Annotated in this window: 105 protein-coding genes; 49 read left to right on the plus strand and 56 right to left on the minus strand. The window is 48.1% G+C overall.

Translation table 11 applies throughout. The annotated features are described in order from the left end of the window. Window positions 1-544: 544 nt before the first annotated feature. The 4 genes from DUW71_RS15665 to DUW71_RS15680 all read left to right on the plus strand — a co-directional run bounded on the left by DUW71_RS15665 (window position 545) and on the right by DUW71_RS15680 (window position 4,126). Window positions 545-1,732 (plus strand): hypothetical protein, encoded by a 1,188-nt coding sequence (locus tag DUW71_RS15665; RefSeq protein WP_158584176.1) that lies wholly within the window; start codon window positions 545-547, stop codon window positions 1,730-1,732. Next, a complete protein-coding gene (locus DUW71_RS15670; RefSeq protein WP_119396221.1) occupies window positions 1,733-2,083 on the plus strand; it encodes a hypothetical protein in 351 nt (116 codons plus the stop codon). It begins immediately after the preceding gene. 425 nt (window positions 2,084-2,508) lie between these two features. Continuing rightward, on the plus strand, window positions 2,509-3,654 hold the full coding sequence (locus DUW71_RS15675) for a hypothetical protein (protein ID WP_158584178.1): 1,146 nt from the start codon (window positions 2,509-2,511) through the stop codon (window positions 3,652-3,654). Next, complete coding sequence (locus DUW71_RS15680; RefSeq protein WP_158584180.1) at window positions 3,644-4,126, plus strand: hypothetical protein; 483 nt, start codon at window positions 3,644-3,646, stop codon at window positions 4,124-4,126. Before DUW71_RS15675 ends, DUW71_RS15680 begins: the two co-directional genes overlap by 11 nt. A gap of 155 nt (window positions 4,127-4,281) precedes the next feature. Here DUW71_RS15680 and DUW71_RS15685 read toward each other — a convergent pair whose 3' ends face one another. From DUW71_RS15685 to DUW71_RS15695, 3 genes are all read right to left on the minus strand, one after another. Further along, a complete protein-coding gene (locus tag DUW71_RS15685; RefSeq protein WP_119396224.1) occupies window positions 4,282-4,578 on the minus strand; it encodes a type II toxin-antitoxin system RelE/ParE family toxin in 297 nt (98 codons plus the stop codon). Between the two features lie 6 nt (window positions 4,579-4,584). Continuing rightward, window positions 4,585-4,827, minus strand: a complete 243-nt coding sequence (locus DUW71_RS15690; protein WP_119396225.1) for a type II toxin-antitoxin system Phd/YefM family antitoxin — start codon at window positions 4,825-4,827, stop codon at window positions 4,585-4,587. A gap of 193 nt (window positions 4,828-5,020) precedes the next feature. Next, window positions 5,021-6,028, minus strand: coding sequence for a hypothetical protein (locus tag DUW71_RS15695; protein WP_119396226.1), 1,008 nt, complete (start codon window positions 6,026-6,028; stop codon window positions 5,021-5,023). Between the two features lie 232 nt (window positions 6,029-6,260). Here DUW71_RS15695 and DUW71_RS15700 point away from each other — a divergent pair, with 232 nt between their 5' ends. Both DUW71_RS15700 and DUW71_RS15705 read left to right on the plus strand, forming a co-directional pair. Further along, the gene (locus DUW71_RS15700) at window positions 6,261-6,497 is read left to right on the plus strand and encodes a hypothetical protein (protein WP_119396227.1); all 237 of its coding nucleotides are present in this window, start codon (window positions 6,261-6,263) and stop codon (window positions 6,495-6,497) included. A 7-nt stretch (window positions 6,498-6,504) separates the two neighbouring features. Beyond that, a complete protein-coding gene (locus DUW71_RS15705) occupies window positions 6,505-6,660 on the plus strand; it encodes a hypothetical protein (RefSeq protein ID WP_199671249.1) in 156 nt (51 codons plus the stop codon). 204 nt (window positions 6,661-6,864) lie between these two features. Here the strand turns inward: DUW71_RS15705 and DUW71_RS15710 are convergent, their stop codons facing one another. From DUW71_RS15710 to DUW71_RS15725, 4 genes are all read right to left on the minus strand, one after another. Continuing rightward, entirely contained in the window at window positions 6,865-7,497 is a 633-nt protein-coding gene (locus tag DUW71_RS15710) for a peroxiredoxin (protein ID WP_119396228.1), read from the minus strand. A gap of 243 nt (window positions 7,498-7,740) precedes the next feature. After that, complete coding sequence (locus DUW71_RS15715; protein ID WP_119396229.1) at window positions 7,741-8,451, minus strand: hypothetical protein; 711 nt, start codon at window positions 8,449-8,451, stop codon at window positions 7,741-7,743. After that, window positions 8,444-9,142 carry a hypothetical protein gene (locus DUW71_RS15720; RefSeq protein ID WP_119396230.1) on the minus strand — a complete coding sequence of 233 codons (699 nt, stop codon included), beginning with the start codon at window positions 9,140-9,142 and terminating at the stop codon, window positions 8,444-8,446. The genes DUW71_RS15715 and DUW71_RS15720 overlap by 8 nt, the downstream gene beginning before the upstream one ends. 2 nt (window positions 9,143-9,144) lie before the next feature. Further along, window positions 9,145-10,008 carry an ABC transporter ATP-binding protein gene (locus tag DUW71_RS15725; RefSeq protein WP_119396231.1) on the minus strand — a complete coding sequence of 288 codons (864 nt, stop codon included), beginning with the start codon at window positions 10,006-10,008 and terminating at the stop codon, window positions 9,145-9,147. A gap of 190 nt (window positions 10,009-10,198) precedes the next feature. On the opposite strand from DUW71_RS15725, the gene DUW71_RS15730 reads away from it, so the two are divergent. Next, on the plus strand, window positions 10,199-15,604 hold the full coding sequence (locus DUW71_RS15730; RefSeq protein WP_158584182.1) for an RHS repeat-associated core domain-containing protein: 5,406 nt from the start codon (window positions 10,199-10,201) through the stop codon (window positions 15,602-15,604). A gap of 17 nt (window positions 15,605-15,621) precedes the next feature. Continuing rightward, the gene (locus DUW71_RS15735) at window positions 15,622-15,999 is read left to right on the plus strand and encodes a hypothetical protein (protein ID WP_119396233.1); all 378 of its coding nucleotides are present in this window, start codon (window positions 15,622-15,624) and stop codon (window positions 15,997-15,999) included. 268 nt (window positions 16,000-16,267) lie between these two features. Here DUW71_RS15735 and DUW71_RS15740 read toward each other — a convergent pair whose 3' ends face one another. From DUW71_RS15740 to DUW71_RS15750, 3 genes are all read right to left on the minus strand, one after another. Next, window positions 16,268-17,245, minus strand: a complete 978-nt coding sequence (locus DUW71_RS15740; RefSeq protein ID WP_119396234.1) for a transposase — start codon at window positions 17,243-17,245, stop codon at window positions 16,268-16,270. Between the two features lie 165 nt (window positions 17,246-17,410). Next, window positions 17,411-18,127, minus strand: coding sequence for a pseudouridine synthase (locus tag DUW71_RS15745; RefSeq protein WP_199671250.1), 717 nt, complete (start codon window positions 18,125-18,127; stop codon window positions 17,411-17,413). 197 nt (window positions 18,128-18,324) lie between these two features. Next, on the minus strand, window positions 18,325-19,542 hold the full coding sequence (locus tag DUW71_RS15750; protein ID WP_119396235.1) for an MFS transporter: 1,218 nt from the start codon (window positions 19,540-19,542) through the stop codon (window positions 18,325-18,327). A 71-nt stretch (window positions 19,543-19,613) separates the two neighbouring features. Between DUW71_RS15750 and soxR the strand changes: the two genes are divergently transcribed. Next, the gene (gene soxR / locus DUW71_RS15755; protein WP_119396236.1) at window positions 19,614-20,072 is read left to right on the plus strand and encodes a redox-sensitive transcriptional activator SoxR; all 459 of its coding nucleotides are present in this window, start codon (window positions 19,614-19,616) and stop codon (window positions 20,070-20,072) included. 290 nt (window positions 20,073-20,362) lie between these two features. Next, a complete protein-coding gene (locus DUW71_RS15760) occupies window positions 20,363-21,454 on the plus strand; it encodes a PLAT/LH2 domain-containing protein (protein ID WP_119396237.1) in 1,092 nt (363 codons plus the stop codon). Window positions 21,455-21,528: 74 nt separating this feature from the next. On the opposite strand, the gene DUW71_RS15765 is transcribed toward DUW71_RS15760, so the two are convergent. From DUW71_RS15765 to trhA, 3 genes are all read right to left on the minus strand, one after another. Continuing rightward, window positions 21,529-22,140 carry a superoxide dismutase gene (locus tag DUW71_RS15765; RefSeq protein WP_119396238.1) on the minus strand — a complete coding sequence of 204 codons (612 nt, stop codon included), beginning with the start codon at window positions 22,138-22,140 and terminating at the stop codon, window positions 21,529-21,531. A 188-nt stretch (window positions 22,141-22,328) separates the two neighbouring features. Continuing rightward, window positions 22,329-23,222: a fructose bisphosphate aldolase gene (locus tag DUW71_RS15770; protein WP_119396239.1), complete on the minus strand. Its 894-nt coding sequence runs from the start codon at window positions 23,220-23,222 to the stop codon at window positions 22,329-22,331. 145 nt (window positions 23,223-23,367) lie between these two features. Then, entirely contained in the window at window positions 23,368-24,012 is a 645-nt protein-coding gene (gene trhA / locus DUW71_RS15775) for a PAQR family membrane homeostasis protein TrhA (protein ID WP_119396240.1), read from the minus strand. A gap of 238 nt (window positions 24,013-24,250) precedes the next feature. Between trhA and DUW71_RS15780 the strand changes: the two genes are divergently transcribed. Further along, window positions 24,251-24,940, plus strand: coding sequence for a substrate-binding periplasmic protein (locus DUW71_RS15780; protein WP_158584184.1), 690 nt, complete (start codon window positions 24,251-24,253; stop codon window positions 24,938-24,940). Here the strand turns inward: DUW71_RS15780 and DUW71_RS15785 are convergent. Further along, complete coding sequence (locus tag DUW71_RS15785) at window positions 24,937-25,953, minus strand: CNNM domain-containing protein (RefSeq protein WP_119396242.1); 1,017 nt, start codon at window positions 25,951-25,953, stop codon at window positions 24,937-24,939. The genes DUW71_RS15780 and DUW71_RS15785 overlap by 4 nt on opposite strands. 137 nt (window positions 25,954-26,090) lie before the next feature. Here DUW71_RS15785 and DUW71_RS15790 point away from each other — a divergent pair, with 137 nt between their 5' ends. Further along, on the plus strand, window positions 26,091-27,566 hold the full coding sequence (locus DUW71_RS15790) for a carboxypeptidase M32 (protein WP_199671251.1): 1,476 nt from the start codon (window positions 26,091-26,093) through the stop codon (window positions 27,564-27,566). A gap of 42 nt (window positions 27,567-27,608) precedes the next feature. Here DUW71_RS15790 and DUW71_RS15795 read toward each other — a convergent pair whose 3' ends face one another. After that, window positions 27,609-27,986 (minus strand): hypothetical protein, encoded by a 378-nt coding sequence (locus DUW71_RS15795; protein ID WP_119396244.1) that lies wholly within the window; start codon window positions 27,984-27,986, stop codon window positions 27,609-27,611. A gap of 102 nt (window positions 27,987-28,088) precedes the next feature. Here DUW71_RS15795 and DUW71_RS15800 point away from each other — a divergent pair, with 102 nt between their 5' ends. Beyond that, a complete protein-coding gene (locus DUW71_RS15800; RefSeq protein WP_119396245.1) occupies window positions 28,089-30,410 on the plus strand; it encodes a methyl-accepting chemotaxis protein in 2,322 nt (773 codons plus the stop codon). Window positions 30,411-30,415: 5 nt separating this feature from the next. Here DUW71_RS15800 and DUW71_RS15805 read toward each other — a convergent pair whose 3' ends face one another. The 3 genes from DUW71_RS15805 to nfsB form a co-directional block, all read right to left on the minus strand. Then, on the minus strand, window positions 30,416-31,426 hold the full coding sequence (locus DUW71_RS15805) for an acyltransferase family protein (protein WP_119396246.1): 1,011 nt from the start codon (window positions 31,424-31,426) through the stop codon (window positions 30,416-30,418). 194 nt (window positions 31,427-31,620) lie between these two features. Then, entirely contained in the window at window positions 31,621-32,919 is a 1,299-nt protein-coding gene (locus DUW71_RS15810; RefSeq protein ID WP_119396247.1) for an esterase-like activity of phytase family protein, read from the minus strand. A gap of 307 nt (window positions 32,920-33,226) precedes the next feature. Beyond that, the gene (gene nfsB, locus DUW71_RS15815; RefSeq protein WP_119396248.1) at window positions 33,227-33,877 is read right to left on the minus strand and encodes an oxygen-insensitive NAD(P)H nitroreductase; all 651 of its coding nucleotides are present in this window, start codon (window positions 33,875-33,877) and stop codon (window positions 33,227-33,229) included. A 256-nt stretch (window positions 33,878-34,133) separates the two neighbouring features. On the opposite strand from nfsB, the gene DUW71_RS15820 reads away from it, so the two are divergent. The 4 genes from DUW71_RS15820 (at window position 34,134) to DUW71_RS15835 (ending at window position 38,409) form a co-directional block, all read left to right on the plus strand. Further along, window positions 34,134-35,426, plus strand: coding sequence for an extracellular solute-binding protein (locus tag DUW71_RS15820; protein WP_119396249.1), 1,293 nt, complete (start codon window positions 34,134-34,136; stop codon window positions 35,424-35,426). 74 nt (window positions 35,427-35,500) lie between these two features. Next, on the plus strand, window positions 35,501-36,385 hold the full coding sequence (locus tag DUW71_RS15825) for an ABC transporter permease subunit (protein ID WP_233546173.1): 885 nt from the start codon (window positions 35,501-35,503) through the stop codon (window positions 36,383-36,385). A gap of 117 nt (window positions 36,386-36,502) precedes the next feature. Further along, the gene (ugpE, locus tag DUW71_RS15830; protein WP_119396250.1) at window positions 36,503-37,339 is read left to right on the plus strand and encodes a sn-glycerol-3-phosphate ABC transporter permease UgpE; all 837 of its coding nucleotides are present in this window, start codon (window positions 36,503-36,505) and stop codon (window positions 37,337-37,339) included. Continuing rightward, window positions 37,336-38,409: an ABC transporter ATP-binding protein gene (locus DUW71_RS15835; protein ID WP_158584186.1), complete on the plus strand. Its 1,074-nt coding sequence runs from the start codon at window positions 37,336-37,338 to the stop codon at window positions 38,407-38,409. The genes ugpE and DUW71_RS15835 overlap by 4 nt, the downstream gene beginning before the upstream one ends. Window positions 38,410-38,487: 78 nt before the next feature. Here the strand turns inward: DUW71_RS15835 and DUW71_RS15840 are convergent, their stop codons facing one another. After that, window positions 38,488-41,139 (minus strand): DUF7151 family protein, encoded by a 2,652-nt coding sequence (locus DUW71_RS15840; protein ID WP_119396252.1) that lies wholly within the window; start codon window positions 41,137-41,139, stop codon window positions 38,488-38,490. 194 nt (window positions 41,140-41,333) lie between these two features. Between DUW71_RS15840 and DUW71_RS15845 the strand changes: the two genes are divergently transcribed. Together DUW71_RS15845 and DUW71_RS15850 are read left to right on the plus strand one after the other, a co-directional pair. After that, window positions 41,334-42,164, plus strand: coding sequence for a helix-turn-helix transcriptional regulator (locus DUW71_RS15845; protein WP_119396253.1), 831 nt, complete (start codon window positions 41,334-41,336; stop codon window positions 42,162-42,164). Window positions 42,165-42,268: 104 nt separating this feature from the next. Then, complete coding sequence (locus tag DUW71_RS15850) at window positions 42,269-43,576, plus strand: glycosyltransferase (RefSeq protein ID WP_119396254.1); 1,308 nt, start codon at window positions 42,269-42,271, stop codon at window positions 43,574-43,576. 44 nt (window positions 43,577-43,620) lie between these two features. Here the strand turns inward: DUW71_RS15850 and DUW71_RS15855 are convergent, their stop codons facing one another. Continuing rightward, window positions 43,621-46,236 (minus strand): DUF7151 family protein, encoded by a 2,616-nt coding sequence (locus tag DUW71_RS15855; protein ID WP_158584188.1) that lies wholly within the window; start codon window positions 46,234-46,236, stop codon window positions 43,621-43,623. Between the two features lie 82 nt (window positions 46,237-46,318). After that, window positions 46,319-48,862: a DUF7151 family protein gene (locus tag DUW71_RS15860; protein ID WP_119396256.1), complete on the minus strand. Its 2,544-nt coding sequence runs from the start codon at window positions 48,860-48,862 to the stop codon at window positions 46,319-46,321. A gap of 681 nt (window positions 48,863-49,543) precedes the next feature. Between DUW71_RS15860 and DUW71_RS15865 the strand changes: the two genes are divergently transcribed. The 7 genes from DUW71_RS15865 to DUW71_RS15890 all read left to right on the plus strand — a co-directional run bounded on the left by DUW71_RS15865 (window position 49,544) and on the right by DUW71_RS15890 (window position 57,832). Continuing rightward, window positions 49,544-52,657 carry a S8 family peptidase gene (locus tag DUW71_RS15865; RefSeq protein ID WP_158584190.1) on the plus strand — a complete coding sequence of 1,038 codons (3,114 nt, stop codon included), beginning with the start codon at window positions 49,544-49,546 and terminating at the stop codon, window positions 52,655-52,657. 271 nt (window positions 52,658-52,928) lie between these two features. Continuing rightward, window positions 52,929-53,057 carry a hypothetical protein gene (locus tag DUW71_RS17970; protein ID WP_267896675.1) on the plus strand — a complete coding sequence of 43 codons (129 nt, stop codon included), beginning with the start codon at window positions 52,929-52,931 and terminating at the stop codon, window positions 53,055-53,057. Window positions 53,058-53,076: 19 nt separating this feature from the next. After that, window positions 53,077-53,823, plus strand: coding sequence for a helix-turn-helix domain-containing protein (locus DUW71_RS15870; RefSeq protein WP_119396258.1), 747 nt, complete (start codon window positions 53,077-53,079; stop codon window positions 53,821-53,823). An 80-nt stretch (window positions 53,824-53,903) separates the two neighbouring features. Then, on the plus strand, window positions 53,904-55,073 hold the full coding sequence (locus DUW71_RS15875) for an aminotransferase class I/II-fold pyridoxal phosphate-dependent enzyme (RefSeq protein ID WP_119396259.1): 1,170 nt from the start codon (window positions 53,904-53,906) through the stop codon (window positions 55,071-55,073). 122 nt (window positions 55,074-55,195) lie between these two features. After that, entirely contained in the window at window positions 55,196-56,164 is a 969-nt protein-coding gene (locus DUW71_RS15880; RefSeq protein ID WP_119396260.1) for a transposase, read from the plus strand. A gap of 87 nt (window positions 56,165-56,251) precedes the next feature. Then, on the plus strand, window positions 56,252-56,854 hold the full coding sequence (locus DUW71_RS15885; RefSeq protein ID WP_119396261.1) for a DUF4377 domain-containing protein: 603 nt from the start codon (window positions 56,252-56,254) through the stop codon (window positions 56,852-56,854). An 84-nt stretch (window positions 56,855-56,938) separates the two neighbouring features. Next, complete coding sequence (locus DUW71_RS15890) at window positions 56,939-57,832, plus strand: alpha/beta hydrolase (protein WP_119396262.1); 894 nt, start codon at window positions 56,939-56,941, stop codon at window positions 57,830-57,832. Between the two features lie 26 nt (window positions 57,833-57,858). On the opposite strand, the gene yghU is transcribed toward DUW71_RS15890, so the two are convergent. Then, window positions 57,859-58,674 (minus strand): glutathione-dependent disulfide-bond oxidoreductase, encoded by an 816-nt coding sequence (gene yghU / locus DUW71_RS15895; protein WP_119396263.1) that lies wholly within the window; start codon window positions 58,672-58,674, stop codon window positions 57,859-57,861. A gap of 281 nt (window positions 58,675-58,955) precedes the next feature. Here yghU and DUW71_RS15900 point away from each other — a divergent pair, with 281 nt between their 5' ends. After that, a complete protein-coding gene (locus tag DUW71_RS15900; protein ID WP_119396264.1) occupies window positions 58,956-59,723 on the plus strand; it encodes a hypothetical protein in 768 nt (255 codons plus the stop codon). Between the two features lie 203 nt (window positions 59,724-59,926). Here the strand turns inward: DUW71_RS15900 and DUW71_RS15905 are convergent, their stop codons facing one another. Beyond that, complete coding sequence (locus DUW71_RS15905; protein WP_119396265.1) at window positions 59,927-60,196, minus strand: DUF3081 family protein; 270 nt, start codon at window positions 60,194-60,196, stop codon at window positions 59,927-59,929. Window positions 60,197-60,274: 78 nt separating this feature from the next. Between DUW71_RS15905 and ftnA the strand changes: the two genes are divergently transcribed. The 3 genes from ftnA (at window position 60,275) to DUW71_RS15920 (ending at window position 62,502) form a co-directional block, all read left to right on the plus strand. Further along, entirely contained in the window at window positions 60,275-60,799 is a 525-nt protein-coding gene (gene ftnA / locus DUW71_RS15910) for a non-heme ferritin (protein WP_119396266.1), read from the plus strand. A 192-nt stretch (window positions 60,800-60,991) separates the two neighbouring features. Then, on the plus strand, window positions 60,992-61,861 hold the full coding sequence (locus DUW71_RS15915; RefSeq protein ID WP_119396267.1) for a diguanylate cyclase domain-containing protein: 870 nt from the start codon (window positions 60,992-60,994) through the stop codon (window positions 61,859-61,861). Between the two features lie 158 nt (window positions 61,862-62,019). Continuing rightward, on the plus strand, window positions 62,020-62,502 hold the full coding sequence (locus tag DUW71_RS15920) for a GNAT family N-acetyltransferase (RefSeq protein ID WP_119396319.1): 483 nt from the start codon (window positions 62,020-62,022) through the stop codon (window positions 62,500-62,502). Here DUW71_RS15920 and DUW71_RS15925 read toward each other — a convergent pair. After that, window positions 62,499-63,491, minus strand: coding sequence for a hypothetical protein (locus DUW71_RS15925; RefSeq protein ID WP_119396268.1), 993 nt, complete (start codon window positions 63,489-63,491; stop codon window positions 62,499-62,501). The two genes, DUW71_RS15920 and DUW71_RS15925, sit on opposite strands and share 4 nt — an antisense overlap. Window positions 63,492-63,562: 71 nt before the next feature. Beyond that, window positions 63,563-65,371, minus strand: a complete 1,809-nt coding sequence (locus DUW71_RS15930) for a GGDEF domain-containing protein (protein WP_119396269.1) — start codon at window positions 65,369-65,371, stop codon at window positions 63,563-63,565. Window positions 65,372-65,785: 414 nt separating this feature from the next. Here DUW71_RS15930 and DUW71_RS15935 point away from each other — a divergent pair, with 414 nt between their 5' ends. The 4 genes from DUW71_RS15935 (at window position 65,786) to DUW71_RS15950 (ending at window position 70,318) form a co-directional block, all read left to right on the plus strand. Further along, a complete protein-coding gene (locus tag DUW71_RS15935) occupies window positions 65,786-66,235 on the plus strand; it encodes a YaiI/YqxD family protein (protein ID WP_119396270.1) in 450 nt (149 codons plus the stop codon). A gap of 141 nt (window positions 66,236-66,376) precedes the next feature. After that, entirely contained in the window at window positions 66,377-68,065 is a 1,689-nt protein-coding gene (locus tag DUW71_RS15940) for a sensor histidine kinase (protein WP_119396271.1), read from the plus strand. An 8-nt stretch (window positions 68,066-68,073) separates the two neighbouring features. Further along, on the plus strand, window positions 68,074-68,760 hold the full coding sequence (locus DUW71_RS15945; RefSeq protein WP_119396272.1) for a response regulator: 687 nt from the start codon (window positions 68,074-68,076) through the stop codon (window positions 68,758-68,760). A gap of 130 nt (window positions 68,761-68,890) precedes the next feature. Beyond that, complete coding sequence (locus tag DUW71_RS15950) at window positions 68,891-70,318, plus strand: carbon starvation CstA family protein (RefSeq protein WP_119396273.1); 1,428 nt, start codon at window positions 68,891-68,893, stop codon at window positions 70,316-70,318. Between the two features lie 42 nt (window positions 70,319-70,360). Here DUW71_RS15950 and DUW71_RS15955 read toward each other — a convergent pair whose 3' ends face one another. The 8 genes from DUW71_RS15955 to DUW71_RS15990 all read right to left on the minus strand — a co-directional run bounded on the left by DUW71_RS15955 (window position 70,361) and on the right by DUW71_RS15990 (window position 77,083). Then, window positions 70,361-70,795, minus strand: a complete 435-nt coding sequence (locus DUW71_RS15955) for a DUF6174 domain-containing protein (RefSeq protein ID WP_119396274.1) — start codon at window positions 70,793-70,795, stop codon at window positions 70,361-70,363. Window positions 70,796-70,866: 71 nt separating this feature from the next. Further along, complete coding sequence (locus DUW71_RS15960) at window positions 70,867-71,298, minus strand: hypothetical protein (protein WP_158584192.1); 432 nt, start codon at window positions 71,296-71,298, stop codon at window positions 70,867-70,869. A gap of 107 nt (window positions 71,299-71,405) precedes the next feature. Further along, a complete protein-coding gene (locus DUW71_RS15965; RefSeq protein WP_119396276.1) occupies window positions 71,406-72,173 on the minus strand; it encodes a hypothetical protein in 768 nt (255 codons plus the stop codon). 25 nt (window positions 72,174-72,198) lie between these two features. Then, window positions 72,199-73,152, minus strand: a complete 954-nt coding sequence (locus DUW71_RS15970) for an iron-siderophore ABC transporter substrate-binding protein (protein WP_119396277.1) — start codon at window positions 73,150-73,152, stop codon at window positions 72,199-72,201. 73 nt (window positions 73,153-73,225) lie between these two features. Then, complete coding sequence (locus tag DUW71_RS15975; protein WP_119396278.1) at window positions 73,226-74,185, minus strand: ABC transporter substrate-binding protein; 960 nt, start codon at window positions 74,183-74,185, stop codon at window positions 73,226-73,228. A 10-nt stretch (window positions 74,186-74,195) separates the two neighbouring features. Further along, window positions 74,196-75,224 (minus strand): FecCD family ABC transporter permease, encoded by a 1,029-nt coding sequence (locus DUW71_RS15980; protein ID WP_119396279.1) that lies wholly within the window; start codon window positions 75,222-75,224, stop codon window positions 74,196-74,198. A 7-nt stretch (window positions 75,225-75,231) separates the two neighbouring features. Further along, the gene (locus tag DUW71_RS15985; protein ID WP_233546175.1) at window positions 75,232-76,254 is read right to left on the minus strand and encodes a FecCD family ABC transporter permease; all 1,023 of its coding nucleotides are present in this window, start codon (window positions 76,252-76,254) and stop codon (window positions 75,232-75,234) included. 1 nt (window position 76,255) lies between these two features. Further along, complete coding sequence (locus DUW71_RS15990; RefSeq protein ID WP_119396281.1) at window positions 76,256-77,083, minus strand: ABC transporter ATP-binding protein; 828 nt, start codon at window positions 77,081-77,083, stop codon at window positions 76,256-76,258. Window positions 77,084-77,299: 216 nt separating this feature from the next. Here DUW71_RS15990 and DUW71_RS15995 point away from each other — a divergent pair, with 216 nt between their 5' ends. Beyond that, window positions 77,300-78,580, plus strand: coding sequence for a hypothetical protein (locus tag DUW71_RS15995; protein ID WP_119396282.1), 1,281 nt, complete (start codon window positions 77,300-77,302; stop codon window positions 78,578-78,580). Between the two features lie 102 nt (window positions 78,581-78,682). On the opposite strand, the gene mutM is transcribed toward DUW71_RS15995, so the two are convergent. The 4 genes from mutM to DUW71_RS16015 all read right to left on the minus strand — a co-directional run bounded on the left by mutM (window position 78,683) and on the right by DUW71_RS16015 (window position 81,151). Further along, on the minus strand, window positions 78,683-79,507 hold the full coding sequence (mutM, locus tag DUW71_RS16000; protein WP_119396283.1) for a bifunctional DNA-formamidopyrimidine glycosylase/DNA-(apurinic or apyrimidinic site) lyase: 825 nt from the start codon (window positions 79,505-79,507) through the stop codon (window positions 78,683-78,685). Between the two features lie 37 nt (window positions 79,508-79,544). After that, window positions 79,545-79,949, minus strand: a complete 405-nt coding sequence (locus DUW71_RS16005; protein ID WP_158584194.1) for a hypothetical protein — start codon at window positions 79,947-79,949, stop codon at window positions 79,545-79,547. A gap of 140 nt (window positions 79,950-80,089) precedes the next feature. Further along, complete coding sequence (locus tag DUW71_RS16010; protein ID WP_119396285.1) at window positions 80,090-80,563, minus strand: hypothetical protein; 474 nt, start codon at window positions 80,561-80,563, stop codon at window positions 80,090-80,092. A gap of 36 nt (window positions 80,564-80,599) precedes the next feature. Further along, window positions 80,600-81,151, minus strand: a complete 552-nt coding sequence (locus DUW71_RS16015; protein WP_119396286.1) for a DUF1543 domain-containing protein — start codon at window positions 81,149-81,151, stop codon at window positions 80,600-80,602. Window positions 81,152-81,385: 234 nt separating this feature from the next. On the opposite strand from DUW71_RS16015, the gene DUW71_RS16020 reads away from it, so the two are divergent. The 10 genes from DUW71_RS16020 to DUW71_RS16060 all read left to right on the plus strand — a co-directional run bounded on the left by DUW71_RS16020 (window position 81,386) and on the right by DUW71_RS16060 (window position 88,669). Beyond that, window positions 81,386-81,775, plus strand: coding sequence for a hypothetical protein (locus DUW71_RS16020; RefSeq protein WP_119396287.1), 390 nt, complete (start codon window positions 81,386-81,388; stop codon window positions 81,773-81,775). Window positions 81,776-81,980: 205 nt separating this feature from the next. Next, complete coding sequence (locus tag DUW71_RS16025) at window positions 81,981-82,853, plus strand: PhnD/SsuA/transferrin family substrate-binding protein (RefSeq protein WP_119396288.1); 873 nt, start codon at window positions 81,981-81,983, stop codon at window positions 82,851-82,853. Window position 82,854: 1 nt separating this feature from the next. Next, on the plus strand, window positions 82,855-83,709 hold the full coding sequence (locus DUW71_RS16030; RefSeq protein ID WP_119396289.1) for a phosphonate ABC transporter ATP-binding protein: 855 nt from the start codon (window positions 82,855-82,857) through the stop codon (window positions 83,707-83,709). Further along, complete coding sequence (phnE, locus tag DUW71_RS16035) at window positions 83,702-84,487, plus strand: phosphonate ABC transporter, permease protein PhnE (protein WP_119396290.1); 786 nt, start codon at window positions 83,702-83,704, stop codon at window positions 84,485-84,487. Before DUW71_RS16030 ends, phnE begins: the two co-directional genes overlap by 8 nt. 23 nt (window positions 84,488-84,510) lie before the next feature. Further along, on the plus strand, window positions 84,511-85,677 hold the full coding sequence (locus DUW71_RS16040) for an alpha-D-ribose 1-methylphosphonate 5-triphosphate diphosphatase (RefSeq protein WP_119396291.1): 1,167 nt from the start codon (window positions 84,511-84,513) through the stop codon (window positions 85,675-85,677). 61 nt (window positions 85,678-85,738) lie between these two features. Continuing rightward, on the plus strand, window positions 85,739-86,218 hold the full coding sequence (locus DUW71_RS16045) for a hypothetical protein (protein ID WP_119396292.1): 480 nt from the start codon (window positions 85,739-85,741) through the stop codon (window positions 86,216-86,218). A gap of 67 nt (window positions 86,219-86,285) precedes the next feature. Continuing rightward, complete coding sequence (locus DUW71_RS16050) at window positions 86,286-86,555, plus strand: hypothetical protein (RefSeq protein WP_119396293.1); 270 nt, start codon at window positions 86,286-86,288, stop codon at window positions 86,553-86,555. Window positions 86,556-86,558: 3 nt separating this feature from the next. Then, the gene (locus DUW71_RS17615; protein WP_158584196.1) at window positions 86,559-86,735 is read left to right on the plus strand and encodes a hypothetical protein; all 177 of its coding nucleotides are present in this window, start codon (window positions 86,559-86,561) and stop codon (window positions 86,733-86,735) included. Window positions 86,736-87,278: 543 nt separating this feature from the next. Further along, window positions 87,279-87,659, plus strand: coding sequence for a VOC family protein (locus DUW71_RS16055; protein WP_119396294.1), 381 nt, complete (start codon window positions 87,279-87,281; stop codon window positions 87,657-87,659). Between the two features lie 83 nt (window positions 87,660-87,742). Continuing rightward, on the plus strand, window positions 87,743-88,669 hold the full coding sequence (locus tag DUW71_RS16060) for a hypothetical protein (RefSeq protein ID WP_119396295.1): 927 nt from the start codon (window positions 87,743-87,745) through the stop codon (window positions 88,667-88,669). Window positions 88,670-88,720: 51 nt separating this feature from the next. Here the strand turns inward: DUW71_RS16060 and DUW71_RS16065 are convergent, their stop codons facing one another. From DUW71_RS16065 to DUW71_RS16125, 14 genes are all read right to left on the minus strand, one after another. Further along, window positions 88,721-89,107, minus strand: coding sequence for a SpoIIAA family protein (locus tag DUW71_RS16065; protein WP_119396296.1), 387 nt, complete (start codon window positions 89,105-89,107; stop codon window positions 88,721-88,723). 197 nt (window positions 89,108-89,304) lie between these two features. After that, complete coding sequence (locus DUW71_RS16070; RefSeq protein ID WP_119396297.1) at window positions 89,305-89,745, minus strand: hypothetical protein; 441 nt, start codon at window positions 89,743-89,745, stop codon at window positions 89,305-89,307. 199 nt (window positions 89,746-89,944) lie between these two features. Further along, entirely contained in the window at window positions 89,945-90,685 is a 741-nt protein-coding gene (locus tag DUW71_RS16075) for a hypothetical protein (protein ID WP_119396298.1), read from the minus strand. A gap of 53 nt (window positions 90,686-90,738) precedes the next feature. Then, entirely contained in the window at window positions 90,739-91,647 is a 909-nt protein-coding gene (locus tag DUW71_RS16080) for an AraC family transcriptional regulator (protein WP_119396299.1), read from the minus strand. Between the two features lie 299 nt (window positions 91,648-91,946). After that, the gene (locus DUW71_RS16085) at window positions 91,947-92,783 is read right to left on the minus strand and encodes a zinc metalloprotease (RefSeq protein ID WP_119396300.1); all 837 of its coding nucleotides are present in this window, start codon (window positions 92,781-92,783) and stop codon (window positions 91,947-91,949) included. A 114-nt stretch (window positions 92,784-92,897) separates the two neighbouring features. Next, complete coding sequence (locus tag DUW71_RS16090; protein WP_119396301.1) at window positions 92,898-93,257, minus strand: VOC family protein; 360 nt, start codon at window positions 93,255-93,257, stop codon at window positions 92,898-92,900. A 50-nt stretch (window positions 93,258-93,307) separates the two neighbouring features. Beyond that, window positions 93,308-93,796, minus strand: a complete 489-nt coding sequence (gene fabA, locus DUW71_RS16095; protein WP_119396302.1) for a bifunctional 3-hydroxydecanoyl-ACP dehydratase/trans-2-decenoyl-ACP isomerase — start codon at window positions 93,794-93,796, stop codon at window positions 93,308-93,310. Between the two features lie 50 nt (window positions 93,797-93,846). Then, on the minus strand, window positions 93,847-94,566 hold the full coding sequence (locus DUW71_RS16100) for an AraC family transcriptional regulator (RefSeq protein ID WP_158584198.1): 720 nt from the start codon (window positions 94,564-94,566) through the stop codon (window positions 93,847-93,849). A gap of 83 nt (window positions 94,567-94,649) precedes the next feature. After that, window positions 94,650-94,850, minus strand: a complete 201-nt coding sequence (locus DUW71_RS16105) for a hypothetical protein (protein ID WP_119396304.1) — start codon at window positions 94,848-94,850, stop codon at window positions 94,650-94,652. A gap of 5 nt (window positions 94,851-94,855) precedes the next feature. After that, window positions 94,856-95,149 carry a BrnT family toxin gene (locus DUW71_RS16110; RefSeq protein ID WP_119396305.1) on the minus strand — a complete coding sequence of 98 codons (294 nt, stop codon included), beginning with the start codon at window positions 95,147-95,149 and terminating at the stop codon, window positions 94,856-94,858. 282 nt (window positions 95,150-95,431) lie between these two features. After that, the gene (locus DUW71_RS16115; RefSeq protein ID WP_119396306.1) at window positions 95,432-95,791 is read right to left on the minus strand and encodes a DUF2200 domain-containing protein; all 360 of its coding nucleotides are present in this window, start codon (window positions 95,789-95,791) and stop codon (window positions 95,432-95,434) included. Beyond that, a complete protein-coding gene (locus tag DUW71_RS16120) occupies window positions 95,791-96,240 on the minus strand; it encodes an N-acetyltransferase (protein ID WP_119396307.1) in 450 nt (149 codons plus the stop codon). The genes DUW71_RS16115 and DUW71_RS16120 overlap by 1 nt, the downstream gene beginning before the upstream one ends. A gap of 118 nt (window positions 96,241-96,358) precedes the next feature. Next, complete coding sequence (locus DUW71_RS17975; RefSeq protein WP_267896677.1) at window positions 96,359-96,484, minus strand: hypothetical protein; 126 nt, start codon at window positions 96,482-96,484, stop codon at window positions 96,359-96,361. 16 nt (window positions 96,485-96,500) lie between these two features. Continuing rightward, entirely contained in the window at window positions 96,501-97,436 is a 936-nt protein-coding gene (locus DUW71_RS16125; RefSeq protein ID WP_119396308.1) for an alpha/beta hydrolase, read from the minus strand. Between the two features lie 226 nt (window positions 97,437-97,662). Here DUW71_RS16125 and DUW71_RS16130 point away from each other — a divergent pair, with 226 nt between their 5' ends. Both DUW71_RS16130 and DUW71_RS16135 read left to right on the plus strand, forming a co-directional pair. Continuing rightward, window positions 97,663-99,090, plus strand: a complete 1,428-nt coding sequence (locus DUW71_RS16130) for a RodZ family helix-turn-helix domain-containing protein (protein WP_119396309.1) — start codon at window positions 97,663-97,665, stop codon at window positions 99,088-99,090. Window positions 99,091-99,180: 90 nt separating this feature from the next. Further along, window positions 99,181-99,351: an acetyltransferase gene (locus DUW71_RS16135; RefSeq protein WP_119396310.1), complete on the plus strand. Its 171-nt coding sequence runs from the start codon at window positions 99,181-99,183 to the stop codon at window positions 99,349-99,351. A 140-nt stretch (window positions 99,352-99,491) separates the two neighbouring features. Here the strand turns inward: DUW71_RS16135 and DUW71_RS16140 are convergent, their stop codons facing one another. Then, on the minus strand, window positions 99,492-99,959 hold the full coding sequence (locus DUW71_RS16140) for a hypothetical protein (protein WP_119396311.1): 468 nt from the start codon (window positions 99,957-99,959) through the stop codon (window positions 99,492-99,494). 149 nt (window positions 99,960-100,108) lie between these two features. Between DUW71_RS16140 and DUW71_RS16145 the strand changes: the two genes are divergently transcribed. Further along, window positions 100,109-101,014 carry a helix-turn-helix transcriptional regulator gene (locus DUW71_RS16145; protein WP_119396312.1) on the plus strand — a complete coding sequence of 302 codons (906 nt, stop codon included), beginning with the start codon at window positions 100,109-100,111 and terminating at the stop codon, window positions 101,012-101,014. A 110-nt stretch (window positions 101,015-101,124) separates the two neighbouring features. Beyond that, complete coding sequence (locus DUW71_RS16150; RefSeq protein ID WP_119396313.1) at window positions 101,125-102,276, plus strand: DUF418 domain-containing protein; 1,152 nt, start codon at window positions 101,125-101,127, stop codon at window positions 102,274-102,276. A 9-nt stretch (window positions 102,277-102,285) separates the two neighbouring features. Here the strand turns inward: DUW71_RS16150 and DUW71_RS16155 are convergent, their stop codons facing one another. The 4 genes from DUW71_RS16155 to DUW71_RS17620 all read right to left on the minus strand — a co-directional run bounded on the left by DUW71_RS16155 (window position 102,286) and on the right by DUW71_RS17620 (window position 104,550). After that, window positions 102,286-102,684 carry a MarR family winged helix-turn-helix transcriptional regulator gene (locus DUW71_RS16155; protein ID WP_119396314.1) on the minus strand — a complete coding sequence of 133 codons (399 nt, stop codon included), beginning with the start codon at window positions 102,682-102,684 and terminating at the stop codon, window positions 102,286-102,288. Next, window positions 102,654-103,508: an SDR family oxidoreductase gene (locus tag DUW71_RS16160; protein ID WP_119396315.1), complete on the minus strand. Its 855-nt coding sequence runs from the start codon at window positions 103,506-103,508 to the stop codon at window positions 102,654-102,656. Before DUW71_RS16160 ends, DUW71_RS16155 begins: the two co-directional genes overlap by 31 nt. Further along, the gene (locus tag DUW71_RS16165; protein ID WP_119396316.1) at window positions 103,505-104,149 is read right to left on the minus strand and encodes an NAD(P)-dependent oxidoreductase; all 645 of its coding nucleotides are present in this window, start codon (window positions 104,147-104,149) and stop codon (window positions 103,505-103,507) included. The genes DUW71_RS16160 and DUW71_RS16165 overlap by 4 nt, the downstream gene beginning before the upstream one ends. A gap of 263 nt (window positions 104,150-104,412) precedes the next feature. Further along, window positions 104,413-104,550 (minus strand): hypothetical protein, encoded by a 138-nt coding sequence (locus tag DUW71_RS17620; RefSeq protein ID WP_158584199.1) that lies wholly within the window; start codon window positions 104,548-104,550, stop codon window positions 104,413-104,415. Window positions 104,551-104,956: the final 406 nt, after the last annotated feature.

The raw sequence follows: 104,956 nt of genomic DNA on the forward strand, positions 1-104,956 counted from the left end.
GACTCGAACACTTACGTGGCACAGCTCTGGGCTTTAGGAATGTAACCAACTACATAGCTCGGTGCCTGTTGGAGTCAGGAGGTTTTAAAACTCAGCTACACCCTTAAATGCGAAGAGCCTTAGAGGCACTTCGCGTTTAAGAGTGTATGAAAAAGTGTGCTAGCTGCACTTCGTGCTAGCTGGACACCCATGCATTCGTCCTTGCGCACTTCGTTCTTTAAGCTAAGTCAGTAATATCTAGCTGGACACCCACCGCAATCTGTCACAGATAGACAATGGGGGGCCTCTAAAAACCTCGGAGGCGAAATTTTGACGAGGCAAAAATCGGCGAAAAAGCAGAGTTTACTGTAGTAAATGAGCATTTTGAGCCGATTTTTAACGAAGTAAAAATGAGAAAAAGGGGTTTTTAGAGGTTCCCAATGGGTGTCTTAGAAAAAGCTGCCGTTACTCGCCGCCAGACATTGCCAGAACGGACGACCGTGGGTGTATATGGCAATTAGATAATCGCTCATTTACCTACGACGATTTTGATCGGTTAACCGAAGTGGTGAATCTCAATAGCGGGCGTCGAGCGAACTATGTTTATATGGGCGGCGAGCTTGCGGTATCGGTTGACGCGCCAAGTGGTCAGAGTGGCGAAAAGGTTTTTACTTTCTTCTTACCGCATGGGTTTAAGTATTCGGTTGTTGAAACCCTTACTAGCCAAAGTCGTACATCAAAAGTCACGCATAGCTTGAGTGCCTCTGGCATTAACATGCACTACGACCCAAGCGAAGGCACGACAACGCAAGCAGTACTGCGCAACCACCTTGGCAATATGGTTGCCGTGTTGGCATCGAATGAAACCAACTTCATTGATCCATACAAAATCTCGCCGTATGGCTTAACGCAGAATGGTGGCAATGCCAAAACCAATCAACTGGTGCAAGACAAACCGCAGTACGATAACTTCCAAATCGTGCACTTTGGTGGCCGTGTTTACGACCTATACAGCCGCCAATTCCTAACGCCAGACCCAATCGTGCCAAACCACAGCAACATCAGCCACTGGAGCCGCTACAGCTATGGCTACGGCAACCCATACGGGCATGTTGATCCGACTGGGTATTATCAAATTGAATCGCATGACAAAGCGACTGTTGATCATAGTGTTGAGAATAATTCTGGGGATGTGCCGGAGGGGGCCGATACTTCTGCTGTATCGTTTGATATAGAAAAGCAAATTAATACCATGCTTTCAGAGAGTCCATTATTTAAAGACAAGTTTATTATAGGAAGCCCATCGGCAGAGGAAGAGAATAACTTTTTGACAATGTTGTACTGGGCTGAGCCAATAGCAGGAAAATTTGCAGTTAGGCTAAGTCTAGATACGAGATTGATGATAGAAAATAATGAAGCGACACTACATCAACTATCTGCCTTAAAAGCAGGGACAGCAAAGCACATAAACGGCCAAAGAACTGTAGAAATGCGGAATGAAATGTACCATGTTGGAGCTACGGGTCTCGCATGGAGTACGTCTTGTAGTCACTTAACTTGCACGACCACATTCGCTGGTTTCGTCGAAGCAGCGAGCCCTAACAAAATAATCGGGCCTGATGGAATATGGGATATATTTTGGGGGAGAGATAACGAAGGGAGCCAGGGTGAACTACCTGGTGGCTCTCCTTTTCCATATGTGCCGCACGTATGGAAGGTAGAGTATCAAAATAATTTTGGTAAGGAGTTATAGATGTTTGGTGCTGAACTTAACGAGTATATTTTTTTTGCTTTTTTTGTTGCAATAATTTTATCTTTGACAATATTTAAGCTAAGGAACTCTGGGTATCTAAAGAGAATTGTATTTTTATCTATTGCTTTCTATATGTCTATTGTATTAGGAAGTGCAATATTAGACTTTTATGTCTCATACATGAGTAATGCTTCAAGCGGCAGTGATTTGGAGTTTTACTGGAACTCTAGAGAGATCAATGATTTGGGAAGGAATGTTTCACCAATATTGGCTGTTCCATTTACTTTAATGTTCATGCTATGTCACGTGGTTGTTGAAATCGTCATACTGAAAGTTAAGTCTAAAAACTAGTTTTTCGGCCCAAAGTCAGAGGGTGATAGCTGGGTACTCATGTATCATTCCTTATGCACCTCGGTCGTTTAGCTGTGTTAAGAAAATGCACAGGCTTAATAGTGGGTGTCCAAAAAAATGTTAGTGGGTGCCCAAAAAAAAGTTAACCGAGGAGAGGTCATATCTTCCGATTTGCACAACGAGTTTATTAGCTACCTATTGGAGACTGGTAGAATGGTTTGACCAATAGGCTTCATTGTTTCCTCCGGTTAGCTGGATGCGGTTAGCTGGGCAACCACCGCTATCTGTCACAGATAGCCAATGGGTGTCTTAATAGTAACAGCTGTTACTCGCCGCCAGACATTGCCAGAACGGATGACCGTGGGCGTATATGGCACTTAAATAACCGCTCTTTTAGCTATGACGACTTCGATCGGTTAACCGAAGTGGTTAATCTCAATAGCGGGCGTCGAGCGAACTATGTTTATATGGGCGGCGAGCTTGCGGTATCGGTTGACGCGCCAAGTGGTCAGGGTGGCGAAAAGGTTTATACCTTCTTCTTACCGCACGGGTTTAAATATTCAGTTGTTGAAACCTTTGCCAATCGACAACGCACAACCAAGGTAACGCATAGCTTGAGTGCGTCGGGCATTAACATGCACTATGACCCAAGCGAAGGCACTACAACGCAAGCTGTGCTGCGCAATCACCTTGGCAATATGGTTGCCGTGTTGGCGTCGAATGACACCAACCTCATTGACCCATACAAAATCTCACCGTATGGCTTAACGCAGAATGGTGGCAATGCCAAAACCAATCAGCTAGTGCAAAACAAACCGCAATACGATAACTTCCAAATCGTGCACTTTGGTGGCCGTGTCTACGATCTATACAGCCGCCAGTTCCTAACGCCAGACCCAATAGTGCCAAACCACAGCAACATCACCCACTGGGGCCGCTACAGCTATGGCTACGGCAACCCATACGGGCATGTGGATCCGACTGGGTACTTTCAGATTGAATCGCATGATAGTGCGGCTGTTGATCATAGTGTTGAGAATAGTTCTGGGGATGTGCCGGAAGGGACGGCAACTGCGGAAGTGCAGTTTGATATGGAAATCAGTCAAACCACAACTTTCGTAAGAAGCCATGGCCGGCATCACTCGCAAAGAATAGCAAGGAACGAAGTTAAGGCGGAATGCGAAATTCCGGCTAACTGTACAGAAACTATTATAAGCTCCACGCGGCAGGAAGAGAGATATGAGCCAGTGGTTGGTGTAGGTGAAAGCTCATTGTTTAGCATCGGCCCGTCAATAGGAAAGTTCCCACCAAAACCTTGGGATTTGCTGGCATTTTTAGTTGACCGACAGGTTGAGCAATATCGAGTAAAATGGGTCGACACTGTTAGCTACACATATACTAGAAGCAAATACAATGTAACTGAGTATCAAAGCTTACCCGAAGGTGGATTTATAGGGCCGGTTGAATATTCGATATTTTTGCCAGACCCAGATAGTTGGAACAGAACTGTAATAAAATCAGAACGAATAGGTATCGAGAGTGTAAATTATGTACCATTTTTTGAAAGATAATGCCAGGCGATCTTTATCATTATTCCTCTTAGGAATAGTGGTTGGAGTTGGTGGCGTAATACTATTTGGCAAAGGAGAGTCCTATTCGAAAAATGAGGATTCCGAAGGTGTTTATTTTTTAATAGGTGAGCACTGTTATGATGAAGCTAAAGAGTATATGGCAGATCTAGGCAATGTTGAGTTTACTACTAAAATTGAACAGCTAAATTTTTCTTTAGGTGAGTATCCTACTGCAAAATATGTAGCCTATATTTCTTTTGGAAATATGTCTTTAGAGGAACTAAAGGCATACGCGAGGGGGGCTACCCAGGATTGCAGTGCTACGGCGTCAGCATCTTTTGACTTCGATAATATTTCGGATTTAAAAGAACTATCGTCATTATTGAGTTTATTGGAATTGAATAACTCGAAACCAATACTGCTAGATATACAGGGAAGTAAATTAGTTGTTAGATTTAGGCGGAATTGGTAGAAATATCTTAGCTAAACACCCTTGGCTATCTAAAAGTCTTAGCTAAAAGTCTTAGCTGGACACCCACTGCTATCAGTCCCAGAAAGCCAATGGGTGTCTAAGAAAAAAGAGCACTCGAAAAATCCAGCTAGGCGAGTTAACGGTTGGTACTTATATTACAAATGGTTCTGAGGTAGCTGTGATTGCCCGAGAACCGCTACCACTACAATGAAGCCATTTTCCTTGGTGAAGTAGGCGGTATGTTTGCCTACTGGAAAATAGAAGCCACCTGGGTAAATATCGTCACAACTGCGCCCAACTTCTGGGTTGGCAGCAAGCATTTTCAAACCGGTCAGTAACGTATTCTTGTAGCTTTGCCACTGGGTCTCTGAGAAGTTATTGACGGTGTAGCTTTTGATATTGCGTAAATGAGTCTGGGCTGAGCGGCTCAGTTTGTAGTTGTTATTTGGCATGCTGGGTTACAAGGCGTTTAGAAAGTCTTCACCGTCTACTAACTTGCCCTGTGCTATGTCTTGATTAGCAGACTCGAAACACTGCTTTAGGTAAGCAGCCTTCATCGCCTCTAGCTCGTCGTAGTCCTGGATTGACATGACCACTACAGCGTCTTTGCTATTTTTACTAATCTTCACTGGCTCGCGTTGAGCGCTTAACAGAAGCTCACCAAAATTACGTTTGGCATCATTTGCAGTTAAAGTGCGCATGTTCAACCTCCAAATTGGGGAGTACGAAAGAATTATAGCCGTTCGCATGAAGTGATCAATATAATTAAATCGTGCGATTTGTGCGAAAACGAATCCCTAACTGGGTGTGTTAGCTGGACACCCATGCATTTTACTTTAAGCACTTCGTTGTATGAGCGAGTAACCGGGCTTAATAGCAGCAAGGCAAGGGCCGTTACTTTTGTTTCAAGGCCATAACCGCATTACACGGCAATACAGTAATCTCGCTATTTAGCGTTATTGTGACTTCAGACACCTCACCCTCAAAATCGCTGCACATCTCTACAGCTAACGGGTAGGTTAGTGTTGCAACATCTGTATGGGTTAAAGCCTGCAGCACGGCTTGAGCTTGCTGATGTCGCTCGATGTACTTACCATAATCAGCGCCTGCAATGCTGGTGAATATCTTGCCCATTTCGCCGCATTCAGAGCATGGCGAGTTAGTCACTGTTGCTTGTTCACCATCAATCACTGCATACCATTGTGTTAAAAACTGGTAGTGATGATTTAAAACAGCATCTGAATCAAGCAGCCAATGGCTTAACTCGTTTGCCCCGTGCTGGCCCTCAAGCTCGGCATTCAGTTTTTGACTAGTATCTGTAAATACGGTAGCCATTGCCGCCCATTCGCCTAGCAGAGCAGTTTTGAGGCCAATGTTATCGAGCCGAAAACGTCCTTGGGTAAACTCTGGTGGCAACTGCTTACCAATGGCCAGGCCATTGTCTATATTCGCCAAACAAATCATATAGCCGATCAAGTCAATTTGTTGTTCGCACCATCGCGTTGTTACGATCATCTGGTCGCGCCAAAGCCTTGGTTCATCGAGCGTTGCCAGCCACATGTTTTGAGATGCGATAAGCCAAGCGCGATGAGCCGGTACAGGATCGTTTGCACTGGGCACCGCTGGAAACTGCGGCGTTGCTGTCGTCATAATCGACCAAGCTTTAGCAAGGGCTTCTTCAGATTGCGGCACTATAGCAGCAGCGCAATCAGGCTCTTGCAACTTACAAATACGGCGACCGTCATCAATAATTAAGCTCTCAAGCTCCGTTAGTTGGTCTAAGAAGTCTGAGCTACCAATAAACTGTTGATAGGTCTGAATATAATTTTGGGTATGCTCAGATAGTTGAGCACTTGCGGGCAGGGCTAACGCCATCAGAATGATCGTAGTGGCTTTTTTCATGATCCTTCACTATGTTCGCCAATAATCCGATAAGTTAACACAGCATTTATGGACACGCACCATACAAGAAACGTTTAACAATGTGTTAGCTGGGCACCCATGCATTCGTCCTTGCGCACTTCGTTCTTTAAGCTAAGTCAGGAACGTTCATCAGAACAATCCCTAACTGGACACCCACCACCCATGGAACGTATAACTAAACTGCCAATCAGCAAACAAGGAGCGCTATTTCATGAGTTTTGCGAAAAGACATGCCAAGGCACGTTGGCCTTTTCGGTTTCTTGCATTGGTGACAGGCGTGCTTGGTATGTTTGCTAGTGCTCACTTTGTAACTGCGGCACTCAGTGAACCGGCAACTTTTAGTGAGGTGGCTACGGCAGTATTGGTAGTGCTAACGACATTCGCTTCCGGTGTTATCGCAGTTTCAGGTTTTGCGCCTCAATGGCTGGTGCCTACAGAAAGCGAATAACTAATCAATGAACATAGCAATTCTCACCTTCGATGGCTTTAACGAAATCGATTCATTTGTGGCACTGGGTATTTTGAATAGGCTGCCAGATTTGAGCGCGCATATTGTCAGCCCGGCCGAGTACGTTACCTCGATGAACGCTGTAACGCTGCAAGCTCAGTAGCCACTTGAGTTTGCTAATTCGGCAGATGCTGTGCTGTTTGGCAGCGGTAAACAAACGCGCGAGATAGCCCCTGTTGGCGAAAAAGACAGCATGGTGGCGCATTGTATGTCGGTGATTGGCGCGAGTTAGAGCCTAGTAGCTTGTCTGCAAGCATGCGGCTGGTGCCGCATGACTTACAGACCTACTTCTACGACACGCCTAGGATTAAGAATCCACTTTTACGGTGCGCAGGTATGGGCGAATTTCGTTAAAGCCCTGCGGGAACATGCTGTTCGCTTTGTCGTTATCAATTGATGGTGGAATGATGACGTCTTTGCCTACTTCCCAGTCGGCAGGGGTAGCAATAGTGTGCTTATCACCAAGCTGTAAAGCATCGATCACGCGCAGAATCTCGGCGAAGTTGCGGCCCACACTCATTGGGTAGGTAAAGGTTAAGCGCAGCTTTTTGTTCGGGTCGATAATAAATACCGAGCGTACTGCTGCAGTGGTGCTCTCGCCCGGGTGAATCATGTCGTACAAACGCGACACTTCTAGGCCAGCATCGGCCACAATTGGGAAAGTGAGCGTGGTGTTTTGCGTGTCGTTCACGTCTTCAATCCACTTTAAGTGCTCTTCTACCGTGTCGGTCGACAGGCCAATCGGCTTCACGTTGCGCTTGGCAAACTCATCGTTTAGTTGCGCCGTGCGACCCATCTCAGTGGTGCACACTGGAGTAAAGTCGGCTGGGTGGCTGAAGAAAAAAGCCCACGAATCGCCAATCCACTCATGGAAGTCGATTTTGCCTGTGGTTGTGTCTGCTTGGAAATTTGGTACTACGTCACCTAAATGTAAAGCCATGATGTTCTCTCCATTGGTTTTAGAACGTACGCCGCGTTTGCGGCAACTGCAAACTACATTAGACCCAATAAGTGGCATATGCAACATTCAACTTATGACTGTGACAACACTCATTCAGCTGGGGTTGAAGTCTGGAGCCCTTGATCTACCTGCCTTGTAGCGATTTTAGCTTAGTACAACTGTTGCATGAATCAACTTGCATTCTTGCAACAATGGGTTAATACGATTGATTATCCAAATAGTTTATTTACGATTAAGCAGGCGGAGCCATAGCAGCCCACAAACGATCATTTGATAAACCGCACCAAATAGCATCATCCACCAGCCCGCTTGTTCACCTGCCGCAATAGCATGGTAGCCAGCTATGCTCCAAAAGGTTGGCAATATGCCCGCCAGCCAGTACCAAGGCACGGGCACAAAAAGCACGACTATAATGGGCACCGATATCAAAAAGCCGAGGGCTTTCATGGCCGCAAAGCCTTCCACTAGGTTTTTGGCTAAGCGCATAAGCAGCAGCAAACTAAGCCCTAGCAATGGCAAGCTCAATAAAGCAATGCACACCACTTGCCAAAGGGGTAGCACCACTAAGCCCAACAGCTGGTGAATCACTACCGTTAATAAAAACCCAATAGCGCTATAAACTGCCACGCGCAACAAAATGTAGCGGCGCAGGCCAAGGCGAGTAACCGAGATAGCCGCCAATAAATTTGCTTCGCGCTCTAACAGCAACTGAAAACCCAATATAAAACCCATCATCATTGGCGTGATGGTCGCGAGTAGCACGCTGGCCATACTGGCGTACTGATTTAGCTGCCAGTTAGGGAAGTTTTGGTTGAGCACTGGCCAATAAATACGCAGCAATACGGCTAATAGCGGTGACATGGTGGCCAATAATATTAAGAAGGCGTCGGTGCGAACCTTGCGCCATTCAAGCATTAACAAGGTGTTAAGCACGGTTACCTCCAAAGCGGTGCCCACCGCTGCGTGCATCCCACTTAAGTGCCCAGCCTAGTGCAACAAGCGCCCAGATAAACTGCGCCACACCGGCCGCCCCTAACTGCCAGCCAAATAGGTTTTGCGAGCCAATGGCCAATAAGTAGCAGCCGCCACCAGAGGGCAATAGCCACCAATACGGTAATTGCACCACATCGGCATAAGCCAAAATGGGCAGCGCCCACAATATGCCGGTCAAGCTAAATAGCACAATAAACTGGTTCAGGCTTTGGCATATTTTGGGTACCAGCACGCCCACACAAGCAAAAAACAACGCGTTCAGCAGCATGCCAGGCGCCATTAACAATACCGCCCCCCACGGCAGCAAAGGCAGAGCCAGCGCAATTTGCACCGTTGTCATCATTAGCCATAACCAAAACACTCGCGCTAGCATAATTTGCCAGCTGCGCACGGGTGTCATGCGCACCGGTTGCTGTACATTTTGGTTGCCTTCCAACACCGACAGCCCATAGCCAAACAACAAACCAATGGCAGTAATATCCACGGCTGCCACAATGCCAAACCAGAAGGCTCTATCCCAGGCAGGTAGCAGCCATAACAAGCCAAACCAAACAAGCGTTAGCACGCCAGCGGCCGCCCAAAAACCATGCCGCCACTGCAGGCGCCACTCTAAAACTAATAACGCCTTCATAATTAGCCTCCTAGTGTTTTACCAGTTAGTTGAATGAATGCTTGCTCAAGGGTGGCCTCTTGGCTGTGCAGCGCTTGGATAGGCGCCTGGCCTAGCTGGGTTAAAAAGCTTTGATTGGTGGCAAGGTTATCTAGGGGGTAGTCGTTTTTAATGGTTTCGCCGTTGTAAAGCTGGGTTAGCTCAATACGCGCTTGCCCATATTCTTGTTTAATGGCCCAAGGCTGACCTATATGGCGCAACTGCCCTTCAACAATAAAAGCGACTCGATCGCAAAGCGCGTCGGCATCAAACATATTATGAGTGGTTAAAAATATGGTGGCCCCGGCGTTGCGCTCAGCCAATATAAGGTCTTTAACAATTTTGGCGTTAACGGGGTCGAGCCCAGAGGTTGGCTCGTCTAAAAACAGTAGTTTGGGTTTGTGCAGCACTGCCCTGGCAAAGTTCAGCCGCACTCGCATGCCTTTGGAAAATTCTTGCGTGCGTTGGTCTGCATGCGCTAATAATCCCACCTGTTCGAGCACTTCTTCTATTCGGGGTTTGGCATTTTTTATGCCCTGCAACCCAGCAAACACCTTCAGGTTTTCGCGCGCCGTGAGCTTTTCGTAATGATTCGGCAACTCAAACCCAACACCAATATGCTGATACACCTCGCTTTTCCAAGCTTCGATAGGCTTGCCAAGAAGCTCGGCCTTGCCTTGATGCCCTGCTAACATACCGGTTAATAGTTTCTGTGTGGTGCTTTTACCGGAGCCAGACGGCCCTAAAAAACCAAAAATCTCACCGTCGGCCACCGAAAAGCTTAAATTGCTAAGCGTTGGCTTATGCTGCTTGGCATAAGTGAACGCTAATCCTTCAACATTAATCATTTGCTAACCTCACCTGCTATGCCATCAGTGTAGCGCTTCTAATAAGTGGTACGCATTGTGAGTATTACTTATATGACCGAATAGCGTTTGCGTCAGGCAAGTTCACAAACTAACAAACCTGCCCATGGCGTGAGTTGTTAGTTCTGGTTATTTTGGGTTAAATAACAAAAAAATGTGTCAAGGACGAACAATGGAAAACTGGCTAGAAGACGAAGCAGGCACACCCGAACAAGAAGCTGCCGAGTTGCTGTACCCCAATGGTGAAGCGCTTAAGGCACTGCCGCACGAAGTAAAAACCAAACTCTTCCCCGCACCTGAAAACTGGGGCACCGTTGATCCCATTCACGCCCTTGGCTTGGTGCGCGACGAGCACACACGATTTTTCCAGTATCAACGCGGAAGCTGGCAAGAAATTCCGCGCCCCCTTACCTTGCACCAAAAAGATTGGATTTGCGTGCAGCGCCTAAACAAACCAATTGCCGGTGTGGGCCAAGCCAGTAGTGCAGGTTCGAATAGTGCTGGTTTGAATAGTGGTTCGGCCAGTAGCGCGTCGGCAAATAATGCACAAGCCAATAATGAGCCGGCCAGTCAGCCCGAACCCGTTATTATTAATGAGGCGGCTGCACCTGAGCAAACCTATACCCTCACGCTTGCCTACATGGACGAGAATGGCGAGCCGATGGAAAACACCGACTTTAAAGTTGAGCTCGACACCGGCCAAATTATTGAAGGTTCACTCGATGAAAACGGCCAATACGTAATAGCCGACCTACCCGCCGCCGTGGCTAACATTACCTATGCCCCACGGGAGTCGGAATTAGCCCGCTTGCGAGGCGAGCTAGAAGACGCCCTAACCGGCATTATCGACGAAACCAAACAACGCGCAGCAATTGAGCAGGCTGTTTTTGATGAGGAGGGAATGCTCACCAAGGGGCTTATTCTGACTGGCGCAGTAATGGTTAAGTTTTGGGACGGCGCAGTCGACACGGTTGAAGCAGTAGTTGAAGCCGGTGCCGGTGTAATCGATATAGCCAGTGACCTTGCCAAGCTACAGATTCAGTTCTTTAAACGCTTACTCGCTGGCGAAGCGCTCGAGATGCTGGAAGAGCTCTATGTTGAGATTGCTCGGTTAGGTGGCATTGCCTTGGATGTAGCGCAGAAGGCCTGGTACGTACTAAAGCTGATAGCGCTCGATACTGAAACTTGGCAAATGCTCCTGAAGTTTCCCTCAGATTACTTCTCTAGCCTTAGCACAGTTAGTAAGGTTGAAGTTTTTGGTGCAATCGGTTTCGAAATTATCTTCGCTATTGCGTGCGCCGCAGCGATTGCCCTTACTGGTGGTGTAGCCGCTGCGATTGTAGGCCCAGCCGCCACAATGCGATATAGCGTACATTTCACCAAGGTTGTCAGTTCAGTTCGCCAGATTTGGCGTTTATTCGACAAACTGCGGGTAAATAAGCCAAGCCCAACACAACGCATAGAGCAAGATATTAGGGTTAATAGTCAACAACCCAAACCCGAGGAAACCCTAGTTGTAAGTGATGGGCCTAGGATAGATCACTCACCAGAACAACCGGCAAGTCTCGTCGAAACAAAGCCCAAAAACGACGTATCAGATGCTGAAAAAGATTACGAAGATAACAACGCTGACAATAACGATGAGCATGAAGACAATGGCGAAGTAGAAAATAAGAGTACCGAGTCTGGAACGGGTAGTGGAACTTGTGGTGCCGAAAAAGCTACTCCATGTGAAAACGATCCAATCAGCATGGTTACCGGTGAAGAGCTTTACCAAACCGTCGACTTTTCTATTCCTGGCGTGGTGCCCATTAACTTTGTGCGTCAATACCGTACCGGTACCTGTGATCGGCGCAGTAGCATGGGCTACGGCTGGTCACACTCGTTTAGCGAACACTTTAAGGTTAATGGCAACGAGCTAGAGTTTGTTGACCAAGAGTTTCTCAGCACCTACTGGGGCGCGGTCAAAAAACGTGTATTTGTACGCAACCAGCATGGTGCAACGGTTTATTGGGGTGGCGAAGAAATCACCCTAAAGAAAGATGGCGTAGTGAAACGCTTTCGCCAGCTTGAAGCCAATGGCGATTATGTACTGACGCATATCGCCACGATCGATCAGCAGCAATCTTGGCATTTGTTGTATGAGCTGGTTCAACTGGCCTCTGGCGAGCAACTATTACCAACTAAGCTCGTCGCTACTTGGGGTGATCAACTTTCGATTAGATACAGCCAACACGGCATTGCTGCCATTGATTGGCAAACTGTTAATGGCTCAAAATCAAAACGCCTAGCGCGTTACATCGTTAATGATCAAAGCGACTTAATTGCCGCACGCGATGCCCAAGGTCGCGTGGAACAGTTCCGGTTTGAACAACACACCATTCGTATGCGCAAGTTGGCATCCGGGGCGATTTACGATTTTGAGTGGACGGAACTAGGACCAAAAGCACGCGCCACCAAACAAAAGGAACGTGGTGGAACTTACGACTATCGTTTTGAATGGAATCTTGCAAGCGCACCGAATCGAAACATCAGCCGCGCCATCGACTCCAATGGTGTGGTGAAAGAATATGAGTTTGACGACAAAGCTCAGCTACTACGCAAAACCATGCCAGATGGCAGCGAAGAGCGTTGGCACTACAACAGCTTGGGCGACTTACTGTGGTATCAAAACGGCAACGGCGAGCGCACCGAATATGCCTACGATGGCCAACAGCGTTTAACCAAACAAGTTAACGCCCTAGGCCAGCAAACCCGGATTGTTTACCACGGCGATACTTTCTTACCTGCCCGTGTTACTAACGCCGCAGGCCACACCACACGTTATACCTATAACAGCCTTGAGCAGCTGACAGCAGTGCATTACCCAGATGGCCGCGAAGCCAAATGGTTTTATGACGCCGACCAGCTGGTTAAACAAGTCGACGCCAATGGCACGATTCACCAATACGAATGGCACCCGCAATGGGGCAGCATTGCGCGCTACGTGCAGTCCGTTAAGGCAAAAGCAGGTAAAACCAACGTACTTGCCGAGCTGACCTTCGATTACGATGAGCAAGGCCGGTTAATCAGTAAAACCCAGCAACCATTAAACACTCAGCAAAAACCGCTAACTACGCATTACGTTTATGATGCGCAAGGCCAGTTAATTAGCCAAATTGACCCATTTGGTAAGAGCCAAAAGCTTAAATACGACAGCTTTGGCCGCGTTGTTGCCCATATCGACGCCGCTGGGCGAACCACCCAGTTTGAATATGGCAAGTTTGCCCAAGTTGAGCGCCTAATTCAGCCAGATGGCAACGAAGTGCGCTACCAATACGACAAAGAGCGCAACCTAACGGCACTGATTAACCAAAACGGCCAAGCTCATAAGTTTGAATACGACGCACACGAGCGCATTAGCCGTGAAATCACCGTGGATGGCCGCACAACCGACTACACCTATGATGGTGCGGGTCGTGTTGTGGCACTTAAGGAAGGCGAACTAACCGCCACTTTTGAACGCAATGCCCTAGGCATGTTAATCCACGAGCAACACGAAGCAGCAGGTAAACAAAGCGTCACCATCGACTATCAGTACGATGAATTAAATCGTTTAATCATGGCCGATAACGGCCATGCCCAAACCGAACTAGCCTACGACCTAGCTGGGCGCTTAACCGAAGAGCTAAACCGCCAAAGCTTTAATCCATTTGGCCAACGCGCACAGCCGCATCAACATAAAATTGGCATTCACTACCGCGGTGATGGCCTTGTTTCGCACCTACACCACGAGAGCTTCAAGCCAAAACCACAAGGGCTTAAATACAGCTTCTTGCATTCCGACGGGCGCAAAGTTGAGTGGTACCAAGAATATCATTGGAATAGCCAACAGCAGCTTGTTGGTATGCTGCTTAACGACGAGCAGCTATTTAGCCAGCAGTTCAATAGCGCTGGCCAGCTAACCAAGCGCCAACAAGGTGCCCACCAGCTTGAATTTAGTTACGACCCAGAAAGCCGCCTGGCACAAACCAAACGCCTAGGCAGCGCGCACGAGCTAATTAAACAGCGTGATTATGGGTACGATGAGTATGGTCGGCTTGCGCAAATTAGTGAGCAAGGTTCCACGAGCGCCAAGCCATTTGTTAAACAATACCAATACGATGCCGTAGACCGATTAACTTCAGTCGTTCGCGGTGAATCCGGCGACTTGGTTGCACAACAGGTCAACCAAGACAAAGCCGGCAACCTGCTGCCACAAGGCCTAACCGAGCTAACCAACAACCAGCTACCATTCTGGGGCGACCGGCATTTTGACTACGACAGCCACGGCAACCTAAAAACCGAAACCAGCGGCGCCAATGGCTGCAAGAAAAAGCAGTTCTTCTACAACGCCAAGCACCAGCTTGTTGCATTGCTGCAATCCGTTGATAGGACAGCCACGCGATATAGTGAATACCTCTACGACGCCCTAGGCCGTCGTATTGAAAAAATCGTTTGGCAGCTTGATGCTACGGTGACTGGTGTTGAAACTGAACTTGAATTAGCCGAACTAGCGCGTAAGCAAGGTGAAGTGATCAACCACGAACGCTTCGCTTGGCAAGGTTCAACGCTGGTGCATGTTCGCAAACTCACCAACGGCGGCAACCAACAACTCACTGCCGAGCGCTACATCTACGAGCCAGGCACCCACGTGCCACTGGCAATGCACGACACCGAGCTTGGCACCCTGCATTTTGACGTAGACCACTTAGGTACGCCAAAGGGGCTGTTTGATGGAGAAGGTCAGAGATTATGGCAAGCTGAGCATTCGGTTTATGGCCAGATTGAATCAGAGCGCTCGTTTAAGCTTCACCCTTTAACCGGTGAAAAGGTTGCACCCAAGATTCGTTTTCAAGGCCAATATGAAGACTCGGAATCTGGGCTGTTTTATAACCTAAACCGCTATTACGATGCCGAAGTTGGGCGTTTTACGACGCAAGACCCGATCGGTTTACTAGGCGGGCTAAATGCCTATCAGTATTGCCCAAATCCGGTTGGGTGGGTTGATCCGTTGGGGTTGGCAGCCAAAGATTGTAGCAACAATTTCAACATTCGAGTGGCTACCGCAGAGCTAGCTAAACAGTTTTTAAACGGTGAGGACACTACTGACATTGCCGCAAAGTTTGCTCGTCTGTTTACTCATAGCGCACCAGGAAAAAATGAAGGAAAAGTAATCCTAGGTAGATGGGCGGCGCCAGAGCCTGGTAAGGGAACTTCAGATATGGGATATATCGACATTGCTAAAAGTGAGGGCGGCATTTGGTTTGAATCTACAGATAGCTTCTTCGGCGATTTAAAGAAATTTTTCGATGACGCTGGCTTTGATGAAAAACGATCTGAAACACTAGCAAATGACGCTGCCTTCAAAGTAAACGAACAGTTCTTATTACAAAATGCGGATCAGCGTAGAACATTTGTTTTATCGAATGTAACTCCTGAACAAGCTCTGACCCATTTCTCGACGAGTGCAACGGCTAGAGAGGTCAACATGCTCAATAGTCAACATTTCAAAGACTTGGGATATGAACTAATGGGCAACGAATGGACTATCAAATAACCAACTCGAGTTAACACATGAAAGACGATAGATACAAAAATTTTGTTTCAATGGACGATGTTAAACTAGCACATGAGTACTCTGAGGACGGATTGTGGATTGACATATATGATTACAAAGGATTTAAAATCGCAATTTATTACGAGAGACACACTGGAGAACAGATATATATTTGTAGAAATGGGTGTAATATTTCAATAGAAAAACCTTGGAATCTAGACAGTGACTGGACTTTGATTACTGATCTTTGGCCGGAAGCATATAACGAGTATAATGAGTATATGAAAGAAATGACTTATCCTAGGTCACCCAACATTTCGGACAAAGAAAAAATAATTGATCGACTACTATGCAAGTTAACAAGAATGATAGACTTTTCTGAGATCGATATTTAGTTACTTCATGTAATTTAGCTGTGTAATTTAGCTAATTTAGCAGCTAATTTAGCTGGCTAGCCATGGGTTATACAGCTGAGACCACTTCTACTACCAGCCAAGTAGCTGCAGGACAGTCAAAAAGCCCGAGTCGAATCGCGCGTTTGCGATTATTTCTTTAAAAGATGATGAATAACTAGGCGAAAACTACAGGGTTGTGGAAGTGCACGCACAGATGTGCCTTGGTTTTATACCAATTTAAAGATTCTTTTTTGGGTTACGGGATTAGCTAGCCAAATAGCTGCACAACAACATCGGTACGGGGTCGGCGCTTGCAGCCTCGACTTTGGTGAAAGTGCTCAACTTGATTTGGTGCTCCGATTGCACCATGAGTAACCTTGCCAAGGCTCGTGCACAGTATTTGCCATTGGTTTTGGTTAAAGGCTAGCTGTTGCAACAGTGGTGGCTGCTCAATGGAGACAACACCTTTCTTATCGGCCCTGACAACTTTGCTCGACCAATCCAGTAGCTCGAAATATTGATCTTGAGTGCATGGCAAATAGGCTTCATCGAGGTTGCTATCTGTGCTGATAAAACTCATTAGCGGCTTTTTGCTTGCGCCAGTACTATCTTCACAAGGTTTTCCATGAATGCGCTCATAAGCACTGGTGAACTCACTTTCGGGTATGCACTTGCACATTTCAGCGCGAATCGGGTTCAGATCCACGTAGACCATGGCCGCGAGCAGCGCTTTTTCATCTAAAAGAGGTTGTGATTTGAACCGGCCTTCCCAAAACCTGCCAGTGCAGTTGTCCTCAGCATTGGCCCGGCGAGCGATGTTTTCATTTAAACAACGCATAAACCAGGAAATATCAAACAGCTGAGCCCTCCACTTAGCGAGTGTCGCTTGCGCCAATTCAGCAACGCCTTCTTCACCAGCTAAATACCGATCGACGACCTTACTGCCCTTAAACAACACCTGCCAGCGCTCTGCCACCTCGCGATCGGACAGCGCTTGTGCCGCGGCATGATTCACATGCAAAATTAGATGGTAGTGGTTAGACATAATGGCATAGCCAGCCACGTCGATGGTGAAGACGCTGACCAACAGGTGAATACGCTCAATTAACCAAGCACGGCGATGCTCGAATGATTGCTGGCTTACCTGGTCAACACCGCATAAAAATGCTCGCCTAACACAGCGCGACACGCAATGATAAAAAAGCGTTTCGGCTAACTGAATGATTTGGGAACGTGCAATGGTCACGGCGACTACCTCCTAGTGATTACAAGGTAGTCGACCGGATAGCACTGGTCAAATAAACAGTGGATGTCCAGTAGGTGACGTCATCCTGCATCATCGTATGCATCATCGCTCCAAGCATATAATTATGAAGTGGATGGCTATCAGCGCGCCCGCGCAACCATGGTATCAGGCACCGTCTGCTGGATTTCTGCCGCTAGCGCTTAAAAGCGCAAGCTCAGATTCGTTTAGGTAGCGCCACTGTCCCAAAGGCAGCTCGCCAAGATAAAAGTCATTAATGGCAACACGTTTTAGATAAGTCACGCGAAAGCCATTGGCTTTCGCCATACGCCGTATTTGCCGATTAAGCCCCTGAGTTAAGTAAATCTCAAATCGATCATCACTAAGCCTTCTAACTTTACAAGGCAAAGTCAGAGTATCCAAAATAGCCACAGGCTCAGACATTTTCACCAAAAACTCATCAGGAAATGCACGATCTACCTGTACTTCATAGCGTTTCACATGGGCAAAATCAGGGTGCATAAGCTGATGGTGCAACTCACCATCATTGGTTAACAAAAGTAGCCCAAGGCTGTCTTTATCTAAGCGCCCAACAGGCATAACCTGCTCAGGCACATCAATAAAATTCACGATGCTATCAGCTCGACCTGCCACACAATTACAGTTCACACCTACAGGTTTATGATAGGCAACATAGACCTTAGGTACCGCATTAGGCAGTGCCATACCGTCGACGGTAATTCTACAATCATCATTCACCCAAATCGTCGTCTGCGCAATTTCACCATCCACACTCACTCGACCTGATTGAATCAACTTCACAGCCTTACGGCGAGAACACAAACCAGAGAGAGCAATTTTTTTGGGAAGGGCAATGGTGGTCAATTGGGCGGCCTAATTAGTTAAGGGGTGGAGTGTATCAGGAAAACAACTGATCGGTTTAGCTGGACAGCCATGTATTATTTTGTCGAGGGTACTACTAACGTGAACATCCATGATTTTTCCAGTTGAGACCACTTTTGCTATCAGCCAACAAGCTGCAAGGCTATTAAGAAGCCATAGAGCAACCGAGCATTTGCGAATTATAGTGTGCACTCGTTGGTTACGAAGCGTCTTTCCTTGGTTAACCTAGCCAGCAAGTAGGTCATGACCAAAGCCGATAGAAATAGTACGCCTGCGGCAGCAGTAAACCCGAGTTCGGTTTGCCCTTCAGCGCTGATGGCTGCAATGAAAATATAACTAAACGACTGAACAGTCATCACCATCATGCCTAAAACCCCCTCGGCACGGCCACGTGTTGAGCCATCGGTGTGTAAATGCATTAAGTTGGCGCGTGTTACTCTGTTAACAGACTTAAAAAAACCGAACAACGCAGCCAGGGCAACAAAGGTTATTAGGTTTGTTTGCCAGCTCATACTATAAACGGCTAGTGCCATTGCCAGCGCACCTAGCGGCAAGATTTTTTCCAGAGCAATGTGTTGGTAAATTCGTTTAATCAACAGGCCGCTGGTTATCGCACCCAAGCCAATAAGAAGTTGGTATGAAGCAAACCAGCTACCCGAAGCGCCTTGCTCACTAAGCCAAATCGGTACCAGTTGACCTAAAAACGTCAGCACGGGGTAACCAAGCTGTGCAGCAAAGATAAATGCAAAAAAGGTTTTGTCTGCCCAAACAATATCTTTACTTTGTTTCAGCTGCCGCCAAACACTCTCTTGCTGGCGGTTAAGCACTCGCCTTTGATGAGGGGTTACGAGGTAACTAAATGTCGACAACATCGATGCGAATGCCGCTACTAGGCTAAAGGTCAAAAGCCCCCAGTTCTCCAGCATGATGACGCCGGTTGCACCAGCAAGCAAAACGGTCATTTGCGCGACAATTTCTTGTTTTCCGCTAATGCCAGCGTATTCGCTTGGCTGCCAGTTCTCTTGCGTAAACGCATTATTGGTGCTCCACGCCATATTCATCGTGACCCAGTAAATCACTTGGCATAGGCCAAGTAGTAAGGGTGAAGCCATTTGTTTAACTACACATAGCGCAACAACGAAGGCGACGGCTGCTTGAATGACTTGGTTAGCGATTAATATCGTTTTACGTGAATAACGATCAATAAAGGTCGAAAGCAGAGGCGTCAGCGCAAAACTAGTGATTGTGCAGACCAAAGCAATGCTCGCAACAAAGCTACCTGTACCGCCATGAGTCAATATGTACCAAGGCAGTGCCAGCAAAATTAGACCCGTTGAGAGACCATCGAAAAAGCGAGCGGTTAAGTAGTTAAGGTCACGACGTGTGCTAGAGAACATAAATAGTCTTGTATTTGTTGATGTAATGGCGGCACTATAGAACCTCAACCTATGTTGAGGTAAAGGATTTTATGTCACTTTCTATTGGTGTGGTTGCAAAACGCTCAAATGTCGCTGTTTCGGCACTACATTTTTATGAACGCAAAGGCCTGATTAGCAGTTATCGCAACGCCGGTAACCAGCGCAGGTTTGATCGCTCGGTGCTACGCCGTTTGGCCATTATTAAAGCAGCACAACAAATTGGCATGTCGTTGCAAGAAATCACTGATGCGCTAGCACACCTTCCAAAAAACGTTGCGCCAAGCCAAGCAGATTGGCAGCAACTCGCTAGTACGTGGCAAAACCAGTTGCAGGACAAAATTGCACGCTTAAAGCACTTAGAGAGGAACCTAGGTAGCTGTATTGGTTGTGGCTGTTTGTCGCTAGAAAAGTGTGCGCTCTATAACCCTGACGACGCTTTTAACAAATACAGGCCAGGTGAAAGCGTGTTGAGCGAACCTAAGTTAACAATCAGCAACGTTATTAAGTAGCGTTTAAATTTTTCTACGTGATAAGCAGCTTTAGTACAAGTGGCTAGGCTATTAACCCAGATTAACTTGCTGCCGTTTAGCAAATGAGCACTAACAAGACAGCCACCTTTTTTATTCCATGAGAACCACACTACCTAGTTCTAACACCACTATCCCGGCAATTATTTGCAATCTTTCTAAAAAAAAGACGGTCTGCATATAATTCAGGAGTATCTGTATATTGGTTAATTTACATCCTGCTAGCTTGTTAAGGCACATCGCTTAACAACACGCAAGCAAAGGATGACGTCATGACTACTGTATCAAAACCATTAGAAGGCATAGTACTTAGCGAAAGTTTGGACGATAAAACCTCAGGTCTACTAGACTCAGAAACCTCAAAAACAGATAAGCCGGATAAGTATTTCGACTACTCCGCGCCAGCTACTTACAAAATAATCGTCGCTACCGGCAATAGTAATTCTCGGTCAGGTACTGATTCTACTGTTATGATCCGCTTGTTTGGCCCAAACGGTCATACTAGTCAAGTGCGCCTAAACGACCCTGATCGAGATGATTTCGAAAGAAATACAATTAATGGATTTGTACACTCGTCATATCAAGGAGACCTTGGCGCTAATATCGGTGCCCCATACGCTATTCAAATAGACCTCACAAATAATAGAGACAAGTGGGAACTACTATATATCAAAGTAGAATATACTTGTGGAAACTTTACTAGAGAGTCAATGTTTCGCTACAACGGCTGGTTCGCGGATGCTGGTGAAGAGGGCGTAGGTGCAGGCGGCCGTTGGTCGGATGCCATATTCGTCGATGGTATGCAGAATCCTGGAAGTCTAATTACAATCAAACCAGAAGTGAGCTCTGCTTGGTTAGTTGTAGATAATCGAGGTTCCGACTTACCTTACGAAGAGCGTAAAAAGAAAACCATCTCTGTATCTGATAGGCGCCTCTTTTCATCAAAAAAAACCAGTAGCAATACAATAGAATACTCACTTGCAGTGACTAAGTCTGGTGGTTTTTTTGGTCCGAATTATGAAATGGCCATAAAGAATAGCCATACAGAATCTATCGAGAAGCTAACTTCTAACGAAACCAGCATGGAAATATCAACAGAATACAACATAGAAACTACTGTTCCAGCCAGAACCCTTTATTTCAGTAAAATAAGACTACTTGCTGAAATAGATAATGCATCGCACTATGAAAATGGCGGCGATATTGTGCAAGCAATTCCTGAACAATCGCTCTCAAAAATGCTAAATGGTACAGACCAATCCGTATATAATAAAAGTTATAAAAACGGGGACGCCATTCCAGATGCTTTAAAGAGAGTATATGAACTCACCTTGGGCATGCCTTTCAAGCAAGAAATAGAATAGCATCTGCATTATTTATAAGCACAATAGCATAGCCATACATATTCTGTGTTTTACTATGTATGGCTATCTTCGAGTTACTGGCTCGCTTTGGCAAACTGCTCGCTTACATAGTCCCAGTTCACTACTTTCCACCAGTCTTCTACGTAGGCAGGTCGTTGGTTTTGATGTTTTAAGTAATAGGCGTGCTCCCACACATCACAAGCCAAAATAGGCGTGCCCTGTATCTGAGCAACATCCATCAAGGGGTTGTCTTGGTTCGCTGTTGTCGAAATCGCCAACTCGCCTTGTTTAGTCACCAAAAGCCAGGCAAAGCCAGAACCAAAGTGGCCTACGGCTGCTTGGGTGAATTCATTTTTAAATGCTTCCATCGAGCCGTATTGCTGATTAATCGCGCTAAGCAAAGCATCACTCGGCTGGGTGTGTGTTGCAGGGGTCATGCTGTGCCAGTACACAATATGGTTGTAGTAACCACCACCGTGGTTGCGTACGGCTGGCGAGTATTGCGATACGTTTTTCAGAATCTCGGTGAGCGGGGCGCTAGCTAAGTCAGTGCCCTCTATGGCGGCAATAAACTTGTCGTAGTAGGTTTTGTGGTGCTTTAAGTGGTGAATGCGCATGGTTTGCTCATCTATTGCGGGCTCAAGCGCATCATAGGCGTAAGGAAGGTCATCGAAGTGGTGAATCATATCAGGCTCCTATTAGTGTTGTTCTAATAACTGCTCTGCGGATCTCTGCTGGCGGGGGTTGGGCCGAACGGTTCGGCCCAAACTGACAGGTAGTGGAGGCTTTGCAGGGCCTTGATATACCAGCCAGGTTTTTGGCTGCTTCCCATCCTTGGGTAAACCCATATCCCTATTGGTCAGCGCAAAATCGGTTAGGTGCGCGAGGCTTGGTAGATAGGTTCAATGGTACGTGCCAGCGCTGCGTTAAAATCATCTTGTGGTTGGTCGGCATACAGCTCGTCGGTTAGCACACGCGAGAAGCTTGCAATCACTCCTTTGTTCACCGCTAATCGAGCATTGGCCTGCTCAAGCGGGAAGCCACCAGATAGCGCTACCACTTTTACAACGTTTTTATGGGCTATGGCGTCGGCATAAAGATTCGTTTCTTCCGGCAAAGACACCTTAATCATCACTAGCTGGTTGTCTTCTAGCTTGTTTAGTTCAGCTAGCAGCTCGCGCTTTAGAATGGCCTCGGCTTCGGCTTTTTCAGGGCTATTAATATCCACTTCTGGCTCTAGAATTGGCACCAAGCCTGCGGCAATAATCTGCTTACCAATCTCAAATTGCTGTGCGACCACGGCTTTAATACCGGCCTCATTAGCTTCCCATATCACGGCGCGCATTTTTGTGCCGAATACATCCATGGCTTTTGCGGCAGCTAGCAGCTCGTTTAGGCCTGGGATTGGCTTCATCAGCTGCACGCCGTTGGCTTTATCCTCTAACCCTTTGTCACACTTCAAGAATGGCACTACGCCCTTTTCTTCCCAGAGGTATTTCGACGACGGCTTGCCTTCAATTTCTCTATGCAACGTGTCTTCAAATAAAATTGCCCCAAGCACTTTGTCGCCATGAAAGGCTGGGCTAGTAATAATGCGCGAGCGCATCGCGTGAACCTGAGCAAACATTTCTTCGTCGTTGCTGTAAGCACTTTCATCTACGCCATAAGCTTTTAAGGCTTTGGGTGTGCTACCACCACTTTGGTCGAGTGCGGCAATAAAACCTTCTTGGGTGCGAAACTTCGCAAGTTGCCGTTCGAATGTGTTCATACTCTCATTCCTAATCACCATAACATTTAACGTAATGATATTTATTATCATCTAATTTATCAAGAATGATTTTCATTACTGAAAAGCGCGCCAACCAATCAAGGTTGCACGCGCTTTTAAATTAGCTGTCGAGAAAGACCAGAAGCTACGGAATCACGTACCAGAACACCGCAGCGAAGTGACAGAAGCTACCTACTAATACAAAGGTGTGGAAAATTGCGTGGCCGAATGGAATGGCCTTAATGCTGTAGAAAATGGCCCCTACGGTGTAGGCAATACCACCCCACAACAACCACATTAAGCCGCCAAACTCTAGGTTGTCCATCAGTGGCTTGGCAGCGCCAATAACTACCCAGCCCATGCCAACGTACATGGCCGTTGAGAGCTTGTCGAACTTACCGGTGAAGAATAACTTTAAAATCACACCAGCAACGGCCAAGACCCACACAATGCCAAAAATCACCCAGCCAACTGTGCCATTAAGGGTTACCAGCGTGAATGGCGTGTAGGTACCGGCAATTAGTACATAAATGGCCGCGTGATCGAGCACCCGCAACCTAGCCCTTGCCTGTGGTTGCTGCACGGCATGGTAGAGCGTAGAAGCTGTGTAGAGAATAATTAAGCTGGCACCAAAAATGGCACTGCCAACAACGTGCCAAGCATCCCCATAAAAAGCCGACCAAACTACCATCAACACCAATGCTGCAACGCTTAGTAGCGCACCAACACCATGGGTAATGATGTTAACCAACTCTTCACCGAATGAATAAAATTTACCTTGCTGAGACATACTGTACTCCTGATTTACCTGCACAGTGTAACGTTTTCGCCTGAACCTTGTGCAATTTTTGACCTTACTGCAACCCATATCTATGACAGTTGCATGAAGCACCTGGGTATTATTGGCATTAATTCATAAGTTGGCAGCAATGGTGCCATACCAATGAATAGAATTACTCGAGCGCGGCTAGTGCTAAGGCCCAACCTTTGGTATAGATGGTAACAAACTACCCGCTTGGATGAGTCGAATGAAGTTTGTTGTAGCGACACTTAGCGCAGTGACCCTAAGTTATGCACAGGCGCAGTCATTACCAGAACAAATTACCCTAGCCGCAACCGACTGGTGCCCGTTTACCTGTGCTGCGGCACAAAACGGAAAAGTGGAAACCAAGCTGCGCCGTTATTTTTCTCGTTTGGGGGTTACGCTTACAGTTGAATACTACCCTTGGGTACGTGCTGTTACGCTAGCCGAACAAGGCGACCTAGATGGGGTGGTCACACTATCAGAGGGCGAGTCGGACGTACTGGTGCATGGCGACGTGCCTATTCACTATTATCAAGACTGCTTCTACACCCGCCAAGAGAGCGACTGGCAATATCACAATATCAACGACCTGACTGACATGAAACTAGGGTCAGTGGATGGCTACAGTTATAGTCGTGAAATCGATTCATATATTCGCGACTACCCAAGAAACGGCGCCCAAATTTCTGGGGTAAACACCGTGCCTCGCCTAATGGGTATGCTTGAAAGTGGTAATGTTGATGCAATCATTGCCGAAAAGAGTATCGCTCAGCTATGGCTTCCAACCTACAAAATACAGCAAAGCACATGTTTAACAGAGCAACCGCTGTACGTAGCGTTTAACCCAAACCGCACCTGGGTTAACCTCGCCATTGAGGGCATTGAGAGCCAGCTTGGCTACAGTAAACGCTAACTTGTGCCCTTTAATTTACGGCTCCAGCGCTGCTTAGCATAGCGGCGCAAGTCCGACACACTATCCGACTCGTCTATGATCTCTTGCCCTAGTACAGTTTCCAGAATGTCTTCCAGCGTTACTATTCCCAGCCAAGTGCCTAAGCTGTCGTACACCACACAAATGTGCTGGCGTCCACGAAGCATTTCGCCCAGCAAATAGTCGATGTTGGTTTCGTCTTTTACTGTTAGCGCATCGTGACATACTTCGCGCAAGGCGCGCTGGCCATCCACAGAGCTCAAATCACCTTTATGAATGTACCCCACACACAAGCCATCTTCGCCAATTAGAGGGAAGCGTGAAAAGGGTAGTGATTTTGACCAATCAAAAAATTCATTTACCGGCATATCTGGGTGCGCCACACGGCTCACAGTGCGTGGCGTCATAATGTCTTTGGCTTTAATTTCGTGCAGATACAGCGTGTTAACAATAATCTTGCGTTCTTCTTCGTCGATCACATGTTGATCGCGGCCAATCGCAGCCAGCGCACTGATTTCAGCCCGCACATCGTTTTCATGTTCATTGGCACCAATGCGGCGGGTAATAAACTGCGACAACCATAAAAACGGCGCGAATACCCACATCATTACCCCTAGCGTGCTAGGTAGATATGGCGCCAGCGATCGCCAATAAACCGCGCCTATGGTTTTAGGAATAATTTCCGACAGAATCAAAATTAGCAGCGTCATCACCGCCGACGCCACGCCCAACCACGCTTCGCCAAATAGCACAGCTACTTGCGCACCCACCCCGGTAGCCCCTGCGGTATGGGCAATGGTATTAAGCGTTAATATGGCCGACAACGGGTCATCAATCTTGTCTTTAAGCTTGCGCAAACGCTCCGACAACACTGGGTTCTCGGCATGCAAAGATCGAATATAACTTGGCGTAATCGATAGCAACGCCGCTTCTAAAATAGAGCAAAGAAATGAAAAACCGATTGAAATGGCTGCAAAAAGCAGTAACAGCGTCATAACGCCCCTTCGTTGTGCAATGGTTCAATTAAGTGTAAGAGAAACGTATCACCCCACACAATGATTTTTCAGCGCTTGCCAGTGCAGCTTGCCAACAGCTCATGTTACAACTGTGGCAACAAAAAATAGGAGCCAACATGAGCTATCAACAGCTAACTGATCACTTTCGCAGCATGTACCGCTTGGGTCACTTTGGTGCCATAGGGCACTGGGACAATGCCGCCATGATGCCCGAAGGTGGCGCAACAGCGCGCAGCAATGCCCTAACCGAGCTAGAAGGCCTATTACACCAAATGGCCACCGACCCTCGCCTACCCGGTTGGATTGGTGCAGCCAAAAAAGAAAACCTGGACACGCACCAAACGCGCAACCTAGCACTCATTGAACGTAGCTATTTGGCTGCCAACTGTTTAGACAAACAATTTGTAGAGGCTCAGATGCAAGCCGGCATGGCCTGCGAACATGCTTGGCGCACTCAGCGCGGCAACAACGATTGGCAAGGGTTTAAAGCCAACTTTGAGAAAGTAGTCACCCTAAGCCGCGAAGAGGCAAAACGCCGTGGCGAAGCAACAGGCGAAGACCCTTATAACGCCATGCTCGACCTTTACGAGCCAGGCCTCAAGCGCGACGCCATCGACAGCATTTTTGCTAACCTAAAAACCTGGCTACCAGAAACCATTCAGCAAGTGGTTGCCAAGCAAGCACAAGAAACGGTTATTGAACCAACTGGGCCATTCCCAGTTGCCAAACAAAAACAGCTGGCTGAAAAAGTCATGGCAGCTATGGGTTTCGACTTCGAAGGTGGGCGAGTGGATGAGTCGGCGCACCCATTTTGCGGGGGGGTACCCGAAGATGTGCGCATGACCACGCGCTACGATGAAAACGACTTTCTCTCGGGCTTATTAGGCATTATTCACGAAACAGGACACGCCTGCTACGAGCAAAACCTACCGCGCGACCCAGAAGGCCAACCAATTAATGAAGCGCTGGGCATGGCGATGCACGAAGGCCAAAGCCTAAGCTTTGAAATGCAAATTGCGCGCACACCAGAGTTCTGCGACTGGCTAGCACCGCTGCTCAACGAAACCTTTGGCGCACAGCCAGCATTTGAAGCCAATAACCTGTATAAGCTATTTACTCGCGTGGCCCCAGGTAAAATAAGGGTCGATGCCGACGAAGTGACATACCCAATGCACGTTATTTTGCGCTACGAGATTGAAACGGCATTAATCGATGGCAACATCGAGATCGACGATATTCCAGGCCTGTGGCAAGAGAAAATGCAGCAGTACTTAGGCTTAGATTTAACCGGCGACTACAAAGACGGCTGTATGCAGGATGTGCACTGGACAGATGGCGCTTTTGGCTATTTCCCAACGTACACGCTGGGGGCAATGACCGCTGCGCAACTCATTAATACGCTTCGCACACAACATCCAGAAGCCATAGACGCCATTCGCTTGGGCGATTTTACTGGCGTGTATGCATTCTTGCGTGAGCGCGTTTGGCAACATGGCTCGGCCAAAACAGGTGACCAGCTAATGACTAATGCAACCGGCGAGCCGCTCAACCCAGAACAGTTCCGCCAGCACATTTATAAGCGCTACCTTTAAAGTAACGCCAAATATGCAATATGTCGCTCAGCATCTGGGCGGCTATTGCTCGCTTGGTAGCTTGGCCTCTCGCCGCACCGCATAGAACTCGCCGCCATCACCATTGGTAGCACGCCAACTACCTTGCATGGCATTTGATTCATTCCAGTTCGCTTCAATGGTTACCGAGGCCTGAATAACCACATCATTACCCGCCACCGACCAAGTGCCTTTTAGCGCCTGACCATAATTGTTTTGCTCAACCACATCACCACGCACATCTGAACCACTAAAGCTAAACGTGCCTGCATCCCAAGTATTACCGTAGGTATCCACCAGCTGATAACGCCACAGATCATTAAGTGGCGCCCGATAATAGTTTTCTGGTGTGGCACAACCTGCCGCTAATAAGGCAAGCAATAACACAGCAAGGTATCTCATAGTTCGCTCCTTTAACTTTTTAGCAGAATAGTTCAAGAACAGGAGGCTAGTTGAAAAAGCTGGTCTAGGCTTAGGAATGCACAACTTATTTTGGTGTTTACAATGAGCATTCGAATCAAGCTTATTCTTGTTATTGGCTTAATGGCTGCATTTTCTATTGTCATTACCGTTTACATTAACGCAACGCAAGCGATTCGCCTCTCTAGTTCAGCAGTCAACGAACAGGTTAACAGCCAGCTTGTAAGTAACCTTGATGCTAAAGCAAGTGAGCTCGAACGCTATTTTACCAACCTAGCAAACTCTATGGTGTTGATTGGTAATGGCGAGACGATGGAAACAGCCTCGGCCCTTTTTTCCGATGCCGTTAAACGCCTAGAAGGTTTTCCCGTATCCGCCGAAATGAACGACTCGTTGGCGAGTTACTACCAAAACGATTTTGGCAACAAATATCTAGGCTTAGTTGTCGACCCGACCATCAGCCCGAGCGACCTTCTTGCCCCAATTGACGATACTGCTCGTTATTTGCAGTACCACTATATTAGCAACAATGAGTTTCCACTGGGCAGTAAAGAGCAACTAAGCAAAGCAGCAGATGGCAGCAGGTACTCAGACATCCACAACCGCTTCCACCCAGAGTTTCGAGCCATCTTGGACCACTATGGTTTGTATGACCTGTTTTTGGTCGATGGGAAAACTAGCCGTATTAACTATTCAGTTTACAAAGAACTAGATTACATGACGCGCTTAAATGGCGGCCCATATCAAAACTCTGGCATTGCGCGAGCTTACAACCAAGCGCTAACACTAGAAATAGGGGAGTTTTACTTTGACGACTTTGCCCCCTACACCCCAAGTTATGAAGCGCCAGCGGCGTTTATTGCCACCCCCATTCTCGACTACTACGGCGACAAACATGTACTCATTGCGCAGATGCCAATTGAGCGCCTAAGTGACGTAACCACTTATAGTCAACAGTGGCAAGACAAAGGCCTTGGCCAAACTGGTGAGATCTACCTAGTTGGCCAAGACGGCTACCCACGCAGTGAGTTGCGCCCCTTGCTTGAAGATGTTCGAGCCTTCGCTAGTCAGTTAAACAACGCTGGCTACAACAGAGAAACGATTAATTCAATTGTCGAGTCTGGGTCTTCCATTGGTCGTCTTAGCATAAATACCGATGCAGCAAAACTAGGGTTATCTGGCAAAACTGGCACAACTCAGGCGCACAACTATATTGGGCGCGACTCCCTTGCCGCCTATCAGCCCATCAATGCCATGGGGCAGCAATGGGCGCTGTTGGCAGAAATAGCGCTTAATGAAGCAAATGCACCCATATTGCAGCTTGAAAGCAGGCTGCGCTGGCAATCAATCATTGTTGGCGCATTGTGCACGCTGATTGCGCTAGGGGTAGCTTGGTACTTCTCGCGCCAGCTTTCAGGGCCCCTTATTGGTGCCACGGATAAAATTAGAGCCATTAGCAAACAGCTAGATCTTAGCATCCGCTTGGATGGCAAAGCTGATCGCAAAGATGAAATAGGTAAAATGACCAAAGCCATTAATCACTTGCTCACAGTGATTCAAGAAACACTACAACACGCAAACACGCTATCTGGAACAGTGAATCACCGATCAGAAGAACTGTTAAAGCTCGCTGAGCGAGTGTCACTGAATAATAATCAACAAAGCGACGCAACGGCCAAGTCGTCAGAGTATGTCGACAGTGTCGACAGTGCTACCAAGCAGTTAACCGAGCTCGCTAGCCAGTCACGCGTCCAAAGTGACGAAGCGATACAAATTTCTAAAACCGGCCTTGCCGATTTAACTAGCACAACAGAAATTAGCGACGAACTAGCAAGCAGCACGCGCAGCACGCAAAACAACATCAAGGCATTAGCCAAGAAAGTAGATTCAGTGAATAAAGTAGCTCGACTCATCGACGACATTGCCGAGCAAACAAACTTACTTGCGCTCAATGCGGCCATCGAAGCTGCTCGTGCTGGTGAGCAAGGCCGTGGATTCGCGGTGGTTGCCGACGAGGTGAGAGCCCTTGCAAGTAAAACTCAAACCGCCACGGCAGATATTCGAAACACGATAAGCGAGTTACAGAACGAAGCAAATACATCTGCAGACTCAATGAATAGCGCAGCCGAATTAGTAGAGCGCTCACGACAAAGCATTGAAGCTACTCAAGGCAAGTTCAATGAATTGTTAAGTGCATTAAATGCAATGGAAGAAATTGCCACAAAAGTTGAAACAGGTGCGAAAGCGCAGCAGGCAGCATCTGGCGAACTTAACGAACAGGTCCTAAGTATTGCTAGTCTGGCTGCTGAGAGTGAAAAAAGTGCAGAGCAGGTTAGCGAATATAGCAAGCAGCTCGCTTTTGAATCGGGCACATTAAAAGAAGAAATCAGCCGCTTCAAGGTTTAGAGGCCTTACTTGGCTGCTGGCTGTGTTACCAAAATATTTTTCAGAGGCGTTAGCATAAGTCGCTCAGTGAACTGAAGAGCAAAATTGCTCGACAACACGGTTACTATTCCAAGAGCGAGAAATGCCATAAGAATAAGGTTAAGCCCCCAATGCAATGCGGCGATAGCGCTAAACAAACCATAATAAACAAGCAGCTTTATCAATACACCATGCCACAAATAGATAAACAGGCTTGCCCTACCTGCATTCGACCAGGCGTTCGGCTGTGACGAAACCAGGCAAAACAAAGATAGCGCCAGCACAAATGCAATAAAGTAGTACTCAGCGCGGACCAACAAAGCCGAAAAGCCATCTTGATTCAGCGCTTGGTATGAAAAACTGCCATACAAAAAGTGATGTGGTTCCTGAGCAAACACAACCAAGTAGCTTGCTGTTAGTACGGCGCTAACGAACGCCAAATACTTCACCCATTGCTTTGGCTCAACGGCGAAGAAGCTGGGCGATAGCAAATAGCCCGCAACAAAAAATGGCAGGAAATAGAAGGTTCTAGCCACGCCAAAGAAGTAACCAATGTTATTCGCGTAACCAGCTAGCAAACCCAGTGCAATAGAAAATAACAATGGAAAACGCAGTTGCAGAATTAACGGCAGCAGCAAACGCCAAAAGAACAGGCTTAACAAAAACCACAACAGCCAGTACGGCTGAAACTGCCGTGTGTAGTGGCTTACTTTTCCGTGCATGAAATACTCAAGCAACTCGTAAACAACCGTAAAAGCCAAAAACGGCACAATAATGGTAACAACTACCTTACTCAGCTGTTTGCCGCACAAAATATCCTTCGATAGCACGCCACACAGCATGGCAAACGCTGGCATATGAAAGGCATAAATTACCTTATAAAGCGTTGCTAGTTCCGCCTGCCGACCAATCAGCGGCTCAATTAAGTGCCCTAGAACAACCAAGAAGATTAGAACCAGCTTGGCGTTATCAATCTTCGCTAAATTTCCCTGTGCCATAGCCCACACCTGTTTTTTTACAAAGCTAACAAACGCAAGCTGACATAAACCTGACAGAGGTTGAGCCGACCCAAACCGGGACACGCACTGTTTACGACAAAACCAGCGACAAAACCAGGACACGCACTGTTTACTATCCACCCCCTTAGCTGATTAAAAGGCAACGACAGCCACATCCTTGTGGCTTGGCAGAATCATTCTGCTTTTAGGAAATCTCCCACTTCAAGCACAATAAACTCGTTATCGTCGACGCGGCCTTGCTGGCGCCCTACCGAGAATGGGAAGTTATTGTCATTGGCAACAACAATATGGTTCTCATCAATGCGATCAACGTTTTCGATGGTGACAAATGGGAAGGTATATAGGCCATTGTTCGACCCACGCGGGGCAACATTGTTAGGGTCTTGAATGGCTAGTAAGTCGATAAAGGCAATTTTGCGCAGCACGCCATTTTCGTCTGTGTCGCGCAAATCAACCAAATAGATTCGCTTAAAGCGAGCAGGATTATTGCTCCACCCTTCGCGCGCATCACCTTGGCCGCTGTCGCGCTCAATGATGAGCGCGCGATGTTCGTCGATCATATTGAAGTCACCAATGGCATGACTGGCCACCGCTAGCGGATAAAAACGCACCTTGTCGTGAAACCGCTTATTTACCGTATCGTATTCGAACATACGCAACACTGGCTGGCCGTTGATTGTTTCGCTGCTGTTTGATGCTGCATCAAATATTGGCTTTTCCAACAGTGGGTAAAGCATGCGTCCATCTTGCGACACTGCCATACCTTCGTAACCACCAGAGCGCATCGCAGAAAGCTCAGCTTGCATTTGGCCGGGGTTGGCAATGCGTTCAAACGCATTGTCTGGAGATCGATACAGCTGGCCATTTACCTCTGTTGCCACAACCGCTTGTACTACACCCTCTTTGTTAATATGAATTAACCAAGGGCCAAATTCATCACCAATAACATAACCACCGGCAACGGGTTGAATCGACTCAAGGTCAAAATCGGCGCCCGTTAAATAACGTGTAGCCGAGGTTTCGCTAATAATTGGGAAGGGCACCAGTTTGTTTGGATCGCGGATGAATGTTGTGTTTAAGCGCTCAATAGTGCCGCCTTCCCAGTTGGCCCGAACTTCATGGAACATCAGCATGGCGTCGGGAGAGTTAGCTTTGCTGCCAAAGCCATTATCGGTTAGCACTAGGAAGCGGTCGCTGCCAAGCGAGCGAATGCCCGAAAAGCCCTGCACCGGCTGCCCCAAAAATGGGCGTGCGATACCTGTGTTGCTGTCGACAATATTATAAAGCGCTTCCACTCGCTCACCGGCCGTGAAGCGTCCAGAGTGCTGAAAATAATCGGGTGCATCATTGGGCGGTGCAATTAACGTTGCAGCTGGTAATTGTGCATGGTGAACCAAGGTGGCAGGGAACTGCTGAGCGAGAGAAGCAGTGCTTGCGGCAACCGCCGCCATCATAACCAAACGTTTGAACATTTTGCTTTCCTTATCGTTGATTTAAACAATGCAAACGCGAGCCTAAGCACGCAATGTGATAAAGAAATGGCGAAAAAACGACCAATGGGTGACGACCAAATAGAGTGAGACAGCGCAAGCAAAACGAGGACACGCACCGTTGATTCGGAAAAACGAGGAACGAAACCGGGAAAAGCTAAACCGGGACACGCACTATTCAGCTAAACCGGGACACGCACTATTCAGTTATTGAAATGGGGCTACAAAAAGTGCATGTCCCGGTTTGGGTTCGGCTTGGAACGTTGAAAAGTGAGTGTCCTAGTTTGGGTTAGAGCTGGGTAATGATTTTTGCTTGCGGCCAACGCGATTTGGGTAGTTTGGCGTTAAAGTCGTCAGTGGCGGCCTTGCCTATGGCTACCAACACCACGCTTTTTTGTTGTTTGTCATCTAAGCCAAGTTCATCGTTAAGCGCTTGCTGGTCGAAGCCTTCAATTGGTACTGCATCTAACTCCATTGCAGCGCAACCGAGCAGGAAGTTACCAACATTTAGGTACACCTGTTTTTCTGCCCAATGCTGCACATCGTTAAGCTGGTGGTGAAGGCTGATATAGAAGTTGCGAACATCGGCAGCCGTTTGCGCCGCTTCGCGACTTTCGAATCGACCATCTGCTACCTCTTGTCGAACTAACGCTTCAACATATTCATCAGACAAGTCTGTGTTCACACAAAAGGCCACGACTGCCGCAGCGTTAAGAATTTTCGGGTGGTTACTAGCAAACTGCCCATGCGCAGCACTGGCTAACCGAGCTTTGCCTGCATTCGTAACAGCCAAGTAAAAATGCCATGGCTGCGAGTTAACGCTAGATGGGCTGAGTTGTAACAGTGACCGCAACTCATTTAGCTGCTCGCTAGATAACACAAAGTTAGGGTCGAACGCTTTGGTGGCATAACGGCGTTTTGCCACCGATAAAATATTCATGTGTAATAATTTCCAATTAATTAAATTTTAAGAATAAATATTTAAATAAATAGGATAAATACGAATATAAATACAGCCCAAAAAACTAAAAGTTCAGTAGTGCTAAGACCCAACAAATAAACTTGCTGTTCACAACAAATAACCAACCGGTAATGGTCTAGACCACTTTAATACTTTTGCAACCAGCCTGCCACAAGTTGGTCACCTACCTTCCCTACAGTCGCCTGTGTTTCACAACAATTAAAGGACACAGGTCATGTTTAAGAAGCTTGCAACCTCCGCAGCGGTTTTATTTGCTGCTAACACAGCACTTGCAGAAGTAGAGATCCAATTTTGGCATGCCATGGGCGGCGCGCTAGGCGAAACCGTAAATGAAATTGCCGGTCAGTTTAACAACGCCCAAAGCGACTACAAGTTAGTACCAGTATTCAAGGGTAGCTACGAAGAGACCATGACAGCGGGCATCAGTGCGTTCCGCGCTGGTGAAGCACCGCATATCATTCAAATTTTTGATGCTGGTGCTGCCACCATCATTAACGCACCGGGTGCGGCACGCTCAGTGGAAGATGTTATGGCATCTGCCGGTTTAGACTTCGACCGTACTGACTACATTTCTGGTGTGCGCTCTTTTTATGCCGATGCCGACGGCAAAATGATTGGCATGCCATTTAACAGCTCAACCCCTGTGCTGTACTACAACAAGGCCCACCTAAACGCAGCCGGTGTGCAACCACCAGCAACTTGGGAAGAGTTTGAGGCTATCGCTAACTCGCTTAAAGACAATGGCCACATTGCCTTAGCGCAATCGCATACGCCGTGGATCTTTTTCGAGAACTTCCACTCGCGCCACAACTTGCAGTTAGCCGATGCGCAAAACGGCTTCGATGGCCTACCCACTGAAATCATGTACAACAATGATGCGCTAGCCATGCACCTTGGCAAGGTAAAAGCATGGAAGGATGCTGGCTATTATGGCTACTTCGGCCAAAGCTGGGACGACAACCAGGACGCATTCGTGAAAGAAGAAGTGTCTATGTGGCTGGGTTCTTCTGGTTCATTCGGTGGCCTTAAGCAGTCTGCCGACTTCGACTTTGGCACTACCTTCTTGCCTTATTGGGAGTCGGTTAACGAGAACGCGGGCAACACCTTTATTGGTGGTGCGGCACTATTTGCCATGAGCGGCCACAGCAGTGAAGAAGAAGCCGGTATCGCAACATTCTTCGACTTCCTAACCCAGCCTGAAACCCAGTACTTCTGGCACCGCGAAACAGGTTATGTGCCGGTTACCAATGCAGCGTATGAGCTAGCCAAAACTGAAGGCTACTACGCAGAAAACCCAGATGCGGAAGTAGGTGTACAGCAACTTAGCTTGCCAGGTGGTGAGTGGTCGAAGGGCTACCGTTTGGGCTTCTACGTGCAAACGCGCGAAGTCATTTACCGCGAAATGGACAAGCTAATGGCAGGCGACACCACACCAGAGCGCGCCTTGAGCGAAATTGAAAAAGCCGCTAATCAGAACCTAGCGCGCTTTGCTCGCACTGTTCAATAGGCCAAGCAATCGAAACAAGCCTACGCGCCCAGCTCAACTGGGTTGGGCGCACCACATATAACTGGGAGACATAGGTGACTGCGCAAAAACAAAAGCTGCCACATGGTATTACTCCGTACTTATTCATCTTGCCGCAGCTGGTCATTATTGCCGTGTTCTTTTTCTGGCCTGCCGCTCAGGCTGTGCATATGAGCTTTATGCTAGAAGACCCTTGGGGCTTGGCGTCACAGTTTGTTGGGTTTGAAAACTACGCCCTACTGTTTAGTGATAGCTCCTATGGCCGCAGCTTTATTTTTACCCTGGTGTTTTCATTTTTGGTGTCGCTCATTTCTTTGGCACTTGCGCTATTGTTGGCAGTGAAGGCCAACAGCGTATTGCGAGCCCAGAAATCGTATCGTGTACTGCTTACCTGGGTATATGCCGTGGCGCCAGCCGTTGCGGGCTTGGGCGCCTACTTTATTTTTAACCGCCAGATTGGCGTGCTGTCGCAAGCGTTTAACGACATGGGCTGGGCGTTTAACCCCGAAACCGACCCATTCGACGCATCGTTTATGCTCATATTGGTAGCGGTATGGAAGCAAGTGCCGGTCAACTTTATTTTCTTCTTGGCCGGCTTACAAAGCATACCCAAATCATTACAAGAAGCCGCTCAAATCGACTGCCAAAGTGATAGTAAGCGCTTTTTCACCATTACCTTTCCATTGCTTGCACCAACCAGTTTTTTCTTATTGGTGATTAACCTAACGTATGCGTTTTTCGAAACCTTCGGGCTGATCGACACCCTAACCCAAGGCCGCCCCGCCGGCGCCACCACCACCTTGGTGTACAAGGTCTACCAAGACGGCTTTCTAGGTGCCGATTTAGGCTCAAGCTCAGCCCAGTCGGTCATTTTGATGATTCTGGTGTTAGTACTCACTGCCATTCAATTCCGCTTTATTGAACGGCGCGTGCATTACTAGCGCAAACAAATAAAACGAGGACACGCACCAAAGCAAAAAGTGGGGGCCTCGATTAGGTGAAGAAAGTGCGTGTCCTGAATTCAAACGGTGCGTGTCCTACTTTATGAGAGCAAGCATATGAAGAAGTTATTGGATCATGGAATTTTAATTGCCGGGGTGCTGTTTTTGCTCACCCCCCTGTATTTGCTGTTTGTTAGCTCCACCCACGAGGTAGACACGCTCATTCGCGATGGTTTGCAGTGGTTGCCTGGCAGCCAAGGGTTAGCCGCATATGAAAAAGCGCTGAATCAGTCGTTAGGGTTTAGTGGCGAAGCCACGGGGTGGCGCATGCTATTTAATTCGCTAGTGATGGGGCTAGGCTTTGCCATTGGTAAAATTATTGTGTCGATGGCGGCGGCGTATGCCATTGTTTATTTTCGCTTGCCGCTTGCGAGCTTCTTCTTTTGGGCCATTTTCACTACCTTGTTGCTGCCTTTAGAGGTGCGAATCATCCCGTCTTATGCCGTGGTCAGTGACCTTGGTTTGCTCAATAGCTACACCGGCTTAATTTTGCCTTTAATCGCCTCGGCAACCGCAACATTTTACTTCCGCCAGTTTTACAAAACCGTGCCCGACGAACTGCTAGAGGCCGCTTTGTTAGACAACACCGGCCCGGTAAGATTTTTTATCGACATTCTTGTGCCGCTGTCACGCACCATGATGGCAGCCATTTTCATCATTATGTTTGTGGTGGGCTGGAACCAATATCTGTGGCCACTCATTATGACCACAGAAGAAAGCTACACCACCATAGTGATGGGCCTTAAAAATATTCTCAGCACCGTGCGCGACAGCCACATTCCACCCTACGACGTGGCCTTCGCCATGATTATTCTAGCCATGCTGCCACCAGTATTGGTGGTCATCATCTTCCAAAAATGGTTCGTGAAGGGCCTAGTGGAGAGCGAAAAATGAGCAAACAATTAAACATTTCTCAACTCGTAAAATGCTACGGCAATAACGACCCCGCCGTACAGGGCTTCAACCTTGCGGTCGAAGAAGGCGAGTTCATCGTATTAGTTGGCCCGTCTGGCTGCGGTAAATCTACCATTTTGCGAAGCATTGCTGGCCTAGAGACCATTACCAGTGGCAGCATTTCGCTTGCCGGTAAAGACGTTACCCACCTGGCACCCGCCAAACGCGACATTGCCATGGTGTTTCAAAACTATGCCCTCTACCCGCACATGAGCGTGTATGAAAACCTAGCCTACGGGCTAAAAAACCGCGGTTACAACAAGGCCGATATAGAACAACGCGTGCAGCAAGCCGCAGCAATGCTGCAAATTACTGACTACCTGCCACGTAAACCAAAAGCGCTTTCTGGTGGCCAACGCCAGCGCGTTGCAATGGGGCGTGCCATGGTGCGAGAACCGGCACTATTTTTGTTCGATGAGCCATTATCGAACCTCGACGCCAAGCTGCGCGCCCACATGCGCCTAGAAATTAAAAAGCTGCAAAAGCGCTTAGGCGTTACGTCTATTTATGTTACCCACGATCAAGTAGAGGCGATGACCCTAGCTGATCGAATTGTGGTACTGAATGGCGGTAAAGTAGAGCAAATTGGCACCCCAGAAGAGATCTATCACAATCCGGCGAGCCACTTTGTTGCCAGCTTTATGGGCACCCCCGCGATGAATTTCTTGCCGGTAACCGCTTTAGGCAACAACGTTGTACGCTTACCCAACGCACAAGAACTTCACCTAAACAATGTACCCAATAACGAGCATTTATTAATAGGTGTACGCCCAGAGCACATAGACCTGCATGGGCATCAAGTGAAAGTAGAAATTAACCTGACTGAGGAACTGGGTGCCAGCCGCCTAATACATTGCCAAGTAGGTGAACACCCACTAACTGTTGCTACCAACGAACCAATCACCAAGTTTAACGCCATCGCGTTTAATCAATACTATTGGTTCGACAGTAAAACTGGTGCACGCCTTGGCGATAGCCAGTTTATAGAGGAAGAAGCTGCACGAGCGTAATAATAAAAGCCCCAAATAATAGGGGCTTTATCGAAACACTTATTTAGTGACTTGCGCTTCACACAGACAAGTTAGTAATTATTGATATATATTTTCCATCCTTAAAACTTCAACATCACCTGTAACAGGGTCTTTCTCTAGGCTAGAAATATAATAATTACCATTATTTTTGTATAACAACTTTTCGCCAACGACATCCATGAAAAAATATGGCCCTGTGCTTTCTAATAATTTCTCTCTATCCGCATAAGAATCTGAAGGATCCTTTAAAGCGAATAGATAAATCCCACCAAGATCACTAGAACTAAGCACCACGCCCGACGGCAAAACCTTTAAGTATTGATGTGCTAGATTTTTAGGGTCGCCAAACTGCATTGCATATAGTTTATCCGACCAAAAAAATGAGCCATCTTTAATCCCAAATAAGTCGCCTTTGTAATCAACAATGAAAACCTTACCGTCATATTCAGCAATATTCTGAATCCAAAACTCTGGAACCATCTCGGTCAACTTGCCTTCAAGTGACGTATCCTGAGTAATTAACTCAGTGCCCTGAGCGGTGCCGTCGCTGAGATAGAAGTTATTACTAGTTCGTACCAAAAGGCGCTTGCCCGTAGAATAAATATAACTGTATAAACTCTCACTATTCGCTACTAAGTCAACCAGCTCAAAACCCAAACTTGTTGATCTATATAGTTTATTGTCTGACCCTATATAGTAGAGCGCGTTATTAAAGTACTGCCAGCTTCCTTCTCTGCCATTAAGGACTGTTGGGGCATTCACTAGGTTGCCTTCAATATCTGTAACTTTAGCTTCCACAAGTGCGCCACTTTCATCGCGCTGCCATAGGCTATGTTCTTTTGAGTCAAGATCTTCAAACACGACAAATAGGCTATTTTCTGAAGAATCCTGACTTGGAACGACGAAATAGTCGACAAACACTAACGTTCCGAAAAAAGTTCCTAGATCTACCATTACTTTGCTTCCTTCTGTAGTGCCGTCAGAAACAACTATTTGCGGAGCAAATTCAGCGGCGTTTAGGGCAATAAAATAAAGCACGCCGCCCACTTCTTTAAGGTTGGTAGGGAACAGTAAATCGTCCAGCCATCCGCCAGCTAATGGAAATGTCCCATGCATGCTGCCATCTGTCATCCATATTTTCTCGTAACTAAAATCCATTGGATTCGGAGCAACAAGAGGCCCTGGGCTTTCATTACTTGCTGGGTTAATCGCACCAACAAAGGCAAACACCCCGCCTACCTTATGTGTTTCCTGTCGATTATTGTTAAACCTTGTGAAAACCTGATCATCAGGTCCCCAACTCACTGGCATTCCCTGATATTCAATCGGCCTAATATCACCATTTCCTAACCATTGATGCATTTCATCCTCTGTCATATCAGAAGCACTAAGGGGGTAAAACTCAAACGAAGTGTCTTCGGTGACAAATGAACGAGACATCACAACTGGCTCATTACTATTAGGATCGAATATCGTTGCATCTACCTGGTAATTGGTATTCACCGCTAAAGGTGCTACGGGCGAGAAAAATATTCTTGGCTGATCATTGGAGTGGTCTACGATGGTTAGTCCATAAACCTCCATACCATCGTTAAGCTGGCCTGGCTCGTGCACACTTACTTTGATGGCATCTTCTGCCACATTAGTAATGCGATCGCTCAGCTCAATACTAATTTCAGTGCTCAGGCTGGCCGCTTCAAGTGAACCATCAACGATCATGTCGCCAAACGAAACTTTAGGCTGCTGTATGGTGGCAATGGCATTTTCTAGCACCGCATAGCCAGTGACTTGCACAACAAACTGCTCAAACGGCTCATAGTTGGTATCCACTAAAGTTGGCACTGCAATCGTTTGGCTTGTTTCACCCTCTGCAAAATCAACTCGACCAGAAGTAAACACGTAGTCTTCGCCTGCTTGCGCCACCCCATTTTGCGTTACATAACGCAATGACATGGCTTGCTCAGCTGGGCGATCAAGCGTGACGGTAAATACCGCATCTTCACCTTCTGTGGCTACTACATTTGCCACGGTGAAACCAACGCCCTGTGCATCAGTGCCGTTACAAAGCACGGCTTCGGCGGCGGTGGCTGGGTCAATCACACCATCACTGTTGGCATCGACGCCGCTAGTAATACGTTGCCCGCCATTAGCACACACTGCCCCCTTGGCAATGGCTTCGGTAACAATCAGCGGCGTTAAACCATCAGCTCCGTCTTGCCCGCTAACGCCGTCTTGGCCATCAGTACCGTCTTTGCCATCAGCGCCATCATTGCCTGCGAGCCCTTGACTACCCTCTTCTCCATTACAAAGTAATGCTTCGGCCGAGACTTCATCACCTGTGAGCTGCCCGTCGTCGTCATTGTCGAAGCCGGTGCGAATCACACTGCCGCCCTGCGAACAAGATGCACTACTAGCAGGTGAAACCAGAACAAGTGGCGTTAGCCCATTTTGGCCATCTTGGCCGTTACAAATTACCTGTGAGGCCGTTACCTCACTCGCATCCAGAACATTATTGCCGTTGGCGTCAATGCCCATGTCAATCACTTCACCACCGTTGGGGCACTGACTTACATCCGCAACATTAGTGGTGAACAAACTTGATGGACTGGTTTCAATGGTAGGCGCTTCAGTAGCGCTTTCTTCTGATGAGTTACAACCTGCTAGTACCAAACTGGCCGCTAGAGTTGTTATTACGAACCGTGTTTTCATGAGTACCGCCTTCCTTTATTCTTTCGAACATTCCTCACTGCACAGCACGGCAGCGCTTGTAGTCCGGCATGTGCCAGCGGTAAGCGTTACCATGTGCAAACGTAACGTCAATAATAGGTACAAACAAAGGGGTAGTTGATACACTGCGTCTTAGAATTTTTGCAGTTCGTATTTTTTTCAAAGGTGAGATTGCTATGGATAGGCTAGAGGTATTGTTTCAGCATTTTTCGGCAAAAGCCCATACATTTCGTACCGGCTTTGTTTGCGGTAATTTTGATGTAAACGATACCACCAACCCAGAACAAGTGGGCCAGCTACATTTAGTCCGTGAAGGCAATGTAAAAGTAATTCACGGAAATGGCACGGTTTATAACATTAGCGAACCAAGTTTAATTTTTTATCCACGTTACTTTTCTCACCGCTTTGAAATGGACGCTCAAATGGTATGTGCGCAAGTTACCTTTGAAGGCAAACAAGCCAACCCAATTTGCGCAGCTCTTCCGGATGTAATGCACATTCCATTAAGCCAGCTTAAGCATAGTGAAGCGGTACTCAACTTACTGTTTGCCGAGGCGGAGTCGTCAAACGATGGCAAGCAAGTGGTGATCAATGGCCTAATGGAAGTACTACTTGTACAAGTAATTCGCCAACTGATCAGCTCGGGGGAGGTGAAGCTCGGCACATTGTCGGGGCTCAATAACGACAAAATAAAACGTGCTATATCAGCCATTCACGATGCACCGAGTAAAGAGTGGACTGTGGAGTTATTAGCAGGTGAAGCAGGCGTTTCACGCAGTGTGTTCGCCGACCTATTTCGCCAAACAACAGGCATGACGCCGGCGAAATACCTGCAAAACTGGCGCATCACCTTGGTAAAAAAGTGGTTGCTTGCTGACCAACCACTAAAGCTTATCGCCGAGGATGCAGGATACAAAAGCGAATCATCGCTATCGCGCGCATTCAAAGCCCAATGCGGCATGTCGCCCAAACAGTGGCTAGCAGCCGAAAAATACCGAGACCAGTAAACCCATTTCAGGACACGCACCTTTCACGACCCTAAACGGGGACACGCACCGTTTGCACCTAATCCAGGTACAATAGCGCCAAACCAAATTACCTAGGCGTTAGCATGCAATACCAAACCGTGCTTATTATTGGCTACGTGTGGCCAGAACCCAACTCGTCGGCGGCGGGCAAACGCATGCTCGACCTGATTAACTTTTTTACCGCACGCAGCGAAAAGGTGGCATTCGCTACCCCCGCCCAAGACAGCCCCCACAAAGCCGAGTTGGTAAATGTGGACACGCACGAAATTAAGCTGAACTGCTCAAGCTTTAACGAATTCTGCGCCCAGCTGAACCCGCAAATCGTGATGTTCGACCGTTTTATGATGGAGGAACAGTTTGGTTGGCGGGTAGCACAAGCCTGCCCGCAAGCCCTACGTATACTGGACACCGAAGACTTACATTGCCTGCGTGATGCGCGCCACCAGCACTTTAAGAAAACTGGCGAAATGTTGCTACAGCCAAACATCGCCCAACTCACCAGCGACGTAGCGAAGCGAGAACTCGCTGCCATTTGGCGCAGCGACCTTACCTTGATGATTTCACCCGTTGAAATACAGCTACTAACACAAACCTTTTCGGTGCATGCGGCACTTCTGCACTACAGCCCATTGTGGCTAAACAAGCTCGAAAATGGCTTGGGCAATGCGGTTGAAAAGTGCGTGTCCTCATTTGAAGATAGCCAAAGCCTTGCCAGTGAAAGGTGCGTGTCCCGGTTTGAGGAGCGCCAGCATTTTGTTTGCATTGGTAGTTTTCGCCATGCGCCAAACTGGGACAGCGTGCTGTGGTTAAATAGCGAAATATGGCCAGCGATTCGCAAGCGCTTGCCCAATGCAGAACTTCATATTTATGGCTCTTACCCACCGCCAAAAGCTACGGCGTTGCACAACCCTAAAAAGGGCTTTCATATTAAAGGCTGGGCCAACGATGCTTTTGAAGTGCTGAGCAAAGCACGAGTTTGTTTAGCACCGCTGCGGTTTGGCGCCGGTATTAAAGGCAAGTTTGTTGATGCCCTGCAAGTAGGCACGCCATCTGTTACTACTTCAATTGGCAGTGAAGGCATGTTTGCGCCTTGGCCTGGGCAAGTTGCGAACGACGTTGATGCCCTTGTGGAAGCCGCGGTACAGCTCTACCAAGACCCAGAGCAATGGCAAACCGCTCACGAGCACGCCAAGCAGCTTGCGGCTCGTTATTATCAAGCAGTAGCTTACCAAGCCGAACTCGCCGCGCGGCTAGACCAACTGCTTAGCGAGCTAGAAACGCACAGAGCCAACAACTTTATTGGCGCCATGCTGCAGCATCAAACGCTAAAGAGCACCCAATATATGAGCCAATGGATTGAACAAAAGCAGCTAAATGCCCAGAAACAATAAAGCCCCGCAGTGCGGGGCTTGGTAGGTTTTGCGAATTGGCTCTCTTACAGCACCACTCGCTCGTTTTTTACTTCAATTACCTTCACCTCTTGCGTATCCGCATCAAGCGTTACCAAGTCGGTTAGGTAGTAGGTCGTTTTATTAGAGCTGTCTTTGACTGAGTACAACAGCATGTCACCTACTAGGCCTTCTAAAGTGATGTTACCCATCTCAACGGCAACCGTTGGAGTAGCGCCGTTTTCTAGTGGCGTGGCATCGGTAAATAACCATAGGCCTTGCGTGCCATTAAAATCACCGGCGACCACCACACCTGCTGGGGTGCTGATGAGGCCGCTGGTGGAGTTGAATACCGCGACCATTTGCTCTGAGCTGGCAGCTCGCAGGTAGCTCTCACCGCTTACGCTTAAAATAAACACATCAGCCCCTAACTGAGCCGTTGAGTTCGAAGCAGCTAAACCATCCTGATTAACAGTTTGACTAGCTGTTACCCCATCATACGAATAAGCGAATCGACCACCGTTGTCTGGCTCTGCCGTAAAGAACAGTTGCTCGCCGATCACTTGTAGGTTTTGGAAATCGGATGATTTTTTATTAACCCCATTAGTTTCAACGGCTAGCTCAACACCACCTGTGGTTAACCGGTATAGCTCTTCATCTACAAAAGTATTCATTTCGGCAATGAAATACAGTTGCCCTTGGAATGGAGTTAGGTTACTCAACGAAATCAATCCATTCTCGACTAGTTGCAGCGCTTCGTTGCTAGCGTTAACTGACCACAGTTTAGGAACGCCTGATTGATCCACCACATAATACAAAGCCTCGCCAGCAACAGTTAACTCGCTAATCTCAGCTGCTTCTGTGCCAGCAATGGCCACTGTATTGGCAGCCGTGCCATCCGTTTTCCACAGTTGCTGCTCAGTGCCGGTTGCATCGTTGGCAGTGAAATATAGCTCGCCGTTAAATACCGTGAAGTTGCCAGGGTTGGTGGCAATGGCGGCACCTTCTTCATCGGTTAACAAGCGCGTACCGTGGCTACTGCCATCGCTTACGTACAGTTGGCTATCGGCTTGTGTTGCGTCTGTTACTACAGAGCCTGCAAAGAAGTATTGGCCATTAAACTCGATGCCATTGCCGGCAAATGTAAGTGGTGCATTGCCTGCTTTAATTTCGCGCGCTGTGCCTTCCTCTAGCCACTGCCATAGGTTGGTAGCGCCTTGTAGTGGCAGTACTGATGCATTGCGATAAGCATACGCTTGGCTTTCGGTGGTAAAGCTTACCTCAGCAAGGTTTTTTGCTTCACTTAGGCCCATTGTGGTAACCGGCTTCACTGCAACGGTATAAGTGGTGCCCAAAGCTAACGAGGCACTTGGGGTAAAGCTAAGTGTTGGTTTGCCATCTACGAACGCGTAGTTTGCTTCGCCTAATACCACCGCGCCGTCAGCCGAGGTAACAACAATGCCATCGCCTGCAATTTCATTAATCTGGTCACTCAGTTCAATTACCACATTGGTACCAACCAGTGCATTGCCATTAGCATTGGTTTGCACGGTAAGCGGCTGGGCAACAAACGCTGGCTGGGTGATTTCAGCAAAAGCCGTGAGGTTTTCACCAAAACCAGAGACTTGCAGCATGAACAGCTCATTGTTCTCGAATTGCGTGTCTTTTAGTGTTTGTACAACAACTGTTTTACTTACTTCCCCTGGCTGGAAAACTAATTTGCCAGCACTTAATAGGTAATCCTCGCCTTCTTTCGCTGATGAGCTTAGCGTGCTGTAATAAAACTCGGTCGCTGCTTGTGATGGATCATTCAACGTTACAGCAAAGCTTGCCTTGTCACCTTCCAGTACAATAGGGTTGCTAATGGTTAGTGAATTACTCACGCCGCTCCCAGAGCCGTTGCGGCCGTTACAAATATAACTTCCACTGGTAATTTCAGCTTCTTCCAAAATATTATTGCGGTTGCTGTCTAACCCTGCAGTAATTCGTTGGCCACCATTCGCACAATTTAGCCCAGCCGACTCTGGTATCACCTTAACCAGCGTATTGAGCCCGTTTTCACCATCAACCCCGTTTTGCCCGGCGGGGCCTCGTGAACCTGAGCTACTACCGTCACGTCCATCGGAGCCGTCTTCACCGTTGCAAATGTACTTAGTTTGAGCAATTTCAGTGGCGTTGAGTACCGCGTCGCTGTTGTTATCTGGGCCCACATCAACTTTAACGCCACCATTTCGGCAATGGATACCGGCAGACTCGTCGGTTACTGCAATCAATGTGGTTACGCCATCTTTTCCAGGCTGACCGTTTTGACCATCAGCACCATCCTGCCCATTGCTGCCATCTACACCGTCTTTGCCATCCTTACCGTTGGCGCCATCCTTACCGTCAACACCATTACAGATCAATTCAGAGTTAGTGACTTCAGCGTCATCTAATACGCCGTTACTGTTTAGGTCGAAGCCAAGGTCGACCTGCACACCACCATTCCCGCAGCGCTCATCTGCAACGGCTAACGAACGCGACATAATGGCTGCTGCGGGTGCAACTTGTTGTGATTGATTATTGCTCGGCTCTTTTTCTACTCGATCAACTTGCCCACGCTCACAGCCAGTCAGGGTGAACATTAGTGTTGTTATTAATACTGGAATTGAAACTTTAGACATCCCAAGTCTCCACATTTTCTTCCTTCAAATATGAGAAAAGCCCCGCAGTGCGGGGCTTGGTAGGTTTTGCGAATTGGCTCTCTTACAGCACCACTCGCTCGTTTTTTACTTCAATTACCTTCACCTCTTGCGTATACGCATCGAGCGTTACCAAGTCGGTTAGGTAGTAGGTCGTTACTTTGCTGTTTTCAACTGAGTACAACAGCATGTCACCTACTAGGCCTTCTAAAGTGATATTACCCGCTTCAGCGGCAACCGTTGGAGTAGCGCCGTTTTCTAGTGGCGTGGCATCGGTAAATAACCATAGGCCTTGCGTGCCATTAAAATCACCGGCGACCACCACACCTGCTGAGGTGCTGATGAGGCCGCTGGTGGAGTTAAATACCGCGACCATTTGCTCTGAGCTGGCAGCTCGCAGGTAGCTCGCACCACTTTCACTTAAAATAAACACATCAGCCCCTAACTGAGCCGTTGAGTTCGAGACAGCTAAACCATCCTGGTTAACAGTTTGACTAGCTGTTACCCCATCATACAAGTAAGCGAATCGACCACCGTTGTCTGGCTCTGCCGTAAAGAACAGTTGCTCGCCGATCACTTGTAGGTTTTGGAAATCGGATGATTTGTTGGGGACTTTGTTTAATTCTAGCGCGCTCTCAATATTACCCTCAGATACTTTGAATAATTCATCTCCTTCGGATCGAGCTCGATATCCAACAAAATAAACAGTGCTGTTAAAGACTGTCATCTGACTCACATAATCTACCTGTTTTGCACTTGGCAGCTGAGCCGCCACGCCAGTTGAATCTAGTGACCAAAGTGAACCACTGCCAGTGCTTGCACCCACCACATAATACAAAGCCTCGCCAACAACGGTTAGCTCGCTAATCTCAGCTGCTTCCGTACCAGCAATGGCCACTGTATTGGCAGCCGTGCCATCCGTTTTCCACAGTTGCTGCTCAGTGCCGGTTGCATTGTTGGCAGTGAAATATAGCTCGCCGTAAAATACCGTGAAGTTGCCAGGGTTGGTGGCAATGGCATTGCCTTCGGCATCGGTTAAAATGCGCGTACCGTGGCTACTGCCATCGCTTACGTACAGTTGGCTATCGGCTTGTGTTGCGTCTGTTACTACAGAGCCTGCAAAGAAGTATTGGCCATTAAACTCGATGCCATTGCCGGCAAATGTAAGTGGTGCATTGCCTGCTTTAATTTCGCGCGCTGTGCCTTCCTCTAGCCACTGCCATAGGTTGGTAGCGCCTTGTAATGGTAGAACCGACGCATTGCGATAAGCATACGCTTGGCTTTCGGTGGTAAAGCTTACATCAGCTAGCGTTTTTTCTTCATTTAGCCCTAATGTGGTAACTGGCTTCACCGCTACGGTATAAGTGGTGCCTAGTGCTAACGAGGCACTTGGAGTAAAGCTAAGCGTTGGTTTGCCATCTACAAGCGCGTAGTTTGCTTCGCCTAATACCACCGCGCCGTCAGCCGAGGTAACAACAATGCCATCGCCTGCAATTTCATTAATCTGGTCACTCAGTTCAATTACCACATTGGTACCAACCAGTGCATTGCCATTAGCATTGGCTTGCACGGTAAGCGGCTGGGCAACAAACGCTGGCTGGGTGATTTTTGCCACACCAGTTGCTTGCGTACCCGCACCAGAAACTTGCAAGGTAAAGTATTCATTACCTTCAAAAATTGTATCGGTATTTACTGATACCTGTACTTTTTTAGGTTCTGTGCTGCCTGCAGTAAAGGTCACTTCGCCAACGGTAAGGGTGTAGTCTTCACCGGCTACTGCGTTGGCGTTTTGGGTGGTGTAGAAGAAGCTAGTATCCACTGCTGGTGCTTCAGCAAGCGTAATAGTGAACTCGGCTGAGTTGCCCTCGGCAACGGTTACATCGGTAACATTAATTAGGGTATTCGCATTGGTGCCGTTTTGGCCATTCGCACCGTCTTGTCCATTCGTACCATCTTCACCGTTACATACTTTGGCAGTGGTTGCGGTGGCTGGGTCGGCAGTGCCATCACTGTCGGCATCTAAGCCGCTTGTAATCAGGTGACCGCCGTTTTTGCAGTCGGCATCGTTGGCTGGCAGTGGAGCGATGTTGATGACGGTATTAACGCCGTCTTTGCCTGGCTCGCCTTTATCGCCTTTATCGCCTTTATCGCCTTTATCGCCAGAAGCACCATCAGTGCCATTGCAAATAACGGCCGTGGCTGGGTTTTCGTCGTCGGTCAATTTGCCGTCTTCGTTGGCATCAATCCCGCTTAGTACTAGGTTGCCACCGGCTGGGCATTGCTCAGGAGTAGCTGGCTCTACCAGTAAAATGCTACTGGCACCGTCGTTACCATTCGTGCCATTGCAAATGAGCTGAGTGGAGGTCACTTCGCTGTCGTCGAGCGTGGCATTGCCGTTGGTGTCGAGCCCAAGCTCTATTTGTGTACCGCCAGCGGCGCATTGCTCGGTGGTAGCTGCTTGGGTGCGCGTTAATACGGCTGCTGCAACTGTTTGCTGATTGTCGCTCGCACCAGGCTGGGTTTGTGTTGGGTCGCTTGAGGTTTCACTACCACAAGCGGTTAAACCGATAATGGCGGTAATGGCCATTGCACTTTTCATGTGCTGCATTGCGTTCTCCTTGAACTTGCACGATTGCTACTTAGGGCGCAGCAGTGCTCACGTCACTTTTTTGTAGCATGCTTAATAATGTGTATTTGTGGCTCAAGGATAACCATATTTTTGCGTGTCCACTATGGTTTGAACAACGTAAAAAATTACTGTTTTACGACACTAACAGCGATCAAACAAATTAAGCTATACGAATGGATAGGAATGACGATTAGCAGATTGCATTTGGGATTAGCTCAATGCCATAAACTTAATATTTTCTGGTGGATTGTTTAAGCTAATGACATTAAACACTAGCGTATAAACCTACCTATTTAGGTAAAACAATATCCCCGCCTCAGAATCAAACAATATATACATTCATGCCTGTTTAAAACTGTATGATATTAGGTACTTTTCTGCATGCATCGTTTTCAAAACAATTAAAAAACAATATTTAATAAAACCGGTTTCATAAGCCATGCATTTTGAAATTGGTCACATATATTACTTATCAAACAGCATTCAAACGCAAATCTAACAACATTCAAACTTGGCAATTATTAATTACATTCACCTTGGCTTGTAAATAGAAAATTGCAAGCAAGTGACTTCCTGCTTATCTATATACACCGGTTAGCCTATCCCTTTAGCTAACTCAGGGTGGTTAGCCGGATAACAACAATAATTAGGAGAGTCTCAATGCAACGGAAATTACTTGTTGCCGCGCTTCTTAGTGCAGGCACAGTGATATCGGTTCCAGCGTTCGCCAATGCGCCGTCTGCTGGGCAAATCCAAAATATTCCCGACTTTGTACCTGGTGTTACCGACCCAGCCAGTGGCGATGTTTATCGCTATGGCAACACCTGCTGGGAAGCCAAAAATAACCCTGGTGCCTGGGAAACCCCACGTGAGGGCTGGTTCTGGACGGAAGTGGCTTGTTCGGGCACAACCCCAGTGGTGACACCAACGCCTGTCATTACCAGTACACCAGTTGTGACTAGTACACCTATTGTTACTAGTACGCCAACGTCTGTGATTACTCCGCCACCTGGAGATTGTGTGGCAGAGGCTTGGAACGCCAATAACTTCTGGCGCTATAACTCGGCGTTTGGAAATGGCGAACTGGTGTTGGTTACGCACAAGGGCAAAACCTACCAGCTAACCAGCACTGGCGGTAGTCACTATGAGCCTGGCAGCTCTTGGGGTACCTGGAAAGAAGTGTCGGACTGCGGTGGCAGCAACCCTACACCAACGGCCACACCAACCGAGGTACCTACCGCAACACCATCCCCAACGGGGACACCCACCAAAACCCCAACAAGCACGCCGGTAGTGAGTGAAGTACCGGGTGCAACGTTAATTGTTCAGCCTGCCGATCCTAAGTGTAATGCTCAGCCATACAGTGCAAGCGTGCGTTACAATACGGGCGATACGGTGAGCTTTGTTAACCGCAGTGGGCAAACCGAAATATTAGAGTGTCGCCAGGCAGTGTGGTGCAATTCGCCAGGTTATGAGCCAGGTAGCATTTACCAGAACTCTGCTTGGCGTAAGCTAGACCAATGTAAAGCGGGCATTACGTTCACCGGTAAAGTGGATGTTGCTAGCAACTTCATTCAAGATTCGGACACGCAGAATTCAAACAACCCGTTTGTTGATAACCACTCAACCGTTTCACGCTATCAGCCTATTGCTCAAGGCGATGAAGTAGCAGGCCATGTGGGTACTGCCGCCGATCCGCGCGATGTGTTTGTTGGCCGCTTACTGGCTGGTTCGGCTGTGCAACTGGTGCAAACAGGCAGTGGCAACGCCGACTTATACCTTGCCGATAGCACTGGCGCGGTGGTTGATTCATCGCTGGGCCTTAACCGCGCTGAAGAAGTGATTGTGCCAAGCACAGGCGACTACCGCATTATTGTTGAAGCTGCCGGCGAGGTGACCTATCAACTTGTTTCAGGACAGGCACCGTCTGAAGTATCGGCCCAAACCTTCTCGGTAACCGACGACCTAGTAGCCGGTGAAATGTTGGTTCTGGACACCCGTGAAGAGCTCGTAGGCGCGGCAAGCACCGGGGTTGCTGCTGGCCCAGAAATTGAAGTAGTAGAAGTGAGTGTCCCGGAAGCACTGACGTTCTCGAACGACGAAGCCTATCAGCTTACCCTTGAACAGGCGCAGCGTTTGGCCACAATTGAAGCAGTTATTGGCCGTCAAGCGCAGGGCATTGAAGGCGTTATCTTCGAGCCAAACTACTTGTATCAAGCTATGGCCGTTACGCCAAACGACCCTCAGTACGGCGAACTTTGGGGATTGCCACAAATAGACGCACCGCAAGCGTGGGATATTACCACTGGCCAGTCGGTTAGTGGCCAAGATGTTGTGGTAGCAGTCATCGACACGGGTAGCGTGTTACACCACCCAGATCATGGTGCGGTTGTGGATGGCTATGACTTTATCAGTGATGCCGATCGGGCTCGCGATGGTGATGGTCGTGACAACAATCCAGATGATGTGGGCGACAGCGCCACTCGACCTAGCTGGCACGGTACGCACGTAGCGGGCACCATTAGTGCGCGGGCCAACAACGGCCAAGGCATTACTGGTGTGAGCTGGCACGCGAAAATTATGCCTCTGCGCGCGCTTGGCCAAGGTGGTGGCTCGTTGAAAGACATCGCCGACGCTATTTATTACGCCGCGGGTATTCGCCAAGGCAATGGCCCAGTGCCTAGCCGCCGTGCGGATATTATCAATATGAGCTTGGGCGGCGGCAGTGATAGCCAAATTTACCGCCAAGCAGTGGCCGCAGCACGCGAGCGTGGTGTGATTGTCATTGCCGCAGCCGGTAACGATGGTGACTTCCGCAAAAACTACCCTGGTTCAACGCCTGGCGTAGTAGGTGTGGGCGCGACTGGCCGCGATCAACAACGTGCTTACTATTCTAACTACAACTCAGAGGTGGATGTTTCAGCGCCTGGTGGCAACCGTCGTAGCGACTCAATGATCCTATCGTTGGTGGCACAAAACGACGCTCGCCGCACACCAGCCTACGACTACTACCAGGGTACGTCGATGGCAACACCGCATGTTGCGGGTGTGGTTGCGCTAATGAAAGCGGTGAACCCAGACCTAACGCCGGCTCAGTTCGACCAGTTGCTAGCGAATGGCAGCATTGTCGATGACTTAGGTGCTGTTGGGCGTGATGACCAGTTTGGTCACGGCCAAATCAATGCGCTGAAAGCTGTTCGTGCAGCGCAAGAGTTGGCAGGCCCTACTAATGGGTTAGTGCTTTCAACCCGTGATTTAAGCTTCGACTTAAATACCGATGAACTGACCTTCTCAGTAGAGGCGGTAGGTGACGCGCGGGTTACAGCGTTTAGCGACAATAGCAACTGGGTGAATGTGGCACCCGTCAATACTGACTCGAAAGGCCAAGGCGAGTACCGCGTGACGGTAGATCGTAGCGGCTTGGCAACGGGTCGTTATCAAGCGCAAGTCACCCTAACCGACAACAATAACCAAGGCTATAACTTGGCGGTAACACTCGACGTGAAACAGCTAAGCCGTGCGGGAGGCGATGTTGGCCAGCTAACGCTGGAAGTGGTGCAGAGCGGTCGTGTAGTGCAAAGCCAGCAGCTTGATAAAGCCGGTAACTACGAGTGGCGCATTGATATGCCAGCCGGCAGCTACAACGTGCGAGTTGGTGGCGACAACAACGGCAACAACCGCTTGTGTGATGGCGGCGAGTACTGTGGCGAGTGGCCTGGCCTAGCCCCACTCACCAACGACGCCTACATGCAACTACCCTTGGTCATTAAGTAAGCAAAGACATTGTTTACATCAGGGGGCTTCGGCCCCCTTTTTTTGGGTTTGTAGCAATTGGGACACGCACTGTTTTAAACGAGGACACGCACTAATTGTTAAACGGTGCGTGTCCTCGTTTGTTTCGTGTCCTCGTTAGTTTGTAAAAAGTGCGTGTCCTGGTTTGATTTGATCCTGGTGGGGCACAGTTTTTGATACTTAGCTATCTAACCCTCGCGCAAATCATCTACTTGGTTGAAGCTTTCATACATGCAACACAGGAGAGCACGTAATGAAAAACTTCACCGATAGGCTAGCTAACCTAACTATTTTTAACTATCCGCTGCCATTTAACTTAGACCCAACTCGCCACTTGCCAGAGGAAAGCGAAGCTGAAATGATCGACCGACTGAGTCGATAGCTTGGGGTAAAAACGGGGCATGCAGGCGAAACAAGTACTTAATGAACTAAAGCTGTATCTTAAAGAGCATGGGCTGACTTACTCTTCGCTAGCGGAGCAAGCGGCCCTGCCCGAAATAACAGTCAAGCGCCTAATGAACCGAGACCAAGTAAGGTTTGATCAGCTGCAAACGCTATGCGAAAGCGCGGGTAGCTCATTGCTGGAAATAATGCAGCGGGTTCAGAACCGCCAAACTAGTCAATTAAAGGTCATTGATGCTGACATAGCAGATGCGCTTTTTAACAAGCCGGAACTATATGTTATTGGCAAGGATATAAAGCTTGGTTGTCGATCAATAGAGTCACTCGCGAGTCTCCACAAAGTCAAACATGCCACTGCCTATAAGCTTTGCCGAGAACTCGAAACGCTGGGATTTATCGAGATCAATGGTGATAAGTTATTACCAAGCACGCCCGCCCCAGCCATTTTAAACCCAGAAGTTCACCGGCAATTTTACGATCTAATTATTGGCAACCACTTAAACCATATGAGATCACAGATGGCCAACAGCGATAACAAGGAAGATAGATTTGGTAGCTTTACATTGCTATTGACCGATGAAGACTACATCAAGGTTCAAGAGCAACTAAATGAGCTTGTTTCTACCGCTTTAGAGCGCTCGGAGTACAACCAAGAATTCTTAACAAGCCGAGCAAAAGAGCGGCTATTGAACGTGTACCTATCCCCTAAACCAGCCCCACCAATTGCGATTGTAAAAGACGAATAGCTTTCGGGTACAATTCGGGACACGCACCTTTCCGCCCGTTTCACTTTGTTTTTGGGCGAATCAATTCAGGACACGCACCAATGGCACTAGCTCAAAGACTCAACGCTATACAACCCTTCCATGTAATGGACATTCTCGCCCAAGCAAAAGCACTAGAGTCAACGGGCGCAGACGTCATTCATTTACAAGTTGGGGAGCCTGACTTTGCAACGCCTATGGCGGTTCGCGAGGAGGGTGCAAGGGCCATTCTTGAAGGCGAAACATTTTACACGGCCGCAAAGGGCCATCAGCCACTGCGGGAAGCGCTTAGCGACTGGTATAAGCGCACTTACAACGTTAGTGTGTCACCGGAACGGATTATTATTACGCCCGGGGCATCCAGTGCGCTGTTTATTGCGCTTAGTATGGTATTAGACCCGGGCGACTCACTGATGTTGCCGCTTCCAGGATACCCGTGCAATCGACACTTCGTCGAACTACTAGGCGCCAAGGCCATTGAAGTGCCATTGGACGCCAAGCAAAACTACTACCATAGTGCCGACTTGTTTAAGTCTGAGTGGAACGAGGACACGCAAGGTTTGCTTATAGCGTCGCCACAAAACCCCACTGGCCACGTATTAAGCAAGACTGAAATTGAACAGCTTTATGCACTAACAAAGTCATATGGCAAGCACCTGATAGTTGATGAAATCTACCATGGCCTAGTGTTCGATGACGCCAACAACAACAAAGCTACTAGTGTTCTGCAGATTACCGACGATGTTCTGGTGGTGAACAGTTTCAGTAAGTATTTCAACATGACCGGTTGGCGACTGGGCTGGCTTGTTGTTCCGCCGGGTTTAGAGGAGCAAGCAGACAAGCTGGCTCAAAACCTATATCTAGCTGCGACAACCAGCTCGCAATTAGCTGCTGTTCGTGCCCTCGCGCCAGACTTGGACACGCACTTTCAAACAAATCGAGCTGAATTTGCCAAACGAAGGGACTATTTGGTGCGTGTCCTAACTGAAATTGGTTTTGATGTACTCGGTGAGCCTAAAGGCGCTTTTTACATTTATGCTGATGCTAGCAAGTTCACCAGCGATGCAATGGCGTTCTGCAAGCAGGTGTTAGCAGAGTGCCATATCGCCATTACGCCAGGCTTAGACTTCGATCCCAAAGCGGGTCAACATTGCGTGAGATTCGCTTATACATGCAGCATAGACCGACTAAAAGAGGCCTGTGAGCGACTTAAAGCATGGTTAGAAAGGTGAGTGTCCTAGTTTAGGCGTTGCTCTTGAACGGTGCGTGTCCCAATTAAACTAAGCTGTTTATTTGACCACTGGATATTTACCCTCTACTTTTAATGCATACAAATAAGTGTGGAGGGGCTGTTATGACCGTTGCCAGATGTGAGCAGATTTTGTTAACACAAACCCTGTTCTACCACTGTATTTGTCGTTGTGTGCGGCAAGCTTTTTTGTGTGGCATAGATCAGCACTCGCAAAGGTCTTACGACCATCGCCGACTTTGGATAGTAAACAGAATCCGAGCATTGACAGAGGTTTTTTGCATTAACGTGGCAGCCTACTCTGTGATGTCGAATCACTATCATATAGTGCTTTTTGTCGATACCGAGCGGGCAAAAAATCTCTCCAATGAACAGGTGGTTGCTCAGTGGTACAAGCTGTTTAAAGCGAATCCTACGGTAGACAGGTACCTGGCAGGCGACGAATCTGTAAAAGAAAATGCCATGGCCATCATAGCTACATGGCGTGCTCGCATTACCGACGTTTCATGGTTTATGAAATGTTTAAACGAGTACATCGCCAAAAAGGCCAATGCTGAGGACGGCTGCAAAGGGCGGTTTTGGGATGGACGATTCAAGTCTCAGCCATTATTAGATGAGCGAGCGCTGCTGGCTGCTATGGCATACGTGGATTTAAATCCAGTGCATGCAGACATGGCAGACACGCTTGAAAGCAGCGAGTTTACCAGTATTTACGAAAGACTTTTTGGCCGGGCATGTTCATTTGACCAACCATACTCTCCAACACAACTCATGCCATTTCAATGTAGCCACCCCAACGCCAAGCTCCCATTTACCATGGCAAACTACCTAGACTTTATCATTCAGTACGGCGGCGTTGAGCGGCCTGATAAGCGAGGATTTTTAAAAACTAGTGAGCAAACATCACAACTAATGAAGCAGTTTGAGCGTGGGCAATGGCAATCTGTTTGTATTGAACTCGCACATGAATCAAACAGGCCACTTGGTAGCCGCAACCAGATTATCAGTTATCAGAAAGCGCGCGGTCGCTCTAGGTGCCATTCAGGGCATAATATTAGTTATGCGTTTGGCTGAACAGAATTGTTTAAAGGTGGCTACAGTTGATGATTTAAGTCCGCTTTTTCCCTATTCTGGTGCATAGCAGTTTCAAAAGGTGTTGCTATGAAAAAGTTATTATTGGCCGTGTTTTCCATCGCTGTGTTGGCGGGCTGCGATCCAGTGTCTTTAGCGGGCGCTCCAAACGATGCGGCGGGTGAAATTGTGAGGCTTAAGTTTAAGCCTTATTTACAAAGCTGTACTGGCGTGTCACCTCGTCTTTGCCTAATTGAGGAACGAGCAGACGGCAAAGTAGCGTTCTTTTATGATTCGATCGACGGATTTGAGTTTCAGTGGGGCACTGCCACTGAACTAGAAGTGTTAAAAACCAAAGTTGACGAACCTGCTGCTGATGCCAGCCACTACCAGTACACTTTGATTAAGGAAGTCAGTGCGACAGAGCTTTTGCGCTTCGAGGACTTTCCAACATTAGAAAATCTGCCGCTATCCGACAGCACAATTAGCAAAAACGATGGAGAGTACTTCTTTTTCAACTACCCATTCACTTGTGCAATCAGTGGCTCAGATATTACTCAAGCCGAATGCGACGATTTAGCCGAACGAGCACAAGACAGTAGAACTTCAAATGAGCTTGTTAGCCTAACCTTTCGCTACGGTGGAAAGAGCAGAAGCGGAGAAGGTCTGTTAGAGTTGACGACCATTGAGTAACCAAGCAGATACTGATCTCTGCACGAGCTTTTCTCAATTAAGCGGCGTACTATATGTTACAACTTGTCATCCGGGATTAGATTCATGCTCGACAACTTGCTACCACATGCACTGCGTTGGATGCGCTTTAATCAGCGCACTTTTCAGTCGTTGCCGAATAACAGCTCAACCATTCGCAATGCATTAACGCATGACCAACTCAGTAAGTTCGCCCCCACACAAGAGCGGGACATAGACGGGCACACGTTGTACACATGCGAGCAAAGTGCACAGTATCAGCATATCTTTTTGCTTCATGGTGGCGCTTATGTCATTCCTGCGTTAGCTGGCCATATACGCATGCTCAAGTCTTGGTATCAGCTAGGGTTTTGTGTGTCTGCATTTGATTATCCGCTTGCACCAAACGCAACGGCCGACGAAACCATTAACGCGACACTCAAGGCGTATCAAACGTTAATTGAAGCCTACCCGAATGACCGAATACTTGTTGTGGGTGACTCGGCAGGCGGCGGGTTAGCCATATCGCTGCTGCAAAAACTGCGTGAAAATGGTTTGCCTATGCCAGCCAAAACGGCATTGCTATCACCATGGCTAGACTTAGAACTGCACAAGGCAGAAGAGCGTCAGCAGCATAATTCGGAAGTTGTATTGCATCTAGAAGGTTTACGCCGTTGCGCTGAAGCCTATGCAGGCAGCCGTTCTTTGGACGATCCACTTATCTCACCTGTTAAAGCAGACCTTAGCAACCTTGGCCCAATGAAATTATGGGTAAGCGATAGCGAGCTATTTTATGAAGACTGCTTGACCTTTGTTGAGAGAGTAGAGGCAGCAGAGGGGAGTCGGTGCCGCTTAAAAGTTGAGAGCGGCTTGTTACACGACTGGCCGATGATCGCTAATACAAGTAAGGCGCGCTCTACTATTAGAAGCGTAGCGCGGTATTTCTTCAAAATGGCCAACAGTGCTTCAGAATTAAAATAGGCAGGCGTAAGGCCTGCCAAGTTCAACTAGTCTAAATCTTCAGCGCCGTGGCGCTCTTTTACAGGGTGATCGCCCCAAGTGGTGTTCACCCTAATACCACGCTTTACAGGCTCTCTGGCATCAAGCTGGTTGGCCCAACGCAACACGTTAGTGTACTGCTGTGCGTTAAGGAACTCCGCCGCATCGTAAGCTCTGTTTAGCACAAGCGACCCATACCATGGGAAAATCGCCATATCGGCAATCGTATACTCATCGCCACAAATAAACTCGTTGTTGGCTAATCGCTTATCTAGCACATCCAATTGGCGCTTGGTCTCCATGGTATAACGATCGATTGGATACTCATACTTTTCCGGTGCATACGCATAAAAATGCCCAAAACCACCACCAACAAACGGTGCACTGCCCATCTGCCACATTAACCAGCTGAGCGTTTCAGCTCGGTTTTTACCAAGGAAACGATCAAACTTTTCTGCTAGATAAAGCAAAATCGCTCCCGATTCAAAAACAGGCTGGTGCGGCTCAACGCTGCGGTCAACCAGCGCTGGGATCTTTGAGTTCGGGTTAATATCAACGAAACCAGAACCAAACTGATCACCGTCCATAATACTTATAAAAAACGCGTCATACTCAGCCCCAGAAACCCCAGCAGCAAGCAGTTCCTCGAGCAAAATGGTTACCTTCACCCCATTAGGCGTACCCATCGAGTAAAGCTGCAACGGATGTTTTCCCACTGGAAGCTCTTGCTCAAAGCGAGCACCCGCTTCCGGGCGATTTATTGAGGCAAACTGCCCCCCAGACTCTTTAGGCTGCCAAACCTTTGGTGGTGTGTAGTCAGACATAACAATCTCTTCAGGTTAATGACTTATGTACCCTAGCTTACGAAGATGACAGCTAAAAAGACTAGGTGTCACTTAAATTAGGACACGCACCTTTTGGTCAGCTCACTTCTCAGACTTTAGCCAGTCCAATAACGGTGCGTGTCCTCGTTTGGGGTTGTCCAATAACGGTGCGTGTCCTCGTTTGGAGTTTTATCGGTGCGTGTCCTCGTTTGGGGTTAAGCATGAGTTCATTGGGGTGGGCAATGATTGGGGTATCTATTTAATGTCTTAGGAAGAGACCGATGAGACAGTTTTGGTTGGCGGTGATGTTGCCGGTTGCATTAGTTGGCTGTAGTAATGAGCAGTCGGGTAATTTGGCAACAAGTGAAATTGGCATGAATGCCGAGGTGCAGGTGTTAACGGATGGCAGTAGCCGTTCTGCGGTGGCAACGGTGCAGTTGTTTGAGGGCAAAGCGCCAGAGCCTACGGGGCCTGGTGCAAGCCTTGGCTATACACGCCCAGTTGAATTAACCGATGGCGATTCGCTGTTCGTACAGCAGGGGACACGCAAGGCCTGGCTGCTAGAAACGGAGGTCGATGGTGATGTCGCTTATTCTGGTTCGCTAAGTGGCATCGACCCCTACAGCCCAATTTACGTTCAATTGCGGCGCAACAACCAACAGGTTGATGCCTTTGATTCTTGGATTACGGTGCCAGCGGATTTTCAGCTGATTCCAAACTCGGTTTACAGTGGTCGCTTGAATCAAGATATCGAATTGCATTGGTCACAAGTGAGCAGCTCTGACGTGCGTTATCACTATCAACTAACTTGTCACTTTGTTGATAACTTTGGTACTTGGCAGCAAGAAACGCTCGATTACGTGTCGGCGCCGGAGTCTAATACACGTACCACGGTTGTTAGCTTGCCTAACCTTGAGTTCTTCGATTACTGCAATGGACACGTTGGTGTCACCGTAGAAGTGACAGGGCAGGCAGATAGCAACCTTTACCGCACTAGTTCAATTTCGGCAGTTATTAGCAAGTCGCGGCCGGTTGTTCTAACCCCATAGCAGCACTAAACTATCAATAGGGTGCATATTTGATGCGCCCTTGTAGTGGGGTGCTTATGGCAAAAACATTGTGTGATCTAAAACGTAAAGATATAGAAAAAGACCCAAAAGCCCTTGCCGAGTCTTTGCTTCCTGCCAACTTTATTTGCCTAAAATGCGCTCGATTAGCAAGTGATAAGAAGTTGCTCTGTCGGCCGAAAAAGTTATGACTTACTGTATTCGAACACAAGCTGGCGCAGGCGTTTGAAGAACTTCTCTTCGGCGTCTTTCCCAGGTGATTCTATGTTGTAAGTGTTGTGAAAATTGACCGTTAACGTAACGTCTTGGCTTTTCAGCGTGACACTATACCCATCAATACTGGAATGAAACTCTACGCCATCAAGGCGGTAAGCCCCATCATTATTGCGCTCACCACGCTCACGAATAATCTCCGCCGCCGTAAGGATGGTATGAAAGTCTAGTGTTTTACTCATTTTACCTCTGATTTCAGCCAAGCAATTTATGTCGTTTTTCGGTATGTTTACCGAAACACTGTAGTTGAAGGTACGAATATGTTGGCACAAGCGATGATCGAAAAACTCAATGAGCAAATAAATCTTGAGTTCTATTCGTCGAATTTATATTTACAGATGAGCGCTTGGTGCGAAGATAAAGGCTTCGAGGGCGCTGCCGAGCTGCTGCGCAAGCATGCGCTAGAAGAGATGGACCACATGAACCGTTTGTTTACTTACGTAAGTGAAACGGGCGCCCTTCCAATCTTAGGTACAATTGCCGCGCCACCACACGAGTTTGATTCACTCGGCCATGTATTTCGAGACATCTATCAACATGAGTGCGAGATCACGCGTGCCATTAACGAGTTAACGCACGTCGCGTTTACCACGCACGATTATTCAACCTTTAACTTCCTGCAATGGTATGTAGCAGAGCAACACGAAGAAGAGAAACTATTCAAAGGCGTGCTCGACAAGCTAGAACTAGTTGGCGAAGATGGCAAAGCCTTGTTCTGGATTGACAAAGACCTCGCTGAGCTTGCGAAAACCGGCGCTACGTCGATTATGGAGCCACAAGCGTAGCGGCTCCTCAGAGCCTGGCTAACCTAGTCAAAAGCGAGAGTCTGTCGTGAAGCTCTCGCTTTGTTACATTTTTATGACAATTCATTCACATAAGTACACTTTTGCTACAACTTATTATCACCTCTTCGGCTAGCATTGCCTGAAACCAGTTTCAAAACCCAGTTTTAAAACAATAATGCAGGAGTGCTATAGATGAACAAAACACTGGTGTTTTTTGCCATCGCTGTTGTGTGGCTGATTATGATGTTGTTCGTGGGGGAATTTTTGCCTCGCAGCGAGATCGAACTAACCGATGTGATTTCAGAGGGCATTACAATCATATTAATCGGTGTGTGGATGTTCGCAACGCAGCGCCTTAATGTATCTGAGGGTGCGCGCAACATTATGTCTACCGGCTTTTTTATTATGTTGTTAGCCATGATTCGCGATTTTACCGATGAGGTAACGGCTGCGCCGGCAAACTATGAGTTTTTGTTCTTAGTATTCGAGTCGTTCTATCCACTTGGTTTTGCCCTTGCGACAGCAGGCTTGCTAGTAGTCGTTGCCGACAAGTCAAATAGCTTACCAGATACCGAAGAGGAAGAAGTAAGTGGCGGCTTGAGTGTGAATACCGACGCCATCACGGGGTTATGGACACGTGACTATATGCAAAGCCATCTTCGCAACCGCACCAGCGATGACTTTGCGTTAGTGTTTATCAAACTGTCCGAGTTTAAAGCAATCTCAGTCAAGCACGACAACTCAACATCATTGTCTTTATTACGTGCGATGACTCGTGTGTTGAAAAAGTCCCTGCAAACGCAAGACCGCGGTTTCCGCTACGGTAAAGATGTGTTCGTATGTTATTTACCCGGTAAGTCTATAAAGCAAGCCGAACAATACGCACAAGATTTGCAAAGCAAGTTTGCTGAAACCACAGTTTCGGCTAATGCTGAACAGCTGGATTGTAAAACTCAAATTGGCGTGATTACACCAATCGCGGATGAAAAAGTATTCGACTTGGTTCAACGTGGCATTCACACCATGAACCGTGCCAACGTACTAACTGTTAACGCAGAATAACCCTTCATGCGCACCATATGCAGGCACTCGCCATGATATGGTGCGCAGCTTCCCCCTCACATACAGCACAAGCCCCAGAAACATACAGGATTCAGCGGTTTAACAAGTTGGCATGGTAAATGCTGTTAGCCCTCTGTGTATATCACTCTGAGGCATTCATGCTACAAATTAAAACCGGTCAACTTTCGCACCCGCAGGTACAGCAACTCATATCAGTGCACCTTGCTGCCATGCATGCACAAACGCCGGCCGAAAGCGTCCACGCTCTCGCACTATCTGAGCTGAGCGCATCTGATATCACCTTATACAGCGCCTGGCATCGCCAGCGCCTTGCAGGCATCGCCGCTATAAAGAAGTGGGACACGCACCATTACGAGCTAAAATCAATGCGCACCGCTTCGGCCTTTTTGCGCCAAGGCGTCGCCAGCGATTTACTAGGTTACATTGTTGCCGAAGTAGCCAGCATGGGTGGGCTTTCTATTAGCCTTGAAACAGGTAGTAGCGAACAGTTTGAGGCCGCACACAAGCTCTATGAGCAGTTCGCCTTTGTTGATTGCCAACCCTTCGCAGATTACCAGCCCGACACCCTCAGCCGTTACATGACACGCTCATTAACTGTCGCTCGGGCAAGCAGCTTTTAAGTTCGGTCTTGCAAGGCAGCCGAAATACTTCCTAGCTGCCCCTGCAAGCCGGTCCATCGAAGATGTTCGTCAGCAATGTGGTCGACAACTTCCTGGTATATCGCCTTCGCCAGCGCAGTTTCTTCAATTAGCCACAGCCAGCACAGAGCGTTATAACGGGCAAAAATGCCAGAGTGCGATGAGCCTTGCGCTTGCCGCCACTCCATAAACCAAACCCTGCTTTGCGCTCTCACTTGCTCATCCTGCAAAATAGAGTCACTACCCTGGACACCCTGGTGCGATTTCCACATCTCAAGGTAAGCTTTGAATGGTAATAGTTTTAGGTTGCTGCCGTATGCTGCCTTCTTGGCCGTTTGCTCGGCAAAAGTCAGCATATGCTGATTATCGCCTCCCCACTTAGTCGATAGCGCCAGCACCATTGCCAAATTTACGCCCCAGTTATCTGAATCACGCTGCATGGCTTTGTTGTAATAATGAAAATACTGGTCCATCTCTCCGCCTAACCAAGCCGTGCAGGTAATTAAAAATGCAAATGGTGTAGGATCAGAAGGCGCCTGCTGAGCAGCAACGCGTAAATGGGCAAGCGCTTCTTCTACTTGTTGGCGAAAGCTTGCAGACTGGCGGGCAGACTCAATGAAACCGATTTCATCATCATTCGAGTCAAAATGCTGTATCCACGCGGACTGTGCCAACCTCACACCATAACTCAGATTCGCATGTGGACTATTTGGCTGTTGCTCTACCCAGTTCTTCAGCAACGCAAGATTAGCGCTGCGTCCAATCGTTACTATATAAAGATAGCGCTCGTCTGGATTAGCAGTAACGGCTAATTGTTGCTGTATCTTTGCAATTGAAAACGGGTTCGCAATTAGTTTAAACGCGGGTTTACTACCATAGGCGCGACGTACAATATTTGCCTTGGTCATTCTCTTAATAATAATCAGTGCGGCAATAACCACTAATACAGCCGCGGGTATAAAAACAATCATGAATGTCCAATTTTTATCATTTCTGCTACGTGTTTATAGCAAGATATGCAGCGAATTAGAACGCCACTAGATCAAATATTGTTCGAACTCATGGCAAGTGGGTCGGTTGAAGCCGTTATACATCGGTTTCGGCCACTGTTTTTAACCTGATATAACCGCTCATCGGCAATGGTGACAACCTCGCGAGCATCATGCTTGCTGTGTGCACCACCAATACTTACCGTGATATGTAACGGCTGCTCCTGAAGTTGGAAAGGCCTTTGAGCAATGGTTTGCCGGATACGTTCGCCACACTGACTAAGTTGTGTAGCATTAATTTTTGGCATCAGCACAGCAAACTCTTCGCCGCCATAGCGGCACACTAAATCCGAAGCTCGGCAACAAGATTGAATCGTTAGCGCCAGTTGCTGCAAAACCTTATCACCCGCATCATGGCCATACTTATCGTTCACTTGTTTAAAGTGATCAGCATCGATTAACAGCACACCAAACTCATCTTGGCTGGCTTGCAGTTGTAACCTTTGTTTATCGAATGCGCGCCGATTAGCTAAGCCAGTAAGCGCATCGGTGTTGGCTTGCTGCCTTACTAATTTGAATCTATTCCACGCCCATGCACTCACTACAATCGCGCTAAGCAATATGCTCAACACAGAAACCACTACTAACCTTAGTTGAGTTTTTTCATGTTCTGCTGCACTGAGCGCCAGCGATTGGGCTTGTGCTTGTAGCTGCAGCACCTGATTTTCGTAAGCCAGCACTTGGTTACGTAAAGATTTGGTCATCGCCTGTTCGGCTTGCATATCTATCTCTTGCCAAGACTCGCGCTGCATAGCGAGATAATGTTCCAAAGCAAACAAGGTTTTAGCCGCATCGAATCCTAGAGCTTTGTGTGCACTATAGGTGGCATAGGCTAGTTGCTCCCGAGCGAGCGCCCTGTCTGCGCTAATTGGCAGCTGCTCTGTTAACACTTCAGCTTGGCGAAACAGTTCATTGTTAAACTGATGATCAGCAATTGAAACATAATTGGCAAAGGCCAGTGCTACCTCAAATTCATGCCAAACATCCTGAACTTGTTGCAACACCTCACCAGCTCTGGCAATCAACTCCGGCGAGGCAATCTTTTGCTCGCTGGCAATCTGTAGCTCGATTAATGCCGCGCGAACACCAGCATAATGCGACTGGGGGAACTGTTGTGCTAGCTTCTGCGCCTGTGCTCTGGCGGCTTTCAACTCGCCTTGTTCAAAATAATAGTAAGCGGTGAGCTCTTGTAGAATGATGTTGGCATACGGTAGCGCTCGGTTATCTAATGCGTGTTTAAGCCTTTCCATTTGGTCTGCCAGCGCAGCACTGCGCCCCGACATATATATAAATGCTAGCTGTGCTGCCTCAATAGCGGGCAACAAATCCAGCTCGGCGCGCTGAGCGACCGCAGTTGCATGCTGAAGCGCTGCAAGCGAATCGGGCAGGTTTAGCATGCGCAAGTGCCAGTTGGCCTGTTGCAAGCTCACTGCTACTTGCAACTCAGGGTCGGTTAACTGGTGCGCTATGCGCTCAGCTTGCGCAAGCTTATCTTCAACTTGCTGCTGCGTTAAATAGCTGCTGGAGAGCGCAATTTCGGCTAATAAATAAGATAGCTTCTGAGGCGAAGTGAGTGATTCAAAACTCAGGCTACTTAGCGCCTCGAGCGCATCTTGGTGGCGCATATCCATTGCATAAAGCTGTGCTAGTAACAGTTGCTCATCGGTTGTGCGCGTGACTTGTTGCGACAGCTCTGCAAGCTTACCAAAAGGATCAGGCAAAAACTGAGCTACTCTAGCCTGGCTATTCGCCGATATCAGAATCAGCGAAAACAACACGATTTTGGACAGCTTAACGATCATTTCACCTACACATTAGCCTAGAATGGGAGAAGGAAATTCTAACACCGTATGAAACCAGTTTACTTTAGTGGTTAAATGCGCTCAATAAAAACCAAATAATCTGATCATCATTTGTTCAGATTAGACCAATGCCATTAACTTAAGCGTTTGAAGCGGTCGCGGAACTCGATAATCGACACGGCGCAAGTACGTCCCTGTAGCCTCGACACCCGCTCCCTGCGGGTGACGGTCTCTTATCAAGCACCGCGACCACCATAGATATCGCTTAAGGTAATGGCATTGCAGATTAGAAGACATTCAGCACATAAGTCGGCTAAGATTGGCTTTAGTGGTAAGCTGCCAACCTGGTTATAAAACCATAGTTATTCTGAGCAAATAAAAGCCATGCTATCAGTGCCATGTGAGGGGACGAGAATGAGAATTTGGGTGGACGCTGATGCATGTCCTGTCGTGATTAAAGAAATCTTATACCGTGGTGCGCAACGCACCCAGATAAAAACAACCTTTGTGGCCAACCAAGGGCTGAGTGTTCCAAACTCACCTTATCTCGCCACACTTCAGGTGCAGTCGGGTTTTGATGTTGCCGATGATGAAATTGTAAAGCGCTGCGAGCCCGGCGACTTGGTTATTACCGCCGACATCCCCTTAGCCAGCGAAGTGCTAGACAAAGGCGCGATGGCACTCAACCCTCGCGGAGAGCAGTACACAGAGCACAATATTAAGGCAAAGCTGGGCATGCGCGATTTTATGGATACTATGCGTGCTAGTGGCATTCAAACGGGGGGGCCTGCGCCGCTCTCACAAGCGGATCGACAAGCCTTTGCCAACGCACTAGATAAACTACTCGCGAAAGCTCGCCATTAGGATAGGTCGCACCCGACCCATAAAGGCAAATATTGTCATTGCCAAACTATCGAATCACCGATAACGTGACAATGTATGGCACTGCCTTGCTACGCGTGTAGTGCCTCTAGGACTGAAAACAATAATAACAAGGCAGAAACCATGAGCTGGCAGTTAATACTGCAATTAGTGCAACAAATGAGCGTCTTTTTGGTGCTCGCTTATGTGTTCTCTAAATCGCCACTGTTTAAACCTCTAATGCTGCAATCGGGTGCCTGGCAGCATAAGTTATCTACCTATCTCGTGTTTTCCAGCTTCTGCATACTCGGTAGTTATTTAGGCTATGAAGTACAGGACGCCATAGCCAATACCCGCGCAATAGGTGCTGTGGTTGGCGGCTTACTCGGTGGCCCAGTAATTGGCTTAGCAGTCGGCTTGACCGGCGGCGTTCATCGCTACACCCTCGGCGGTTTCACTGATGTTGCCTGCATGATTTCCACAACTATGGCAGGCTTAATTGCTGGGTTAGTGAGTCGCTATCGGCTAAAGCGGGGTCGCTCGGTGCTGTCGCCGTTGTTTGCTTTGCAAGTCACCTTGGTGGTGGAAGTGTTGCAAATGTTACTGCTGCTGGTGGTCGCTAAGCCCTTCGACGAGGCTTGGCAGCTTGTGCAAAGCATTGCCGCACCTATGCTCATTGCCAATTCGGTCGGCGCGGCACTATTCATCCGCATTATTCGCGATCAACAAACGATAGATGACCGATTAAGTGCACAGTATTCGCAAAAAGCCCTCGACCTTGCCCAGCAAACGGTTGGGGTGTTGGCAAATGGCTTAACCAAAGAAAGCGCCGAGACCCTAGCCAGTGTTTTATACCATGGCACCGGTGTCGCCGCCGTTGCCGTTACCGACCAAAAACAAGTATTGGCTTTTTATGGCGCCGGTCGTGAGTTTCACCCTGCAGGCAGCGCCATTCAGTCTGACGAAACCTTGCAATCACTGGCCAATAACGAGGTTGTATTTAGCGATGGCAAGCAAAGCCTACATCATTGCCAGAACAGCCTCGACTGCCCGCTCGGTGCAGGGCTTGTTGTCCCTCTGCATGGCGAGCATGGCAGCGCTGTTGGCACAATAAAGCTCTACGAATATAAACAGCAACTATTTAGCAACTTAAACCGCAGCTTAGGTGAAGGCATTGCCCGTGTGTTATCTAACCAAATGCTTTATGGCCGCCTTCGCAGTCAGCGGGAAATGCTCACCGAAACTGAGCTAAAACTCGCTCGTGCGCAAGTAAACCCGCATTTTCTATTCAACACGCTCAATACGATCGCGGCGGTGATTCGCCACGACGCTAACATGGCTCGCACTCTGGTATTAAGCTTGTCTGGTTACCTGCGCAACAACCTAAAGCGCAACGATGCCATGTCGAGCATTTGCGATGAACTGCAACATGCCCGGTATTACTTAACCATTGAACAGGCTCGCCTAGGAGAGCGCCTAACCATTGTTGAGCAGGTAAATGAGCACTGCAATCTTACTTTGCCCACCCTAACTCTGCAGCCTTTGGTAGAAAACGCCATTAAACATGGCGTAAGCAAAGTCCCTGGTAAACAAACGCTAAAACTCATTGTTGAGCAAATTCCTGACGGCTGGCATATTGAGGTAACAGATAGCGCTGGTCTTTACCGCGACCAAGCCAATGGTAGGGATTCAGGCATTGGTATGAACATGGTAGAAAAACGTTTACATGCCGCTTACGGCAATCAAGCAACGGTGGCCGTGACTGTAACGCCCAACATTGAGACCCGCGTAACCATAACAATAAAAAATCAGGCTACTGCACTAGCCAGCTAGGAAGTTGAATGCGCGTTTTGATTATTGACGATGAACCCTTCGCTCGCGATGAGCTCGCTTTTTTATTAAGCGAGTTTGCGCGTGTTGAGGTAGTCGGCTTTGCCTGCGACGGCATTGAAGCAGGCGAGCTTATTCACCAAAAACAACCCGACGTTGTGTTCTGCGATATTGAAATGCCTGGGCTAAATGGCATGGAGTTAGCTCGGATGTTTGCTAACCTGCCATTACGCTGGGTGTTTGTAACCGCCTACGACACTCACGCTATTACTGCTTTTGATCTTCAAGCTACCGACTACTTAGTGAAACCTGTTGAGCCAGAGCGGCTAGCGCGTTGTGTCGAGCGCTTACGAGAGCATTTTAACCAGCACAAGTTCGTGCAACTTTGCGACCGGTTAGTCGGCAAAATAGGTCAACGTTTACTCGTAGTAAACCGCGACAGCCTGCGTTATGCCTTCTCGGATGGCATTAATGTCAACCTAGTTGCCAATGAGACAAGCCACAGCGACCTCAGTTTAAAAGCCCTTGTTACTCAGGCAGGCTTAGTGCAGTGCCATCGCCAGTATGCCGTCAACATTGACCACGTTCGCGAGGTTAAATACCTAGAAAACGGCAATGCAGAGTTGTTAGTCGGCGACAGTACTGTGCCGGTGAGTCGACGCTATTTGCGTGCAATTAAGATTGCGTTAGGTATCTAAAACCGCTCACCGAATCATTACGGCCTTTTAGCAAGGTTTTGCCGCCGCTTACCTATTTTCACCTCGGCGACGGTTACTGCCGTCCCTAAGCTGTTAACGACTATAAAAACAACAGCAGAGGTGAACCACTATGATTTGGTTTTTGGCTGCCCTAGCAGCGCTCATTATTGGCTACTTTACCTATGGTAAATTGGTTGAACGTATTTTCGGCCCTATCCCCGCACGCGCTACACCGGCCATTGCCAACCCAGACGGGGTTGACTATGTGCCGCTCTCGAATAAAAAGGTTTATCTCATTCAGTTGCTCAACATCGCCGGTTTAGGCCCTATTTTTGGGCCAATCTTGGGTGCACTTTATGGCCCAGTTGCCATGTTATGGATTGTGCTTGGCTGTATTTTTGCTGGTGCCGTGCACGACTATTTCTCTGGTATGTTGTCGGTACGCAACAATGGCGCCAGCGTGCCAACCGTTGTAGGCCAGCAGTTGGGCAATGTGGCCAAACAGTTTATGAATCTATTTGCCGTTGTGTTATTGCTGTTAGTAGGCGTTGTGTTTGTGCTTGGGCCAGCAAAACTGTTAGCCAACCTAATGTCGATTCCAGTGATGGCTTGGGTGGCAATCATCTTTGGTTACTACATTTTTGCCACCATAGTACCGGTGGATAAAATCATTGGCCGCTTGTATCCGTTCTTTGGCGCGCTACTCATATTTATGTCTGTTGGCTTGTTAATTGGCCTAATGTTCAGTGGCAAAGGCTTTTATAGCCAAGGTGTCGACTTCACCACCAACTTCCACCCAGATAACTTACCGCTCTGGCCGTTATTGTTTATTACTATTGCTTGTGGCGCTGTATCTGGCTTCCATGCCACACAGTCACCATTAATGGCCCGCTGCATGCAAAACGAAAGCTCAGGCCGGTTCATTTTTTATGGCGCCATGATTGGCGAAGGGGTCATTGCCCTCATTTGGTGTACGCTTGGCATGAGTTTTTACGACAGCCCAGAAGCCATGAATGCAACGTTGGCTGCCGGTGGCCCAGCAGGGGTAGTAAACGAAATTTCAACCTCGTTACTTGGCGTGGTGGGTGGGTTTCTAGCCGTGCTTGGTGTCATTGTGCTGCCAATCACCTCTGGTGATACCGCGTTTCGCAGTGCTCGCCTAATTATTGCTGACTTTTTCAAACTACCACAGCAAGCACTGCCGAAGCGTTTACTGGTAGCCGTGCCAATGTTTGTTATTGGCTATTTGGTCAGCACGCAAGACTTCAACGTGATCTGGCGTTATTTTGGCTGGGCGAACCAAACCACGGCAATGATTATGCTGTGGGCTGCAGCGGCATATTTAGCCAAAGAAGGTAAATTCCATTGGATATGCACTCTACCAGCAGTTTTCATGACGGCCGTTACCATTACTTACCTCGCCAACGCTAGCATTGGCTTTGGCTTAGCCATGAACATAGCCACCCCAATTGGCATTGGCGCCGCCGTCGCCGCGTTTATTGCCTTTTCGGTACGGTTTTTGCGCAAGCCAAGCGTAAGTGAAACACCAAGTGTTTAAGCAAAACAATTGGCATTGAGTTGCCTACCCAGGCAACTCTTCTTACCGTGAAGGGTTAAAATTGTGAATGGTCACCTGTAGTTCGTCGTCGGCAATATCAATGCTGTAATCGCTGTTGATGACGCGTGGGTAGCCAAACTCCGTATCGTACTCTATTTCGAGCAATGCAGGCCCATCCGCCTGCATTCTGGCAATATCATCCAACCACTGGGCAATGGTTTTTTGTTGTTGCGCTAAGGCTTGCGGCACCGGTTCGTTGTTGTCGACAAATACGGCGCTGGCAATTTCGCCATCGACGACAGTGATGCGTTTGCTGCGGCGAAAGTCAATTGGGCAAAAGCACACCACGTCAATCTCATACTGATAACTGCTAACTCGTTGCTGAGCCCACAACGCTTGGTTTTGCTGGTGTACATTAAGTGGCGGTGTTGAGCAGGCAGATAACCATGCCAATACTGCGACAGTGAAATACTTCATTATGAGCGCTCCTCATGTTCTATTTCACTGTAGCAGTTATGGCGAGATACATGGTGAGAAGAGACTGGCGGCTATAATTGCTCGCTCACGGCTTGATAGATCGTGCGATTGGTTTGCGGGTCGCGAATTGGCAGTATCATCGTTTGTGGCAAGTTCTTTTGCAGTACTGGGAAAGACCCAACTGCTTCGCCATTACTCAATACCACTACACCTGGGAAAGCACCATCTTCAACGATGTTTTGGCGGAATCGCTCGTATGACCTAGGCTTTAGCGACACCTCTAGTTTCAACGGCTGATACGTATCGGTTGTTTCTAATAGGTTGATCGCTGCCAAATCACTTATGGCAATGCCTTTCGACGTGTGCACGTACCAAGTTTGGCCATCTAGTTGGTAGGGCTCAGTATTAGGTTGTTCAAAGATATAGGCAAAACGCAGTGCTAGTACATCATTGGCTAGTGCATTCGACGCCCACAGCACTAAGCCAAGCATTAATGTTCTCAAGGTTTTCACCCTCAATGGTAGTTTGTTATTGGTATGTATACATTACCAACAATACTACCATTTTGGATAGCCTTTAGCGCGAAGCAATGCTCAAAATCTGCACAGTTTTATTGCCGATTGTAATAATTCTGCCACAAGGTTTCGCTGATTCGAGCTTGCCGGTCTTCTTTGGGTACGTAAACACAGGTATTGCAGTAATTGCCATCGTCGGTGAACTTTCGACAACACCCAGCTCGCACTCGAATAAACTGGTGAATGGTTGGCGCTGAGTCATCGGGCGAGGCGAATAATTTATACTCCTCAAAACTTGTCCGCCGGTTCTTAAGTACCGACTTTTCATCGGTCAGCAAGGCCATAGCAGTTTGTCTCGCCTTTTCAGCACAGCCAAGTGGCTCACCAACAAACTGCCAGGTCATTGCCAATGCATCACTGATCAGCGCCCACTGTTTGGCTGGTGCCAACTTAGTCAGCGCAGCCACTCGCTCAACCATTGGCTGATAAAACTGAATGAGCATCTGGCGTATCGCCGCAATATCATCGTTTAGCACTTCGTTGCTAGCAATAAACAGCTCAATAGATTCTCGACGTGCATTGACCGTCGTGGAGGTACCAGCAAGCCTAGGTACCTGGCCTGACGTGAGCTGGCAACTGGCTACCACTAGGGCGGTGAGAAAGGCAAATCGGCTAATTAAAAAGGCGCCCTCGCCTCGCTTATCTAGGTTAGGGCGACCATCCTTCTGTGCTTGCAACATATGCTCAAGCCAGTCTGACTGAATTAAGTCAACAAGCTTAGGGCCGGGGAGCTTGGGGGCATAACTCACAGTAAGGTAGCCCGACTGGTTTACCTGCTCAAATTGCGCCTGCAATGGGTGCATAATCGTAACTCTACTTTGCTTGAGGCTACTGAACGCGCGCGTCGGCGTGCGTCTCAGGGTCACCGTCGAGTGCCGCTTCAATCATAGGCACCATGGCATCAATGGCATGCGGCAAGCTCAATAGCGAAGCGAAGGAAAACGCTCCTGTCACTTCGGCGCCTAAGAACACTTCACGGCCTTCTTTCACTGCGTTCATAAAACGATGGCTTGGAATCTCGGTGATGTTGCTAAAGTCGTTTGAAGCAGTTACCCACATCAGCAAGTCGGCATCCATAGGTGATAAGTCTTCCATCGAAAACTCTACCCAGAACTCATTGCCATCAATGGCCGCGTCAATCGCTTCTGGTGTAGTAAAGCCCATTTCGGCCATAAGCAATGGGCGAATATCGTGTGAGGTGTAAACACCAACGTTGTCATTCCAACGGTTGCCCACGGCAACGGTTTTACCTTGCCACTGTGGGTGCTGGTCGGCATACCCCGCTAGCTGTTGTTTGATGGCGTCAATTTGCGCTTGCGCCTCAGCTTCTTTACCTAGCACTTTGCCAACGGTAAGCGCTTGTTGATCCCAAGGCATGGCGTAGTCACCCATACCTTCTGGCACAGCAACTACCGGGGCAATCTTGCTCAATTGCTCGTAGGCATCGGCATCAATACCCGACCAAATCGCGATAATGACATCCGGGTTGGTGTTGGCAATCTGCTCAAAGTTCAGATCACCTTTTAGAATCTCAGGCTCGGTGGTCAGCACTTCATGCGCCCATGGCCAAACGACTTCTTCGTAATCGCCATACCAATAACGAATCGCGACAGGCTGCACACCCAAAGCCAGAATATTATCGGCACCGTTATAGTCGACCGACACAACCCGCTCGGGCTGTTCTTCAATCACTGTGGTGCCAAACTTATGTTCGATGGTAATTGGGAAGGCCGCAGCCAAACTTGAAACGGCCAAGGCCGCAATCGCGATTAACTTACGCATTGTTTATCCTCTTGAATGAGTCCCTAAAACTGAGCGCCGACATCCTTCGCGCCAGCGCGCTTGATTAGCTGCCTTACTCGTTGAAATAGAGCTCGTGGCGAGCAGCGATATGAGTCGCGAACTGCGCTAGCACATAGTCCAAAGCTTTAAATGACATTGAGAAAGAATCGGTGCGGCGAAGTGGGATGTAGCGGCCTTCGCGGCATGCCTCGACGGCCTCACACCAGTTAGGAATCATCGAGTTGTAGCGTTCAATGGTGCTGGTGGCAGTATCACCACGATTCGGTTCAAATGTGTCAAATAAATAGTCAGCGTCGATTGAAGCCAGGTCTTCAATGCTAATTTTGGCAGAGGCCGACTCACCGATTTGTTCGGCGAAAAAGGCTGGTAAGCTAAAGCCAATATCGTTAGCCACCTGAGAAAATGCGCCATAATCGCGGTACAAAGTAATTTCGGCGCTATCTGGGCGTGGCATCGCCATGGCAACAGAAATATCGGCAGGGTTAGTTAACCAAGCTTGAATTTCAGCAACGCGCTCATCGTAGTGGGCTTTTTTAGCGTTAAACACGTCGGTTGTGTTGGTCACTTCTGCCAACAGTTCAAAACGCTCCATATAGCTGTACTTGTCAGCATCAATGACATAGGTAGGCGCAATGGCTTCAAGCTGCTCGAGTGATTCACTGCCAAAGTTATAAGTGATAATTAAGTCTGGATTGAGCGCAGTAATTTTTTCGATATCAGCAGAAAATGCCGTACCAACAAACTCAACACCAAGGTCGGCAAAGTTCTGCTGATACAGTGCCCGTACACCACGAATATAAGGTTCTTGGCCTTCCCATTGACGGCCCACGCTGCCCACAACATTGGCATCTAGCTCATAGAGCGGCAGCATAATCATGTGATCCAGCAGCGCCACGATACGCTGTGGGTTGGCAGGAATTTCAATTTCACCCTGATAACTTGCAACTGTGCGCGTTTGTGCCAGTGAAATAGCCGTAACCAGGGTAAGGAATAAGGCAATAATCGATTTCATAGGTAACCTACTAAAGTTGAGATTTACGACTGAGCATCAGCCAAATAAAGAAGGGTGCGCCGATTAGCGAGGTCAGCAAACCAGCGGCAATTTGCACGGGGGCGAACAAGGTTCGACCAACCAAATCGGCAAATAGCACCAGTAAGGCACCGTTGAGTGCGGTCAATAACAAGAAATTTGCTGGGCCAGTTTTCACCATGGTGCGGGTAATGTGTGGCGCTAGTAGGCCAACAAAGCCAAGCGGGCCCACAACGGCAGTGGCTAGAGCAGCTGCCAATACTGAAGTCACCAACTGAGTCGTTGCCAGCATATTTATATTCACCCCAAGACCAACCGAGGCTTCATGGCCTAACGACATTGGCGACATCGAACGCGCTTGCACCAGATATAAAATCAGTAATGCAGCGGTAGCGACCGAGAGAATTTTCACATCTGACCAGGTGGCACTGTTAATGCTGCCGGCAAGCCAAGCCAGCGCCGACATTGCTCGGTCAATATCGCCATAGGTCAACATGGCCGAGGTAATCGCCGACACCAAAGCTGCCATGCCGATACCCATCAAAATAAACTTGAGCGAGTTGCCTTTACCAGCGACAACGCGAATGGCCAATGCCACCAACAACGAGCCAGCAAATGCTGATACTTCTCGCCAATAACCACTCACCTCGGGAAATACAATCACCATCGTCACCACAGCCAGCGCTGCGCCTTGCGAGATGCCCACCAAACTTGGATCGGCCAGCGAGTTACGCGTTAGGTTTTGCAGCATGGCGCCAGACAGGGCAAACAGAGCACCAACTAAACCAGCGACCAAAGTGCGTGGCAGGCGAAACTCCCACACCACTAGCTCATGCTGCGCCGACGGAGCATTGCCAATCACCGTTTGCCACACCTCAGCCAGATTCATATTAAAACTGCCAAGGCTGGCACTGGCGGCAACCAAACCAAGCCAAATCAGCAAGCCAGCCAACATGAGCGTTAAGCCAATTGGGCGAAAGCGAGTTGAGAAGGCTTCGTTAAATAATCGAATTACTACCATGTCAGCCTCACTTGATTCGCACGCGTACTAGATAAATAAGCAATGGCGCGCCAACAATGGCGGTCAGCAGGCCAGTGGCAATTTCTTGCGGGCGCATTAACAAGCGTGCCAACACGTCGATACCCAATAGATAAGCAGCGCCAAAAATGGCCGAGTAGGGCACAATCCAGCGGTAGTCAGAGCCCATAAACATGCGCACAACATGGGGAATCACTAGACCGATAAAACCAAGCGGACCGGCTAGTGCGACTGATGAAGCGGTTAGAATCACCACACAAATCAGCAACTGAGCTTTGCGTTTCACCACGTTAATACCCAAGCCAGCAGCCGACTCATCACCCATCGCCAGCGCTGTCACCGAAGGCGCCAACACAACAGCCCCTACCAAACCAACAATCATCCAAGGTAGCGACCAATAAAGCTCCTGCAGATCCCGCCCCGACAACGAGCCCACTAACCAGCCACGCAGCGACTCAAACGTATCTTGATTAAGCAGATGAATGATCGAAATGATGGCGCCAATAAAGCCAGAGATGGCAGCACCTGAGAGTGTTAGCGATAGTGGCGTTGCGCCGCCTGGCGCTGCCGAGGCGACTAGCCAGACCAGTAAGGCTGAAAGTAGAGCACCCATCGCGGCAATAAGTGGCAACCAAGCCATGGTGTGCATGCCAATGTAAGTGACGGCCAATACCGCAGCTAGCGCTGCACCAGACATCAAGCCCAATAAACCAGGGTCAGCCAATGGATTACGCGTAACGCCTTGCATTAGCGCGCCGGCAACCGACAACGAGGCCCCAACCACTAGCGCAATCAGTGCCCTAGGCATACGCAATTCACGCACGATCATGTGGCTAAACTGGCTATCGTCGTATTGAAACAACGCCTGCAATACAGTGCTAAATTCAAGGCTTTTGGCACCAACTGAGATATGCCAAACAAAAAACACGATTAAAACGGCCAGACCGATCAATAGACCTAACGAGGAATATGCGAGCTTTGAGGCGCTGTGAGGCTGAGCCGTGCTAGTCACATTACACCGCCTGCGCCAACGGCGCATTTTGCACAGCGGCACCGGCTGGCATGTTGGTTGGCACACACATTAGACGCTGGCTATGCGGGTCGCGAATAATGTTGGCATCCAGATTAAACACCGACTTTAAGTTGTCACTAGTGAAAACATCTTCTGGGCAACCCTGTGCTTGCAGCTCACCGTCTTTCATCAATACCAAATGATCAGCAAAAGCAGCCGCGAGGTTTAGCTCATGCAATACCACCACAAGCGTGCGGCCATGTTCATGCGCCAGCGAAATCAACAGGTTAAGCAAGTCGACTTGCACACGCATATCTAAGAAGGTGGTTGGTTCGTCTAACAAGATAATTGGCGTGTCTTGCGCTAACACCATGGCAATCCAGCAGCGTTGGCGCTGCCCGCCTGAAAGCGCCGAAACCGGGCGGTCAGCCAGCGCAAGCGTGTCGGTCATTTGCATGGCCTTTTGCACAGCCGCTTCGTCGGCTTTGCTCCATTGCTTGAGCAAGCTTTGGTGAGGGTAACGTCCTTGTGCTACGAGTTCCCTGACTATAAGCCCCTCTGGTGCAACTGGGCCTTGTGGCAATAATGCCAGCTGTTTGGCAACTTCTTTGGTTGGCGTGCTATGAATTGGCTGCTGGTTTAGCAACACATGTCCGCCCATAGGCTTTAAAATGCGCGCCATGCACTTTAATAACGTCGACTTCCCGCAACCATTGGGGCCAATCAGTGCCGTCAACTTGCCATCGGGAATGTCTAGTTCAACATTTTTAACCACCATCTGCTGGTAGCCAGTGCTAAGCTGCTGAATGCGTAAGGATGTCTTAGCCATGTTAGAAACCTGATGAAGTCGTTATTTTCGCGAATCTTATTGATAACCGTTTCTATTTGCAAGTTCATTATCATCATTTCTTGTTTTCGGGTGCGTAACGCAATAGTGACTTAACACTGATCACAAATTGGTTAACTTTTCGCCAAATTTGGTTGAAAACAAACCAGTGGTCAGTAAGCTAGCCGCCGAACATATTTAGATACGAGTGCCGCTTATATGCGTTTTTTATCCGCCATCCTGCTGTTATTTTGCAGCCAGCTGTACGCTGCTGAATGGTTTCAAACACCATTTAGTGAGATTGAGGCACTTGCCAATCAAGAAACCTTGTCGAATGAAGCGCACCTAACGCTAGCACTGGCCTACGCCCAAGATTTGCGCGTAGCGGATGCAGCAGAGCAGGTAGCGCTTACCACTGGTGGCATGGCACCTCAGTTGCAAATGCACAAAATGATTGTCGACATGGTGCTCGCAAATGATGTGCTAGACCGACAGGAATACGAGGTTCAGTTTGATAGCGCCATGCGCTTAGCCAACTCGCTTGCCGACTATCAAAGCACTGCCTGGCTGCTTATTCACCGCGCGAATCAAGCGATCTATCAGCGTGATATGGACGGTGCACTGGCCAACCTAGAACAAGCGTTAGATGTAATAAATAAACATGATGTGCCACTGCTGCCGGCCGTAGAACTGGCCTATGCTAGGTATTATTTTGAGTCGGCAAACTGGCCATTAATGCAAGAACAGCTAATTAGCGCCGAACAGGCTTTGCTCGAACAGCCGATGCCAGCGGTGGAAATAGAAGTAAAGTATTTAGCATTTGAGTACGCACTTGCGCGCCAACCCCTTGCCGATGCCAGCGCTGAGCTAGCTAGGCTATTGGCTACCGACTACCCATCACAACGCTTGGCCGCCAAAATTCGACGCGCCGAAATGTTATTTGCTGGTGCAGCAGAGCAAAATTACATTCAAGCGGCCAACGCTTTGTTTGACCAAATTGATCAAATGCAGTCGGCTAGTGAGTCTTTATATGCCAAACATGTGATTGCCCATGTAATGGTGGAGAACGAGGACCCGCAGGCCGTCGATGCCATTGCAGATCTCAGCTCAGACTTGCACCGTTTGCCACGCAACGCATTTCGCGATTGGATTGAGCTAGATTATTGGCTGCTTAAATATCAATACCTGCGCGGTAATGGCGAGTTTGAGGCGGCGCTTTTTGCATTAGAAGCTCACAATACGCTGAGCCAAAAGCTGTGGGAGAACAACAGTGCCAACCGCAGTGAACGCCTAAAAGCCTATTTTAGTCGTGAAGCAGCTAAATACGAACAGCGCCTTAGTGAGCAAAAGCAAACCCTGCAACAAGTGCGGGATCAAGCTGATGATTTACGCTTGCGCAATGCCGTATTGATTGCGCTGGCCAGCATATTGACCATCGCCTTAATTATCACCTTGGTGAACTTTGTGAAGGTATTGCGTAAAACGCGGCAATATAGATAGCGCGATGTTTCCCGAAGCTTGGCTTCGTAAAACCTACACTTAAACCAATCAATGTAGGTTGCACGGTGCGTTGTTTGCACCGGGCAACGGTATCGCTACACACTAATACCTCTGGCATTTACCGCAATAGCAGGTGGCGCGGCCGCTCATTTTCAATAACTTCACTGGCGTCTCGCACACGCGGCACGGCTCGCCATTGCGGCCGTAAACAAATAACTGCTGGGCGAAATACCCCGGCTCACCATCACCACCAACAAAGTCGCGCAAGGTGGTGCCACCTTGTTCTATCGCCGCTGCCAGCGTGGTTTTAATCGCCTCAACTAGCTTTATCCAGCGTTGCTGACTGACTCGCCCCGCTGGGGTATTGGGGTGAATACCAGCTTTAAACAAGGATTCGCAGGCATAAATATTGCCCACACCAACAACATTAGCGTTGTCCATTATAAAGGTTTTAATTGGCTGCTTTTTATTCGCTGCTCTGGTGATCATATGCGCCACATTAAAAGCATCACTTAGCGGCTCTGGGCCTAGGTGCTCAAGCAGTACATGTTTATTGGTTTCCCCTTGTTTGGCATACAAGAGCGCCCCAAAGCGGCGTGGATCGTGGTAGCGCAGCAGCGTGCCGTTGGCGAGTTCCAATTCAATATGGTCGTGCTTTCGCAGAGGCGTTGCAGGGGTAACAATGCGCAAGCTGCCCGACATACCCAGATGCCAAAGCAACACATAGTCGGTTCCTACCGGCATCAATAAATATTTTGCTCGCCGCTGGAGCTGGCCAATCACGGCACCATTCGCTAGCTCGGCCAGCTCGCCAGGAACTGGCCAGCGCAAATTAGGGTTGTGAACTCGCAGAGACGCAATGGTTTGCCCCTCAACATGCGGGGCAATACCACGCTTCGTGGTTTCTACTTCTGGTAATTCAGGCATTTCTCAAATACTTCAGTTTTTGCCAAAAAAATGCTTCCTACTGAGGTTGCAGATTATCCTGTGGCAGGACCATAGTTAGGTAGGGGCTGCGCGCTCGGATCAACTCTACCACTTCGATGCGGTCGTCGTAACTAAACAAAGACAGGTCGAGTAAATAGCGCTCGTTTTGGTTGCTGGTGAGCATTAACTCGAAGTTGCCAGGATGCGCTTTACACACTTGTCGTTGCAGCCAGGTTGCCGGCCGGTAGGGTAACACTTCTAGTTTGCGCAGGCTGTCGAAATGCACAACGTCACTGCCGGCAACTATTAGCTTGCGCTCTTTAACTTTTATCGAGCGCAGCGAACGCGAGAACGAACCCGGTATCATTACCTCTAACAGCAGTACTGCGATGAACCCATAAATCCCATGATTGAACGCCATGGTTGCTAGCATAGCAAGCAAAAAAACACCGCCGTAGGTAGCCCATTTAAAAAGACTAAACCGCTTACTTATAGAGGGTGAGGGTGCGTAATACATGATTAACCACTCCGGCGTTTGTTATGCGTTTTTTACGCAGGTAACCGGCGATTGGCTTTTGCGTTTTACTTGAGGTGCGAACAGTAGTGTTCTAGGGCATTGATAATCTTCATACGGTCGTCAAAGTCATAGGCCGACACATCAAAAACATATTTTTGCTGAAAGCGGTCAAGGATGCGAATGCGCATGACACCAGGGTGCTTAGGCCAGAGCAGTTTGATAATAGGATTGGGCTGCTTGAGCGGTAAAAATTCGATGTGCTCGATGTTGGCAAACTTCACTTCTTTGTCTTTGCCTTGGCGCAAGCTTTGCTCGTTGATGTAGATATTCTTTAGTGGTTCAAGCTGAGCGCCTACAAAGCTCTCACCTAACCAGAGCACAACACTAATTGCGATAAACCCCGCAAACTCAACGACATTACTGATTAATAAACTAACGACAACGCCTAACGCAGCAAAGAGCACAATGCCGATCCAACGAATATGCTTTATCCGCCGCTCGGCCACCGCGTTAGCACTATAAATACCGGTGTAGTCCATACTGTTTACCTCCTTTAAACTAGTGTAATGGCTTGGTTAGAACATTTGTGCACTATTGGCCAAACGCTCTAGATAAGTGTTGATCTCGGCTTCAGGCACTAGGTGATAGTCGTTCACAGGTACTTGCTGGCTAGCTTGTGTGGTTGGCACCAGTTGAATGCGCAGGCCATTGGCTTGGCTCAGTTCAATGCAGTCATCTACATCAACCAAGGCATCTTTATGAGGTTTAAACAGGTGCTGAATGCGGGCCTTGGCTCGTGCTTTGGCTTCTTTGGCAGAATCGGCCACTAAAAAAACATGCTCGTGGTATTCGCCAAACACGCCTGGCTGATAGGCGCCTAGGTTAACGTAGTACAGAGCTTTGCCTTGGTTATCGGCTAGGCCATCGGTTAGCGTCACTTGGTAGTGATCGACCACATCTAGATGCAATACCGAGTCGAGGTGCAGGCCTTTCAAATCACCAAACCAGCTTGCTAGCAAGTCTTGGTAGCAATCTTCAATGCGCTCACCCGCCACAAACTGCACGTCGTGTACTTCAATTTGGCCTTTTGCAACGGTGCCACCCAAATAAACTGCAAATAATTTCATTCACGCCTGCCCTCAGGGGGCCTTTAAAAACCTCGGAGGCGAAATTTTTACGAGGCAAAAATCGGCGAAAAAGCACAGTTTACTGTAGTAAATGAGCATTTTGAGGCGATTTTTAACAAAGTAAAAATGAGAAAAAGAGGTTTTTAAAGGTTCCCAAACACTGTCTTGCTATTAATTGTATAATTTTGCAACGATGATATAACACCCATAACTCTTGTAGAAAGGATGCCAGCGATGAAAGTGCTTCTGTGGATTTTAGGTATTATCAGTGTGGTATTAGCACTGTTGATTGGTGGTGGTGTTTTTCTTTACCACCAGTTTATGGACGGCGCGCAAGCGCAAATTGAATTAGGCGAGCAAGTGGGCAGCCAAGGCACATTTGAAGATTGTGTACTAGGCGTTGCCGAACAAGCGAACCAGTGCGACTCATTCGGTTGTATTATCGACACCACAGCATTTGTTAGCAGCTGTGCCGAGGCGACGAACAACTTCGATTTCTGTGGCAAAATTCAAACTCTCGACCAACAAAACAAGTTTACCCAGCAAGCCTGTGAAGGCGCCGGAGCACTTGAGCTTTGCCAAGAGGTGGTCAGTTTGGTTTATGAGATGTGCCCAGCGTCTTAATAGGTTTGCAAAAGCCCCTATGCAAAAAGTTGTCTAGCAAGGTGCAATGCCTTGTTTCACCTACTCACGAAGGTGTATTGCAATGGGCTTGTTGAAGCCCATTGTTCAACACACTGCCAAGTAATGTTTATAGGCATGTCATCATGCACCCCTAGTGTGGCTCGCAAGCCTGAACGATCAGGCAAGCTAATAATAGGAGCCCATTATGTTTCATCGCATTTGTATTACAGCACTGACCGTGCTGCTCAGTGTAACGGCTAGTGCCGATACCATCCGCATGGCTGTCACCGACCTAGTAGGCCTAGAGTCACTGCAACGTGAGTTTGGCCAGTTTGTCGAAACCCTTGAGCAAAAAACTGGCGATACCATTGAGTTTTACCCAGTTACCAACCGCACCGCTGCCGTAGAAGCTTTGCGCTTTAAGCAGGTAGATTTTGTCATGACGGGCCCAGCGGAATATGTGGTAATCAACAAACGCACCGAGGCCAAAATTGTTGCCGGTTTTTCGCGTCCAGACTACTTCGCTTCAGTGATCACACTGGCCGATAGCCGCTTTACTAGCCCAGCAACTCTCGCTGGTGAAAAAGTTGCGTTTGGCTCGGTTGGCTCTACGTCTAAACACCTAGGTCCTATGCAGGCAATTGCCGATTATGGCGTTACCCCAGCAGATTATGAGCCAATTCACACCAAACTACCGATTGCTTGGGAATCCCTAAAACGTGGTGATGTGGCAGCCATTGGTATGAACCACTTAAACTTTTTGACTTTACGCGAGCAAGAACAAGCCAATGGTGGCCTACCACCGGGTGCATTTCGTGTGATCGCTCGCGGCCCAGACCTGCCAAACGATGTACTAATGGCCGGCGCACACGTATCGGATGAGGTAATTGAGCGCTATCGCAATGCTTTTATTGAGCACTCTGACGAGCTTATTGCCGCCATTCTGTTTGGTGAAGACAACCAAAAATATGCTGGCATGCAGTTCCTGTTGGCCTTGGATGACGAAGACTATAACTATGTGCGCGCCATGTACGACACCGCTGGTTACCCAGAGTATGCCGACTTCATTGGTGACTAATATGTCAGCGCCTGCCGCAGTGACCACTACTGTAACTACCCCAGCTACAGTAGCAGTAACAGAATCTGTTACAACAGCCGCGGCGGCACCTTTGGTGTCGCCCGCCTTGCAAGTACAGGGGTTAAGCAAGGCTTTTAACCAGCAGCCACCGGTATTTAGCAATGTCGACTTAACCGTCGCACCAGGACAGGCTGTTGCCATTATTGGCGCCAATGGCGCAGGTAAAAGTACATTATTGCGTTGCTGCGTGCGCCTACTAGAGCCGGATGCTGGGCAGGTAAGCATTGCCGGTAAACCCTTTAGTGAGCTACACGGCAAAGCACTGCGACAAGCCCGATCGCAAGTGGGCTTTGTTTTTCAAAAACACCAGCTCATTCCTCGGTTATCGGTACTATCGAATGTATTGCATGGCGCCCTGGGCAGCCAAGGCGGCTGGCGTATGTGGCGCCAAGCCTGGGCACCCAGTAATGAGCGCGACCGGGCCTATCACATGCTTGAGCAAGTAGGGCTGGCCCATCTTGCTTTGCGCCGCGCCGATACGCTCTCGGGTGGTCAATCTCAGCGGGTTGCCATTGCCAGAGCCCTGATGCAAACCCCACGCTTATTAATGGCCGATGAGCCGACAGCAAGCCTAGACCCCAGCTCAGGCATGGCGGTTATGGAGTTATTAAAACAGGTCACGCAATCTAATCAGATTGGACTGCTAATGGTGTCGCACAATCTTGAGCAAACCATGCAGTACAGCGACCAAATAGTTGGCTTAAAACAACAACGCATTGCCCTAAACTCGGCCAGCCGTGAATGCTGCCGCGAGCAGTTGCGTGCCTTTTTTAGTACCGGAGCCACCCATGCCTAACGCTACCCCACAACGCTTTGCCCACAATAGCCTTTGGCATGCTGGTGCGTTCACTTTTGCTATGGCAGTGCTGGCGTGGGCCTTGTATGGCACCGACTTCTCGATCAGCCGCTTAATCGCTGGTGTGCCCAACATGTGGACCATTACCGGGGAAATGCTACCGCCGGACACCAGCCGCTTTAACGCCATTGTTAGCGCCATTATCACCACCTTACAAATGGCTATCGCAGGTGCGGCAATCGGCATTGCGCTAAGCATTCCCATAGGGTTTTTGGCGGCTAAAAATACCACCCCTCACCCTTGGCTATACCGTATTTCGCGCGCTTGGTTAACCATGTTGCGCACCGTACCCGACCTGGCTTGGGCGCTATTTTTTGTTGCGTCGGTAGGGCTTGGGCCGTTTGCCGGTGTGCTCACGCTCATTGTCGACACGGTTGGCTTTTGTGGCCGCTTTTTTGCTGAAGCGATTGAAGAAACCGACCCACAACCAAATGAAGCGCTGGCTGCTATTGGGGCAAAACCTGTCGATCGCTTCGCGGTCGCCATTTTGCCAAATGCCTCGGCCAGCATGGTCAATACCAGCCTGTTCTCCTTAGAAAAAGCTGTACGCTCATCGGTTGTGTTGGGGTTGGTTGGGGCTGGCGGCATAGGGGTGGAGCTGGCGGTGTCGATGGAGATGTTCCGCTATGACCAAGCGTCGATGATTATTCTGCTGGTATTTCTTTTGGTGTACGGCGTTGAGCGCATCAGCAATGCCATTCGCACTCGAATTTTGTAGGTCTGATTTCTATAGGAATTGTTATGTTACACCACATCGAAAACGTTAACGCCCTAACCGCTCAAGGCTGGATATTTGCCGAACATGTCGTGCTGCAGGATGGCAAAATTGCCAGCATAGCGTCCGACTTTACTCTTGTTGAACAGCCCAACCCCACCGCTCGCTATTTATTGCCTGGCATCATCGATGCGCATGGCGATGCATTTGAGCGCCATATTGCACCCAGAACCACCAGTACCTTTCCACTAAACCTAGCGCTCGCAGCGAATGATGCCGACCTGATAAGTGCTGGCATTACAACGTTTTATTTAAGCATTACCGATGGCTTTGAACCTGGCATTCGCTCACGCCAAACCGTGCGCCAACTGATCGATACCATCGAAGCACTACGACCAGAGCTGCACTGTGATACCCGCATTCATATCCGCCACGAGCAGGCTAACACTGAAGACCATGGTGAGCTGATAAGCTGGCTTGCAGAGCACCGTATCGACCTGCTCTCGCTCAATAATCATGTGCCACCCGAGGGCGATGACAAGCGGGTGCAGTGCTTTAGCGATAGCCTCAACCGGCGCCTCAATATGAGTGATGAGCAAATCAACCAGTTTATTCGCCAGCTCCATCAACAACTTCCCCTTGGCCTTGAGCAATCAGCTGAGCTTGCCGATGTCGCACAAAAGCAGGGCATTCCACTGGCTAGCCACGATGATAAAGACGCCGATGACGTAGCCGCCGCGATTGCCCGTGGGGTAGCCATTGCCGAGTTTCCTATGACACTAGATGTGGCAACGCAGTTAAAGGCAGCTGGCATTGCCGTATTGGTTGGCGCGCCTAACCTAGTGCGCGGTGGCTCACATATTGGTGCACTCGGCGCTGGTGAAGCCATTCAAGCGCAGCAAGTGGATATGCTGTGCAGTGATTATTATTACCCAGCGCTATTTAATGCGCCGTTTATCGCTGCCCAACAAGGCTTATGCGATTTTATCCAGGCTTGGAAACTAGTGAGCGAAGCACCAGCGCAGGCACTAGGGATTGGCAATATTACTGGCAAAATTGATATTGGCTTTGATGGTGACCTGCTGCTGCTCAACAGCCTATCCGGCTCACCACTCGCCATTGAACAAGTGTGGGTGAAAGGCCAACTGGCACTGAACCGGCGTAAATTAGAACTTGCACAAATGGATGGATAACTGGTAATCGCTTTTGCTTGGGGCCTCACTTTAATATAGAGCCCAAATTTGCGAGGGACCCATGCGAATTACCACCAAACCAAAAGCGCCTAGCTGGCCTGCGACATTAAAATACTCAATTCCAATAACGCTCATTACCCTGCCACTGAGCTATTGGCTTGTGGGCCATACAGGTGTGGTCCTGGCTTTGATTTTTTTTGTTTTATCACCTATCTGGACGCTTTTGGAGGCTCGCAATCGCCAGCGGCGCGAGTTTGCCATTGAACTAACCGATATCCATCTCGCGCTTTATGATTACCAGCGCCAACAATGGCAAATTCCTCGCAGCGCAATCACGCACTGGCAACTGCTGTACGAACAACAGATTGTGTGTAGTGCCTTGGTTTATATCGCCGGAAAAGCCTACGAACTTCCATATTTGGATACCCTGCCAGAATCCGACAAAGATGCCCTGCTCACCGCCTTGCGCACGCAATTGGGTGAGCCGAACGACCGCCACTCATTCGTAGGTTTTACAAACCGAAGGATTGGGGAACAATAAACCGTGGCGATATCCGTTTCCCATCAAGTCGTGCAACCTACGGAAATTTCGATGACATGAGGGAACCATGAATCATCAAATGAAAATAACCGTCATAAAAAAACGATCAACCGATTTACGCGCTTTGATCATTCCGATAATTGTCATCACCCTTACGGCGCTTCTTGTCGGTGATGACTGGCAAGCATCGTTGATTTATGCCTTCAGACTCATTGTGCCAATGATTCTGATAGTCTTCATTGTTGAATATTTTGTTGCCCCCTTTGTTAGCTCCAGCCTGCACTATCAAATAGATGAACATCGCTTACGGTTTGGTGGCAAAAGGGTGACCTATTGACAAGTGCCACTTATTCATATCACCAAGGTTGAAACCAAGAGTAAAAAGGGCGAGATCGTCGAAGCCATTGTTCATACCGGCAAAGATAGCTTTCAAATGATGGAACTCGAGCGCTTTGCACAGGAAGAAGTGGAAGCCATGCTAACAGCGCTGAACCACATCGCGCGCCAGCATGACTGACTAACTAACTGGTTACCGATAAGGCGACAGTAGTGGGTTGTAGTGCTTAAACAACAAATGGAATGCTAACCGGCAACTTTTGCGAATGGGTCGTTCTATAGTCTGCGCTATATTCAGTGCGCTTATTACCAAACGAGGTCACTTCGTACTCTCCTTCCGGAAGGATAAATGCAAAGTAAGGTGTGGCAGCCAATCCACCACTTACTGGCGGGTACCGCGCACTGATATTGTTCGGATTGAACCTAGATTCGAACGTGGTGAGGTGGTTGAGGTACTGATCCATACCGAGCCTGATAGTTTGCAAATGCTGGCACCTAAGCGTTTTCAGCCAGAGCAGCTACAACAATTGCTATTGAAGCTCTCCAAGGTGACGCAGGCAAACTCCCCATGTCGCGGTTAAACTAGCAAATAAATAACCAGGATATGCTAGCGTTAAAGCGCAACCTGCAAACAGCACTGGATCGTTCGGTAGTACTGGAAGTAGAGAAGATTCAGCGTTTTGAATAAATGTCGCGTCGGTGATGCACGACAAGGAGAAGAACAATGAATACCTGCGTTTGGTTTGAAATTTATGTAACCGATTTGGCCCGTGCTAAAAGCTTTTATGAGCACTTGCTAGATGCCGAGATTCCCCCGCTTACCAACCCAACGGGCAATGATGAAGAGATGCTCGCCATCCCAAGTCAAGGTGGCATGGGCGACTATGGCGCAACCGGTGCATTAGTAAAATCGAGCAGTCGACAACCTAGTGCTAACGGCACCCTAGTCTATTTTGGCTGTGATGATTGTGCAGCCATGCTAGACCGTGCCGAAGCCGCTGGCGGCAAGCGCATTCAAGAAAAGACTTCACTGGGTGATTCGGGCAATTTTGCGCTAGCCCAAGACAGCGAAGGCAATATGATTGGTTTTCACTCGGGCGGCTAACACTGTTAGCGCTAATGGGATCTGTCGCAACAATTTGTCGCTTCACTTATGTTAAGGTGCGCTAAAAATACAAGGACTTTTCAGTGAAGCGCTTTTTATTTGTTGTTTTCGCACTCGCCGGCTGTGATGCTTCTATACCGAACGAGGCACCAAACGATCCACTCCAGACCCCAGCTTCCTCGTTAGAGCAGTACCCCAAAATTTTGGCGGAACTTAGCTTGGCAAGCAGTGTTCGTGCGGATATTTTTTCGGCTAGCGCCCCGATGGGCGGTTGCCGTTACCGAGCAGGCACTGTGAAAGATTGCTCGGACTTTGCTACGCAAAACTTTACTAGCGTTCAGTCATTCCCTTATCTGAGCAGTGGTGCTATCGAGATCGTTACCTACGATCAAATAACCCATACCTTTACCAGAGACGGCAACAACGTTCACCTTTCAAAAAACTACGTGCTGCAGGGCGCAACGCAGGCGAGCAATGTCACCGTCATGGCGCTAACGAACTTTAGCCCCCAAGTAAACCTACAAGACACGCCTATTTTTTCTAGCTTGCAGTGTGACCAACTGTCTGGCTGCGAGTTACCAAAAGCGTTCAACAGCGGAATAGCGTTTGGGCATGGCAGCCACCAGGTGACGGCGAATTATTCTCTAACCCTAGACAACAGCTTTTCTAATTTCGGCGACAGCTCGTACCCCAGCCTACCAATAAAATTGAGCTTCCCTTGCCAAACAGATCTGACATGTAGCTTAGACAGAGCAACAGGTGATATTACCGGCAACGACGATATTGTGCTGGGTCTAGCGACGAAACAGGAAGTTGGGCTGGGGTATACCATCTACACCTTACCAGCAAGTGTTTTAACAGATACCACCCACATTGTTACACAAGGTGATAACACCTCCTTTGCTTTCACCGATTGGCACAAAGACACTACGGTCATGACTGGTAAGGCGGTATTGTTCAATGAAACAGCGTACAACGACGTGCTTCGATATTTTGCTGAGCAAAAGTAAAAAGGGGCTCGGTAAGAGCCCCTTTAATATGACTTAGATGCAATGTGTTAATTAGGCTGGCTGGAATACCCAGTCGATGGCTTCATTTTCATCGTCAAAGTGCTTAACGTTGCCAGAAATAAACCAGCTACCTACTTTAGCTGCCAAGTCTTGCCATTTGCGGTTACCGTAAATGGCAACTTTTTCAATTTCACTGCCGTGCTTGAGGCCAAATTTAAAGTCGTCCCACGCGGCACGAGCCTCCCAGCCTTCAAGTTCACTACCGTCGACAAATATATTGACGACCGGCTTGTCTACTTTTTCAAGCGCTGCGTCGATCATCGGCGTGATCTTTTCAAAATCTTCGTGTGTAAGCTTGCCCTTAGCCTTCAAGACAAGAAAGAACTGGTTTTCTGCGCGTTCAATGCCAATTGAAATACCATGTCTTTCAATTTTCATTCGCTACCTCCTTTGCAGGATGTATGAATTGATGCCACAACCTTAGTAACCGGCAGCGCATTCTGTCAAACAGGCGGGAAAGCTCGCATTAAGTTAGATTCATTCAATCAGGAATACTGAAATACCGCGAGTACCCTGATGACTGCAACGAGTTCCATGAGAAAACTTCCTTTTATTAATGATCAGTATCTGGGAGCTTACCAGTTAACCCACCACGTATCGCGTGATTGATGGACAATTTTGTTTGCAACATCCGTTGAAATAAGCGCACGAATACCCGGCGCTTTCGCAAACCTAAGTTCCACCAAATCTCCGATGGCCGTTTGACGCGTTTTAGCTTCGATATCAGCCAATGGAATGGCACTTATCTGCGGGTGGCCAAGGCCAAAACCTGGCTGCATAAATATGCGAAGACAGTCGCCATCCACGGCCATATTGACAGAGCTTTTGTAGCTAATATAACCCAGACGAAATGCGGCTAGGCTAAAACTCGTACCGTTTAAAAGCTGGCTATTTTTCTGTTCAGCGTAGGCTGTATGTAACTTATGCCATTGACCGAATCGGCCTATGCAGTAATAACCAACAAAAAAAACGACAACCAAGATGACAATATAGTGAAGAATTGAAAGCTCTGGCACGGCCACTTACCTTTGAAAATGCATGCCCCACTATATCAGAATGCGACGACGAACCTCGCTTTACAAAATATACAGAGTATCGCTATGATGATTTTTATCGGCTAACCCTAAGCCTCCCCCCTCCATTGGGAAAGCACATGTCATGTATGGGTTCAGCAACCTTGTATTTCTGCATGACAAAAAGGTACGGATGGATAGGTTAAACCACCCCAAAAAACCGTAACCCTAAACGCACCATGGCCGCGCCGCCCGCGGCCAACATATACATAAAGAAAAACGCCGAGCCTGCGCCCGCGGCCGTACCCCAGTGCTTTGCTTGGCGCAGCAATAACCAGAAGAAGCCAACAACGCCCAAACCAAGGCAGATCCAGAAGTATTCGGTGAAAAACGGCAGCACTAAAAAGCCAATTGCCGCGACACCAAGCAAGCCAGTTTGTTTTGGATTTTTGTTTAGCAGGTTAGCCAAAATAATCACACCGTAAGCAGCGTATGGCCACCAAACAAGCCAAGCGCTTTTTGGTTGCTCTATGATGGGTTTCGCAGCTTCAACACCTTGCTCTGTTTGATCAAACAAGTCCCATATCGCGACGCCATCGAGCACGACTAACCAATAAATCAGCAGAATGATCATTGCCAAACCGGGCAATGTCGCCAACATCATCTCGGCGCCCGAGCGCAGATAATTTTTGCGCCACAAAATAGATTGTGCCGCCATGCCAGCAAGCAAAATAGCCACTAAGCCCACTGCCACCGGCCAAAAGTTATCGGTGTAGAAAAACACCAAGAAGGGTGCGAACATCATCACCGAGTCACTACTGCGATGCTCAGAGTATTCAACATACTCAGAGCTCGCTCGTAGCCGTAAATGCTCGCGGCAGTCCTTTATTAACCCTGCGATAACTGCCAATAGCACTAGTGGTAATGCGATTACTTCACTCATAACGCCCGCAACATCCAAGTTGTTTCAACTAAGCCAGTGTACTTTTTTCGCCACTAGAGCGCACTTTTGAGCGGCAAATACACATCGGTAATGGCTTCATGCTCGGCTACTTCTGGGAAAAAGCGAATTCGCTCAAGGAAAATGGGAAAGTCGGCTAACATTTCGCCATTTTCGGGTAGCCATTTTCCATAGAGGTAAGTTACAACGGCTTCGATGCCATCATCACTTCCAATATGGCGAACACAAGCACAGCGCATTGCGGGTATCGCATCGTTCACCACGCCTTGCGCGTTAGCGGCAACAGGTTCTTTCACTTCGCAGGCAATACCAAAACGATAATCCTCTGGCATCACCTCATTTGGATCATCATAGAGCAGGTTAAAGGTTCGGCTTTTTGATGGAGGCGTGGCATTGGCTTTGCGCCAGTCGATAAATTGAGCAATCGACTGCCCCAAGTATTGCTGTGCACCTTGGTGTTGGTACAAGGCGATTTTAGTGGCAGGAAAGTCGACAATCGTGACGGGCATATTGATTGGATTGAGCATGGTTTGGCTCCGCATATTAACAATGGGTTCAAAGAGTTGTTGCCATTGTGGACCGTCAATCAACCCTGCTCCGGTTTCTGCAAATTGTATTGGGCTTAACGCAAAATGCTGCTTAAAGGCGCGACTAAACGACTCATGGTTCTGATAACCGCAGTCCAAGGCCACATCAATCACTTTGACTTCTCGATAAGCCAACTGGTAAGCCGCCCGCTTAAGCCTTAACAACTTGATCAACTGCATCACCGACACACCAAAATAAGCCTTAAACTGGCGATGAAAATGATACTTCGACAAGTGTGCATGTTGGCACAAAGCGCCTAAACTAAGCGGCTGCTCAAGGTTTTGCTCAATATAACCAACGAGCACCTCGAATCGTTTTTGATACGAAGACGTATTTTCAAACTTCTCAGGGGCCATATTGATTCCAAAAGGTTGCTGATGCTAGTGAATACCCACAAAGGCAAACACAGTTTGCTTTATGGGCAGTCACATAGCTTGACCGATATTGCTGACTTTTTAGTAGCTAGCTAGCCTCGATAACGGTAAGCAGCTTGGCACCAATGCCTTACGCACTGGAGTGAACAAATAGCGCCAGCACTTCAAAGTGCGCTGACATCGACTGGATTCGAAGCCATATTAGCTTTAAAGAAGTCGCTACCTGCTTCACCATTCATTCGGTTTTATCAACCACAAGCAAAAACAGTCCTCCTGCTCATTTATTGCCCTGCTTCATTCTCGGCTAGCCGATTAGCATAATTGAGCATTACTTGCTGATTATTCGCGTAGGCACTGTGGCCGCAAGGTTTGTTGCGATAGCGAGCCTCGGGCGAAGAATAAATTGGCAAAGCGATCTCTGAGTGGCTCATCATAATTGTACCTGCATTGGCACATGTGACTGCTTGTGCGCTGAATGGTTGAGCCTTAGAATTAAATTTCAGTAGCGAGGCTTTGGCTAGATTGGTAACCGCAGAGCCACTATGGCCAGCACCTGCCAAATGGCCAAGTTCGTGCTCTAAAGCTCGAATGGGCGCTTTTTCACTGAGCCCAACAAACTGGTCACGGAAAATGTTAACAAACCCGAGCGTGCCATCTTCAATCACTGATAGTTCATCTTGCAACACAGCAACATAAATATCGGTTTTTTTGTTTAGATGGCGGCGCAGCTGTTCACTACCAATGGCATCGGTTAACGCATCGTGCCATGGCTGCGACGTACCCAGATCGGTTAGCTCATCCATAGCATACTGATCACGGGCTTTTTCATCGTTTATGGCAACGTACTGCAAAGCAGCTAATTGGCGACGCAGGGGTATACAAGAGTTACTCAAGACCTGATTGGCGTAGTCGATCATTTCAACAGCTCTGTTCCGGTCGAAATTTTTCCCCACCTCGTCATCAACATAGAAATAAATATCCGTGGTAACTAGGGTCTCTGCGGCGCTACAACTGGGTAGCACTAGCGCCTCCTCCGTGTATGGAGTGTTATCGGGCAAGCTAAGCACGACTGCCAAAACAAAACCGATAACAACAATACTCGTGAGCTTCCAGTTCATTTTTAGTCGTCCGTCGCTTTATCCTTTGGCACGTCAAATTAGCACATCCACTGAAAAGCAGTCCATTTTTACCACTGCTCCCAACCAGGCGACGGGAACCCTAAAATTCTGGTATCAAGCTTTTTCCGACCATACCGCAAACTCATTGCCGCTGGGCTCTTTAAACTGGAATCGACAGCCGCCTGGAAATTCGAAAATATCTTGTACAATCTCGCCGCCATTGGCTTGCACCAAGGCGAGTGTGCTTTGAATGTCGATGCTGTAGAAGATCAGCAGCGCCCCGCCATTGGCTGGGCTCGACGCCAAATCTGCTTTAAAGAAGCCGCCATCTAACCCTTCATTCGAGAAAGCAGTGTACTCGTCGCCGTAGTCAGTAAACTGCCAATTAAATACTGCCTCGAAAAACGCTTTCGTGGCAGCCAGGTTGTTGGCGGCGAATTCAACGTAATTAAGTTTGTGGTGCGTGTGAGTCATGGTGGCATCCTTTTATTCAACATAACTCCAGCATATACCAAGTAAAGCTGCTATTTCATCATCGCCACCTGCAATCCCTGTGCCTGATAGATGACTTCACCGTTTTTGATCACTTCGCCGTCGGCCAAGGCTAAGCCAAGCGGTCGGCTTTTCACTTTTCGGATGTTGATGCGGTATTGGATTTTGTCATCGGTTGGGAAGATCTGACCGGTGAACTTAACTTGCCTAACACCTGTTGCGCGGCCGCGCCCTGGCACCCCTTTAAAGGCCATAAACAAACCTGTCAGTTGCCAAAGTGCGTCAAGGCCCAAGCAGCCTGGCATCACTGGGTCACCAATAAAGTGGCAACCAAAAAACCAATGCTCTGGCTGTAGGTGAAAGGTTGCTTCAATCAGGCCATTACCGTGTTCACCACCGTCGAGCTCTAAACGATCAATTTGGTCAACCATCAACATTTGATCTGCCGGTAATTGAGCATTACCCTCGCCAAAATACTTCCCCGAGGTCATTTCTAAAATTTGATCTTTTGAATACTGCATAGAGTCACTGCCCACTAAGACTTAAAAAGAGCAGCTAGCTTGGCAAAGAGTTAATCCAGAGTATTGGAAATTTCGGACATCAGGCTTTGCTGAAATGTTTGTGGAGTGCTGCCATAAAAGCGGCGAAATTTATTGATCAGGTGGGCTTGGTCGTAAAAACCATGCTGTGTTGCCACATCAATAGCTGGTGTGGCATGCAGAATGCTTTGCGCCGCGCGCTGTAATTGGCGCAGGTTGAGTAGTTTTTTCGCACTTAAACCACTGTGCTGGTGACTCAAACGATTAGCATGGCGCTCACTCACGCCAAGCTGTTTGGCAAACTCGGCAACGCTAGCACTAGTGCTATTAAGGCTACTGAGCTGTAGTTGCGCTTCAAACTTTTTATTTTTGGTGGCTGCAGAAGAAGCAGTGTCTGAAAAAGTAGTCGTTAGCAGGTTATCGGCTACAAGCTTAAAACTAGCTAAGCTTGGCGCCGCCTGGAGCGTTTCGGCTAACACCTCTGGTAAGTGAATAGGGTGTATGCCGTGCACGCCCAAGGCGCTGTGCATAGTTGGAATCAACTTTTTATTGGCGGCAGCCACACCTGGATAAAACCAGATACCGAAATAGCGGCCTGGCAGCATAGGTAAAATCAGAGACTTTTCGATCGCCGATGCAACAAAAGCACGCTCACTATTGAGGTAAATCGACTGCACGCCGTCAGGATAAACAGGGTAATAACATGGGCGACTAACCTGCACGGCAACATAACGATAAACCAAGTTGTCCAACGCCGCACATGGCTGTGCACAACTCAGTTGATAGGGCAGCAGCGATTTTTCTAGTGCATAGAGTGGCTGAAAGGTTGAATGGTTCAGTTTACGCCTTCAATTAGTGCAATGTCTTTCTTCAACATGTCGTTAATCATCACATTAAGATCAACACCCTTCAGCTTTGCCTTTGAAGCAAAGTAGTCCAGCACTTCGTCTTCCAAATAAACAGGCATGTTTAGCTTGGCTTCTTTGTTGAAGAATTGCCCACGCTTACCCTTAGAAAAATCATATTCATCACGCATAGCACTCACCCTTCATATTGCTTAATTTCATGTTTAGTTGCAGGCCTTGCTGAAATCAACCTAACGTTTACCGAGCCTTCAGATTCACCTCGAAATGTGTGTACAACGATCAAATAGTGCTGGCCATTTACCATTCCGAGAGTAATCCATCTATCTTCGGCTGCATCGGAACTATCTTCATCAAAAATCGTTAGCGCCATCGGATCGCGAAAAACACCCGAAGCAAGTTCAAAAGACACACCATGCTTCACAAGATTCGATTTAGCTTTTGCTGGATCCCATTCGAAATTGTAATTCATTATTTGGCCTTAGTTGTCCAGACTAAATTTTAACCCAGCAACCGAAATCAGCTCAACTTTCAGACAAAATTTGTATGTTATTACAGTACTACAACAGGTACTGTTCAGGCATTGAATAGGCATTAACCATACTAAGATTAAAAGTTAATGAATCACCCCAGGCCACTAGCTATCTGGCCTGTAGAGGTTATACATTGGCGTTATAAAAGTTACAGGGAAGTTGAGCACAAATGTACCCACAGTTTCTGTGGATAAGCGCCTGCAGGTCAGTAAATGCGTTTTTCACTCACTGCGTCGCAGAATCTTGTCCATAGATTTACCCTTGGCTAACTCATCGATGAGTTTGTCGAGGTAACGAATTTCTCTCATCAGCGGGTCGGTTATTTCAGCGAGTTTTACACCACAAACGCTGCCGGTGATCAGCATTCTGTTCGCGTGCAGCTGAGGGGCTTGCTCAAAAAACTCACGCACCGTTTGTTGGTTATCGCCGGCGAACTGTTCTGGCTGGTACCCTGTTAACCAGCTAATGATCTGATTTACTTCTTCTTGTGTTCGCGATTTACGTTCTGCTTTTTTCACATAGCTCGGGTACAAACTTTGCCATTGCATAGCGTACAAGCGTTCTTCGTTTTTACTGGCCATTAGTTTTCTTCTGTTGGGGTATTTTCAAGGGTCATTGCATACTCAACCTGCCCTGTTTGCGGGTCGATTTGCTCATTTTGCACGACAAACCCCTGCGATAGATAAAACTTATAGCTGCTATCGTTGCGCTTATAAACCGTCAAACTCAGTGTTTCTCGTTGGCTTTTTGCATGTTCGAGTAGTGCTTTGCCAATGCCCTTTCCCTGCTCTTTTGGCGCAACAAATAGGGCAGCTAGGCTAGCCTCGTGCAAAGCATAAAAACCATAAATCACGCCATCTTGTTCAAAAACAAATACTTGCGAGGCCGGTAGGTACTCATCGCGCATATTCGGCAGTTGAGTGCGCCAAAACTCAGGTTCAACAAAATCGTGCGCTTGCATCGAGGCTTCGAGCCAAATATTAAGCAGCTTGGCAATATCTGAGCTAGCAACGGGGCGAATTTGAAACATAAAGAGGCCTCCAAAGGTAATGCTTTAACATTAGCTCAAAACTTTGCTTAACCGCGTGTGAGTTGCCACTTTTATGCGGACGCGGCCTGCTAAGTCAATTCCACCAACACGAAGGTAATTACACTAGCCTTGGCATACCCTGCCAAAGCGGGCGAATGCTGTAATGCATCACCCGCTCGGCTGGCAAATGCTCGGCGTAATCACAGGTAGAATATTGGGCGAACTTGTCGTTTGAATGATTCAAAGGCGTGTCTCGATTATTAAATTGTTGCAGAGGCTTGTTTGCTGCTTACAAAGCTCAACATTGCATCAACTAATTGATCATACCCTGGCTGCTCAATTGGAAAATGACCGGCTTTAGTAAGCAAATATTTATTTGTAGGCGATGCTATGCGATCAAAAAACAACTCACTAATATGCGTAGGTGTCCATTCGTCTTCGTCTGGATGTAGCAGGCAAGCAGGCATAGCTTTAAAGTCTTCTGGTTCCAACAACGGTTTTTGCGCAATCATCGACAATAAAAATTCTAGCGACACCTTACCACCGGCGGCTCGTCGATCTGCTAACAACAGTTTCAATATATTTTGATCATTGACCAGCGCATTCATATTACATAACCAGCGTACAGGTAGCTTCACTCGCTGTATGGGCTTTGGTAAGGCAGATAAAAGAGGGATACCGAAACGAGATTGCAGCTTATTTTTGGCAGAATAATCACGCACTACCTGTAGACGGTTATCCAAAATATTGGTCACTAGCAAGCCAGATAATTTGGGCACGTGGCAAGCAATATTGTAGGCAAGCATGCCACCGGTACTCAGGCCAAAAACAAATACTTGCTCTTCATCTTTAAGTGTTTGGTTTGCTAGTTCACACCCAACATTAATCCAATCTTGGTAAACAACAGGGCGTTTTGTTTCGCTATAACCGTAACCTGGCAGGTCTGGGCAAATCACCTTAATACCGGCTCGTAACAATGGCACGGCTAAAAACGACAAAAGCCTGCCATTTCCGCCCACACCGTGGAGCAGTATTACCGTTACCTTGCTTGGCGTTTTTGGTAGGTAGGAGTCTAGATGAACATTGAAGCCAGCAAGCGTTTGCATTGACTCATGTGGCATTATTTCTGATTGCAACTGACCTTGTTCGGGCAAAAACGGCTGTAGTTTTTGCCAGTCATTGTGCTGACTATACATTCCTTGAAGCCTGCTATTTAATTTTTTGGAAGTCGAAAAAACATAACCGAAATAGGCATTTATGCCAATTGAGAACTAGCGATTTAACCACTGCTTAACAAACAATCACATCAATTTGCCGATGCGACCAATGACATTGCCGCATCCACGGTCAACATGGTTAATTAGGGCTCACAGAGTAGGGATTCTGTAGGTTTTTTAAGGCTAGCGGAATAAGGAAAGGCTGATGAAAAAAGTACTGCTGGTAAGTGCTGTTCTGCTTGTTACAGGGCTGATTTATTCGTTTTCTCGGCCTATCGCCGTGATTCAGCAGCAACAAGGCAGCGCTGTTACTGAGGTCTCGAAGCAAAGTGGAGAGACGACAAATGCTGCAACGCCTAATGCCCCGCAGGCTAATAACATTTCGGTCGCAAACGCTAGTACACCAACCTCAATGCCTCGACTCGCTCCAGAGCAATCAAACGTTTTAACAACTGTGGATTCAAACCAAATAAGCTCAGCTAATCGTGATGCCCTAAAAGTTACCCCAGCACCTTTACCAACGGTCATTCCGACAAAAAAGGTAGACCGCTCATCCATATGTGTTCCTGACCAAGCTTTCTACGATAGCGTGCGAGACAACCCTCTTTATCAAGACGACATAGAAGACTTTGAAGAGCGCACGCCAGGCCGAGATTTAACAGCCTATCGAGCTGTTGAATACACGCGTGCAAGACATTTAGCTTTGCTAGTAACCGATGAATTTTTCCGCCGCTTCAGTAGCCCGGCTTTGTACGACATGGACATCGTTAAAGAAGTGATCGCCCATGGCACAGTGGACACATCTTCTTTGCAGACAGATGTAAAAATCCAGAACCTAACGGATGAGCGCAACCCGTTTATCGACTATCTGTGTGGAAAAGATCACTGCCTCATTGCTTGGCGCGAAGAATTTAAGCAGTACCTCGATCCAGCTGAAGAAATGTGTGCATACATCAACAGTGAATACGGCTCAGATTGCCAACCTGCTAGGTTAAACGATCGACTAATTACGCCACTTGAGTTTGCTAAGGCATCCACTATTTGCAGCGCTAGGTTTTTAGATGACATTGACCTAGCTAAATCTTCGACAGTCTGCTTTCAAGTAGTACTATCACCTACTAACGCAGTGCTATTCCGCCACAATTTCAGCAGCACACCAGTGCCACAGGCCTTCGCTAATCAATTTATCGACGCACTGTACCAAGCAGACGTTAACGAGATTATTGAGAACGATTATGAAGAAGGCGAAAGCGATTACATGATTGAGCTAACCGATGGCTACAACGATTATGAAGACCTGCGCTGCCAAGGTAATCATTGTTTTGTGACGTTGCCGAATTATGCCGTTGGCTTTCAGCCGTTCGACTATGCGCAACTGACACGCAAGTTAAGCGCGGCGGCCATCAAAGAACATCATGAGCCTTGGTATAGCGAGCCAGTATTCATTGAAGAATCATCTGAACTGGAACCTGCGCGAGTCACCGGAAAGTACAAGACATATCTGCAAAATAACTGCCCCGGAGGAATCTTCTGCGATGACGACTTCGAAAATTATACTTGGGGTTGGCACTTTCAAGAAATTTGGAACTGGATGAACGGGCTGCCAGCATCCGAAGGGCCAAGCCAGATATAGCGTTGAAGGTGTTGCCCAGCAAATTTTGGCTAGCCGCTAGGCTGTCAGAGCATCAAGCTTGTAAACTTTAGTAAGAACTAAGAGGTGCTTATGGATAGTAAGTTAGAAGCATACGGTGTGAAGACCGTTCAACGGCCAAAAATAAAAGCAAGCAAAAAACTCGACTTGTCGGGCATTGCTGGCCAGCAAATAGTTAAGTCAGAAACCAAGCTAGCACTGCGTACTCACAAGAAAACGTTTGAAAAACTGGCTCACATGTAATGGATCTAGTGTTTTTTCCATTCGAGCGGGTGGTTAAAGCTCTAAAACTATGTCAGCAGTTCTAGTTCTTCAATACGAATGCCAGCAATCAAGTTTACCTCTGGCTAAATAACCTCTTATGCCAAGGCAGCTCAGTATCATCAACCGGCACCGAAGCTTTGCTCAATAAACTTGGCTCGCACCGGCAACAAATCTGGCGCGATTGGCCCAATACAAATTGGGTCGAAGTAAGGCAAAAAGTCGCCAGCAAAAGCGGCGGTTTTGATCACGCCCTGAATGACGTGACCGCAGCGCACATGCAGGGTTTTTAGGTCGGCGTCGAGTGGCTGGGCTTTGTTAGAGGCTTGTTTACTAGTTTGGCTATAGGCTATCTGCTGGCGAGCATAATCTTGCTGCTCAATATGGGCTTTGAGTTTGGCCCACGAGCGAACACCTAACTCATTGGCAATCACATGCTGAGCATCGGCCAGTTTAAACTCGGTTTTAGGCGGTGTGAATAACGTTTGAGCGCGCTGAATAGCAAGGCTGTCGCCAGAATTTAGAGCCTTTAATAGCTCTTTGGCACGCTTTTTTTGTTGCTCAAGATTTAGCACGAACGGATTGTTCATAAGTCACCTTTTCCAATATACGCTGCGCTCGCCTGTGCTTCACCTCATTTGCAATTCAGGGTTACCTAAGCAATGAAGCAAAGCAATTGTTGGCAACTTGCTAGTAGTATCTGGCAAACTGAAAGTGAACTGATAGCTGAGTTAGTTACGTGGCAGACGACCATTCATCCGAAACTCAAACACCGCACGTCATAGTACCCGAGCTTGCACTGTTGGCACCGCTGCCCAAACATCTGCAAGACCGCTTTGCCAAGGCGCTAAACATTATGCATAGCGAGCAAGGGCTGGTACTTAACTGGCAGCAGATTGCCGAGCAAAGTGCTATTTCACCGGCGCATTTTCATCGCCAGTTTAAAGCATTATTTCACGAGACACCGGGCCGCTACTTAGCCCGCCAACAGCTATGCAAAGCCGTTATTCAGTTATTTCAGGCGCCCGAACGCTCGATTACCGAGATTGCCTTGGATTGTGGTTTTTCTTCTTCGCAGGCCTTAGCCAAAGCGGTGAAACGAGAGCTGGGTAAAACGGCGAAAGAACTTAGATTAATGGCCAGCACGGCCACGCCAGCGCAAACGACAGACATTATCAAAAAGCTGTCGCAACCAGCCGAGCAGGACACGCAAGAAATCAGGCTGGCCAGTCAAATGTCATTGCATAAACAATGGTTTGATCAGCGCAGTATGAAGGTACTCAAGGTTAAAGAAGCCGACTGGGATTATTTGTCGGAGCATCATTGGGATGAACTAACGCGGCTTCGCATGCAAACACCAATTCGCGCGCTCGACAAAAACTGGCGCAATATAAAAGTGATTGTTGGCGATACCCAAGCAATAAAAGCTAGCCACAATAACGTAATACCAGCCGGTTTTTACCTGTGCACCGAAGCACTGATCGCCACCGCCACAGCGTATCTGACAGCCCTAGAAACTATGTTTAAACTAGCCGAAGAACAGGGATATAAAATCGACTATTCCGGCGATCTGGTCGAAACTGTGCTCACTGCCAACGAAGCACATGGCCTGACTTTTAGCTTTCAAATTCCACTAAAGCCTTAGCGCTGTTAACTGAACAAAGCTGTTTGAGCGAAAACCAAACAGCAGTTTGGGACACTTTTGTTGCTTAGCCCCGCGCCATACTTTGCCCACCAAAGCATGGAGAGATCAACGTGACAACTGCACAAATACCCCTTACAGCCTCTACTAACCAGCGTTCCTACGAAGTAGATGTGATCCGCATGGCGGCCTTAATCGGCATCTGCATGGTCAATATTCCGTTTTTGGCATTCCCTATGGAAGCCATGTGGACGCCAGCTGAAACTGGCCTCAACAAAGCAGCTGTATTTTTTATCGAAGCCTTCTTTCAGCTGAAGTTCTTTTTGCTGTTTTCTTTTATTTTTGGCTGGGGCATGGCGATTCAACAGAAGTCGGCCGAGCGCAAAGGTCACTCTTTTAGCCAACGTTATCTACGCCGTACTGCTGGTTTATTACTATTGGGCTTAGCCCACGCTAGCTTGGTATTTCATGGTGATATTTTGGTGCTCTATGGGGTGATGGGCGGTTTGTTATGGTTTGCCCGCAACGCCAGTGCCAGAACCCTGATGAAAATTGCTGGTTGGATGATGCCACTAAGCATGCTGTTCTTGGCACTAATCGGCATTGCCATCGATATGGTAGAAAGCAGCCCAGAATTAATGCCTGCGGCTCAATACTCGCTTGGTGGCGGTTTTGTTGAATCGGTCTTGGCACGTGTCGAGGCATGGCCATCAACTTTTATAGGCTTAGTTTTTCTGCAGGGGCCTCTGGTTTTTGCTGCCTTTGCCGCTGGTTTAGCAGCAGGTAGGAGTAACTTTTTTAAGCAGGGCAATGCTGGCTTTCAACGGCTAGAGCGCTTAGTACCTTGGCTGCTAGTTATCGCCATTCCATTAAATATATTGTTTGCTATGGTGATGGGCGATTTGCTGCCTAGCGATAGTGATTGGTTAGCGCTAATTGCTTTTATAGGCATAGGCATTGGTGCGCCAGCACTATCTGCTGTGTACCTATATGGCCTAGTACGCCTAGGTAGAGCGATAAATTTACCTCAAGTCTTGGTGTTGGCAGGGCAAAACTCGCTTTCAAGTTATGTGTTGCAAGGTGTTCTGGGTGGTTTTGTCTTCGCTGGCTACGGTTTAGGCTTGTTCGATCAACTCGGTCAGTTTGCTTTATTAGGTGTGGCCTTTATCATTGCGCTAATTGCTATGTTGATGGTTGGCTGTTACGCCAAAGTGTTTGGCCGCGGGCCGTTGGAGCCAGTATTGCGCAAGATTGCTGGTAACTAGAGGGAGCCTCTAAAGCAGCCGTTCGTCTAACAAGGCTTGATATAAATTGGCCGACACCGATTGCTGAAAGCGCTGTTCTACAAGAATCAGCGCGTTCCTTATCTCGGTAACCAATTCCTGCCCCGCCGGCGTAAGCTGCAAAGACCTAGCTTTGCCGTCAATGGCGTGCGCTGCTACCCAGCCATGCTTTTTGCAGGCAGCAACACTGCGAGATACCGCTGCTTTGTCTACTTGCAGGCGACAGGCAATATCAGCCGCCTTCGGCGCCTGCAAGTCGGCAATCGCCAGCAGAATGGCATGTTGGCCGCGTTTTAGCCCCAAGCCACTAAGCTGTTGATCAAGTTGCTCGGTTAGTTGGCGGTACAGTCGTACCAGTTTTATTGAGGCGAGGCTTTGATCGTAGTCCAAACTGCAGAGTGCTCCTTTATAAAAGCGGCTAGCGTTCTGGGTGGGCGCGCTAACAAGGTTTCCAGCTCAGGGCTGTAATGGTTCGCTTTACCCAGCCTAGCGATTGAATATATAACACTAGTCACCAAAGCGAAGCCCAGCGGTGTACCCTGACTAAGCTGGCGAGCAATATACCTTAACAAGCCTGGTTTGGCGTACACAACTTGCCGGTTTAGCTGTGCACTTAGCATTTGTGCCACCTCGCTATAGCTAAACCCTTGGCTACCCGTTAGCTCATATGCTTGGCCAAGATGATTAGGTGTGGTGAGCACGAGGGCGGCTACGTCGGCAATATCGCGCGCGTCGATGAAGTTAGTCTTACCATGCCCAGCCGGCGCAAAAATCTCGCTGCGCTCTCTAATCTCTCTAGCATGCTGCATGGTTAAATTTTGCATAAAGAAGCTTGGCCGCAAGTATGTATAGTCAAGACTGAGGTCGCGGATAAGTTGTTCAATTTTGGCATGCGGTGTCCAAGTATTTTTATCAGCACCCTGTAGCGATAAAAACACGATTTGCTCAACTCCAGCCGTTTTACAAGCTCGTAAAAAAGGCGCCATGTCTTTATTTGGCTTGGCTAGTGCGGGCGGGCGCACCAAAAAGACTTGTTTAATGCCATCTAGTGCCGGGGCAAAGGTGCCGGCATCTAAAAAGTCGAAGCGTCTGTCTGATGCATGAATAGGCCGGCTCATGGCTCGCACAAAGCCCTGCTTGGCAACTTTGCGATTTTGTAGCGCATCACATAGCAAACCGCCCACATTTCCGGTGGCGCCAGTAACCAATATCATTTGCCTGCCCCAGCTGGTTTAAGCATTAACGACTCACGGCAATGAAGGTTGTTATTCGCCGCGTTGATTAGCCAATGGGCAATGTCGCTGCGGTTCATTTTGATCGCTCCTGTGGGTACATAGTCGCCAATTAGCGGCGGTTTGCAGCCACCTTGGTCAACCAATATTGGTACACGAGCAATGGTGTAAAGCAGTGGCGATTCAATCACTAACTGATGCGCAGCTTCAGAGTCGGCAAGAGCACGCTTAGCCACCAGCTTCATCACCCCACGAATCATACTTCGTAAAGCTGAACCTTCATCGCGGGCATCTTTAACACCTGCACCCGTTACCATTAACAGGCGGCTTACCCCTGCTTCTTCCATAGAGGCTATTAACGCTTGGTAGATATCACGTATCGCAAACCCCGTATCACCCTTTACTGGCCCTAACCCAGACAATACTCGATCAACGCCCACGAGTGCTTCCCGCAACACACTCGTATCACTAGGTGACCCTTCTAGCACTTGGCAGCGGCTGGCCAAGTCACCAAGTTTGGCGACATTGCGCACCACAACCACTACGTCATCACCTTCCTGTAGAGCTTGCTCAGTGAGCGCTCTGCCTGTTCCACCCGTTGCGCCTAGGATTAGTGTTTTCATGCTGTTGCCTTGTCGCGAGATAACTAGATTCAAATATAGTTGACATATCAACTATATTGCAAACATTGAAGTTGAAAAGGTGAACAATTGTTAGGAATTGCGCAGGGCGTATGTTATTTTTATTTACATAATTATTTAATAATTATATTTTTATTACATAATATATAATAATTGTTAATTTATACAGACAGATTCAGAAGCAGATTTTGTGCCTGTTTTTGGTTTAAGTATTTTGGCACCGCATAGGTGCCATGCACTTCCTTCTATGCCGCCTTGGCAATGGCTGGGATGCCCTGCTTCTGCAGAGCTTCAACCTTGCTGCCAATTTCCATTTGCGCTTTAAGATCTTCGACATACTTAATAAAAGCCTGTGCCTGTTGAGGCTCGGTTCTCCCTGTCACATCCAAGCCACTAACGTTGGCTAGCCAAGCTAACTTTGTAGAGTACCGTCATTCCCGCGTGCCTTTGGCGGGAATCTAGTTTGCCAGCATTCTAGTCCTACAACTGGACTCCCGATAAAACCACTCGGGAGTGACGGTGAATTGTCATTCCCGCGTGCCTTTGGCGGGAATCTAGTTTGCGCAGATGAGGATTTAACCTAATTGATCCGTAGGTTGTGCGGCTGATTGTCTTGCAGCCGGGCAACAAGTACCCCGCATGATTATAGTTTCCCGAACCTCTGGTTCGTAAAACCTTGTATCTCTCCAGAGATGCTGATTAGCTATCGGCATCTCATACAAAGCTAGGATCGAAGCCTGTGTAAAACCTTAGCACTATGATGCTGTTCCGTAGATTCGGCTCCTAGCT

It is taken from the genome of Salinibius halmophilus, assembly GCF_003577475.1.
Taxonomy (GTDB): Bacteria; Pseudomonadota; Gammaproteobacteria; order Pseudomonadales; family Natronospirillaceae; genus Salinibius; species Salinibius halmophilus.

Excerpts from the sequence above, each read along its gene's own strand:
- DUW71_RS15785 (WP_119396242.1), bottom strand. The coding sequence starts at position 25,953 with ATGACGCTGTTACTGCTTTTTGCAGCCATTTCAATCGGTTTTTCATTT.
- DUW71_RS15720 (WP_119396230.1), bottom strand. The coding sequence starts at position 9,142 with ATGAAGGCGTTATTAGTTTTAGAGTGGCGCCTGCAGTGGCGGCATGGT.
- DUW71_RS15850 (WP_119396254.1), top strand. The coding sequence starts at position 42,269 with ATGCAATACCAAACCGTGCTTATTATTGGCTACGTGTGGCCAGAACCC.
- DUW71_RS15780 (WP_158584184.1), top strand. The coding sequence starts at position 24,251 with ATGAAGTTTGTTGTAGCGACACTTAGCGCAGTGACCCTAAGTTATGCA.
- DUW71_RS16140 (WP_119396311.1), bottom strand. The coding sequence starts at position 99,959 with ATGAACAATCCGTTCGTGCTAAATCTTGAGCAACAAAAAAAGCGTGCC.
- DUW71_RS16125 (WP_119396308.1), bottom strand. The coding sequence starts at position 97,436 with ATGTATAGTCAGCACAATGACTGGCAAAAACTACAGCCGTTTTTGCCC.
- ugpE (WP_119396250.1), top strand. The coding sequence starts at position 36,503 with ATGAAGAAGTTATTGGATCATGGAATTTTAATTGCCGGGGTGCTGTTT.
- DUW71_RS17970 (WP_267896675.1), top strand. The coding sequence starts at position 52,929 with ATGAAAAACTTCACCGATAGGCTAGCTAACCTAACTATTTTTAACTAT.
- DUW71_RS15865 (WP_158584190.1), top strand. The coding sequence starts at position 49,544 with ATGCAACGGAAATTACTTGTTGCCGCGCTTCTTAGTGCAGGCACAGTG.
- DUW71_RS15820 (WP_119396249.1), top strand. The coding sequence starts at position 34,134 with ATGTTTAAGAAGCTTGCAACCTCCGCAGCGGTTTTATTTGCTGCTAAC.
- DUW71_RS16030 (WP_119396289.1), top strand. The coding sequence starts at position 82,855 with ATGTCAGCGCCTGCCGCAGTGACCACTACTGTAACTACCCCAGCTACA.
- DUW71_RS15915 (WP_119396267.1), top strand. The coding sequence starts at position 60,992 with ATGAACAAAACACTGGTGTTTTTTGCCATCGCTGTTGTGTGGCTGATT.
- DUW71_RS15955 (WP_119396274.1), bottom strand. The coding sequence starts at position 70,795 with ATGAAGTATTTCACTGTCGCAGTATTGGCATGGTTATCTGCCTGCTCA.
- DUW71_RS16165 (WP_119396316.1), bottom strand. The coding sequence starts at position 104,149 with ATGAAAACACTAATCCTAGGCGCAACGGGTGGAACAGGCAGAGCGCTC.
- DUW71_RS15685 (WP_119396224.1), bottom strand. The coding sequence starts at position 4,578 with ATGCCAAATAACAACTACAAACTGAGCCGCTCAGCCCAGACTCATTTA.
- DUW71_RS15835 (WP_158584186.1), top strand. The coding sequence starts at position 37,336 with ATGAGCAAACAATTAAACATTTCTCAACTCGTAAAATGCTACGGCAAT.
- soxR (WP_119396236.1), top strand. The coding sequence starts at position 19,614 with ATGTCACTTTCTATTGGTGTGGTTGCAAAACGCTCAAATGTCGCTGTT.
- DUW71_RS15860 (WP_119396256.1), bottom strand. The coding sequence starts at position 48,862 with ATGCAGCACATGAAAAGTGCAATGGCCATTACCGCCATTATCGGTTTA.
- DUW71_RS15885 (WP_119396261.1), top strand. The coding sequence starts at position 56,252 with ATGAAAAAGTTATTATTGGCCGTGTTTTCCATCGCTGTGTTGGCGGGC.
- DUW71_RS16040 (WP_119396291.1), top strand. The coding sequence starts at position 84,511 with ATGTTACACCACATCGAAAACGTTAACGCCCTAACCGCTCAAGGCTGG.
- DUW71_RS15875 (WP_119396259.1), top strand. The coding sequence starts at position 53,904 with ATGGCACTAGCTCAAAGACTCAACGCTATACAACCCTTCCATGTAATG.
- DUW71_RS16130 (WP_119396309.1), top strand. The coding sequence starts at position 97,663 with ATGAAAAAAGTACTGCTGGTAAGTGCTGTTCTGCTTGTTACAGGGCTG.
- nfsB (WP_119396248.1), bottom strand. The coding sequence starts at position 33,877 with ATGAATATTTTATCGGTGGCAAAACGCCGTTATGCCACCAAAGCGTTC.
- DUW71_RS15950 (WP_119396273.1), top strand. The coding sequence starts at position 68,891 with ATGATTTGGTTTTTGGCTGCCCTAGCAGCGCTCATTATTGGCTACTTT.
- DUW71_RS16075 (WP_119396298.1), bottom strand. The coding sequence starts at position 90,685 with ATGAGTGAAGTAATCGCATTACCACTAGTGCTATTGGCAGTTATCGCA.
- DUW71_RS15905 (WP_119396265.1), bottom strand. The coding sequence starts at position 60,196 with ATGAGTAAAACACTAGACTTTCATACCATCCTTACGGCGGCGGAGATT.
- DUW71_RS16115 (WP_119396306.1), bottom strand. The coding sequence starts at position 95,791 with ATGGCCAGTAAAAACGAAGAACGCTTGTACGCTATGCAATGGCAAAGT.
- DUW71_RS15700 (WP_119396227.1), top strand. The coding sequence starts at position 6,261 with ATGAGTTTTGCGAAAAGACATGCCAAGGCACGTTGGCCTTTTCGGTTT.
- DUW71_RS15945 (WP_119396272.1), top strand. The coding sequence starts at position 68,074 with ATGCGCGTTTTGATTATTGACGATGAACCCTTCGCTCGCGATGAGCTC.
- DUW71_RS15795 (WP_119396244.1), bottom strand. The coding sequence starts at position 27,986 with ATGAGATACCTTGCTGTGTTATTGCTTGCCTTATTAGCGGCAGGTTGT.
- DUW71_RS15790 (WP_199671251.1), top strand. The coding sequence starts at position 26,091 with ATGAGCTATCAACAGCTAACTGATCACTTTCGCAGCATGTACCGCTTG.
- DUW71_RS15935 (WP_119396270.1), top strand. The coding sequence starts at position 65,786 with ATGAGAATTTGGGTGGACGCTGATGCATGTCCTGTCGTGATTAAAGAA.
- DUW71_RS16160 (WP_119396315.1), bottom strand. The coding sequence starts at position 103,508 with ATGATATTGGTTACTGGCGCCACCGGAAATGTGGGCGGTTTGCTATGT.
- DUW71_RS16015 (WP_119396286.1), bottom strand. The coding sequence starts at position 81,151 with ATGAAATTATTTGCAGTTTATTTGGGTGGCACCGTTGCAAAAGGCCAA.
- DUW71_RS15980 (WP_119396279.1), bottom strand. The coding sequence starts at position 75,224 with ATGGTAGTAATTCGATTATTTAACGAAGCCTTCTCAACTCGCTTTCGC.
- DUW71_RS15735 (WP_119396233.1), top strand. The coding sequence starts at position 15,622 with ATGAAAGACGATAGATACAAAAATTTTGTTTCAATGGACGATGTTAAA.
- DUW71_RS15840 (WP_119396252.1), bottom strand. The coding sequence starts at position 41,139 with ATGAAAACACGGTTCGTAATAACAACTCTAGCGGCCAGTTTGGTACTA.
- DUW71_RS15920 (WP_119396319.1), top strand. The coding sequence starts at position 62,020 with ATGCTACAAATTAAAACCGGTCAACTTTCGCACCCGCAGGTACAGCAA.
- DUW71_RS15725 (WP_119396231.1), bottom strand. The coding sequence starts at position 10,008 with ATGATTAATGTTGAAGGATTAGCGTTCACTTATGCCAAGCAGCATAAG.
- DUW71_RS15690 (WP_119396225.1), bottom strand. The coding sequence starts at position 4,827 with ATGCGCACTTTAACTGCAAATGATGCCAAACGTAATTTTGGTGAGCTT.
- DUW71_RS15695 (WP_119396226.1), bottom strand. The coding sequence starts at position 6,028 with ATGAAAAAAGCCACTACGATCATTCTGATGGCGTTAGCCCTGCCCGCA.
- phnE (WP_119396290.1), top strand. The coding sequence starts at position 83,702 with ATGCCTAACGCTACCCCACAACGCTTTGCCCACAATAGCCTTTGGCAT.
- DUW71_RS15770 (WP_119396239.1), bottom strand. The coding sequence starts at position 23,222 with ATGAACACATTCGAACGGCAACTTGCGAAGTTTCGCACCCAAGAAGGT.
- DUW71_RS15750 (WP_119396235.1), bottom strand. The coding sequence starts at position 19,542 with ATGTTCTCTAGCACACGTCGTGACCTTAACTACTTAACCGCTCGCTTT.
- DUW71_RS16080 (WP_119396299.1), bottom strand. The coding sequence starts at position 91,647 with ATGGCCCCTGAGAAGTTTGAAAATACGTCTTCGTATCAAAAACGATTC.
- DUW71_RS15995 (WP_119396282.1), top strand. The coding sequence starts at position 77,300 with ATGCGTTTTTTATCCGCCATCCTGCTGTTATTTTGCAGCCAGCTGTAC.
- DUW71_RS15990 (WP_119396281.1), bottom strand. The coding sequence starts at position 77,083 with ATGGCTAAGACATCCTTACGCATTCAGCAGCTTAGCACTGGCTACCAG.
- DUW71_RS15855 (WP_158584188.1), bottom strand. The coding sequence starts at position 46,236 with ATGTCTAAAGTTTCAATTCCAGTATTAATAACAACACTAATGTTCACC.
- DUW71_RS16055 (WP_119396294.1), top strand. The coding sequence starts at position 87,279 with ATGAATACCTGCGTTTGGTTTGAAATTTATGTAACCGATTTGGCCCGT.
- DUW71_RS15965 (WP_119396276.1), bottom strand. The coding sequence starts at position 72,173 with ATGCACCCATTGCAGGCGCAATTTGAGCAGGTAAACCAGTCGGGCTAC.
- DUW71_RS15845 (WP_119396253.1), top strand. The coding sequence starts at position 41,334 with ATGGATAGGCTAGAGGTATTGTTTCAGCATTTTTCGGCAAAAGCCCAT.
- DUW71_RS16120 (WP_119396307.1), bottom strand. The coding sequence starts at position 96,240 with ATGTTTCAAATTCGCCCCGTTGCTAGCTCAGATATTGCCAAGCTGCTT.
- DUW71_RS16065 (WP_119396296.1), bottom strand. The coding sequence starts at position 89,107 with ATGAAAATTGAAAGACATGGTATTTCAATTGGCATTGAACGCGCAGAA.
- DUW71_RS15670 (WP_119396221.1), top strand. The coding sequence starts at position 1,733 with ATGTTTGGTGCTGAACTTAACGAGTATATTTTTTTTGCTTTTTTTGTT.
- DUW71_RS15810 (WP_119396247.1), bottom strand. The coding sequence starts at position 32,919 with ATGTTCAAACGTTTGGTTATGATGGCGGCGGTTGCCGCAAGCACTGCT.
- DUW71_RS15940 (WP_119396271.1), top strand. The coding sequence starts at position 66,377 with ATGAGCTGGCAGTTAATACTGCAATTAGTGCAACAAATGAGCGTCTTT.
- trhA (WP_119396240.1), bottom strand. The coding sequence starts at position 24,012 with ATGTCTCAGCAAGGTAAATTTTATTCATTCGGTGAAGAGTTGGTTAAC.
- DUW71_RS15805 (WP_119396246.1), bottom strand. The coding sequence starts at position 31,426 with ATGGCACAGGGAAATTTAGCGAAGATTGATAACGCCAAGCTGGTTCTA.
- DUW71_RS16105 (WP_119396304.1), bottom strand. The coding sequence starts at position 94,850 with ATGCGTGATGAATATGATTTTTCTAAGGGTAAGCGTGGGCAATTCTTC.
- ftnA (WP_119396266.1), top strand. The coding sequence starts at position 60,275 with ATGTTGGCACAAGCGATGATCGAAAAACTCAATGAGCAAATAAATCTT.
- DUW71_RS16090 (WP_119396301.1), bottom strand. The coding sequence starts at position 93,257 with ATGACTCACACGCACCACAAACTTAATTACGTTGAATTCGCCGCCAAC.
- DUW71_RS15890 (WP_119396262.1), top strand. The coding sequence starts at position 56,939 with ATGCTCGACAACTTGCTACCACATGCACTGCGTTGGATGCGCTTTAAT.
- mutM (WP_119396283.1), bottom strand. The coding sequence starts at position 79,507 with ATGCCTGAATTACCAGAAGTAGAAACCACGAAGCGTGGTATTGCCCCG.
- DUW71_RS15880 (WP_119396260.1), top strand. The coding sequence starts at position 55,196 with ATGACCGTTGCCAGATGTGAGCAGATTTTGTTAACACAAACCCTGTTC.
- DUW71_RS16085 (WP_119396300.1), bottom strand. The coding sequence starts at position 92,783 with ATGAACTGGAAGCTCACGAGTATTGTTGTTATCGGTTTTGTTTTGGCA.
- DUW71_RS15800 (WP_119396245.1), top strand. The coding sequence starts at position 28,089 with ATGAGCATTCGAATCAAGCTTATTCTTGTTATTGGCTTAATGGCTGCA.
- DUW71_RS15930 (WP_119396269.1), bottom strand. The coding sequence starts at position 65,371 with ATGATCGTTAAGCTGTCCAAAATCGTGTTGTTTTCGCTGATTCTGATA.
- yghU (WP_119396263.1), bottom strand. The coding sequence starts at position 58,674 with ATGTCTGACTACACACCACCAAAGGTTTGGCAGCCTAAAGAGTCTGGG.
- DUW71_RS15900 (WP_119396264.1), top strand. The coding sequence starts at position 58,956 with ATGAGACAGTTTTGGTTGGCGGTGATGTTGCCGGTTGCATTAGTTGGC.
- DUW71_RS15760 (WP_119396237.1), top strand. The coding sequence starts at position 20,363 with ATGACTACTGTATCAAAACCATTAGAAGGCATAGTACTTAGCGAAAGT.
- DUW71_RS15970 (WP_119396277.1), bottom strand. The coding sequence starts at position 73,152 with ATGCGTAAGTTAATCGCGATTGCGGCCTTGGCCGTTTCAAGTTTGGCT.
- DUW71_RS15710 (WP_119396228.1), bottom strand. The coding sequence starts at position 7,497 with ATGGCTTTACATTTAGGTGACGTAGTACCAAATTTCCAAGCAGACACA.
- DUW71_RS15975 (WP_119396278.1), bottom strand. The coding sequence starts at position 74,185 with ATGAAATCGATTATTGCCTTATTCCTTACCCTGGTTACGGCTATTTCA.
- DUW71_RS16135 (WP_119396310.1), top strand. The coding sequence starts at position 99,181 with ATGGATAGTAAGTTAGAAGCATACGGTGTGAAGACCGTTCAACGGCCA.
- DUW71_RS15765 (WP_119396238.1), bottom strand. The coding sequence starts at position 22,140 with ATGATTCACCACTTCGATGACCTTCCTTACGCCTATGATGCGCTTGAG.
- fabA (WP_119396302.1), bottom strand. The coding sequence starts at position 93,796 with ATGCAGTATTCAAAAGATCAAATTTTAGAAATGACCTCGGGGAAGTAT.
- DUW71_RS15705 (WP_199671249.1), top strand. The coding sequence starts at position 6,505 with ATGAACATAGCAATTCTCACCTTCGATGGCTTTAACGAAATCGATTCA.
- DUW71_RS16010 (WP_119396285.1), bottom strand. The coding sequence starts at position 80,563 with ATGGACTACACCGGTATTTATAGTGCTAACGCGGTGGCCGAGCGGCGG.
- DUW71_RS16050 (WP_119396293.1), top strand. The coding sequence starts at position 86,286 with ATGAATCATCAAATGAAAATAACCGTCATAAAAAAACGATCAACCGAT.
- DUW71_RS16020 (WP_119396287.1), top strand. The coding sequence starts at position 81,386 with ATGAAAGTGCTTCTGTGGATTTTAGGTATTATCAGTGTGGTATTAGCA.
- DUW71_RS16025 (WP_119396288.1), top strand. The coding sequence starts at position 81,981 with ATGTTTCATCGCATTTGTATTACAGCACTGACCGTGCTGCTCAGTGTA.
- DUW71_RS15730 (WP_158584182.1), top strand. The coding sequence starts at position 10,199 with ATGGAAAACTGGCTAGAAGACGAAGCAGGCACACCCGAACAAGAAGCT.
- DUW71_RS16110 (WP_119396305.1), bottom strand. The coding sequence starts at position 95,149 with ATGAATTACAATTTCGAATGGGATCCAGCAAAAGCTAAATCGAATCTT.
- DUW71_RS15870 (WP_119396258.1), top strand. The coding sequence starts at position 53,077 with ATGCAGGCGAAACAAGTACTTAATGAACTAAAGCTGTATCTTAAAGAG.
- DUW71_RS16045 (WP_119396292.1), top strand. The coding sequence starts at position 85,739 with ATGCGAATTACCACCAAACCAAAAGCGCCTAGCTGGCCTGCGACATTA.
- DUW71_RS15925 (WP_119396268.1), bottom strand. The coding sequence starts at position 63,491 with ATGATTGTTTTTATACCCGCGGCTGTATTAGTGGTTATTGCCGCACTG.